This is a genomic window from Agromyces ramosus (assembly GCF_030817175.1).
In the GTDB taxonomy this organism is placed as follows: domain Bacteria; phylum Actinomycetota; class Actinomycetes; order Actinomycetales; family Microbacteriaceae; genus Agromyces; species Agromyces ramosus_A.
Window position 1 is genome coordinate 2936146 of sequence record NZ_JAUSYY010000001.1, and the last position, 113289, is coordinate 3049434.

Annotated in this window: 103 protein-coding genes, 2 tRNA genes, 1 other RNA gene and 3 pseudogenes (2 of these 109 cut by a window edge); 70 read left to right on the top strand and 39 right to left on the bottom strand. The window is 70.2% G+C overall.

The features are described 5' to 3' along the window. Positions 1–935, bottom strand: the 5' portion of a protein-coding gene (locus tag QFZ26_RS13765; RefSeq protein WP_307043037.1) for a LacI family DNA-binding transcriptional regulator. Its footprint begins 88 nt before the window's first position; the window shows 935 of its 1023 coding nt (coding positions 1–935); its start codon is at positions 933–935; its stop codon lies off the left edge, out of view. A gap of 242 nt (positions 936–1177) precedes the next feature. Here QFZ26_RS13765 and QFZ26_RS13770 point away from each other — a divergent pair, with 242 nt between their 5' ends. The 6 genes from QFZ26_RS13770 (at position 1178) to QFZ26_RS13795 (ending at position 11636) form a co-directional block, all read left to right on the top strand. Next, positions 1178–2506 carry an ABC transporter substrate-binding protein gene (locus tag QFZ26_RS13770; RefSeq protein WP_307043038.1) on the top strand — a complete coding sequence of 443 codons (1329 nt, stop codon included), beginning with the start codon at positions 1178–1180 and terminating at the stop codon, positions 2504–2506. Between the two features lie 109 nt (positions 2507–2615). Continuing rightward, positions 2616–3569, top strand: coding sequence for a carbohydrate ABC transporter permease (locus QFZ26_RS13775; RefSeq protein ID WP_307043040.1), 954 nt, complete (start codon positions 2616–2618; stop codon positions 3567–3569). Further along, positions 3569–4513, top strand: a complete 945-nt coding sequence (locus QFZ26_RS13780; RefSeq protein WP_307043041.1) for a carbohydrate ABC transporter permease — start codon at positions 3569–3571, stop codon at positions 4511–4513. Before QFZ26_RS13775 ends, QFZ26_RS13780 begins: the two co-directional genes overlap by 1 nt. A gap of 88 nt (positions 4514–4601) precedes the next feature. Next, complete coding sequence (gene arfA, locus QFZ26_RS13785; protein WP_307043044.1) at positions 4602–6116, top strand: arabinosylfuranosidase ArfA; 1515 nt, start codon at positions 4602–4604, stop codon at positions 6114–6116. After that, positions 6113–7132, top strand: a complete 1020-nt coding sequence (locus QFZ26_RS13790) for an arabinan endo-1,5-alpha-L-arabinosidase (RefSeq protein WP_307043046.1) — start codon at positions 6113–6115, stop codon at positions 7130–7132. The genes arfA and QFZ26_RS13790 overlap by 4 nt, the downstream gene beginning before the upstream one ends. A 901-nt stretch (positions 7133–8033) precedes the next feature. Beyond that, positions 8034–11636 (top strand): LamG domain-containing protein, encoded by a 3603-nt coding sequence (locus QFZ26_RS13795; protein WP_307043049.1) that lies wholly within the window; start codon positions 8034–8036, stop codon positions 11634–11636. Between the two features lie 12 nt (positions 11637–11648). Here QFZ26_RS13795 and QFZ26_RS13800 read toward each other — a convergent pair whose 3' ends face one another. Genes QFZ26_RS13800 through QFZ26_RS13815 form a run of 4 tightly spaced genes read right to left on the bottom strand, consistent with a single transcriptional unit; the run spans position 11649 to position 14150 of the window. Then, positions 11649–12140: a MogA/MoaB family molybdenum cofactor biosynthesis protein gene (locus tag QFZ26_RS13800; protein WP_307043051.1), complete on the bottom strand. Its 492-nt coding sequence runs from the start codon at positions 12138–12140 to the stop codon at positions 11649–11651. Then, positions 12137–12613, bottom strand: a complete 477-nt coding sequence (moaC, locus tag QFZ26_RS13805; RefSeq protein WP_307043052.1) for a cyclic pyranopterin monophosphate synthase MoaC — start codon at positions 12611–12613, stop codon at positions 12137–12139. Before moaC ends, QFZ26_RS13800 begins: the two co-directional genes overlap by 4 nt. Further along, on the bottom strand, positions 12606–13886 hold the full coding sequence (locus tag QFZ26_RS13810) for a molybdopterin molybdotransferase MoeA (RefSeq protein WP_307043054.1): 1281 nt from the start codon (positions 13884–13886) through the stop codon (positions 12606–12608). The genes moaC and QFZ26_RS13810 overlap by 8 nt, the downstream gene beginning before the upstream one ends. Positions 13887–13901: 15 nt before the next feature. Further along, complete coding sequence (locus QFZ26_RS13815) at positions 13902–14150, bottom strand: MoaD/ThiS family protein (RefSeq protein WP_307043056.1); 249 nt, start codon at positions 14148–14150, stop codon at positions 13902–13904. An 89-nt stretch (positions 14151–14239) separates the two neighbouring features. On the opposite strand from QFZ26_RS13815, the gene arr reads away from it, so the two are divergent. From arr to QFZ26_RS13830, 3 genes are all read left to right on the top strand, one after another. Further along, entirely contained in the window at positions 14240–14650 is a 411-nt protein-coding gene (gene arr, locus QFZ26_RS13820) for an NAD(+)--rifampin ADP-ribosyltransferase (RefSeq protein ID WP_307043058.1), read from the top strand. A 41-nt stretch (positions 14651–14691) separates the two neighbouring features. Next, entirely contained in the window at positions 14692–14862 is a 171-nt protein-coding gene (locus QFZ26_RS13825) for a hypothetical protein (protein WP_307043060.1), read from the top strand. 417 nt (positions 14863–15279) lie between these two features. Then, positions 15280–16182 (top strand): SDR family oxidoreductase, encoded by a 903-nt coding sequence (locus QFZ26_RS13830; protein ID WP_373460722.1) that lies wholly within the window; start codon positions 15280–15282, stop codon positions 16180–16182. Between the two features lie 93 nt (positions 16183–16275). Here QFZ26_RS13830 and QFZ26_RS13835 read toward each other — a convergent pair whose 3' ends face one another. The 3 genes from QFZ26_RS13835 to QFZ26_RS13845 all read right to left on the bottom strand — a co-directional run bounded on the left by QFZ26_RS13835 (position 16276) and on the right by QFZ26_RS13845 (position 18716). Further along, on the bottom strand, positions 16276–16845 hold the full coding sequence (locus tag QFZ26_RS13835; protein WP_307043064.1) for a dihydrofolate reductase family protein: 570 nt from the start codon (positions 16843–16845) through the stop codon (positions 16276–16278). 365 nt (positions 16846–17210) lie between these two features. Beyond that, positions 17211–17780 (bottom strand): sugar O-acetyltransferase, encoded by a 570-nt coding sequence (locus QFZ26_RS13840; protein ID WP_307043066.1) that lies wholly within the window; start codon positions 17778–17780, stop codon positions 17211–17213. Positions 17781–17837: 57 nt separating this feature from the next. After that, positions 17838–18716, bottom strand: a complete 879-nt coding sequence (locus QFZ26_RS13845) for a helix-turn-helix domain-containing protein (protein WP_307043068.1) — start codon at positions 18714–18716, stop codon at positions 17838–17840. 266 nt (positions 18717–18982) lie between these two features. Between QFZ26_RS13845 and QFZ26_RS13850 the strand changes: the two genes are divergently transcribed. The 5 genes from QFZ26_RS13850 to QFZ26_RS13870 all read left to right on the top strand — a co-directional run bounded on the left by QFZ26_RS13850 (position 18983) and on the right by QFZ26_RS13870 (position 24448). After that, a complete protein-coding gene (locus tag QFZ26_RS13850; protein WP_307043070.1) occupies positions 18983–19348 on the top strand; it encodes a cyclophilin-like fold protein in 366 nt (121 codons plus the stop codon). Between the two features lie 18 nt (positions 19349–19366). Continuing rightward, positions 19367–19765, top strand: a complete 399-nt coding sequence (locus QFZ26_RS13855) for a (R)-mandelonitrile lyase (protein WP_307043071.1) — start codon at positions 19367–19369, stop codon at positions 19763–19765. Positions 19766–19813: 48 nt separating this feature from the next. Further along, positions 19814–20848 carry a zinc-binding dehydrogenase gene (locus QFZ26_RS13860; RefSeq protein ID WP_307043073.1) on the top strand — a complete coding sequence of 345 codons (1035 nt, stop codon included), beginning with the start codon at positions 19814–19816 and terminating at the stop codon, positions 20846–20848. Positions 20849–21247: 399 nt separating this feature from the next. Beyond that, positions 21248–22498, top strand: a complete 1251-nt coding sequence (locus QFZ26_RS13865) for an MFS transporter (protein WP_307043075.1) — start codon at positions 21248–21250, stop codon at positions 22496–22498. A gap of 510 nt (positions 22499–23008) precedes the next feature. Continuing rightward, a complete protein-coding gene (locus QFZ26_RS13870) occupies positions 23009–24448 on the top strand; it encodes a sensor domain-containing diguanylate cyclase (protein WP_307043077.1) in 1440 nt (479 codons plus the stop codon). Between the two features lie 162 nt (positions 24449–24610). On the opposite strand, the gene QFZ26_RS13875 is transcribed toward QFZ26_RS13870, so the two are convergent. Together QFZ26_RS13875 and QFZ26_RS13880 are read right to left on the bottom strand one after the other, a co-directional pair. Continuing rightward, positions 24611–24838, bottom strand: a complete 228-nt coding sequence (locus QFZ26_RS13875; RefSeq protein ID WP_307043079.1) for an RNA-binding S4 domain-containing protein — start codon at positions 24836–24838, stop codon at positions 24611–24613. Between the two features lie 140 nt (positions 24839–24978). After that, a complete protein-coding gene (locus tag QFZ26_RS13880) occupies positions 24979–25248 on the bottom strand; it encodes a hypothetical protein (protein WP_307043081.1) in 270 nt (89 codons plus the stop codon). Between the two features lie 256 nt (positions 25249–25504). Here QFZ26_RS13880 and QFZ26_RS13885 point away from each other — a divergent pair, with 256 nt between their 5' ends. Continuing rightward, on the top strand, positions 25505–26713 hold the full coding sequence (locus QFZ26_RS13885; RefSeq protein WP_307043083.1) for a ThiF family adenylyltransferase: 1209 nt from the start codon (positions 25505–25507) through the stop codon (positions 26711–26713). Between the two features lie 47 nt (positions 26714–26760). Further along, positions 26761–27174 carry a molybdenum cofactor biosynthesis protein MoaE gene (locus tag QFZ26_RS13890; protein WP_307043085.1) on the top strand — a complete coding sequence of 138 codons (414 nt, stop codon included), beginning with the start codon at positions 26761–26763 and terminating at the stop codon, positions 27172–27174. Between the two features lie 24 nt (positions 27175–27198). Here QFZ26_RS13890 and moaA read toward each other — a convergent pair whose 3' ends face one another. The 8 genes from moaA to QFZ26_RS13930 all read right to left on the bottom strand — a co-directional run bounded on the left by moaA (position 27199) and on the right by QFZ26_RS13930 (position 36325). Next, complete coding sequence (gene moaA / locus QFZ26_RS13895) at positions 27199–28314, bottom strand: GTP 3',8-cyclase MoaA (protein WP_307043087.1); 1116 nt, start codon at positions 28312–28314, stop codon at positions 27199–27201. 39 nt (positions 28315–28353) lie between these two features. After that, entirely contained in the window at positions 28354–29502 is a 1149-nt protein-coding gene (locus QFZ26_RS13900; RefSeq protein ID WP_307043089.1) for a sulfate/molybdate ABC transporter ATP-binding protein, read from the bottom strand. Continuing rightward, complete coding sequence (locus QFZ26_RS13905; protein ID WP_307043090.1) at positions 29499–30338, bottom strand: ABC transporter permease; 840 nt, start codon at positions 30336–30338, stop codon at positions 29499–29501. Before QFZ26_RS13905 ends, QFZ26_RS13900 begins: the two co-directional genes overlap by 4 nt. Positions 30339–30340: 2 nt before the next feature. Next, positions 30341–31123, bottom strand: a complete 783-nt coding sequence (gene modA / locus QFZ26_RS13910) for a molybdate ABC transporter substrate-binding protein (protein WP_307043092.1) — start codon at positions 31121–31123, stop codon at positions 30341–30343. Further along, entirely contained in the window at positions 31120–31527 is a 408-nt protein-coding gene (locus QFZ26_RS13915; protein ID WP_307043094.1) for a TOBE domain-containing protein, read from the bottom strand. The genes modA and QFZ26_RS13915 overlap by 4 nt, the downstream gene beginning before the upstream one ends. 61 nt (positions 31528–31588) lie before the next feature. Next, complete coding sequence (gene xdhC, locus QFZ26_RS13920) at positions 31589–32404, bottom strand: xanthine dehydrogenase accessory protein XdhC (RefSeq protein ID WP_307043096.1); 816 nt, start codon at positions 32402–32404, stop codon at positions 31589–31591. A 13-nt stretch (positions 32405–32417) separates the two neighbouring features. Continuing rightward, the gene (gene xdhB / locus QFZ26_RS13925; protein WP_307043098.1) at positions 32418–34850 is read right to left on the bottom strand and encodes a xanthine dehydrogenase molybdopterin binding subunit; all 2433 of its coding nucleotides are present in this window, start codon (positions 34848–34850) and stop codon (positions 32418–32420) included. After that, the gene (locus QFZ26_RS13930) at positions 34847–36325 is read right to left on the bottom strand and encodes a xanthine dehydrogenase small subunit (RefSeq protein ID WP_307043100.1); all 1479 of its coding nucleotides are present in this window, start codon (positions 36323–36325) and stop codon (positions 34847–34849) included. Before QFZ26_RS13930 ends, xdhB begins: the two co-directional genes overlap by 4 nt. 127 nt (positions 36326–36452) lie before the next feature. Between QFZ26_RS13930 and aceB the strand changes: the two genes are divergently transcribed. The 11 genes from aceB to menC all read left to right on the top strand — a co-directional run bounded on the left by aceB (position 36453) and on the right by menC (position 48302). Then, a complete protein-coding gene (aceB, locus tag QFZ26_RS13935) occupies positions 36453–38051 on the top strand; it encodes a malate synthase A (RefSeq protein ID WP_307043102.1) in 1599 nt (532 codons plus the stop codon). 2 nt (positions 38052–38053) lie between these two features. Next, positions 38054–39328 carry a DUF6986 family protein gene (locus QFZ26_RS13940; protein WP_307043104.1) on the top strand — a complete coding sequence of 425 codons (1275 nt, stop codon included), beginning with the start codon at positions 38054–38056 and terminating at the stop codon, positions 39326–39328. Next, entirely contained in the window at positions 39325–40170 is an 846-nt protein-coding gene (locus QFZ26_RS13945) for a bifunctional allantoicase/(S)-ureidoglycine aminohydrolase (RefSeq protein WP_307043106.1), read from the top strand. Before QFZ26_RS13940 ends, QFZ26_RS13945 begins: the two co-directional genes overlap by 4 nt. Positions 40171–40174: 4 nt before the next feature. Next, on the top strand, positions 40175–41599 hold the full coding sequence (gene allB, locus QFZ26_RS13950; RefSeq protein WP_307043108.1) for an allantoinase AllB: 1425 nt from the start codon (positions 40175–40177) through the stop codon (positions 41597–41599). Beyond that, positions 41589–42086, top strand: coding sequence for a 2-oxo-4-hydroxy-4-carboxy-5-ureidoimidazoline decarboxylase (gene uraD / locus QFZ26_RS13955; RefSeq protein ID WP_307045085.1), 498 nt, complete (start codon positions 41589–41591; stop codon positions 42084–42086). Before allB ends, uraD begins: the two co-directional genes overlap by 11 nt. Continuing rightward, positions 42083–42433, top strand: a complete 351-nt coding sequence (gene uraH / locus QFZ26_RS13960) for a hydroxyisourate hydrolase (RefSeq protein ID WP_307043110.1) — start codon at positions 42083–42085, stop codon at positions 42431–42433. Before uraD ends, uraH begins: the two co-directional genes overlap by 4 nt. Positions 42434–42436: 3 nt before the next feature. Then, a complete protein-coding gene (pucL, locus tag QFZ26_RS13965; protein WP_307043113.1) occupies positions 42437–43351 on the top strand; it encodes a factor-independent urate hydroxylase in 915 nt (304 codons plus the stop codon). A 94-nt stretch (positions 43352–43445) separates the two neighbouring features. Then, positions 43446–44738, top strand: coding sequence for an FAD-binding protein (locus QFZ26_RS13970; RefSeq protein WP_307043115.1), 1293 nt, complete (start codon positions 43446–43448; stop codon positions 44736–44738). A gap of 158 nt (positions 44739–44896) precedes the next feature. Next, positions 44897–46171, top strand: coding sequence for a saccharopine dehydrogenase family protein (locus QFZ26_RS13975; protein ID WP_307043117.1), 1275 nt, complete (start codon positions 44897–44899; stop codon positions 46169–46171). Beyond that, on the top strand, positions 46168–46998 hold the full coding sequence (locus QFZ26_RS13980; RefSeq protein WP_307043119.1) for a GNAT family N-acetyltransferase: 831 nt from the start codon (positions 46168–46170) through the stop codon (positions 46996–46998). Before QFZ26_RS13975 ends, QFZ26_RS13980 begins: the two co-directional genes overlap by 4 nt. Next, positions 46998–48302, top strand: coding sequence for an o-succinylbenzoate synthase (gene menC, locus QFZ26_RS13985; RefSeq protein ID WP_307043121.1), 1305 nt, complete (start codon positions 46998–47000; stop codon positions 48300–48302). Before QFZ26_RS13980 ends, menC begins: the two co-directional genes overlap by 1 nt. An 805-nt stretch (positions 48303–49107) precedes the next feature. Here the strand turns inward: menC and QFZ26_RS13990 are convergent. Together QFZ26_RS13990 and ligD are read right to left on the bottom strand one after the other, a co-directional pair. Beyond that, entirely contained in the window at positions 49108–49953 is an 846-nt protein-coding gene (locus QFZ26_RS13990) for an aminoglycoside phosphotransferase family protein (protein ID WP_307043123.1), read from the bottom strand. After that, on the bottom strand, positions 49950–51155 hold the full coding sequence (gene ligD / locus QFZ26_RS13995) for a non-homologous end-joining DNA ligase (RefSeq protein WP_307045087.1): 1206 nt from the start codon (positions 51153–51155) through the stop codon (positions 49950–49952). The genes QFZ26_RS13990 and ligD overlap by 4 nt, the downstream gene beginning before the upstream one ends. 149 nt (positions 51156–51304) lie before the next feature. Here ligD and QFZ26_RS14000 point away from each other — a divergent pair, with 149 nt between their 5' ends. From QFZ26_RS14000 to QFZ26_RS14010, 3 genes are read left to right on the top strand one after another with little or no spacing between them, the layout of a single operon-like run. Further along, the gene (locus QFZ26_RS14000; protein ID WP_307043125.1) at positions 51305–51805 is read left to right on the top strand and encodes a hypothetical protein; all 501 of its coding nucleotides are present in this window, start codon (positions 51305–51307) and stop codon (positions 51803–51805) included. 39 nt (positions 51806–51844) lie between these two features. Continuing rightward, entirely contained in the window at positions 51845–53725 is a 1881-nt protein-coding gene (locus QFZ26_RS14005) for a helicase HerA-like domain-containing protein (RefSeq protein WP_307043127.1), read from the top strand. A 23-nt stretch (positions 53726–53748) separates the two neighbouring features. After that, positions 53749–54414: a GNAT family N-acetyltransferase gene (locus tag QFZ26_RS14010; protein WP_307043129.1), complete on the top strand. Its 666-nt coding sequence runs from the start codon at positions 53749–53751 to the stop codon at positions 54412–54414. A gap of 7 nt (positions 54415–54421) precedes the next feature. On the opposite strand, the gene QFZ26_RS14015 is transcribed toward QFZ26_RS14010, so the two are convergent. The 3 genes from QFZ26_RS14015 to ffs form a co-directional block, all read right to left on the bottom strand. Further along, positions 54422–55033 carry a hypothetical protein gene (locus QFZ26_RS14015; RefSeq protein ID WP_307043131.1) on the bottom strand — a complete coding sequence of 204 codons (612 nt, stop codon included), beginning with the start codon at positions 55031–55033 and terminating at the stop codon, positions 54422–54424. 157 nt (positions 55034–55190) lie between these two features. Continuing rightward, a tRNA-Ser gene (locus QFZ26_RS14020) sits at positions 55191–55278 on the bottom strand. Beyond that, an RNA gene (ffs, locus tag QFZ26_RS14025) (signal recognition particle sRNA small type) lies at positions 55278–55374 on the bottom strand. The genes QFZ26_RS14020 and ffs overlap by 1 nt, the downstream gene beginning before the upstream one ends. Before the next feature lie 120 nt (positions 55375–55494). Between ffs and pta the strand changes: the two genes are divergently transcribed. From pta to QFZ26_RS14050, 5 genes are all read left to right on the top strand, one after another. Continuing rightward, complete coding sequence (pta, locus tag QFZ26_RS14030; protein WP_307043133.1) at positions 55495–57660, top strand: phosphate acetyltransferase; 2166 nt, start codon at positions 55495–55497, stop codon at positions 57658–57660. Beyond that, positions 57657–58865: an acetate/propionate family kinase gene (locus QFZ26_RS14035; protein ID WP_307043135.1), complete on the top strand. Its 1209-nt coding sequence runs from the start codon at positions 57657–57659 to the stop codon at positions 58863–58865. The genes pta and QFZ26_RS14035 overlap by 4 nt, the downstream gene beginning before the upstream one ends. A gap of 72 nt (positions 58866–58937) precedes the next feature. Continuing rightward, the gene (locus QFZ26_RS14040) at positions 58938–59516 is read left to right on the top strand and encodes an ArsR/SmtB family transcription factor (RefSeq protein ID WP_307043137.1); all 579 of its coding nucleotides are present in this window, start codon (positions 58938–58940) and stop codon (positions 59514–59516) included. Beyond that, a complete protein-coding gene (locus tag QFZ26_RS14045; protein ID WP_307043139.1) occupies positions 59513–60814 on the top strand; it encodes an MFS transporter in 1302 nt (433 codons plus the stop codon). Before QFZ26_RS14040 ends, QFZ26_RS14045 begins: the two co-directional genes overlap by 4 nt. 167 nt (positions 60815–60981) lie before the next feature. Beyond that, on the top strand, positions 60982–62067 hold the full coding sequence (locus tag QFZ26_RS14050) for a fatty acid desaturase family protein (RefSeq protein WP_373460765.1): 1086 nt from the start codon (positions 60982–60984) through the stop codon (positions 62065–62067). 20 nt (positions 62068–62087) lie between these two features. Here QFZ26_RS14050 and QFZ26_RS14055 read toward each other — a convergent pair whose 3' ends face one another. The 5 genes from QFZ26_RS14055 to QFZ26_RS14075 all read right to left on the bottom strand — a co-directional run bounded on the left by QFZ26_RS14055 (position 62088) and on the right by QFZ26_RS14075 (position 65980). After that, positions 62088–62591 (bottom strand): hypothetical protein, encoded by a 504-nt coding sequence (locus QFZ26_RS14055; protein WP_307043143.1) that lies wholly within the window; start codon positions 62589–62591, stop codon positions 62088–62090. Between the two features lie 8 nt (positions 62592–62599). Next, the gene (locus QFZ26_RS14060) at positions 62600–63793 is read right to left on the bottom strand and encodes a hypothetical protein (protein ID WP_307043145.1); all 1194 of its coding nucleotides are present in this window, start codon (positions 63791–63793) and stop codon (positions 62600–62602) included. Between the two features lie 8 nt (positions 63794–63801). Beyond that, positions 63802–64425, bottom strand: a complete 624-nt coding sequence (locus QFZ26_RS14065) for a SipW-dependent-type signal peptide-containing protein (RefSeq protein ID WP_307043146.1) — start codon at positions 64423–64425, stop codon at positions 63802–63804. A 7-nt stretch (positions 64426–64432) separates the two neighbouring features. Continuing rightward, on the bottom strand, positions 64433–65053 hold the full coding sequence (locus tag QFZ26_RS14070) for a SipW-dependent-type signal peptide-containing protein (protein ID WP_307043149.1): 621 nt from the start codon (positions 65051–65053) through the stop codon (positions 64433–64435). A gap of 555 nt (positions 65054–65608) precedes the next feature. Continuing rightward, positions 65609–65980, bottom strand: coding sequence for a TraR/DksA family transcriptional regulator (locus tag QFZ26_RS14075; protein WP_307043151.1), 372 nt, complete (start codon positions 65978–65980; stop codon positions 65609–65611). Positions 65981–66058: 78 nt separating this feature from the next. On the opposite strand from QFZ26_RS14075, the gene QFZ26_RS14080 reads away from it, so the two are divergent. From QFZ26_RS14080 to QFZ26_RS14090, 3 genes are read left to right on the top strand one after another with little or no spacing between them, the layout of a single operon-like run. Beyond that, on the top strand, positions 66059–68488 hold the full coding sequence (locus QFZ26_RS14080; RefSeq protein ID WP_307043153.1) for a DNA polymerase III subunit gamma and tau: 2430 nt from the start codon (positions 66059–66061) through the stop codon (positions 68486–68488). Positions 68489–68491: 3 nt separating this feature from the next. Then, positions 68492–69088, top strand: a complete 597-nt coding sequence (recR, locus tag QFZ26_RS14085; protein WP_307043155.1) for a recombination mediator RecR — start codon at positions 68492–68494, stop codon at positions 69086–69088. A 45-nt stretch (positions 69089–69133) separates the two neighbouring features. Then, entirely contained in the window at positions 69134–69487 is a 354-nt protein-coding gene (locus QFZ26_RS14090; protein ID WP_307043157.1) for a YybH family protein, read from the top strand. A 27-nt stretch (positions 69488–69514) separates the two neighbouring features. Here the strand turns inward: QFZ26_RS14090 and QFZ26_RS14095 are convergent, their stop codons facing one another. Then, entirely contained in the window at positions 69515–69646 is a 132-nt protein-coding gene (locus tag QFZ26_RS14095; protein ID WP_307043159.1) for a hypothetical protein, read from the bottom strand. A gap of 109 nt (positions 69647–69755) precedes the next feature. Here QFZ26_RS14095 and QFZ26_RS14100 point away from each other — a divergent pair, with 109 nt between their 5' ends. From QFZ26_RS14100 to QFZ26_RS14145, 10 genes are all read left to right on the top strand, one after another. Next, positions 69756–71030, top strand: a complete 1275-nt coding sequence (locus QFZ26_RS14100; RefSeq protein WP_307043160.1) for an aspartate kinase — start codon at positions 69756–69758, stop codon at positions 71028–71030. Positions 71031–71236: 206 nt separating this feature from the next. After that, complete coding sequence (locus tag QFZ26_RS14105) at positions 71237–72298, top strand: aspartate-semialdehyde dehydrogenase (protein WP_307043161.1); 1062 nt, start codon at positions 71237–71239, stop codon at positions 72296–72298. 30 nt (positions 72299–72328) lie between these two features. Next, a complete protein-coding gene (locus QFZ26_RS14110; protein ID WP_307043163.1) occupies positions 72329–73054 on the top strand; it encodes an SGNH/GDSL hydrolase family protein in 726 nt (241 codons plus the stop codon). 177 nt (positions 73055–73231) lie between these two features. Beyond that, positions 73232–74527, top strand: a complete 1296-nt coding sequence (locus QFZ26_RS14115; RefSeq protein ID WP_307043165.1) for an ABC transporter substrate-binding protein — start codon at positions 73232–73234, stop codon at positions 74525–74527. Continuing rightward, positions 74524–75513 (top strand): carbohydrate ABC transporter permease, encoded by a 990-nt coding sequence (locus tag QFZ26_RS14120; protein ID WP_307043167.1) that lies wholly within the window; start codon positions 74524–74526, stop codon positions 75511–75513. Before QFZ26_RS14115 ends, QFZ26_RS14120 begins: the two co-directional genes overlap by 4 nt. Beyond that, complete coding sequence (locus tag QFZ26_RS14125; protein WP_307043169.1) at positions 75510–76415, top strand: carbohydrate ABC transporter permease; 906 nt, start codon at positions 75510–75512, stop codon at positions 76413–76415. Before QFZ26_RS14120 ends, QFZ26_RS14125 begins: the two co-directional genes overlap by 4 nt. Beyond that, entirely contained in the window at positions 76412–78112 is a 1701-nt protein-coding gene (locus QFZ26_RS14130; protein ID WP_307043171.1) for an amylo-alpha-1,6-glucosidase, read from the top strand. The genes QFZ26_RS14125 and QFZ26_RS14130 overlap by 4 nt, the downstream gene beginning before the upstream one ends. Before the next feature lie 135 nt (positions 78113–78247). Beyond that, positions 78248–79561, top strand: a complete 1314-nt coding sequence (locus QFZ26_RS14135; RefSeq protein ID WP_307043173.1) for an ABC transporter substrate-binding protein — start codon at positions 78248–78250, stop codon at positions 79559–79561. Positions 79562–79563: 2 nt separating this feature from the next. Next, on the top strand, positions 79564–80532 hold the full coding sequence (locus QFZ26_RS14140) for a carbohydrate ABC transporter permease (RefSeq protein ID WP_307043175.1): 969 nt from the start codon (positions 79564–79566) through the stop codon (positions 80530–80532). After that, entirely contained in the window at positions 80529–81398 is an 870-nt protein-coding gene (locus QFZ26_RS14145) for a carbohydrate ABC transporter permease (protein WP_307043178.1), read from the top strand. Before QFZ26_RS14140 ends, QFZ26_RS14145 begins: the two co-directional genes overlap by 4 nt. A gap of 32 nt (positions 81399–81430) precedes the next feature. On the opposite strand, the gene QFZ26_RS14150 is transcribed toward QFZ26_RS14145, so the two are convergent. Continuing rightward, entirely contained in the window at positions 81431–82087 is a 657-nt protein-coding gene (locus tag QFZ26_RS14150; RefSeq protein ID WP_307043180.1) for a GntR family transcriptional regulator, read from the bottom strand. 247 nt (positions 82088–82334) lie between these two features. On the opposite strand from QFZ26_RS14150, the pseudogene QFZ26_RS14155 reads away from it, so the two are divergent. The 7 genes and pseudogenes from QFZ26_RS14155 to QFZ26_RS14185 all read left to right on the top strand — a co-directional run. Continuing rightward, positions 82335–83774: pseudogene (locus QFZ26_RS14155) on the top strand (beta-galactosidase); the annotation flags it as partial. A 118-nt stretch (positions 83775–83892) separates the two neighbouring features. Beyond that, a pseudogene (locus tag QFZ26_RS14160) lies at positions 83893–83985 on the top strand (hypothetical protein); the annotation flags it as partial. Positions 83986–84081: 96 nt separating this feature from the next. Next, a complete protein-coding gene (locus QFZ26_RS14165) occupies positions 84082–84294 on the top strand; it encodes a Beta-galactosidase C-terminal domain (protein WP_307045089.1) in 213 nt (70 codons plus the stop codon). A gap of 7 nt (positions 84295–84301) precedes the next feature. Continuing rightward, positions 84302–85762 carry an aminomethyl-transferring glycine dehydrogenase subunit GcvPA gene (gene gcvPA / locus QFZ26_RS14170; protein ID WP_307043182.1) on the top strand — a complete coding sequence of 487 codons (1461 nt, stop codon included), beginning with the start codon at positions 84302–84304 and terminating at the stop codon, positions 85760–85762. Beyond that, positions 85759–87333 carry an aminomethyl-transferring glycine dehydrogenase subunit GcvPB gene (gene gcvPB, locus QFZ26_RS14175; protein WP_307043183.1) on the top strand — a complete coding sequence of 525 codons (1575 nt, stop codon included), beginning with the start codon at positions 85759–85761 and terminating at the stop codon, positions 87331–87333. Before gcvPA ends, gcvPB begins: the two co-directional genes overlap by 4 nt. A 2-nt stretch (positions 87334–87335) precedes the next feature. Further along, a complete protein-coding gene (locus QFZ26_RS14180) occupies positions 87336–88472 on the top strand; it encodes an ATP-NAD kinase family protein (RefSeq protein ID WP_307043185.1) in 1137 nt (378 codons plus the stop codon). Further along, entirely contained in the window at positions 88462–89220 is a 759-nt protein-coding gene (locus QFZ26_RS14185; protein ID WP_307043187.1) for an SDR family NAD(P)-dependent oxidoreductase, read from the top strand. The genes QFZ26_RS14180 and QFZ26_RS14185 overlap by 11 nt, the downstream gene beginning before the upstream one ends. A gap of 2 nt (positions 89221–89222) precedes the next feature. On the opposite strand, the gene QFZ26_RS14190 is transcribed toward QFZ26_RS14185, so the two are convergent. The 4 genes from QFZ26_RS14190 to QFZ26_RS14205 form a co-directional block, all read right to left on the bottom strand. Then, positions 89223–89606 carry a RidA family protein gene (locus QFZ26_RS14190; protein ID WP_307043189.1) on the bottom strand — a complete coding sequence of 128 codons (384 nt, stop codon included), beginning with the start codon at positions 89604–89606 and terminating at the stop codon, positions 89223–89225. Positions 89607–89671: 65 nt separating this feature from the next. After that, on the bottom strand, positions 89672–90403 hold the full coding sequence (locus tag QFZ26_RS14195; RefSeq protein ID WP_307043191.1) for an IclR family transcriptional regulator: 732 nt from the start codon (positions 90401–90403) through the stop codon (positions 89672–89674). Between the two features lies 1 nt (position 90404). Continuing rightward, on the bottom strand, positions 90405–92006 hold the full coding sequence (locus QFZ26_RS14200) for an N-acyl-D-amino-acid deacylase family protein (protein ID WP_307043193.1): 1602 nt from the start codon (positions 92004–92006) through the stop codon (positions 90405–90407). A gap of 8 nt (positions 92007–92014) precedes the next feature. Next, positions 92015–93331, bottom strand: coding sequence for an alanine racemase (locus tag QFZ26_RS14205; RefSeq protein WP_307043195.1), 1317 nt, complete (start codon positions 93329–93331; stop codon positions 92015–92017). A 73-nt stretch (positions 93332–93404) separates the two neighbouring features. Here QFZ26_RS14205 and QFZ26_RS14210 point away from each other — a divergent pair, with 73 nt between their 5' ends. Both QFZ26_RS14210 and QFZ26_RS14215 read left to right on the top strand, forming a co-directional pair. After that, positions 93405–94325 carry a sugar kinase gene (locus tag QFZ26_RS14210; RefSeq protein WP_307043197.1) on the top strand — a complete coding sequence of 307 codons (921 nt, stop codon included), beginning with the start codon at positions 93405–93407 and terminating at the stop codon, positions 94323–94325. Continuing rightward, positions 94322–94930 carry a bifunctional 4-hydroxy-2-oxoglutarate aldolase/2-dehydro-3-deoxy-phosphogluconate aldolase gene (locus tag QFZ26_RS14215; protein ID WP_307043199.1) on the top strand — a complete coding sequence of 203 codons (609 nt, stop codon included), beginning with the start codon at positions 94322–94324 and terminating at the stop codon, positions 94928–94930. Before QFZ26_RS14210 ends, QFZ26_RS14215 begins: the two co-directional genes overlap by 4 nt. A gap of 4 nt (positions 94931–94934) precedes the next feature. Here the strand turns inward: QFZ26_RS14215 and QFZ26_RS14220 are convergent, their stop codons facing one another. Beyond that, positions 94935–95555 carry a MerR family transcriptional regulator gene (locus QFZ26_RS14220; RefSeq protein ID WP_307043202.1) on the bottom strand — a complete coding sequence of 207 codons (621 nt, stop codon included), beginning with the start codon at positions 95553–95555 and terminating at the stop codon, positions 94935–94937. An 82-nt stretch (positions 95556–95637) separates the two neighbouring features. Here QFZ26_RS14220 and QFZ26_RS14225 point away from each other — a divergent pair, with 82 nt between their 5' ends. The 11 genes and pseudogenes from QFZ26_RS14225 to QFZ26_RS14270 all read left to right on the top strand — a co-directional run bounded on the left by QFZ26_RS14225 (position 95638) and on the right by QFZ26_RS14270 (position 106437). Further along, on the top strand, positions 95638–96057 hold the full coding sequence (locus QFZ26_RS14225; RefSeq protein WP_307043204.1) for a hypothetical protein: 420 nt from the start codon (positions 95638–95640) through the stop codon (positions 96055–96057). Between the two features lie 102 nt (positions 96058–96159). Beyond that, the gene (locus tag QFZ26_RS14230; protein WP_307043206.1) at positions 96160–96612 is read left to right on the top strand and encodes a VOC family protein; all 453 of its coding nucleotides are present in this window, start codon (positions 96160–96162) and stop codon (positions 96610–96612) included. Positions 96613–96664: 52 nt separating this feature from the next. After that, complete coding sequence (locus QFZ26_RS14235) at positions 96665–98143, top strand: malate:quinone oxidoreductase (protein ID WP_307043208.1); 1479 nt, start codon at positions 96665–96667, stop codon at positions 98141–98143. Between the two features lie 317 nt (positions 98144–98460). After that, a pseudogene (locus QFZ26_RS18940) lies at positions 98461–99093 on the top strand (ATP-binding cassette domain-containing protein); the annotation flags it as partial. A 600-nt stretch (positions 99094–99693) separates the two neighbouring features. Then, positions 99694–100299 carry an ATP-binding cassette domain-containing protein gene (locus QFZ26_RS18945; protein ID WP_444876246.1) on the top strand — a complete coding sequence of 202 codons (606 nt, stop codon included), beginning with the start codon at positions 99694–99696 and terminating at the stop codon, positions 100297–100299. A gap of 88 nt (positions 100300–100387) precedes the next feature. Beyond that, a complete protein-coding gene (locus QFZ26_RS14245) occupies positions 100388–101461 on the top strand; it encodes an Rv2578c family radical SAM protein (protein WP_307043211.1) in 1074 nt (357 codons plus the stop codon). A 97-nt stretch (positions 101462–101558) separates the two neighbouring features. Next, entirely contained in the window at positions 101559–102845 is a 1287-nt protein-coding gene (locus tag QFZ26_RS14250) for a sensor histidine kinase (protein ID WP_307043213.1), read from the top strand. Between the two features lie 8 nt (positions 102846–102853). After that, a complete protein-coding gene (locus QFZ26_RS14255) occupies positions 102854–103984 on the top strand; it encodes a hypothetical protein (protein ID WP_307043214.1) in 1131 nt (376 codons plus the stop codon). Further along, the gene (locus QFZ26_RS14260; protein ID WP_307043216.1) at positions 103971–104672 is read left to right on the top strand and encodes a response regulator transcription factor; all 702 of its coding nucleotides are present in this window, start codon (positions 103971–103973) and stop codon (positions 104670–104672) included. The genes QFZ26_RS14255 and QFZ26_RS14260 overlap by 14 nt, the downstream gene beginning before the upstream one ends. Then, positions 104673–105287 carry a thymidine kinase gene (locus tag QFZ26_RS14265; RefSeq protein ID WP_307043218.1) on the top strand — a complete coding sequence of 205 codons (615 nt, stop codon included), beginning with the start codon at positions 104673–104675 and terminating at the stop codon, positions 105285–105287. Between the two features lie 43 nt (positions 105288–105330). Then, the gene (locus QFZ26_RS14270; protein ID WP_307043220.1) at positions 105331–106437 is read left to right on the top strand and encodes a heparan-alpha-glucosaminide N-acetyltransferase domain-containing protein; all 1107 of its coding nucleotides are present in this window, start codon (positions 105331–105333) and stop codon (positions 106435–106437) included. Here QFZ26_RS14270 and QFZ26_RS14275 read toward each other — a convergent pair. Next, positions 106379–106879 (bottom strand): VanZ family protein, encoded by a 501-nt coding sequence (locus QFZ26_RS14275; RefSeq protein ID WP_307043222.1) that lies wholly within the window; start codon positions 106877–106879, stop codon positions 106379–106381. The genes QFZ26_RS14270 and QFZ26_RS14275 overlap by 59 nt on opposite strands. A 111-nt stretch (positions 106880–106990) precedes the next feature. Here QFZ26_RS14275 and QFZ26_RS14280 point away from each other — a divergent pair, with 111 nt between their 5' ends. Both QFZ26_RS14280 and QFZ26_RS14285 read left to right on the top strand, forming a co-directional pair. Further along, positions 106991–108298: a UDP-glucose dehydrogenase family protein gene (locus QFZ26_RS14280; RefSeq protein WP_307043224.1), complete on the top strand. Its 1308-nt coding sequence runs from the start codon at positions 106991–106993 to the stop codon at positions 108296–108298. Positions 108299–108300: 2 nt separating this feature from the next. Continuing rightward, positions 108301–110142: a glycoside hydrolase family 15 protein gene (locus QFZ26_RS14285; protein ID WP_307043226.1), complete on the top strand. Its 1842-nt coding sequence runs from the start codon at positions 108301–108303 to the stop codon at positions 110140–110142. A gap of 47 nt (positions 110143–110189) precedes the next feature. Here the strand turns inward: QFZ26_RS14285 and QFZ26_RS14290 are convergent. The 3 genes from QFZ26_RS14290 to QFZ26_RS14300 all read right to left on the bottom strand — a co-directional run. After that, positions 110190–110263, bottom strand: a tRNA-Pro gene (locus QFZ26_RS14290). 112 nt (positions 110264–110375) lie between these two features. Next, complete coding sequence (locus tag QFZ26_RS14295) at positions 110376–111353, bottom strand: metallophosphoesterase (protein ID WP_307043228.1); 978 nt, start codon at positions 111351–111353, stop codon at positions 110376–110378. 16 nt (positions 111354–111369) lie between these two features. Further along, on the bottom strand, positions 111370–113289 hold the 3' portion of the coding sequence (locus QFZ26_RS14300; RefSeq protein WP_307043230.1) for a transglycosylase domain-containing protein. 684 nt of this gene lie beyond the right edge of the window; the window shows 1920 of its 2604 coding nt (coding positions 685–2604); its start codon lies off the right edge, out of view — the gene reads right to left on this strand; its stop codon occupies positions 111370–111372.

Genomic DNA, 113289 nt, shown 5'->3' on the forward strand with positions numbered 1-113289 from the left:
GCGTTGATGCGGCGGAGGAGGGTGGCGACGGCCGTGTCGGCGATCCAGCGGCGCCCGGGGTCGACGGTGGTGAGCGATGGGATCGAGTACTCGGCCTCGTCGAGATCGTCGAAGCCGATGACCGACACGTCGCTCGGCACGCGGATGCCCGTCTCCTGGAGCACTCGCATGGCGCCGAGCGCGAGGGTGTCGTTCAGGCCGAACACCGCGTCGAACGGCGATCCGCCCTCGAGGATGTCTCGCATCGCCTGCGCGCCGCCCGACCGGTGCCAGGGCGCCGTGTACCCGATGATGGTGGGATCGTAGTCGAGCCCCGCCGCGTCGAGCGCTTCGCGGTAGCCCTGCAGGCGGAACCCTGCCGAGCCGATGATCTCGCCCTCGTGGGCGCCGACGACGGCGATGCGGCGCCGGCCCGAGGCGATCAGGAACTCGGTCGCCGCGCGGGCGGCCTCCACGTTGTGCATGCTCACGTGGTCGTGCCCGGGGTCGAAGACCCGCTCGCCGAGGAGCACGAGCGGATATGACACGCGGAGCGCTGCGGCATCCGACTGCTCGATTCCGAGGGGGCTGAAGATGAGCCCGTCGGTCATGGTGAGGCGGGGGCTGCGCAGCAGTTCGAGCTCTCGGCGGGGATCGCCGCCGGTCTGCTCGACGAGCACGACGATGCCGGCCGCCTCGGCCGCGGCGATGACGGCGCCGGCGAGCTCGGCGAAGTACGGGAGGCTGAGGTCGGGCACGGCCAGCGCGATGGCGCCCGTGCGACCCGAGCGGAGGCTGCGCGCCGTGAGGTTGGGCTGGTAGCCGAGCTCGGCGATCGCGTCTTCGACGCGCGACTTCGTGGCAGGCCTGATGTGCGGATAGTCGTTGATGACGTTCGAGACCGTCTTGATCGAGACGCCGGCGACCCGCGCGACATCGTGCAGTGTGACCGCCATGGCTCCTCCTCGCTGCCGTAACCCTACAACGTTGCAACCCGCGTGCCACGGCGACTCCGCGGCACCTGTCCTGGTGCGCTTGACAATGCGGCACACGGTTGTGCACAATGCCTCTACAACGTTTACTTTACAACGTTGGAGAACAACTCGGAACTCGACGCGGAGCCACTGTGCGCGGCGATGACGAGCACCCTTCGCCAGAGACAACGGTGTCCCCAGCACCGCGAGAGGAAGCACAGCAAATGAAGTCGAAGCTCCTTGCCGCGACCGGCATCGCCGCCGTAGCGGCCGCAGCCCTCACCGGATGCTCGGGCGGCGAGCCCGAAGCATCCTGCACCAACGAGATCGTGAATCCCGAGGCCACCCAGGTCAGCGTCTGGGCCTGGTACCCGTCGTTCGAGGCCGTCGTCGACCTCTTCAACGAGTCCCACGACGACGTGCAGATCTGCTGGACGAATGCCGGCCAGGGCAACGACGAGTACACGAAGTTCTCGACCGCGATCGAGGCGGGCTCTGGAGCCCCCGACGTGATCATGCTCGAGGCCGAGGTGCTCTCGAGCTTCTCGATCCGCGATGCGCTCGTCGACCTCTCCGAGTACGGCGCGGGCGACGTCGCGGCCGACTACACCGAAGGCGCTTGGAAGGATGTCTCGAGCGGCGACGCCGTCTACGCGATCCCGGTCGACGGCGGCCCGATGGGCATGCTCTACCGCCAGGACATCCTCGACGAGTACGGCATCCCCGTGCCGACCACGTGGGATGAGTTCGCCGCCGCCGCCCAGGCGCTGAAGGACGCCGGTGCGCCCGGAGTGCTCGCCGACTTCCCGACGAACGGCCGCGCCTACAACCAGGCGCTGTTCGCCCAAGCGGGCTCCGTGCCCTTCGAGTACGACAACGCGAAGCCGACCGAGATCGGCATCGAGGTCAACGACCAGGGCTCGAAGGACGTGCTCGCCTACTGGCAGGGCCTCGTCGACCAGGGCCTCGTCGCCACCGATGACGCGTTCACTGCCGACTACAACACGAAGCTCGTCGACGGCAGCTACGCCGTCTACATCGCGGCGGCATGGGGGCCCGGCTACCTCGGCGGCCTCTCCGACGCCGACGCCGACGCCGTCTGGAAGGCCGCACCGGTCCCGCAGTGGGATCCCGCCAACCCCGTGCAGATCAACTGGGGCGGCTCGACCTTCGCGGTGACGAGTCAGGCGAAGGACCCCGAGGCGGCGGCCATCGTCGCGAAGGAGGTGTTCGGCACCGAGGAGGCGTGGAAGATCGGCATCGAGGAGGCCGCGCTGTTCCCGCTGTGGAAGCCGGTCCTCGAGTCCGACTACTTCCGCGACCTCGAGTACCCGTTCTTCGGCGGTCAGCAGATCAACAAGGACGTGTTCCTCCCGGCAGCGGCCGGCTACACCGGATTCACGTTCAGCCCCTTCCAGAACTACGCCTACGACCAGCTGACCGAAGAGCTCTTCGCGATGGTCGAGGGTGAGAAGGACTCGGCGGCCGCGCTCGACGACCTCCAGGCGTCGCTCGAGCAGTACGCGACCGAGCAGGGCTTCACGCTGAACTAGGCGAGAGCGAGCGGATGCCCCGAGCCCGCGACTGCGGCTCGGGGCATCCGCTCACGGACACACCACCACGACAGACGACCTCGACGACCTCGACGAAGAGAGCGACCAGATGACCACCCAGCTCACCACCGCGGCACCGCCGGCGCCGGCCGCGGCTCGGCCGACGCGCCGATCCGGCGGCTCGACGCTGGTGCGACGACGCCAGCGGTGGGGCTGGTTCTTCGTCGTGCCCTTCCTCGTCGTGTTCGCACTCTTCCTGATCTTCCCGCTCTGCTATGCGTTCGGCATGAGCCTGTTCACCTCGACGCTCGCGACGGGCACCGACTTCACGGGCTTCGCGAACTATGCGAAGGCCTTCAGCGACCCGCTGTTCATGGAGGGCCTCCTGCGGGTGCTCGCGTTCGCGGCGGTCATGATCCCCGCCCAGCTGCTCGTGGCGCTCGCGGCCGCCCTCGTGCTCGATTCGCTCGCGACGTGGGTCTCCAAGCTCTCGCGGCTCCTGATCTTCGCGCCGTACGCCATTCCGGTCGTGATCGGGGCGCTCATGTGGAGCTTCCTCTACAGCCCCCGCTTCGGCCCGAGCGCGAGCATCTTCGGCCTCGTCGGGCTGCCGACGCCCGACTTCCTCGCCTCCGACACCGTGTTCGGCAGTCTCGTGAACATCGTCACGTGGCAGTGGGCGGGCTACTACATGGTCGTGATCTACGCGGCGCTCCGCTCGATCGACCCCTCCATCTACGAGGCGGCTCGCATCGACGGCGCGAACGGCTGGCAGACGGCGACGCGCATCAAGGTGCCGATGATCTCGTCGTCGATGGTCATGGTGATCACCTTCGCCCTCATCGGCACGCTGCAGTTCTTCACCGAACCGGTCGTGCTCCGCAACATCGCACAGGGCGCGATCGACGCCGCGTACACGCCGAACATGTACGCGTTCTCCCTCGCTTTCTCGTACAGCCAGTTCAACTACGCCTCGGCGATCGCCTTCTCGCTCGGCGTGCTGGTGTTCGCAGGCTCCTACGTGTTCCTCTTCCTCACGCGCAAGCAGAGCGGACTGAAGTGATGACGATCTTCTCCCAGCGCGACGTCGACCTCGCCGAGCCGCTGACCACCTCGACTGGCCTCCCGTCGCACGTCGAACGTGGGCCGCGTGGCGGGCGGCGCTCCGGCGGCCGCCGAATCGGCTCCCACGTCTTCCTCGTGATCCTCGCGATCTACTTCGTGATCCCCATCTGGTGGCTGTTCGTGGCCGCCACGAAGAACACGGCCGGGCTGTTCTCGAGCCCCGCCTTCTGGTTCGACGGGAACTTCGCGTTCTTCGAGAACGTGATGGGCCTGTTCACCCACCAGGGCGGCATCTACTGGCGCTGGCTCGGCAACTCGTTCCTCTACGCCTTCGCGGGCGGCATCGGGGCGACGGTGCTCGCGGTGCTCGCGGGCTACGGCTTCGCCAAGTACAGCTTCCGCGGCCGCAGTGCGGTGTTCACGGTCATCCTGGGCTCGGTGATGGTGCCGCTCACGGCGCTCGTGATCCCGACGTTCATGCTGCTCAGCCAGTACGGCATCATCAACACGCCGTGGGCGGTGATCCTGCCGTCGCTGCTCAGCCCGTTCGGCGTGTACCTCATGCGCGTCTATGCGCAGGACGCCGTGCCCGACGAGATCCTCGAGGCATCCCGCATCGACGGCGCCGGCGAGATCCGCACGTTCTTCACGGTCGCGCTGCCGCTGCTGCGTCCCGCGATCGTGACGGTGCTGCTGCTCTCGGTCGTGGGCACGTGGAACAACTTCTTCCTTCCGCTCGCGGTGCTGAACGACGAGATGCTCCTGCCGGTGACGGTGGGCCTGAACCGCTGGACGGCGCTCTCGAACGCCGGCGCCGGGGGCGAGCAGGTCTGGAACCTGATCACCTCGGGCTCGTTCATCTCGGTGCTGCCGCTCATCCTGTCGTTCCTGTTCCTGCAGCGGTACTGGCAGGGCGGGCTCTCGCTCGGCAGCATCAAGTGAGTGAGCGGATGCCGCGGCATCCGCTGTCCTCAGACCTCGACTTCGGCCGCCTCGGCCGGCGCTCCGCACCACACACAGAAAGAAACGTATGACGTCCGCACACCTCACCATCGACCCTCACTTCACGGTCGGCGCGATCGACCGCCGCGTGTTCGGCGGCTTCGTCGAGCACCTCGGTCGCCACGTCTACGACGGCATCTACGAGCCGGGGCACGCGACCGCCGATGAGGAGGGCTTCCGCCGGGACGTCATCGAGCTCGTGAAGGAGCTCGGCGTCTCGACCATCCGCTACCCGGGCGGCAACTTCGTCTCGGGCTTCCGTTGGGAGGACTCGGTCGGCCCCCGCGAGGAGCGGCCGCGCCGGCTCGACCTCGCCTGGCACTCGACCGAGACGAACGAGATCGGGCTGCACGAGTTCTCGTCGTGGCTCGAGAAGGTCGGCAGCGAGCTGATGCTCGCGGTGAACCTCGGCACGCGCGGCACCCTCGAGGCGCTCGACCTGCTCGAGTACACGAACATCGCCGGCGGCACGTCGCTGTCGCAGCGACGCATCGACAACGGCAGGACCGACGCCTTCGGCGTGAAGATGTGGTGTCTCGGCAACGAGATGGACGGCCCGTGGCAGCTCGGCCACCGCTCCGCCGACGACTACGGCAAGATCGCCTCGCAGACCGCGAAGGCGATGCGGCAGCTCGACCCGTCGATCCAGCTCGTCGCGTGCGGCTCGTCGAGTGCGCACATGCCGACGTTCGGCGAGTGGGAGCGGGTCGTGCTCACGCACACCTACGACGACGTCGACTACATCTCGTGCCACGCGTACTACGAGGAGAAGAACGGCGACCTCGACTCGTTCCTCGCCTCGGCCGTCGACATGGACCGCTTCATCGAGACCGTCGTGGCGACCGCCGATCACGTCAGGGCGGTCGTCGGCAGCGAGAAGACCATCGACATCTCGTTCGACGAGTGGAACGTCTGGTACATCGACCGCTACCACGGCGTCGACAAGATCGAGGGCATCGACAACTGGCCGGTCGCGCCGCGACTGCTCGAAGACGTGTACTCGGTCGCCGATGCAGTCGTGTTCGGCAGCCTGATGATCTCGCTTCTCAAGCACGCCGACCGGGTCACGAGCGCGTCGCTCGCCCAGCTCGTCAACGTCATCGCGCCGATCATGACCGAGCCCGGCGGCCCGGCGTGGCGGCAGACCACGTTCTTCCCGTTCGCGCTCACCTCGCGGCTCGCCAAGGGCAGCGCCCTCGAGCTCAAGCTCGAATCGCCCACCTACGAGACCGAGGCCTACGGCGTCGTGCCGCAGGTCGACGCCGTCGCCACGCACGACGCCGAGACGGGCGAGGCCGCGGTCTTCCTCGTGAACCGCAACCGCACGGAGCCGATCACGGTGACGATCGACGTCTCGGGGCTCGGCGCCGTGCAGGTGCGCAGCGCCGACACGCTCGCCGACGACGACGTGTACGCGAAGAACACGCTCGCCGACCCCGAGCGCGTCGGGATGCAGGTGAACCACTCCGCCTCGCTCGCGGTGGGCACGCTCACGATCGAGCTGCCGCCCGTGTCGTGGACCGCCGTCTCGCTCGGCGCATGATCCACGGGGCGCGCCGCACGTCCATGGCGGCGCGCCCCGTGTTCGTCGGCTCGGCGCGTCTCGGCTCGGCACGTCGCCTCGCGGCGCTCGTGCTGTCGGCGATGGCGGTCATCGCCCTCGCCGGCTGTGCGGGCGGCAGCCGCGCGCGCGAGCTCACGGGCGACCTCATGACCCACGACCCCGCACTCGCCGTCGAGGACGGCACGAGCTACGTGTACTCGACCGGCAACGCGACGATCGCCGACGGCAACATCCAGATCCGCAGCTCCGACGACGGCCGCCACTGGCGGTACCGCGGCGAGGTGTGGGAGGAGAAGCCCGACTGGCTCGACGAGGCGGTCCCGGGGGTCTCGAACCTCTGGGCGCCCGAGCTCATCGAGCACGACGGCACCTGGTACCTGTACTACTCGGCGTCGACCTTCGGCTCGAACGCGTCGGTGATCGCGCTCGCGACGAACGAGACGCTCGATCCCGATTCGCCCGACTACGAGTGGGTGGATGCCGGCCAGGTGCTCGCCTCCACGAAGGCCGACGACTTCAACGCCATCGACGCCGGCATCGTCGTCGACGAGGCGGGCGACCCGTGGATGTCGTTCGGGTCGTTCTGGAGCGGCATCCGCATGGTCCCGCTCGAGTGGCCGGGCGGGGGACGAGCGGATGCCTCGGAGCCGCGGCACCTCGCCGACCGGCAGTCCCCGCCGAACGCGGTCGAGGCGCCGTACATCGTGGCGCGCGACGGCGACTACTTCCTGTTCGTCTCACGTGACGCCTGCTGTCAGGGGCTCGACAGCACGTACAACATCGCCGTCGGCCGCTCGGAGGCGGTCGACGGGCCCTACCTGGACCGCGACGGCGTGCCGCTCGTCGAGGGCGATCGCATCGGGCCGGGTGGCCAGTCGGTGCAGGGCGACACGCTCGCACTGCATTACTACGACCGGCGCCTGAACGGATCGTTCCAGCTCGCGCTCGTCGAGCTGGAGTGGGATGCCGAGGGCTGGCCGGTCGCGCATTGGTAGCGCGGGCAGGTGCCCATGCGGTACTGCAGCCGAGCTCGTCTCTTGACGCCTATAGGAAATGGTTCTAGCGTAATCGATTAGCGATAGCGAACCGCTTCTCGGGTCCTGGGCATGCGCCAGGAGGCGTGAACGACGCTCGTCCGGGGTTCGTCGTCGATCGATTCGATCGATGACGCGCATCCGTCGCAAACAACGGTGTTTGGGAGATCTCGTGATGAGTGCTGGTAGCAGGCGGTTGCGTGGAGCGGTTTCGAGTGCGGTCGCGTTGGTGGCGGCGCTGATCGTGGGTCCTGCCGTGGTCGTCGCAGGGCCGGCAAGTCCTGCTGCGGCGGTGGGCGGGTCGACGGCGTGGCAAGACGGGTCATTCCACGTCAACACCGCGAACCTGATGTCTCGATCGGACATCGTGCTCGGGCAGCCGCCGGTGACGAACTCGCAGGCGCTCCCATTGGGCAACGGGAGTCTCGGCGCGGCCGTCTGGGCGGCGAACGGATTCACCGCCCAGTTGAACCGATCGAACTCATTCCCGAAGCTGAAGTCTCCCGGGCATGTCGTGATCCCGGGTCTGGCGGCGATGACCGGCGCCGGCAACTATTCGGGCCGCCTCGGGCTCTACGACGGCCAGTATGTGCAGTCCGGCGGCGGGATGTCGGCCGTCACGTACGTCAAGGCCGATGGCGACCAGTTCGTGGTCGAGGTGACGGGTGCCGATCCCGAGGTCGAGCAGACCGTGAGCGTGAAGCTGTGGTCGGGTCGAACCCCGGTGCGCACTGCGTCGGGGGCGATCGCCGCCCTTGGTGAGACCTTCGCAGATACGGGTTCGGGCCAGACATTCGGCACGCTGGCCGCGGTCACCGCGGCGGGCCGGGATGTCGTGGCTTCGATGGTCGACTCCTTGACGGTGCAGGTGAAGTTCAAGCCGCGAACCGACGGCAGTTTCCGGGTGGTGGTGGGCTCGCCGAACTACACGGGCGGCGCGGTGGATGCGGCTGCCGCAGCGGCGTTGACGGGCGCCGCCGACGGTGATGGCGGATCGTTCGCTGCTGCGCACCTGGCGTGGTGGCACGCCTTCTGGGGCGGGGTGTCCCCGATGAAGATCACCTCGACTGACGGGTCAGGCGAGTACATCGAGAACCAGCGTGCGCTCGGCATGTACACGACGGCCGCCACCTCGCGCTCGACGCTGCCGGCGACCCACGGCGGTATCGCCAACCTGCTTTCCGCGTTCCAGGACGCCAGTCTGTGGGATGCGGCGTCGTACTGGCACTTCAACATGCGAATGCAGACGTCGGCGAACTTCGCCGCGAACATGGCGGACTTCAACGAGCCGTATTTCAACCTGTACCACGACAACTTCGAGACACGGCAGACGCTCACCGCAGAGAAGATGCCGGGAAGCTCGGGCATCTGCGTCCCTGAGGTGATGCGTTTCAACGGCACCGGCGACTATTCCGCCACGCAGCGCCAGTGCGACAGCAGCGCGGGCTTCGGGTACGTCACTCGCATCCTGTCCACCGGGCCCGAGGCCGCGTACAACATGTGGTTGCAGTACCTCTACACCGACGACGAGGCGTTCCTCGACGAGAGCTATCCCTTCCTGGCAGAAGTGGTGCGGTTCTACCTGTGGCGTGCGCCGGTCGCTGTCGACGGCTTCCGGCACATCGAACACGCCAACGCCCGGGAGAACCAGTGGGACGTCACCGATCCGACGACGGACCTCGCGGCGATGAGGGTGCTGTTCCCGCTGGTCGAGGAACTGGCGGCCCAACGCGGGGAGGACGACTTTGCCGACGAGATCGCCGCGGCGATCCCGCAGATCCCGCCGTTCCGCACGGTCATCCGCAACAGCAAGACCGTTCTCGCATGGTCGGACACCGACGGCGGGTCGCAGAACAAGGAGAACCCCGACGTCGAGCCGGTCTGGCCGTGGGGGTTGTACGGCGACACCGGGGGAGCCGACACCACGCTCGCTCGAGACACGTTCACCAACCGCATCTACGGGCAGTCCTATGACTGGGACATGGCCTCGACGCAGGCTGCGCGGGTCGGATTGTCGGATCAGGTCAAGACGCTGCTCGTCGATGGCACCAAGAAGTTCCAGGTCTTTCCGAACGGGTTCGCCGACTATGCGGGAAGTGCGGCCTCAGCGTTCTACAGCGAGTGGCAGTGGGTCGTCGCCAGCGGCGTGCAGGAAGCGTTGGTGCAGTCCTACGACGGCCTCGTCAGGGCTCCGGCAGCATGGCCCGCGGGTTGGGATGTCGACGGTGCGTTGCAGATCCAGGGTGGTCACCGGGTGAGTGTCCAGGTCCGCGGTGGAGTGCCGACGGTGGTCGGCATCGAGGCGGCCAAGGACGACACGATCACCGTGCGGAACCCGTGGGCAGGTCAGGAGATCCGGGTGATCGACGGATCGACGGGCACGCAGGTCGTGGCGCCGACGACTGCGACGACGATGACGATCCCGCTGACTGAGGGCGGCAGCGTGGTCGTGGAACGCACCGCGGATCCGCTCTCGGGGTTCACGTTCGCGCAGGTCGACGGCGCACGTGCCTTGACAGCCAAGCACCTGGGATCCCGCACCATCGGCCTGGACCCGGGTGCAGGCGTTCCCGCAGGCGGGCTGGTGGACTGGATTCCGAGCTCGGGCAGCACTGTGCTCGATGCCTCCGGTCGTCACGTCGACGGGGCGGTTCAGGGCGGTTCGGCATCTTACTTCGGTGGCCCCACGGGCCCGGCGTTGGTACTGGATGGCACCCGCTATGTCTCAGCGCCCGCTCCGGCCCTGGGTGCGATGACGTCGTTCACCGCCGAGACCCAGGTGCGCATCGACTCGACGGGAAGCCAACGGCGGTTGATCGACTATCAATCCGTTGGGAACAACGGGTCGACCGGGTTCATGGTCGACGTGAACCCGAGCAACCAGGTTCGCTTCGCCGGCGGCGGCCGGGTCGTCCAGACCCCGGTCACGCTCCCCACCGGCCAGTTCGTGCACCTGGCTGTGACGCTGGATGCCTCGGGGCTGCTGCGCGTGTATCTCAACGGTGCCGTGGCGTGGAGCGAACAGGGCGCTCCTGCGCCGATCGGGGCGGGCTCGGGGCTGGAGCTGCGGTTCGGCGCCGACCAGGACGGTGGATCCCGGCTGACCGGGAAGATGGGACGCACCCGCATCCACGACCGGGCGCTCACGTCGCTGGAGATCGCGGCCGATGCCCGTTCCCAGGTCACCTTCGGTGCAGAGGCCTGCGCGGCCGTGGTCGGTGACACCACGTTGGTGGACTGGAACCCGGCGACCGGGACGCAGTCGCAGGTCATCGACACCTCTGGCAGTCGGCGGGATGCCCACCTGCACGGCAACGCCACCTATACACAGGGCATCGGCGGCCCAGCGCTCGTGCTCAACGGGGGCCGCTACCTCACGTCGGGCACGAAGGTCAATTTCGGCCCACTGACCGCGTTGACCGTGCAGGCCCAGGTCCGTACCGACACAGCCGGCGGCTATCGACGCCTGGTCGACTACCAGAACGTCGGCGGGAACGGATCGACCGGCTTCCTCATCGACCTGAGCCCCGACAATCACGTCCGATTCATCGGGGCGGGGGTCTCCGTCATCACCGGCGCAGTCGTGCCCACCGGCGCGATGGTCGACTTGGCCGTCACGCTGGATGCCGCTGGCGCTCTGACCGTGTACCAGAATGGCGTGGTCAGCTGGACCGGGTCGATCGCAGCACAGCCGTTCGGGGGCTGTGCCAGCCTGCCGCTGCGGATCGGTGCCGACCAGAACGGTGGCAGCAGCCTGGCGGGTGCGGTCGGCCGGGTGCGGGTCTGGGGTCGCGCCCTGTCCGGCGCGGAGATCACATCCAACGCCGCGACACCTTCGACGGAGCAGTGCCGGCCCACCATCGGGCCCGACCCGCTGGTGGACTGGCGCCCGCAAAGCGGGACCAGCGTGCCCGACGCATCCGGCTACTACCGGCCGGGCACCGTGCTGGGCACGCCCACCTACACGTCCGACGCAGACGGGCCCGCGCTCGTGCTGACCGGCAGCCAATCGATCGAGTCGGTGTCGAAGGTGAACTTGGGCAGCAACCTGACGGCGCTCACTGCTTCAGCGCACGTTCGCGTCGACTCCTCAGGAAGCTACCGACGGCTCGTCGACTACATCCCGGTCGGGTCCGGAGCGACCGGCGTCCTCATCGACCTGACCCCTGACAACCACGTCCGGTTCATCGCGAGCGGCACCCAGACCGTGACCGGCGGCGCCCAGGTGCCGACCGGTGTGTTCGTCGACCTGGTCGTCACCCTCGACACGGCGGGCCTGCTGACCGTGTATCAGAACGGAGTCTCGACCTGGAGCGGGCAACGGCCGGCGCTCACCAACACGTGCATCAACCTGCCGTTGCGCGTCGGCCGGGACCAGAACGGCGGGAGCTTGCTGAAGGCGGCCGTCGGACAGGTCCGCCTCTGGCCACGTGTGCTGACCGCCGCCGAGGTCGGAGCGCTCTAGAGAAGGGATGCCTCAGGGCACGGATGACGGGTGGTCGCCCCCGGCCAGCTGGTCGAGCACGTGGTCGACTACGCCGCCGAGCACGCCGAGCCCGTCGCGCACGCCGCCGGGGGAACCCGGCAGGTTCACGATGAACGTCGTGCCCGCGACCCCCGCGTATCCGCGGGTCAGGAGCGCGTTGGGCGTCGAGGCCAGACCACGCCGTCGCAGCTCCTCCATGAACCCGGGCACCTCGCGGTCGAGGAGTTCGCGGGTCGCCTCAGGGGTCGCATCGCTCGGTGAGAGTCCGGTGCCGCCCGTCGTCAGGATGAGCGAGGGGTGGTCACCCAGCGCACGCCGAAGGCTCGCGGCGACATCGGCGCCATCGCGCACGACCAGCGGGCCGGTGACGTCGAAGCCGTGTTCGGCGAGCCACGCGGCGATCACGGGTCCGGTGCGATCGACGGCGGTACCCGCCGCTGCGCGGGTCGACGCGACGATGACGACGGCGGTGCGCCGGGTCATCCGCGCGACCAGTCGCCGCTCTTGCCGCCCGCCTTGGCGAGCACCATGATGTCGGTGATCACTGCGCGGTTGTCGACGGCCTTGATCATGTCGTAGAGCGTGAGCGCGGCGACGCTCGCGGCGGTGAGCGCCTCCATCTCGACACCCGTGACGCCCTTCGTCGTGGCGGTCGCGACGACGAGCACGCGATCGCCCTGCGGAGTGATGTCGACGTCGAGCTTCGTGAGCGGCAGCGGGTGGCAGAGCGGGATGAGCGTCGAGGTCTGCTTGGCCGCCATGATGCCGGCGAGGCGCGCGGTGCCGATCGCCTCGCCCTTCGGGAGCGAGCCATCGGCGATCGCGGCGACGACCTCTTCGCTCGTGACGAGCACGGCCTGTGCGCTCGCGGTGCGGCGGGTCACGGCCTTGTCGGTCACGTCGACCATGTGCGCGGAGCCGTCGTCGCGCAGGTGGGTGAGGCGGGGTTCAGTCATCGATCCTCCAGACATCGACGTGGGAGCCGGCCGGCAGGGCGTCGACTCCCACAGGCAGGTGCACGAGCACGGTGGCGTTGGCGTAGGCGTGCAGCAGGTGCGAGCTCGGCGCACCGACCTCGACGTCGCCGTTGCCGTCGATGACACCGCGACGCACCTGGTGGCGGCCCATCGGCGAGGTCACGTCGTGCGCGAGCCGCAGGGTCGCGCGTGCGCGATCGGGCGTGAGTCCCGCGAAGGCCCGCAGCACCGGCCGCAGGAACAGTTCGAACGAGACGAGCGCGCTCACGGGGTTCCCCGGGAACGACACGACGGGCACGGCGCCGGCTCGGAGCGACGCGAGTCCGAGACCCTGCGGGCCGCCGGGCTGGAGCGCGACCTTCACGAACTCGACGCCGAGCGGCGCGAGGGTTTCGCGCACGACCTCGAAGGCGCCGGCGCTGACCCCGCCGGTCGTCACGACGAGATCGACACGGGGGGCGGATGCCTCGAGGGCCGTCAGCACCGCGTCGGCCTCGTCGGGGGCGAGCGATTCGTGCACGACCGCGCCGCACTCGCGAAGGGCCGCGCCGAGCATGGCGGTGTTCGAGTCGTGGATCTGGCCCGGTGCGAGCGGCGTGCCCGGCGGACGCAGCTCATGCCCGGTCGAGATGAGCAGCACGGAGACGCGCCGCCGCACCGTGACGGCGACGACGCCGGCAGCCGCCAGCGTGCCGAGTTGCGGCGGCCCGAGCCGGGTTCCGGCGGGCAGGAGCACGGCGTCGCGAGCAACGTCGGAGCCGACCTCCCGCACGAATGCGCCGAGTTCGACGGGGTGGTCGAAGGTGACGGATGCCCCGGCCGGCGCCTCACGCTCGCCGCCGTCGAGTCCGAGGAACCGCGGCGGATCGGCCTGCTCGATCGGCACGACCGCGTCGGCGCCCTCTGGAATCGCGGCGCCCGTCATGACCGGGGACGCGGTGCCCGGGGCGTGGCGGCGCACGGGGTCGCCGGCCGCGGTCGTCGTGACCACGGGCAGGGTGATCGCCGCGCCGGGGCGGGCGCCGGCGAGCTCGGCCGATCGCACGGCGTAGCCGTCCATCTGCGAGTTGGCGAAGGCGGGCAGGTCGCCGGGGGAGTGCACGTCGACCGCGAGCACGCGGCCGAGCGGTGAGTCGGCCTCGAGTACGGGCAGTATGGGCAGCACCTCGAATCCCGCGGGCTCGGCCAAGGCGGCCTTCACGGGTTGCAGCAGCTCGCGGACCGCGTGCTGGTGCTCGGCGAACGTGCGCATGCCCCTCCTTCGACGTCAGCCGCCGGCGAACGGCGGCAGGATGTCGACGCTCGCGGCGAGCTGGTGGGCTTGGTCGCGCCGAACGGCGCCGTCCACCAGGAACGAGCCGGACCGCAGCACTCGCTCCATGGGCGCGCCATAGCGGGTGACGAGTTCCTCGCGGAGTGCGCCGAGCGTGGCGTCGTCGCCGAACTCGAGGCGCTCCTCCTCGCGGCCCGCGGCCTCGGCGGCAGCCGCGAAGTACCGCACGGTCACGAGCGTCATGCGTCGATGCTACCCCGCGGCAGAACACAGCTCGCAGATCCGGTCCGGCGCCCGCTGTGCGTGCGAACAAATCCGCCTAGGCTGTCGCCGTGGGCCAAGCACTGGACGAGGGGCCGTTCTTTCACGGCACGAAAGCCGATCTGCGGAGCGGCGATCTCCTGACGGCGGGCTTCCGCTCGAATTATCGTCCAGAAGTCGTGATGAACCACATCTACTTCACCGCTCTTCGCGACGGTGCCGGACTCGCCGCGGAACTCGCGACCGGTGACGGTGCTCCGCGGGTGTACCTCGTTGAGCCGACCGGTCCGTTCGAGGACGACCCGAACGTGACCGACAAGAAGTTCCCCGGCAACCCCACCCGCTCCTACCGCAGCAGTGCCCCGCTCCGAATCGTCGGCGAGATCACCGATTGGACGAGACAGACTCCCGAGGCCCTCGAGGCGTGGAGGGAACGGCTCGCCGCGCTCCGCGCCGACGAGCGAGGCGAGATCATCAACTGAATCGGCATCCGCCGGAATGTTGCCCCACCGAAGGAGGCGCCGTGTCTGCGCAGAATGAGAGCTCCTCGCCGGAGCACGTTCCCGGTCCGGATGAGCCGACCATCCCAGAGCTCGAGGCCGACCAGACGGTCCCGCCGCGCCCGGAGGAAGAGATCGCCGACGTCTTGCGGGCGAAACCCGACGTCGAAGACCACAGCCGGCATCCCGACTGACGACCTGCGGCGTCCGCAAGATCGAACGACCACCAAGGGGAAGGCGTTCCATGCTGAAGCTCGTCGCCGAGGGCGTGCTCGTTCACGAGAGCGAGTTCATCCCGACGATGACGGTGAGTATGAGCGCTACCAGCTGAGCTATCGCCGTCCCCGCCCGACGCCGGGGTGTCGTGTGCCAAGCCCGCAGGCATCCGCTTCGCAATCCGGTCATGCGCTCAGGCCATCGCTCCCGGTGCCGGTCCTCAGGCGGGAACAGGAGCGACTCCTCACGCCCCGGTCGCCCATCGGGCGGATCGGCATGCGAGCACCGAAGTCTACTCGCTGAGGTCGTCCGAGTCTTGGGCCAGACAGGGAGGGCCCGTTCTCCTACGCTCGACGTGCGTAAGCCGCCGAACACACTGATCGAAGGAGCTCACGATGCCCGAAGCGCCCATCGCACAGCACGCGCGGTCGATGACCGACGATGAGGGCGGGATGCCCGAGCAGCAGCAGACGCCCCCCGGCCTGACGTCGAAGATGCACCCGGTGCCCGATCACGGGGAGTCCTCATGGGTGGGGCGCGGTCGACTCGAGGGCCTCAAGTCACTGATCACCGGGGGCGACTCGGGGATCGGCCGGGCCGTCGCGATCGCGTTCGCCCGGGAGGGCGCCGATGTCGCGATCAACTACCTGGCGGACGAGGAGGAGGACGCCCGCGAGGTCGCGACGTGGATCGAAAAGGCAGGTCGCACAGCCGTCCTGGTCGAAGGGGACCTGCGGGACGAACAGACCTGCCGCGATGTCGTGGCCCGCGCTGCCACACAACTGGGCGGGCTCAACATCGTGGTCAACAACGCGGGCTACCACTGGGCGCGAGGCGAGAAGGGCCTCAAGGGCCTCACCGCCGAGCAACTCGACCGAGTGGTGCGCACGAACCTGTACGCGACCCTTTGGGTCAGTCAGGCCGCACTCGAGTATCTGGGGCGTGGGGACTCCATCATCATCACCAGCTCGGTGCAGGCCTACGAACCATCCGTCTCGATGATCGACTACGCCGCGACAAAGGCCGCGCTCAACAACGTCGCTGCCAACCTTGCACAGGAGCTGGGTCCCGAGGGCATCCGCGTCAACGCCGTGGCTCCAGGCCCGATCTGGACCCCGCTCCAGCCGGCCACCAAGGAGCCGGAGGCGGTCGCGAGCATGGGGAAGGACACGCCGCTGGGCCGGATCGGTCAGCCCGCCGAGCTCGCCGGCGCCTACGTCTTCCTCGCCTCCCCGGCCGAGGCCAGCTACGTCACCGGCACCGTCGTGGGTGTCACCGGCGGCCAGCCCGTCTTCTGAGCCCCAGACCTCAGGCGAATCGTCGGTCGTGTCGACGCTGGGGCCTCGCCACTGCTTGACGTCGCTGCGGCCAACGTGCCAGGACAAATCACGTCAAGCCGCAACTCGCGTGGGCCGGTATCGCAGGGCGACCGCCCCCGACCGGAACTCATGGCGATCCACGAGCTCGAGCTCGATGCGCTCGCGCAGACCGGCGAGCAACGTCGGCCCGTGTCCGGCAAGCACCGGCTGCACAAGGAACTCGTACTCGTCGATCAGTCCCAGGTCTGCCAACGCCAGGGGGAGCGTCACGCCACCCACCCACAGGCCCTCGCCTGGCTCCTGCTTGAGCCGCTGAACCGATTGCCCCAAGTCGCCTCGCACCAGCTCGGCATTCCAATCGACCCCGCCCAGCGTGCTCGACACGACGTGCTTCTTCGCCCGGTCGATGGTCTCGGCGAACGGGATCTGCCACTCATCCATCCAGTCAGGCCACGTGCCCGTGGGCGGCTTCCGCCACGCCGACTCCATCATCTCGTAGGTCACCCGGCCGAATAGCAGGGCATCGGCTCGCTCCATCTCAGCGGTCCAGTAGCGCATCGACTCCTCGTCTGGGGGGAGCCCTGCCTCGTGATGGCAGCAGCCGTCGAGCGTGACGTTGATCGAGTATCGAAGTGGTCTCATCTCTTTGCTCTCCCTTGATGCACGCCCCGCGTTCACCGGACCGTACGCAGACGATTGCCGGCGCCATTTCTCATCGGCGCCCCGATCGCACCTACTTTAACGCCGTCGTGCGTCGGTGGCCGGTGCTCGAGCCGATGACCGGTCCGCAAGCGGACGTCCGCAGCGGATCCCTTTACCGCGCAATCGCTGCGCGGAAGTTGAGTCGGGGAGGTAAGGGCGCGCAGCGGCGAGCTTCTTCATCCGTCCGGCGCTCAACGATCCCGCTAACACGTGGGCCCGCTCGTATCGTGGAGCGCGGGAGTCGATGGTTTCGGGTAGCCGCGGCACAGCTCCCGAGGCCTGCCTGATCAGTGAGCTGAGCGGAGCTATTCGCCGATGGAGCGCACGACGCGCGCGGGGGACCCGATCACGATAGTGCGGGCTGGGACATCCTTGGTGACGACGGATCCGGCGCCTACAACGGCGTCGTCGCCAATTGTGACCCCGGGGAGAACGGTGACGTTGGCCCCGAGCCAGACATTGCGGCCGATGACGACCGGCGATGGCATGAGGTCGCCACGGCGGGTCGGTGCGATGTCGTGTTCCAGGGTGGCGATCACGGCGTTGTGACCGATGAGGCAGTCGTCGCCGATTGTGATGCCGCCTTGGTCCTGGAAGCGGCAGCCGGAATTGATGAAGACGCGCTTACCGAGGGAGATGTTCCTGCCGAAGTCGGACGTGAACGGCGGGAAGAGCGTCACCGAGTCATCGATGGGCGCGCCTGTCAGCCGCGCGAGGAGTTCTCGGATGCGCGCTGGTTCGTGATAGCCGGAGTTGAGCTCACCGGTGACGCGTAGCGCCTCCTGGCTCGTCTCGAGCATGACGGCATGTGCAGGTGAGCCGCCGACGATGGTCTCACCCGCATCGAGCGCGGCAAGTAGCTCTGTGAGCGTCATGCTCGCCCCCCTTCAGTGCTGTGGATGGTGGAGCCGGCGCGTATTCGCCGCGCCGGATCATTTGGGCGGCGCTGCGGGCGCCGTCGCGTCGCTGGTCCAATTGGCGAGGAGCTGGAGACGTTCGGCGGATGGCGATCCGGGCTCGGCTGTGTAGACGAGGAGGCTGAGTCCGTCCTCGGATGTGAGGGCGAGTTCCTCGTAGTGCAGGGTGATGTCGCCGACGACGGGGTGGTGGAAGCGCTTCGTACCGGTGCCGTGCGTCCGGACGTCGTGTGCTGACCACAGCCTGGCGAACGTGTCGCTCCTGGTTGTGAGCTCTCCGACGAGGTCTTGTAGCGCCCGGTCGTGGGGGTTGCGGCCTGCTTCCACGCGCATGATGCCCACACACATCTGGGCGAAGAGGTCCCAGTCGGGATAGAAGTCGCGGGACGCGGGATCGAGGAATTGGAACCGCGCCAGGTTTGGCACGCGACCGCTGGTGCCGATGACGGGCGAATAGAACGCCGCCCCGACCCTGTTCGTGGCGAGCAGGTTCTGGTGTCGGTCGCGGACGAAGGCGGGCCCGCCGGTGATCGCGTCGAGCGTTCTCTGCAGTCCGGGGCGTGCGGGTTGTTGAGCTGTCGCGCGGCGACGAGCGCGGCCGGATACGGGGACTCCGTCTGCGGCGCGTGCAAGGTCGTGGAGATGCATCCGCTCGGTCTCATCCAGACGCAGTGCCTGCGAGAGCGATTCGAGCACACCGGCTGATGCGCCTGCGATGTCGCCGCGTTCGAGTTTCGCGTAGTACTCGACGCTGACGTCGGCCAGCATCGCGACCTCTGCGCGGCGGAGGCCCACGACGCGCCGATTCGTGCCGGCGGGGAGCCCGACGTCGGCGGGCGAGATCCGCGCGCGACGCGACATGAGGAATTCGCGCACCTCGGCTCGGTTGTCCATGCAACCCACAGTAGAACTGTGCACCCGGGCGAGGGATGCACTGCCGGTACACCCTCCGCCAGGGACTCCCACAGCGCGCGTGCCGCGGCTTGACTGAGCAGGTGCTGATCCGACGTCACCTCCCCGCGACGATGCTTGCTGCCGTGCTCGCCCTCACCGGCTGTGCGGTAAGCGAGAGCACCGCGCCTGCCGGTCCCACGCTCGTGCCGGCGCCCGGATCGACCAGCCCAGTCCCCGAACCGACCCCCTCCGCGACCGGAGACTCAATGCCCGACTCGAACGGCACCCCCATCACTCTGACCATCGACGACCAGGTCATCACGGCGACGTTGCACGACAACCCGGCAGCCAACGCTCTCGCGCAGCAGTTGCCGCTGACGCTGACGTTCGACGACTTCAACTCGGTGGAGAAGATCGCCACGCTCGCCTCACCTCCGTCAATGGACGGCATGCCCACGGGCGCTGACCCCGAGATCGGCGACATCGGACTCTGGGCTCCCGGCGGGAACCTGGTCCTCTACTACGGCGACGTCGGCTACTGGAACGGCATTGCTCGTCTCGGCACCTTCGATGACGTCGCGGCGATCAAGGCGCTGTCAGGCCCGTTCACCGTCACCATCACCACCCAATGACACGAAAGAAGGTCACTCATGCGCATCCTCGCCCGGACACCGACAGTCAAGAACCCGCCAGAGTGGTTCACCGGCGACGTCTGGCTCGACCAGGTCATCGCCCCGCAAGACGCCGGCCAACGACTGAGCGCTGGCCTCGTCCGCTTCGCCCCAGGCGCCCGCACCGCCTGGCACTCGCACCCGCTCGGGCAGACCCTCCGCATCATGGAGGGCACCGCGCTCGTGCAAGCGAGAGGTGAAGAGGTCATCGAGGTCCATGCCGGCCAGACCGTGTACACCCCTCCTGGCGAAGAGCACTGGCATGGCGCCGCCCCCGACAGTTTCATGACGCATCTCGCGCTCTGGGAAACGCCCGAGAGCGAGGACAGCGCGCAGTGGGGCGCCCACGTCACCGACACCGAGTACGGATCCCGCTGAGGTCAGACCCGAACGCCAAGAGGTACAAGCACGAGAGAGGAAAGGCTCATGCGAGCAACTCTGATGTACGACGCCGGCGATGTCCGCGTCGAGGAAGTACCCGACCCTGTTCTGAAGGAGCCCACCGACGCCATCATCCGCGTGACGTACGCGTGCGTGTGCGGCTCGGACCTCCATCCGTATCATGACCTCCAGGCGACTCCCGAGGGGCGCCGCATGGGCCACGAGGCCATCGGCGTCGTCGAGCAGGTCGGCTCGGACGTCGCACGCCTCTCGGTCGGCGACACGGTCATCGTCCCGTTCGCCTGGTCTGACAACACGTGCACCTTCTGCCGCGACGGGATCACGACATCCTGCGTCCACGGCGGGTTCTTCGACGGGGCACCCTCAGCCACGCAGGCCGAGAAGCTGCTCGTACCCCAGGCGGACGGCACCGCTGTCGTCATCCCCGAGGGCACCGACGAAGCACTGATGCCCTCGCTGCTGACGCTCTCCGACGTCTACCTCACGGGCCACCACGCTGCGCATCAGGGTCGGGTCGAGGCGGGTAAGACCGTCGCCGTGATCGGCGATGGCGCGGTCGGGCTGTCGGCCGTCCTCGCGTCCAAGCAGCTCGGCGCTGAAACGATCATCCTCATGGGTCGCCACGAGGCCCGCACCGATCTCGGTCGCGAGTTCGGCGCCACCCACATCATCACCGAGCGCGGCGAGGAGGGCATCGACAAAGTCCTCGAGATCACCGGTGGTGAAGGCGTGCACGTGGTACTCGAAGCGGTCGGCCACATGCTCGCCTACGAGCAGGCGTACGGCATCGTCCGCCCCGGCGGCGTCATCTCCCGCGTCGGCGTTCCGCAGTACCAGGACGCCCCGGTCGGATTCGCATCGCTATTCGGCAAGAACGCCACCCTCACCGGCGGACCAGCCACCATCCGCGCCTACCTCGAGGCCGCATTGCCACAGGTGCTCGACGGTGTCATCGCCCCCGGCAAGGTGTTCGATCGCGAACTCCCGCTCGCCGAGATCGCTGAGGCATACCGCCTCATGGACTCTCGCGAAGCGCTCAAGGTACTCATCCGCCCCTAGCCCTGTGAGCCCGAGCCGCTACCTCCGTCGACCAGTCACCGACGGCCCTCGACAGAGCCGACGCGGTTCCCGACGCTGCACACCACGCTTCCAAACGACCGATTTCGGGACAGGACCGGGGTCGAACTGCACGGTGGCGGTTCCCGAGACCGGGGTTCCCGAGACCGGGTTCGCGTGTCCGGACGTCGTTCCGCAGCGGACGTCCGGCAAGCGGATCCGCTTGCCGGACCTCGGCGCGTCTCGCCGAGGGACGGCTTGCCACTCCCGCCAATCACGTAACGGCCTCGAGTGGATGCGAGGATGGTCGTCGCGTCCTCATATATCCGGGCGCGGAGCCGAAATGGTCTGCTCTCTGAGGTGAGGGAGTATTGCTTGGTGACGGGTAGTACGGGTAAGGGCATGTTCGGCGAGCCCACGTTCACCCGATATTTCTCGGCGGTCGCGATAGGTGCGTTCGGCACGGCGTTGACAGCTGTGGCGCTGCCCGTACTCGTCATCGATGTCCTCGGGGCGGATGCGTTCGAGGTCGGAATGGTCAACGCGGCGCAGTTCCTCCCCTATGCCGTGCTCGGGCTTCTTGCCGGCGTGTATGTAGACCGCTGGCGGCGCCAGCGCGTGCTCGTATGGGCCAGCCTTGGGCGGGCGATAAGCCTCGCGCTTGTACCGGTGCTCTGGGCCGCTGGGATTCTGCACCTTTGGGTGCTCGTGGTATTGCTCCTCCTGTTTGGTGCTTTCTCGGTATTCGGATTCGCCGCGACGCAGTCGCTCCTGCCGCAGATCGTTGAGCGGCGTGCGTTGCGCGCCGCGAACGCACGACTCGATCAGGCGGAGGCGAGCGCGCAGACTGCCGGTCCGGCGCTCGGCGGCCTGTTGGTCGGTTTGATCGGCGCGCCACTCGCCATCGCCGTGGATGCTGTCACGTACGTCGTCGATGCTGCGCTGATTGCTGGAATGCGCGTCCAGGAGCCCGCGCAGCGGAAGACGGTGCAGCGTTCGATTCGACGCGAGGTGGCCGAAGGACTGCGATGGACGTATCGCCATCGCGTTCTGGGGCCGCTCGCCTTGTCCACTCATGTGTGGTTTCTCGCGAATGCCGCTGCGCTCACGGTGCTGGCGGTCTTCGCACTGCGCACTCTGAGTTTCGCGCCGTTCGTTTACGGACTGTTGTTCGCGGTGGGAGGCGTCGCGACGCTGATCGGTGCAACTGTCGCCCCACGTATGGGCGCACGCTTTGGTTCGGGGGCGACGATCACCGCTGGACGGGCCATCTATCCCGTCGCTTGGATCATGGTCGCATTCGCCCCCGCCGAGAGCGCACCACAGGTGGATGCCGTTGCCGTTGCTCTCGTGTTCTCTGCAATCGCGCTCCACGGTTTCGCAGGTGGGCTGGAGAACGCGAATGAGATGAGCCTTCGCCAGGCTGTGACACCCGACGCTCTGATGGGTCGGACGAATGCCACGATGCGATCCGCGAACCGCACGCTGGCCGCCATCGGTGCGCTGGCAGGCGGCACCGCCGCGACGATTCTCGGCGAGCGGCTCGCGCTCTTCATCATCGTTGGCGTGTTCGCGTCGGCATTCATCGTCGCGATGGCCTCACCTTTGCCAACGGCACGTGACGACGAAGACCTAGATGAAACAACTCCGTGATGGCTTCTTCCTTCGCCTCACCACTATGCGAGCGTCCGAAATGGATCCCAAAGCGGACGGCCTAGCTGGGCGGGCGCCCCTACCGCTTCGATAACGTCTTGACCGCAACTCACCCACGCGAAGTCAATCGCGACAGGATGACGGAATGAATCACATTCTCGTGCCGGCTGCGCTCTCACGATTCTGATTCTGGGGGTGTCCGCCACCGCCGCCGGCTGGGCGCTCTCGAACCACGTCGAGGCGGTACCTCTGAGGCCGGCACGCTGGGTGTTCTGGTCCGGCGTTTGCACACTCATCGTTGGCGCGCTGCTCTACATCTGGCCGCTTGTCTTCATGTTCACTTTCCGTCCCGCGTAAGGATCCCTCATCGCACGCGTCACCCGGGGTTCAGCGGTGGCCGACGCGGGCTGTGAATTCCACCTCGCACTCGCGTTGCGTTCGCGGAGGACTCGACGCGCGGGCCGTCCCGCTGTGTTGACAGGCGGCGCATGGCGCGGGGATCATTCGATCATGCATCCAACCACGGCGCCGGGAGACGGCCGTCGCACGCTTCCATTGCTCCCCGCGTGCGGGCTGATCAACGTCGATCGCGCCGGCGTGATCGTGAATGTCAACACGGCGATCCTCGAATGGACGGGAAGCGAATCCGTCGAGCTCATCGGGCGCCCGCTCGAGACCTTCCTCACCCTGCGCATGCCGCTCGCTCGTGCTGACGGACTCCGTCCGACCGACGCCACCCTGCACGGCACATCGGGCATCGTCCGACCGGTCGTCGTCGGCGCCATCGATGGCATTAGGGCCGACAACGGCATGCAGATCGCGGTGTACGACGTCTCGGAGAGGACCGCCTTCGCGCTCGGCTTCCATGGCGCCGAAGCCAAGACCGAACGCGCACGTCGACGGCTGCAGATCCTGCTGAACGCCGCTGTGGGGTTCGGCGCGGTTCGAACAGAGACCGAGGCCGCGGAACTGCTCGTCGATGTCGCCGAGCGCGCGTTCGCCGCGACGGCCGTCAGCGTGCATCTCCGGGAGCCGGACGGGGTCGTGCAGGTCGCCGGCGTGAACCCGCTGGCGCCGCACTGGCCGGCAGGGTTCGCGCCTGCCGGCGCATTCACACTGGCACGCGGTCAGGTGCTCGTCGTGCGATCTCCCGACGATGCTGACCGTCATGCCCCGGGAGCTGGAATGAGTACCGCCTATCGCGCTTCAGGCATCGAGGCTGCGATCGCTTCGCCGATTCGATCGAAGGGCGAATCGCTCGGATCGATGGTCTGCTATTTCGACCACCCACGGGAGTTCGACGAAGAAGCGGTGCCACTGGCCGAGGCCCTCTCGAACCAAGCCGCCCAGGCGATCGCTCGAGTGCGCCTCGAGGAATCACTGCGGCGAGCCGCGATGCACGACGAAGTCACCGGCCTGCCTCGCCGGCGACTGTTCGAGGAGGACGCCACGCAGGCGCTGCTGTCGGACTTCCCGGTGGTCGCGGTCATCTTCGCCGATCTCGACGGTTTCAAGGCGGTGAATGACCTGCTCGGACATCCGGCCGGCGATGACCTGCTGAGGGAGGTGGGCACCAGGTTGCGCGGGGTGATTCGCGAGCGCGACATCCTCGGGCGCTTCGGCGGCGACGAGTTCGTCATCGTGGCAGCGGTCGACCATCCGATCGACGCCGAGAGCCTCGCCGAGCGCATCCGCGCATCCGTGGCCGAACCTTACGACGGGCTCGCCGAGCTCTCGATCACTGCGAGCATCGGGGTCGTCACGGTCGAATACCCCGAAAGCCCCGTCATCATCGACCAGCTCATCCGAGCAGCCGATCACGCGATGTACGACGCGAAGCTCTCCGGCGGCGACCGTGTCGCAACCAGAGAATTTCGACCCACCGGCAGGTCCGCCCTGCCGAAGCCGCGTGAAGCGGCAGCCGATGCATCACCTTCCCTTGCCCCGTGAGAGACGAGGAACCGTCTCCGCGCGAATGACGCGGCTACCTCCGCAAGAACTCACCGCAGAACTCGCGCACTCGGAAACACGCGCTGAGCTGGAGCGGATCCCCGACCGCTGACCACCGCTTCTGCGATTCGTACTCACCAGCTCCGACCGCCTCGGTGACCCTCACTCGCTGACGCGGACCCTGCGTCCATCGAAGCTGACGATGTCGCCCACCTGCAGCTGCCGTCCGCGTCGGCGATCAACCTCGCCGTTCACGGCCACATGGCCGTCGATGATGGCCTCTTTCACGCTTCCACCGGAGTCGAGGAGCCCAGCGAACTTCAGAAACTGCCCGAGGCGAATGACCTCACCGCCGATCGGGACGTCGTCGATCGGGGCCGGGTTCGTCATCCCCGAATGTTAGTCGACCACGTGCCGGCTCCGAAGCCGGTTGCTCGGCGAGACGACTGACACCGATCCTTCCTGATCGCCCTCCGCGCCGGCGGATGCGCCGGCGGGTTTGATGAGCAGGAAACCACGGGTCGACCTACCTACCAGACGGTGCCGCCGCCGACCGAGATGCCGCCCCACGTGAGCGCGATGAAGATCGCGGCGAACACGACGGGCGCGATGCCTGTGCCGCTGCGCGCGAGCCCCTTGAAGAGGGCGATCACGGCGAGGATTGCGGCGATGATCGAGAGGCCGCCGCCGAGGATCAGCCCGATGAACAGCGGGATGGGCATGAGCACGAGGCCGGCCAGCGCGAACCAGAACGCGGCCCAGGCAGCCGGATTGGAACGGCGTTCGACAGAGGAGGACATGCTTCATTATCTCGTGCCCGCAGCCCGCAGCCTGTGAGACCCGCGCTGCTCGCTCAGCTGCGGCGACCACCCGATGATCCCCGTGTGACCACGATCGGACGCGATACGGCGGCTCGAAGGGCGGTCGTTGCGCGGCAACAGGTCATTACGCGCCTGCTTCGACCGCAAACCGACGGGAATCGGGACAGGCGGCGGGAGCCTCGGTCGACTCCGCCGAGCGCGAGGGCCCGAGCTCACCGCTGCGTACAATTGCCCCATGCATTCGCCGTCGACCGTTGGCGCGACCGGCACCGGGCCGGCACCGCTCGTCGAGCCCGGCGCCCCGCTCGCCCCCGAGCGCATCGCGCGCTTCAGCCGGCAGCTGATGCTGCCCGGCTTCGGTGAGCTCGCACAGCGTCGACTCGCGGCGGCGCGGGTGCTGGTGGTGGGCGCGGGCGGGCTCGGCAGTGCGCTCGTGCCGTACCTCGCGGGCGCGGGCGTCGGCACGATCGGCATCGTCGACGACGACACCGTCGAGCTGTCGAACCTGCACCGCCAGGTGAGTCACGGCGTGGGCGACCTCGGACGGCTGAAGGTCGACTCGCTCGCCGAGACCGTCACGGCGATCGATCCCGATTGCCGTGTGGTGCGTCACCCGGTTCGGCTCACCGCCGCGAACATCGGGGGCATCCTCGCGGGCTACGACGTCCTCGTCGACGGCAGCGACAACTTCCCCACGCGCTACCTCACGAACGACGCGGCGGTGCTCGCGGGCGTCCCGCTCGTCTGGGGCGCGATCCTTCGCTTCCACGGGCAGGCCGGGCTCTCCTGGCACGAGCATGGCCCGACGTACCGCGACCTCTTCCCGGTGCCGCCGGCGCCCGACGAGGTGCTCTCGTGCGAACTCGGCGGCGTGCTGCCGAGCGTGTGCGCGACGATCGGCTCGCTCATGGCGACCGAGGTCGTGAAGCTCGTCACGGGCGTCGGCGAGCTGCTGCTGGGGCGGGTCGTCACGATCGACGCCCTCTCGGGTCGCTCACGCGAGATCGCGTACGAGGCGATCGCGGATGCCCCTGAGATCACGACCCTCATCGACTACGAAGGGTTCTGCGGGCTCGAGGCCCCCGGCGAGGCCGGCACGGTGGGCGACGCGGCGCTCGCGGCATCCGCCCCCGTTCGCGTGTCCTCCGCCGAGCTGCTACGGCGCATCCGCAGCGGCGAGCCGTTGCGGCTCGTCGACGTGCGCGAACCCCGGGAGGCGGAGCTCCGGAGCATCCGGGGCAGCGAGCTCTTCCCCCTCGGAGAAGTCACGGCCGGCGGTGGGCCCGAGCTGGGCGACGCGCCGATCGTCGTGTATTGCGAGCGTGATCTGCGCTCCCGGCGAGCAGCCCGATTGCTGCTCGAGCGCGGCCACTCCGACGTCGTGTACCTGGCGGGCGGCATCGAGGAGTTCGCCGCGGTCGCCGCCGACCTCGTGCGCCGCTGAGCGCACGGCACCCACCCGATCACCCGCACGCGAAGGACGCCGCACGCATGACCCAACCGCTGGCCGTCATCTCCACCGGCCCGATCGACGAGGCCGCCGTGCGCGCCGCGGTCGAGGGCGCCTCGAGCGGTGCCGTCGTGACGTTCTGCGGGGTCGTGCGCGACCACGACGGCGGCCGCGAGGTGCGGGCGCTCGACTACAAGGGGCATCCCGAGGCCGAGCGATTCCTCGCCGAGTGCGTGCGCCGCATCGCCGACGAGACCGGGCTCGCCGTGGCGGCCGCGCACCGGGTCGGCGAACTGCGGATCGGCGACGTCGCGCTGTTCGCCGCGGCATCCGCTGCCCACCGGGCCGAGGCCTTCGATGCCTGCGAACGCCTCGTCGAGCTCATCAAGCAGGAGGTGCCGATCTGGAAACGGCAGCACTTCAGCGACGGCGTCTCGGAGTGGGTCGGGCTCTGAGGCCCGCCCTGAGAAGCGGGCGAGTCAGCCGCCGATGTACGACATCTCGACCTTGGGCCGCGCCGCCCGCAGCTCGGGCGTGAGCGTCGCCCGCACCTCGGAGTAGCGATCGTCGCGGGCACCCCAGATCGAGCCCATCGCCGCGGCGAGCCCTGCGTCATCGATGCCGCCGCGCAGGAGCGCGCGGAGGTCGTGGCCCTCGGAGGCGAACAGGCAGGTGAAGAGCTTGCCCTCGGTCGAGATGCGTGCCCGGTTGCAGGTGCCGCAGAACGCCTGCGACACGCTCGAGATGACGCCGATCTCGCCGCCGCCGTCGCGGTAGCGCCAGCGGGTCGCCGTCTCGCCGGGGGCGGATGCGCCGAGCGGCTCGAGCGGCAGCTCGGCGTCGATGCGGCCGACGATCTCGGCGGAGGGCACCACCTCGGCGAGGTCCCACCCGTTGGAGGTGCCGACGTCCATGTACTCGATGAAGCGCAGGGTGAACGGAGTGTCCTTGAAGTGCCTCGCCATGGGGAGCACCTCGTGGTCGTTGACGCCGCGCTTGACGACCATGTTCAGCTTGATCGGACCGAGGCCCGCCTCATGAGCGACCTGCAGGCCGTGGAGCACCTTGGCCACCGGGAAGCGCACGTCGTTCATCGCCTGGAACACGGTGTCGTCGAGCGAGTCGAGCGACACGGTCACCCGGGTGAGTCCCGCAGCTTTCAGGGCCGCAGCCTTGACGCCGAGCGCGGCGCCGTTCGTGGTCAGCGCGATCTCGAGCGGCCGGCCGTCGGGCGTGCGCAGCGCGGCGAGCCGTTCGACGAGCTCTTCGATGCCGCGACGCAGCAGCGGTTCACCACCTGTGAGCCGGAGCTTCTCGACGCCGTGCGCCGCTGCGACCCGCGCGATGCGGGTGATCTCGTCGAAGCTCAGGAGCTCTTCACGGTCGAGGAAGGCGTAGTCGCGCCCGAACACGGTCTTCGGCATGCAGTACACGCAGCGGAAGTTGCAGCGATCGGTGACCGAGATGCGCAGGTCGCGCATCGGCCGGTCGAGCTGATCGGTGACGAGGCCGGTCGACGGCAGGCGCTGCGCGCGCGAGGTCGTGGCCCCCGCCGGTGAGCGGGGCGCCGTGAGCGGAATATCCGCCTTCGACATGGGCGACCCCCTGTTCGTGGCGTCTAAGGTAACACCGGTTCAGGCGATGACCCGCACCGAGACATCCGTCGCCGTAATGGTGAAGGCGAGCCGGGCGCCCGGGGCGAGGTCGAGCGAGACCGCGGCGGCCGACGGCACGTCGACGGCGAGGTCGGGGTGCTCGGCGGTCATGATGCGCACGCCGCCGGGCGCGGGCCGGAGGAGCGCGACCGTGCCGATCCAGCGATTGACCGAGGGCTCAGCGGATGCCGCGGCCGCGCCCTCGGCGGCCGGCCGCACGTGCACCGAGGCGGGGCTGAACACCGCGGTCGCCGCGCGCCCGGCGACGAGTCGCTCGCCGACGCCGCGGAGCACGAGGACGGAGTCGCCTGTTGCGGCCGTGATCGCGACCCCGTCGTCGCCGCTGCCGACGCCCGCGGCGAGGTTCACCCCGGCGAGTGCGGCGACGAACGGCGTCGCCGGATGCCCGAGCACCTCGGCGGTCGCACCCTGCTGCACGATCCGGCCGTCGTGGAGGATCGCCGCCCGGCGCGCGAGCACGATCGCGTCGAGCGGGTCATGCGTCACGAGCAGCGTCGGGATGCGCTCGTCGCCGGGGAGCGTCGCGATGAGTCGCCGCATGTCGCTCGCGGTCTGCACGTCGAGCGACGCGAACGGTTCGTCGAGCAGCAGCAGTTCGGGGCGAGCGGCGAGGGCGCGGGCGATCGCGACGCGCTGCTGCTGGCCGCCCGAGAGCTCGGCGGGCCGGCGCTCGGCGAGGTCGGCGAGTCCGACCTCCTCGAGCCGGCGCAGAGCCGTGCGACGCGATGCTGCGGCGTGACCGCCTTGCGCGCGTGGACCGAACGCGACGTTCTCGAGCGCGCTGAGATGCGGGAAGAGCAGCGGCTGCTGGCCGAGCAGACCCACACGGCGTCGCTCGAGCGGCACCTCCCACAGTGAGCCGTCGGACCGGCGACGGGCGAGGTCGCGCCCACCGACCCGCACGAAGCCGGTGGGCGGGGCGAGGTGCCCCGCGATCGCGGCGAGCAGGGTCGACTTTCCGGCGCCGTTCGGTCCGAGCACCGCGACGATCTCGCCAGGCGCGACGGCGAGCTCCGCCTCGACGGTGAAGCTCCCCACGGTCGCAGTGAACGCCGCCTCGAGACCAGCGGATGCCCCGGCGCCGGTTGACGCCCCGGACCCGGTCATCGCGGCGCATCCTCGCGCCAGCTGCGCATCGCGAGCAGCACGGCGATCGCAACCGCGATGAGCATGAGCGAGAGGGCGATCGCCGTGTCTTCGCTGACACCCGCTCCGTTGAACGCGGTGTAGATCGCCAGCGGCATCGTGCGAGTGGTGCCGGGGGCGTTGCCCGCGAACAGCGCCGTGGCGCCGAACTCGCCGAGCGCGCGTGCGAAGCACAGCACCGTGCCGGCCAGCAGGCCCGGGCCCACGAGCGGGAGGGTGACGCGGCGGAAGACGGTGAAGCGCCCCGCGCCGAGCCCTGCGGCGACCGCTTCGAAGCGGGTGCCGACACTGCGAAGCGCTCCTTCGACCGAGATCACGAGGAACGGCAGCGCGACGAAGGTCTGCGCGATCACCACGGCCGCCGTCGTGAACGGCACCCGGATGCCCGCGACCGCGAATGCCTCACCGAAGAGGCCGTTGCGGCCGAGCAGCGCGAGCAGCGCGATGCCGCCCACGAGCGGCGGCAGCACGAGCGGGAGCGTCGCGAGCGTGCGGAGCGCCGCCGCGATCGGGCGCGAGCTGCGGGCGATGAGCAGCGCGAGCGGCACGCCGAGCACGATGCAGCACGTCGTCGCGATCGTCGCGGTGAGGAGTGAGAGCGTGAGCGCCTGCAGTGCGGCGGGGGAGGTGACCGCGGCGGGCACGTCTGCCCAGTCGAGGCGCACGAGGAGCGCGACGAGCGGCAGCAGCAGCACCGCGATGCCGAGGCCCGCCGGGATCGCGAGCCAGCGGGGGAAGCGGATCGGCGGCCGGTCGCCCGAACGGCCTCGAACCGGTTGCGTGGCGGCGGAGACCATGGTCACGGCCTCCCGAACCCGAACGCGTCGAGCACTTCGGCGCCCGCGGGGGAGCGCACGAACTCGACGAACGCGCGTGCGGCAGCGGGGTCGCGGGCGCCGGTGAGCGCGGCGATCGGGTACACGTTCGTGACGGCATCCGCGCCCTCGATCTCGACGGCATCGACCTCGCCTTCGGCAGCCTCGACGTCGGTGACGTAGACGAGGCCGGCATCCGCCTCGCCCGTGCGCACCTTCGTGAGCACTGCGGTGACGTTCTGCTCCTCGCTCGCGGGCGTGACCGCGACCCCGGCGCGCTCGAGCAGCGAGTGGGCGGCGGCACCGCACGGCACTTCGGGTGCGCAGAGCACGACGGCGGGTGCGGCAGGGCCGGCGAGGTCGGCCGGCCCTTCGATGCCGAGCGGGTTGCCCGGCCCCACCGCGATCGTCATGACGTTGGTCGCGAACGCCTCGGGTTCACCCTCGACGAGGCCGTCGTCGGCGACGCGCGCCATGCTCGGCTCATCGGCCGACGCGAAGACGTCGGCCGGCGCGCCGGCGAGCAGCTGGGCCGCGAGCGTGGAGGAGCCGTCGTAGCTGATCGGTGCGATGTCGACGTCGGGGTGGAGGCCCTCGAATCGGGTCGCCAGCTCGTCGAAGGCGCCTTGCAGGGAAGCCGCGGCGAAGATCCGGAGCTCGTCGCTCGCAGCCTCAGACTCGGCGGAGCATCCGGCGAGCGCTGCGAAAGCCGCGGCCGCCGCGGACGCGAGCATGCCGAATCGGATGCCCCGACCCCGCGCCGTCACGCCCGCGAACCCTCATCGGTCTCGACGATCACCATCGTCGCCTTCACGATGGCGACGCCGCGACTGCCGGCCTCGAGCCGCAGCTCGCGAGCCGCCTCGGCGGACATCAGTGACACCACGCGATGCGGACCGCACTGCAGTTCGACCTGCGCCATGAGCCCGTCGATCTCGACGCTCGTGACGAGCCCCACGAAACGGTTGCGGGCGCTGCGGCGCACGGGGCTGCGGTCGTCGACCGTGGCGGCGATCGCCACGGCGCGGGCCGCGAGCTCATCGCCCCGCACGACCTGGCGGCCTGCGTCGTCGTGCTCGACACCGAGGAGCCCGTCGCGGATCCAGCGGCGAACGGTGTCGTCGCTCACCCCGACGAGCGCAGCGCCCTCACTGATCCGATACTGCGTCATAAGAGGGAGCTTAGTTCCGCACATGCGGATCCGCACCAAGCGCGGCTCGCGGGCGGCCGAGTCAGCGGGACGCGATCGCCGCCTGCTCGATGAGCTGCAAGGTTCGCGCGGCGACGCTCACGGCGATCGCGGCCGGATCCTTCGAGGCGATGCCCGCGATGCCGATGGGGGTGCTGATGCGGGCGAGCGACGCCTCGTCGTGGCCGGCGTCGAGCAGTTGCGTGCGGAAACGCGACCACTTCGACTTCGAGCCGATGAGCCCGATCGACGCGAGTCCCTCGGTGCGCAGGGCCATCTCGCAGATCGCGAGGTCTTCGACGTGATCGTGGGTCATCACGAGCACATGCGCGCCGGGCGGCAGCAGCGCGAGACCGGCCTCGGGCACGGGCAGGTGGTGGACGCTGATCGTGGCGACGGCGTCCGCCACCGCGCCGCCGACGCGCTCGGTCGCGAGCATCTCGGCCCGGGAGTCGATGAGGTGCAGGTCGATCTCGTGCCGTGCGAGGATGCGCACGAGCTCGAGTCCGACGTGGCCGATGCCGAAGACGGCGACCGTTGGAATCACCCGCACGGGTTCGAGCAGCATCGTGACCTCTCCTCCGCAGCATTGCACGCCGTACTCGGTCGTGGCCTTGTCGCTCAACGTCAGGGTGAGCAGTTGCGGCTCGGCGGAGCCGCTCGCGAGCAGTTCGCGCGCCCGGTCGATCGCGGTGGCCTCGAGGTTGCCGCCCCCGACCGTGCCGAAGAGGCCGTCGGCCGACACGACCATCTTGGCGCCGCCGTTGCGCGGAGCATGGCCGCGCACCATCGCCAGGGTCACGATGACCGACGGTGCGCGTGCCGCACGTAGCTGCTGCACGGCTTCGAGCCAGTCCATGGTTGTCTGCCGATCAGCGGTCGAACGGCACGAGCCGGTGCTCGGTGTCGATCGTCCCGGGGAGTCCGACGCGGTCGCGAGTCGACTCGTGGCCGTGGCCGTCGCCGCGGCCGGCCTCGCCGGCTCGGCGCGCCGTCTCGATCGCCCAGAACACCGCTTCGGGAGTGGCCGGTGACGCGAGGTCGACGCTGTGGCCGGCCGGCCCGAACGCTGCGACGGCCTCGCGGATCGCCTCCCGCACGCTGAACGCGAGCATCAGCGGCGGCTCGCCCACGGCCTTCGACCCGTAGACGACGCCGTCTTCGGTGGCGCGTTCGAAGAGGCTCACGTTGAACACCTCGGGCATCTCCGAGAAGCTCGGGAGCTTGTAGGTGCTCGCCGATTGCGTGAGCAGGCGACCTCGGCCCGGGCCGTCGGTGGCATCCCACCGCAGCTCTTCGAGCGTGAGCCATCCGGCCCCCTGCACAAAGCCGCCCTCGATCTGGCCGAGGTCGATGAGCGGCGAGAGCGTGTCGCCGACGTCGTGCACGATGTCGACGCGCAGCGTGCGCGTCGCACCGGTGTAGCCGTCGATCTCGACCTCGGTGGCCGCCGCTCCGTACGAGAAGTACTTGAACGGCGTGCCCTGCATCGCCTCGGTGTCCCAGTGCAGCCCCTCGGTTCGGTAGAAGCCCGCCGCCCAGAGCTGCACGCGCTGGTCGTAGGCGGCTTCCGCGACGACGGCGAAGTCGAGAGCGGGTCCGGATGCCCCGAGCCCCGAGACCCGGCCGCGGCTGAATCGCACGTCGCGCTCGTCGATGCCGAGCAGGCGCCCGGCCACCGTGGCCATGCGATCGCGGATCTGCTCGCAGGCATCCTTCACCGCGCCGCCGTTGAGGTCGGCGCTCGACGAGGCGGCCGTCGCCGAGGTGTTCGGCACCTTGTCGGTGCGGGTCGGCGCGAGGCGTATCGAGTCGACCTCGACGCCGAGCGCGGTGGCGGCGACCTGCAGCATCTTCGTGTGCAGGCCCTGGCCCATCTCGGTGCCGCCGTGGTTGATGAGCACCGAGCCGTCTTTGTAGACGTGCACGAGCGCGCCGGCCTGGTTGTACGCGGTGAGCGTGAAGGAGATGCCGAACTTCACGGGCGTGATGGCGAGGGCCCGCTTCGTGTCGGGGTGCTCGGCGTTGAACGCGGCGATCGCCGCGCGCCGCTCGTCGAAGTCGCTCTGGTCGTGCACCTGGTTCCAGATGTCGTGCAGCCGCTCGGCGTGGCGCACCGGCTGGCCATAGGGCGTGGTCTGGCCGGGCGCGTAGAGGTTGCGCTGCCGGAGCGTCGCGGCGTCGAGACCGAGCTTCGGCGCGACCAGGCCGAGGAGGTTCTCGATCACGAACATGCCCTGCGGGCCGCCGAAGCCGCGGAACGCGGTCTGCGAGGTCTTGTTCGTCTTCGCGATGCGGCCCTGTGCCACGAAGTTCGGGATCCAGTACGCGTTGTCGACGTGGCAGAGCGCCCGGCCCATCACAGGTTCGGACAGGTCGAGGCTCCAGCCGCCGTCGGAGGTCAGGGTCGTCGCGAGGGCGAGGATGCGTCCGTCGTCGTCGAAGCCCGCCTTCCAGACGATGTGGAACGGATGCCGCTTGCCGGTCATCGTGAGATCTTGCGTGCGGTTCAGGCGCAGGCGCACGGTCCGTCCGGTCAGCACGGCACCGAGCGCGGCGATGGCCGCGAAGCCGTGCGGCTGCATCTCCTTGCCGCCGAAGCCGCCGCCCATGCGGAGGCACTGCACCGTCACCCGATTGCTGGGCACGCCGAGCACATGCGCGACGATCGCCTGCGTCTCGGAGGGGTGCTGCGTGCTGCACTCGACGAACACCTGGCCCTCGGAGTCGACATGTGCGAGTGACGCGTGCGTCTCGAGGTAGAAGTGCTCCTGGCCGCCGATCTCGGCGACACCCTCGAACACGTGCGGCGCGGTGGCGAGCACGGCCTCGGGGTCGCCGCGGCGGACGATGCGCGGGATGCCCTGGAACGACCCCGCCTCGATCGCCTCGGGCACCGTGATGATCGAGGACAGCGGCTCGTACGCCACGCGCACGGCAGCGGCTCCGAGCCGCGCGGCCTCGGCCGTCCCGGCGAGCACCCACGCGAGCGCGTGCCCGTGGAACATCGCCTCGCTCGGGAAGAGCGGCTCGTCGTCTTTCACGCCGGCATCGTTGTGACCGGGCACGTCGGCGGCGGTGAGCACGCGCACGACGCCGGGAACGGCGAGTGCCTCATCGACATCGAGACTCACCATCGCGTGCGCGTGCTCCGACTGCACGGGCCAGGCGGTGAGCACGTCGTTGCCGCGCGCCGCGAGGTCGTCGGTGTAGACGGCGTTGCCGGTCACGTGGAGGGGCGCACTCTCGTGCGGCACCGGCGTGCCGACGACGGGGTACGCCGGGCGGGCGGCGAGCTCGCTCATGCCGGCACCTCCTCGGCAGTGGCAGCTGCGCTGGCGCGGAACAACTTCAGCAACGCGCTGCCGAGCATCACCGAGCGGTACTCGGCGCTCGCACGGTGGTCGGACATCGGCGTGCCCTCTGAGGCGAGCACGGATGCAGCGTCGCGGACGGTCTCGAGGTTCCACGGGCGCCCGGCGAGCAGCGCCTCGGTCGCCCGGGCTCGCAAGGGGGTGGCGGCGACTCCGCCGAGCCCGATGCGTGCGGATGCCACGACGCCGTCGTCGAGGTCGAGGGCGAAGCCCACGGCGACGCTCGAGATGTCGTCGAAGCGGCGCTTCGCGATCTTGTGGAAGGCGGCGAGCTGCGCGAGCGGCAACGGGATGCGCACGGCGCGGATCAGCTCGTCGGGCCGGCACAGCGTCTGGCGGTAGCCGGTGAAGAAGTCGGCGAGGTCGACCTCGCGGTCGCCGCCGGCACTCACGAGCACGACCCGGGCTTCGAGCGCGAGCAGGGCAGGGGCCGTGTCGCCGATGGGCGAGGCGGTGCCGAGATTGCCGCCGATGGTCGCGCGGTTGCGGATGAGCGGGGAGGCGAACTGCGGGAAGAGTTCGGCGAGCAGTGGCACCCGCCCGTCGAGGTGCCGCTCGATCTCGGAGAGCGACAGCGCCGCGCCGATCTCGACCGCGGCGTCGCCGAACGTGACCGTGCGGAGCTCGTGCAGGTGCTCGATCGCCATGGTGAGCGGCGCGCGCCGGCCGCGGAGGTTCACCTCGACGCCCCAGTCGGTGCAGCCGGCGATGACCGCGGCATCGGGCTCGTCGCGCAGCACGTCGAGTGCCTCGTCGAGGGAAGCGGGGCGCAGGAACCGCTCGCCGCCGCCCTCGAATCGCGTCGCACGCGGTTCGGGTGCCGGGCGGTGGCGCCGCTCGGCGAGCGGATCGCCGGGTTCGGGGTCGCCGAGGGCGTACGCGGCATCCCGGATCGGCCGGTAGCCCGTGCACCGGCAGAGGTTGCCGCTCAGCGCGTGCAGGTGGAAGCCGTTCGGACCCACCGACTCACCCGACTCACCCGAGTCGCCTGACTCGCCTGACTCGGCGCCGTTCCGGGCAGCACGGCCCGGCCGGTAGAACTCGGCCGCCATGCTGCACGCGAAGCCGGGGGTGCAGTAGCCGCACTGCGAGCCGCCGGCCTCGGCGAGACGCTCCTGCACGGGGTGCAGGGCGTCGGGCGAGCCCAGTCCCTCGGCGGTCACGACCTCCTGCCCGTCGAGCGCGGCGACGGGAACGAGGCAGGCGTTGACGGCCGTCCAGACCGTGCCGCCGGCATCATCGGATGTCGCGACGAGCATCGCGCACGCGCCGCACTCACCCTCGGCGCAGCCTTCCTTGCTGCCGGTGAGCCCGCGCTCGCGCAGCCAGTCGAGCGCCGTCGTGTGAGCAGCGACATCCTGCAACGGGCGGCGCTGCCCGTTGACCGTCACCGCGATGTGATCCATGGTCGAACTCCTCGTCTGGGGAGTCTACGCCGCGACGTTCCCGACATTCCGGTTACGCCGCGAACGCATCTGCGCGAAGATGAGCAGCAGGCGAAGACCAACTCCCAACGAAGGGACGGGCAGCCGCATGACCATCGAGATCAGCAGCGCCACCGACGTCGCGGGCGGCGACGAGATTCTCACCCCCGACGCGCTCGCGTTCGTCGAGCAGCTGCATCGACGCTTCGAGCCGCGCCGACGCGAGCTCCTGGCTGAACGCGGGGAGCGCCGTGACCGCATCGCCGAGGGCGAGCCGCTCGACTTCCTGCCCGAGACCCGTGAGGTCCGCGAGGGCGAGTGGCGAGTGGCATCCGCCCCTGAAGCCCTGACCGACCGTCGGGTCGAGATCACCGGCCCGGCCGCGCCCGCGAAGATGGCGATCAACGCCCTGAACTCCGGCGCACGCGTGTGGCTCGCCGACCTCGAAGACGCCTCGAGTCCGACGTGGCACAACGTCGTCACGAGCGTGCTGAACCTGCGCGACGCGGCGCGCGGCACGCTCGCGTTCACCTCGCCCGAGGGCAAGGCGTACGCGCTTCGCGGCGACATCCGTCGCCCCACGGTCGTGACCCGGCCACGCGGCTGGCACCTCAGCGAAAAGCACGTGCTCATCGACGGCGAGCGGGCCTCGGGTGCGCTCGTCGACTTCGGGTTGCACTTCTTCCACACCGCGAAGCCGCTCATCGACAACGGCGACGGGCCGTACTACTACCTGCCGAAGCTCGAGAGCCACCTCGAGGCGCGGCTGTGGAACGACGTGTTCCTGTTCGCCCAGGAGCACCTCGGAATCCCGCGGGGCAGCGTGCGCGCGACCGTGCTCATCGAGACGATCCCGGCCGCCTTCGAGATGCATGAGATCCTCTACGAGCTGCGCGAGCACGCCTCCGGACTGAACGCCGGGCGCTGGGACTACCTGTTCAGCCTCATCAAGGTCTTCCGCGACGCCGGACCCGCCTACGTGCTGCCCGACCGCGCCGCGGTGTCGATGACCGCGCCGTTCATGCGCGCCTACACCGAACTGCTCGTGAAGACCTGCCACCGTCGCGGCGCCTTCGCGATGGGCGGCATGGCCGCGTTCGTGCCGAACCGCAACGACCCCGAGGTCACGTCGGCGGCATTCGAGAAGGTGCGCGCCGACAAGACCCGCGAGGCGAACGACGGCTTCGACGGCTCGTGGGTCGCGCACCCCGACCTCGTGCCGGTGTGCCGCGAGGTGTTCGACGCCGTGCTCGGCGACCGGCCCAACCAGCTCCAGCGCCAGCGCCCAGAGGTCGAGGTCACCGCCGCCGAACTGCTCGACGTCGCCTCCGCCGGCGGCGAGGTGACCGAGGCGGGCTTGCGCACCAACCTCTCGGTCGCGGTGGCCTACACGGCGGTGTGGCTGTCGGGCAACGGCGCGGTGGCGCTCCACAACCTCATGGAGGATGCCGCGACCGCCGAGATCTCGCGTTCGCAGGTGTGGCAGCAGCTGCACACCGGGGTGATGCTCGCCGACACCGACGAGGCGATGACCCCCGAGCTCGTGCGCCGGGTGCTCGACGAGGAGGTCGAGCGCCTGCGCGAAGACGTGCCGCCCGACCGGTTCGCGGCGTACTCCGAGCCGGCCGCCCGACTCATCGCCGACATCTGCCTCTCCGACGACTACGTGGACTTCCTCACGCTTCCCGCATACGAGGTGCTGGACTGAGCATGCGCACCGCCCTGCACGCCGCCGTGCTCGCCTCGGTCGAAGGCCGCCTCGCCGCGACCGACGCGTTGCTCGCGAGCGCGTACCCGGGCGATGACGGCTCGCGCCAGCCCGTGCACACCGTGTACGTGCCCGCCGACCGGTACGTGCCCGAGCTACCGACCGTGTGGGGGCGGGCCGCGCTCGCCGCGGTCGACGCCGCCGGGGGCGTCGAAGCCGTCGCGGTCTCGGTCGGCGTCGACCCCGAGCTCGCCGCCGCAATCGCACCGCTCGTGCGCGAGAAGCTCGAGCGGGAACCGATCGAAGACCTGCGCATCGACTTCGAGGACGGCTACGGCGACCGCGGCGATGACATCGAAGACGCCGAAGCGGTCCGCGCGGCCAAGCGCGTCGCCGCTGCGGAGGGCGCACAGTTCGCCCCGCCGTTCATCGGCATCCGCTTCAAGTCGTTCGAGGCCGCGACGCGGGCACGGGGCATCCGCACGCTCGACCTCTTCGTGACCGCTCTCGTCGCCCATGGCGGCCTGCCCGACGGCCTCGCGCTCACCCTGCCGAAGGTGTCGACGGTGGAGCAGGTCGAGGCGATGGGCGAGATCATGGCCGCCCTCGAGCGAATGCTCGGCCTGCCCGACGGGCGCCTCCGGTTCGAGGTGCAGGTCGAGACGCCGCAGCTCGTGCTCGGCGCCGACGGCCGGTCTCCGGTCGCCCGGCTCCCGCTCGCGGCGCCAGGGCGCATCAGCGGCCTGCACTACGGCACCTACGACTACAGCGCGTCGCTGCAGATCGCCGCGGGCTACCAGTCGATGGAGCATCCGGCCGCCGATCTCGCGAAGGGCATCATGCAGCTCGCGGTCGCGGGCACCGGCATCCGCCTCTCCGACGGGTCGACGAACATCCTGCCGGTCGGCGATCGCACCGAGGAGGCGTGGCGGTTGCACGCGCGCCTCGTGCGGCGGTCGCTCGAGCGCGGCTTCTTCCAGGGCTGGGACCTGCACCCGCATCAGCTGCCGACCCGGTTCATCGCGACCTACGCGTTCTACCGCGAGGGGTACGGCGCGGCATCCGCTCGCCTTCGCACCTGGCGTGACGACGCCGCCGAGCGCGCCGCGGGTACGGTGCTCGACGAGCCCGCCACGGTGCGTGCGCTCGCCGCATTCGTGCTGCGGGGCGTGCAGTGCGGCGCCATCGAGGCCGCCGAGGTCACCGCCGACACCGGCATCGACGAGCCCGAGCTCGCCGCGCTCGCCCACCCGAAACACCGCCAGGAGGCGCCATGAGCTACTTCACCCCGCAGGGCGGCCTGCCCGCGCAGACCGAGCTGCTCACCGACCGGGCGATCGTGACCGAGGCGTACACGGTGATCCCGAAGGGCGTGCTGCGCGACATCGTCACGAGCAAGCTGCCGGGCTTCACGAACACCCGCGCGTGGGTCCTCGCACGGCCGATCGCAGGCTTCGCCACCACCTTCTCGCAGCTCATCGTCGAGATCGGCCCGGGCGGCGGCGCCGACTGGCCTGAGCGTGAAGAGGGCGTCGAGGGCGTCGTGTTCGTGACGGCCGGCGAGCTCACGCTCGAGCTCGAGGGCGACCAGCACGTGCTCGGCGCGGGCGGCTACGCCTACCTCGCGGCGGGCGCGAGCTGGGCGATCGCGAACGAGGGCTCGGAGTTCACGAGCTTCCAGTGGATCCGCAAGGCGTACGAGCCGCTCGAGGGCTACGAGGCGACGTCGTTCGTCACGAGCGACGCGGAGGTCGCGCCGCAGGAGATGCCCGACACGAACGGCGCCTGGGCGACCACGCGATTCGTCGATCCCGACGACCTCGCGCACGACATGCACGTGAACATCGTGACGTTCCAGCCGGGCGGGGTTATTCCGTTCGCCGAGACGCACGTCATGGAGCACGGCCTGTTCGTGCTCGAGGGCAAGGGGGTCTACCGGCTGAATGGCGACTGGGTCGAGGTCGAGGCGGGCGACTTCATGTGGCTGCGCGCGTTCTGCCCGCAGGCCTGCTACGCGGGCGGGCCCGGGCCGTTCCGCTACCTGCTCTACAAGGACGTGAACCGGCAGGTGCGGCTCACGGGGCCTGCCGCCGGGCGCACGGCGAGTCGCTGGGGATGAGCCGATGAGCGAGCGGATGCCTCGAGCGGGCGCCGGCTCGGCGGCATCCGGGTCGTTCGACCTCGTGGTGCGCGGCGAGCGGGTGCTCGTCGACGGCGAGTTCACGCCCGCCGAGATCGGCGTGCGCGACGGCGTCATCGGGGCGGTCGCCCCGCTCGGTGCGGGCCTCGCCGGCGGTGCCGCGGCCGGTACCGCTCGCACCCTCGAGCTCGCGCCCGACGAGGTGCTGATCCCCGGCCTCGTCGACACGCACGTGCACGTGAACGAACCGGGTCGCACCGAGTGGGAGGGCTTCGCGTCGGCGACGCGGGCCGCCGCCGCGGGCGGGGTCACGACGATCGTCGACATGCCGCTCAACAGCATCCCGCCGACGACCTCGGTCGCGGCGCTCGAGGTCAAGCGAGCGGCGGCAGCCGGCCGGGTCTTCGTCGACGTCGGTTTCTGGGGCGGGGTCGTGCCGGGGAACGAAGCCGACCTCGAACCGCTCGTCGCCGCGGGCGTGTTCGGGTTCAAGTGCTTCCTCGTGCACTCGGGCGTCGACGAGTTCCCGGCGGTCACCGCCGACGAGCTCGAGGCCGCGATGTCGGTGCTCGCGGGCGCCGGCGACTCGCTGCTCATCGTGCACGCCGAGGACGCCGCGCTCATCGACGCGGCGCCGCATCCGCACAGCCGCGAGTACGCCGACTTCCTCGCATCCCGCCCGCGCGAGGCCGAGGGCGCCGCCGTCTCTGCCGTGATCGAGCGGGCGCAGCGCACCGGTGCGCGGGCGCACATCCTGCACCTGAGCTCGGCCGACGCGCTCGATCGCATCGCGACCGCGAAGCAGCACGGGGTGCGGGTCACCGTCGAGACCTGCCCGCACTACCTCGTGCTCACCGCCGACGACGTGGCCACGGGCGCCACCGAGTTCAAGTGCTGCCCGCCGATCCGCGAGCCCGGCAACCGCGACGCGCTCTGGCAGGGGCTCGAGGCGGGCATCATCGACTTCGTGGTGTCCGACCACTCACCGGCGCCGGCCGCCCTGAAGTTCGCCGGCGACGGCGACTTCGCCGAGGCGTGGGGCGGCATCGCGTCGCTGCAGCTCGGGCTGCCACTCGTGTGGACCGAGGCGCGTCGCCGCGGCATCCGGCTCGAACGGGTGGTCGAGTGGATGTCGGATGCCCCCGCCCGCCGCGTCGGGCTCACGACCAAGGGCCGCATCGCCGAGGGCATGGCGGCCGACTTCGCGGTCTTCGCCCCCGAGGCGACGTTCACGGTGGATGCCGCGGCGCTCGAGCACCGGCATCCGGTCACGCCGTACGACGGTCGCGAACTCACCGGCGTCGTGCGCGGCGCCCACCTCGCCGGCGTCGCGACCGATCGTTCGCGCCCGCGCGGGCGGCTGCTGCTCCGGGCACAATCGGAGGATGGACGAAGCGATGAGGCTTGACGAGTTCAACGAGGCGGGACGCGAGGCGGCGATCGCGTCGCTGCGCCCCTGCCTCGACATCACGCGCTGGTGCGAGGAACTCGCCGACGGGCGCCCCTACGACTCGGTCGACGACGTCGTGGCGCGAGCGGAGGCGGCCGCCGCGCCCTTCACGGCCGACGAGATCGAGGCGGCGCTCGCGCGCCACCCGCGCATCGGCGAACGCGCCGGCGGCGAGCACGCCGAGGCCACGATGTCGCGGGCCGAGCAGGCCGGGGTCGACCCACGTGATGCCGCGACCGCCGTCGCGCTCGCCGACGGCAACCACGCCTACGAGCAGCGGTTCGGGCGGGTCTTCCTCATCCGGGCGGCGGGGCGGTCGGCAGCGGACATCCTCGACGCGCTCACCACCCGGCTCGGCAACACGCCGGCCGAGGAACAACAGGTCGTCGCGGAGCAGCTCCGCGAGATCGCCGTCCTCCGCCTGAAGGGAATGCTCGCCGCATGAACAGCTCCAGGATCACCACGCACGTGCTCGATGCCGCCACCGGCCATCCAGCCGAGGGCGTGCCGGTGCAGCTCTCCGGCCGCGAGGGTGGTGACGGCACCGAATGGCGAGTGCTGGCCGAGGGCGTCACCGACGCCGACGGCCGCATCATGCGACTCGGCGGCGACGACCTGCCGGCGGGGGAGTACCGCATCCGCTTCGATACGGGCGCGTACTTCCGGGCGCAACGCGCCGAGACGTTCTACCCCGAGGCCGTGATCACCTTCATCGTCACCGACGACGGACGTCACGTGCATGTGCCGCTGCTCCTGAGCCCGTTCGCCTATTCCACCTATCGAGGGAGCTGAGCCATGGTCGAGCCCGCCATCGTCCTCGGGACGAACCAGTACGGCAAGGCCGAGGTGCGGGTCGTCAAGGTCACCCGCGACACCGACCGCCACGAGATCGAGGACCTCAACGTCACCTCGCAGTTGCGAGGCGATTTCGCGGCGGCGCACCTCGCCGGCGACAACTCCCACGTGGTGCCGACCGACACGCAGAAGAACACGATCTTCGCGTTCGCGCGCGACGGCGTCGGCTCGCCCGAGGCGTTCCTCCTCCGGCTCGCCGAGCACTTCACGAGCTCGTTCGACTGGGTGACCGGGGGCCGCTGGGAGGCGGAGTCGTTCGCCTGGCAGCGCATCGTCGTCGACGGCGCCGAGCACGATCACGCGTTCGTGCGCGGCGGGCAGGAGGTGCGCACCGCGGTGGTCGTCGCCGACGGCGCCGAGCGCCACGTGATCGCCGGCCTCAAGGAGCTCACGGTGCTGAAGACCACGCAGTCGGGATTCGAGGGCTATCCGAAGGACCGCTACACGACGCTGCCCGAGACCGCCGACCGGGTGCTGGCAACGGATGTCGCGGCACGGTGGCGCTACGACGGCGCCCATGCCGGCGCGGCCGACGTCGACTACGACGCGGTGTACGCGAGCGTGCGCGCGCTCCTGCTCGAGGCGTTCGCCGCGCGGTACTCGGCGGCGCTGCAGGCCACCCTGTTCGACATGGGCCGGCGCGTGCTCGAGGTGCATCCCGAGATCGCGGAGATCCGCTTCTCGATGCCGAACAAGCACCACTTCGTCGTCGACCTCGCCCCGTTCGGGCTCGACAACCCGAATGAGGTCTTCTTCGCGGCCGACCGGCCCTACGGACTCATCGAGGCGACGGTCACGCGCGAGGGCGCCGAGAGCCCGGCGGCCGCCTGGGAGGGCATCGCCGGCTTCTGCTGAGCGGATGCCGCGGCGGCGGCGACCGCGGGCGCCGGCGTGCGTCGAGCGACGAACATGGGCGCCGGCGGGTGCGCGCGGTGAGAGGCTTGAGCGCATGACGATTGCCCCACTGTCCATCGATTCGAGCGGCGTCAACTGGGCCGGCAACCTCAGCTACGGCGCGCGCGGAGTCGTCGCCCCGCGCAGCCTCGCCGAGTTGCGACTCGTGCTCGCCGACGCCGAGCGCACCGGCGAACGCGTGCGCCCCCTCGGAACCCGCCACTCGTTCAACGGCATCGCCGACACCGAGGGACTGCTCGTCTCCACCGCGGCGCTGCCCGCCGAGATCGAGCTCGACGCCGAACGGCGCCTCGTGCGCGTGAGCGGCGGGCTCCGCTATGGCGACGTCGCAGTGCAGCTCCAACGCGAGGGCTGGGCGGTGGGCAACCTCGCGTCGCTGCCGCACATCTCGGTGGCGGGCGCCGTCAGCACGGGCACGCACGGATCGGGGGTCCGCAACGGCTCGCTCGCGGCATCCGTCGCCTCGATCGAGCTGGTGACGGCGTCGGGCGAGCTCGTGACGCTCAGCCGCGGCGATGCCGACTTCGACGCGGTCGTCGTGGGGCTCGGCGCGTTCGGCGTCGTCACGCGCGTGACGCTCGACCTCGAACCGAGCTTCGACGTCGAGCAGACCGTCTACGAACGCCTCGCCCTCGACGCGGTGCTCGCCGACCTCGACATGGTGCTCGGGCTCGGGTACTCCGTGAGCCTCTTCACGACCTGGCGCGACGTCGACGTCGTCGACCAGCTCTGGCTCAAGCGGCGGCCCGATCGCGACGCAGCGGCGCCCGCCGACGTCGCCGGCGCCCGCCCGGCATCGGGCCCGCGCCATCCGCTTCCCGATGTCTCCGCCGAGCACTGCACCGAGCAGGGCGGCGTCGCAGGTCCGTGGCTCGAACGGCTGCCGCACTTCAAGATGGGCTTCACGCCGTCGAACGGCGAAGAGCTGCAATCCGAATACCTCGTTCCCCGCGCGAACGCGGTCGCCGCGATCGAGGCGGTGCGCGGCCTCGCGGCCGAGGTCGCGCCGCTGCTGTTCGTGAGCGAGGTGCGCACGGTCGCCGCCGACTCGCTGTGGCTGAGCTCCGCATTCGAGCGCGACGTCGTCGCCCTGCACTTCACGTGGCGACCGAAGCAGGCCGAGGTGCTCGCGCTGCTGCCGCGACTCGAGGCGGCCCTCGCCCGCCTCGAGGCCCGGCCGCACTGGGGCAAGCTCTTCGTAGCGGATGCCGCGGCGCTCGCCCCTCGCTATCCCCGCTTCGACGCCTTCACGGCGCTCGCCGCCGGCTACGACCCGAAGGGCCGCTTCCGCAACGCCTTCACGGAGCGCGTGCTCTTCGGCGCCTGACGCCGCCTCGCGGCATCCGACGCCTCTTCGCGCGGCGCCACGCTCATCGAAGGTGCGCTCGTGGTCGGAATGGGTGCGATATTCCGACCACAAGCGCACTCTCGCGTGAATGGCACCGCGACGATGCGCCGCCCTGCCGGCCGCGATAGCGTCGGGGGATGCGGATCCTCCTCGTCGGCGCCGGTGGCGTCGGAGATGCCATTGCCAAGATCGCGGCCCGTCGCGACTTCTTCGAACTCCTCGTCGTCGGCGACTACGACGAATCTCGGGCCGAGCGCACCGTGGAGTGGATCCGCGCGAAGCACGGCGAGGCGGTGGCCGCCCGGTTCGCCACGACGCAGATCGATGCGAGCGATCCCGACGTCGTGGCATCCGTCGCCCGCGACCTCCGTGCGACGCACGTCATGAACGCCGTCGAGCCGAAGTTCGTGCCGTCGATCTTCGCGGGCGCCCTGGCGGCCGGCGCCGACTACCTCGACATGGCGATGAGCCTCTCGGAGCCGCATCCGTCCGACCCGTACGCACAGACGGGCGTGAAGCTCGGCGACGACCAATTCGCCCAGTCCGGCGACTGGGATGCGGCGGGCCGCCTCGCCCTCGTGGGCATGGGCGTCGAACCGGGCCTCAGCGACGTGTTCGCGCGGTACGCCGCCGATCACCTGTTCAGCGACATCGACGAGCTCGGGGTGCGCGACGGCGCGAACCTCGTCGTCACCGATGAGGCCGGGAACGAGATCTTCGCGCCCTCGTTCTCGATCTGGACCACGATCGAGGAATGCCTGAACCCGCCCGTGATCTGGGAGCAGGCGGCCGGCTGGTACACGACGCCGCCGTTCTCCCAGCCCGAGGTGTTCGTCTTCCCCGACGGCATCGGCCCGGTCGAGTGCGTGAACGTCGAGCACGAGGAGGTGCTCCTCATGCCGCGGTGGGTCGACGCGAAGCGCGTCACCTTCAAGTACGGCCTCGGCGAGGAGTTCATCAACGTGCTGCGGGTGCTGCACCTGCTCGGCCTCGACTCCACGACGCCGGTGCGCGTGCGGAGCGCCGACGGCCCGGTGCACGTCGCGCCGCGTGACGTCGTGGCATCGGCGTTGCCCGACCCGGCGTCGATCGGCCCGCGCATGACCGGCAAGACCTGCGCCGGCCTGTGGGTCACGGGCACCGGCACCGACGGCGAACCGCGCGAGGTGTACCTGTACCACGTGTCCGACAACGAGTGGACGATGGCCGAGTACGAGGCGCAGTGCGTCGTGTGGCAGACCGCGCTGAACCCGGTGATCGCGCTCGAGCTGCTCGCGACCGGCGCGTGGTCGGGCCGCGGAGTGCTCGGGCCCGAGGCGTTCGACGCGGCGCCCTTTCTCGAGCTCATGGCCCGCCCCGAAGCCGACGGCGGCTACGGCCAGGCCTGGGGCATGGAGGATCGGCTGGCGTGACCGTTCGCACGGGTGAGGTGGCCGCGGCGCTGATCGCAGCGGCCGAGGCGGCAGCGGATGCCGCCGACACGCGCTCCGGCGTGCGAACCCGCCCGGCCCGGCGCGCCGAGCTCGGCGGCGTGCTCGCCCGCTTCGAGTCGACCTGGGGCGGCGGACGCGGCGCCGACCTCGCGACGATCCAGGCCCTCCACCACGCGGGCAACACCGTGCTCGTCGCGGTGCCCGCGTCTGCGGCCGACGACGAGCGGGCGGATGCCGCGGCAGCGCCCATCGGCGCCACGCTCGGCTTCCTCGGCTGGACGGGCGGACTGCACGTGCACTCGCACATGAACGCCGTCGACCCCGCGGCGCGCGGGCGCGGCATCGGCGTCGCGCTGAAGCTCCGGCAGCGGGCGGTGTGCCTCGCCCACGGCGTCACCGAGATGCGGTGGACGTACGACCCGCTCATCCGTCGCAACGCGCACCTGAACCTCGTGCGGCTCGGAGCCGAGGTCACGCGATTCCTGCCAGACTTCTACGGGCAGCTCGACGACGCGATCACCGGCACCGACCGCAGCGACCGCTTCGAGGTGCGGTGGCGACTCGACGGCCGGCGCACCGCGAGGGCGCTCGGGCGTGGGCCGGTGCCCGAGTGGCACGCCGAGGGCGGACTCGCGCTCGCCGCGGACTTCGAGGCGCTCCGTGCCGCGGATCCCGCCGCGGCAGCGCGGCTGCGCGACGAGTCTCGCGCAGCGTTCGCGGTGCTCGGCGCCGGCGGGCTGCGCGCCGACCTCGACGCGAACGGCGACTACGTCTTCACCCGCGACGACCCCGACCGGGAGGCCTGATGATCGACACGGCACGCAGCACCACCGGCATCGAACGCATCGAGCTGCACCGGGTCGAGGTACCGCTCGTGCGCCCATTCGAGACCTCGTTCGGCCGCGAGACCGTGCGCGAGGTACTCCTCGTGCGCGTCGTGACCGATGCGGGCGAGGGGTGGGGCGAGTGCGTCGCGGGGCGCGACCCGTTCTACTCGGGCGAATACGTCGCTGGCGCGGCATCCGTGATCGAGCGCTACCTGGGGCCGGCGCTCCTGCGGCGCCACACCGCGGCGTTCGAAGAACACGGGCATATGACCGGCGTGCTCATCGACGACCCGTCTCGCTCGGCGGGCGTCTGGGTCGACGATCGGGAGCAGCACGCCGCCGGCGCCGATCGGCGCGCTGCCGCCGCGGCAGGCGGTGCGGCCGCTTCGATCGCGAGCGTGCCGCTCGCGGCATCCGTCGCGTCGACGCTCGCGTTCGTCGCCGGCCATCGCATGGCCAAGGCCGCGCTCGAGGCGGCCGTGCTCGACGCCGAGCTGCGGGCGCAGGGCCGCTCGATGGGCGAGGCGTTCGGCGCGGTGCGGGAGTGGGTCGACTGCGGCGTCTCGGTCGGCATCGCGCCGACCGTCGACGAGCTGCTCGACGAGGTGTCGGGCTACGTCGAGCAGGGCTACCGCCGCATCAAGCTCAAGATCAAGCCCGGCTGGGACCTCATTCCCGTCGGCGCCGTGCGCGAGATGCTCGGGCGCGACGCGATGCTCCAGGTCGACGCGAACACCGCGTACACGGCCGACGACATCCCGCTGCTCGCGAGCCTCGACGCCTTCGAGCTGCTGCTCATCGAACAACCCTTCGCCGAGGAGGACCTCGCCACGCACGTGCGCCTCGCCGAGGCGTGCGAGACGCCGGTGTGCCTCGACGAGTCGATCCTCGACGTCACGACTGCGGTCGACGCGATCGACCGCGGTGCGACCTCGATCGTGAACATCAAGCCCGGACGCATGGGCGGCTACCTCGAGGCGCTGCGGGTGCACGATGCTTGCCGCGCACTCGACGTGCCGGTGTGGTGCGGCGGCATGCTCGAGACGGGCGTCGGACGCGCGGCGAACGTGGCACTCGCGGCGCTGCCCGGCTTCCTGCTGCCCGGCGACACCTCGGCGTCGTCGCGCTACTTCGCCGAGGACCTCACCGAGCCGTTCGAGCTCGGCTCCGGCGAGCACCGCGGGCAGCTTCGGGTTCCGGATGCCCCGGGCACCGGCGTGACCGTGCGCGACGACCTCGTGCGCGCCTGGGCGACCGCGGCGCCCGCGGTGCTCACGCGCTGACGCGCCCACGCTCACGCTCACGCCCGATCCGACTGCGCGCTCTCGAGGGGCGGCGGAGGCCCGCTCTCCTGTGGAGAACCGCATCACGCCTCCACAGGAGAGCGGGTGCGGGAATCCGAGGCTGGCCACGACGCCAGAGTGTTGGGATGCGCCGTCCAGTACCGCTGCCCTCGCCGCTCGATCGCACGCCGTTCACGACCAGGTCGGCCGGCGAGGCTGGCGTCACAGCGGGGCGAATGCGCGCTCTCGACCTGGCAACGCCGTTCCGCGGCATCCGGATGCCGCAGTCGATGATCGGTTCGCGTGTCGCGTTGTGCCGCGCCTACGCGCTCAGGATGCGTCGGCACGAGGCATTCAGCCACGCGACTGCGGCCGAGCTCTGGGGTCTCCCATTGCCGTGGCGCCTGCAATCGGATCCGCGACTGCATGCCGTCGTCTGGAATGGCGATCATCCATCGCGGGCCGCAGGCGTCGTCGGCCATCGGCTCACCGCCGAGCCGGCGCTTCGCCGTCGATTCGGTCTTCGCGTCGTCGCTCCGGCAGATGCGTGGTGCCAGCTCGCGGGCGGACTCGATGAACGCGATCTCATCGTCGCCGGCGATCGACTGCTGGGCCTCCCCGCGCCGCTCGCGACCCGAGACCGAGATCGACGCCGCGATCGCACGCTACGGTGCCGGGCGCGGCGCGCGCCGACTGCGCCGTGCACGGGCGCGATTGCGGCGACGGTCCGAGTCGCCGCGAGAGACGATGCTCCGGCATCATGACGTGATTCCGACCAGGAGCGCACTCTCGGCGCCGGCCCCGGTCAGGCGAGTGCGAGCGTGAGCGCTCGCTCGCCGATGCCGGCGACGGATGCTGCGGCCGCCGCATCGCCGTCGAGCGCGTGCCACGTCGACGAGAGGGCGCACCACGCCACGAGCCACCGGGCGAAGCGCACGGGCTCGAGGCCCGCGGCATCCGTCACCATCGCGACCCGCGCCTCGATGCGGCCCGGCTCACGTGCAAACGCCGGCGAGGGATTGCAGAGCAGGTTGCAGTAGTCGAACGCGCGCTCGCCGAGCAGTCCCTTGGGGTCGATCGCGAGCCACCCGCGGTCGCGCTCGCCGAAGTCGAGTACGTTGCCGTGGTGCAGGTCGCCGTGGAGCGCCACGACCTCGCGCTCGGCGTCGAGCAGGGCGTCCGCGAATTCAGCGCCTCGCCGGTGCAGCGGCGTGAGCTCGTCGGCGTGCGCGAAGAGCTGGCGGAACCACATCCGCAACGGCACGAGCTCCGGCGGCTGGGCCGAGCCGAGCACTGCTCCGGATGCCTCGTGCAGCACCGCGGCGGTCGCGCAGAGCACGCGCGTGGCCGCGGCATCCGACCCCGACATCGACAGGTGCACGAGCGACCGCGGACCGGTCGCCCGCTCCATCAGCACGGCGTCGCCGTCGTGTTCGAGCACCCGCGCCGCGCCGCGCCCCGACCACGCGGCGAGCAGCGCCGACCCGCGCCGCTCCTCGTCGTGATGCGAGACCTTCAGCATCACGGCGTGCCCGGTGGCCGTGTGCGCGGGCGCGAGCGTCGACGTCGCGGTCTCGAAGACGGCGCCGTCGATGCTGAGGTGCCAGCGGTCGAGCCACTCGGCGACGGATGCCGCGACGAGCTCGGTCACGTGTTCCACTCGCGTCCGGCCCAGGGGTCGTAGTCGGCCTCGAGCGCCCCCTGCTCGGGACGCTGGGCCTCGGGCACGTGCTGCAGGTTCACCCGGATGCGGTACCAGAGCGAGCTCGAGCCGCGCATGCCGTCGACGAGCACGTCGGCGGGCTCGAGGAGCGCCGCGACGTCGGGGTGCTTCGCCTTCCAGCGCTCGAGTGCCTCGAGCGACTCGGGCTTCGTCTTCGTGCGCGCGATCTCGATGAGCGGCATCGTCGACTGCCGGCGCCCGCTGCCATCGGATGATTTCGGGGGCTTCTCGGCCGGCCCCAACTCCTCGGCGAGCCGGAGCAGCGCGTCGAGCCCGCCCGCCGCATCGTCGATGCCCGCGGCGGCGTCGCCGCGTTCGGCGAAGCGCCGGAGCACGGTCGACACGGTGAACAGCTCGGGCCGGCTGTCGCGCACCTCCTCCCAGTCGAGCGGGGTCGAGACGCGCGCGTCGGGAAGCGGACGCACCGAGTAGGCGGAGGCCACGGTGCGGTCCTTCGCGTTCTGGTTGAAGTCGACGAAGACGCTCTCGCCGCGCTCCTCCTTCCACCACTTCGCGCTCGCCAGGCCCGGAGCGCGGCGCTCGACCTCGCGGGCGAGCGTCTCGGCGGCGAGCCGTACTTCGCGGTAATCCCACCGCGGCTCGATGCGCGCGTAGATGTGCATGCCGCGCGAGCCCGACGTCTTCGGCCAGCCGACGAGGCCGTGGTCGGCGAGCACCTCGCGCGCGACCATGGCGACGTCGACGATCTGCGACCAGTCGACCCCGGGCATCGGGTCGAGGTCGACCCTGAGCTCGTCGGGGTGATCGAGGTCTTCGGCCCGCACCGGGTGCGGGTTGAGGTCGAGGCAGCCCAGGTTGACGACCCACGCGAGCGCCGCGGCATCCCGCACCACGACCTCTTCAGCCGAGTTGCCCGACGCATAGTGCAGGGTCGCCGTGTCGATCCACTCGGGCCGCTTCTCAGGCGCGCGCTTCTGGAAGAACGCCTCCTCATCGATGCCCTTCACGAACCGCTTCAGCACCATGGGCCGACCGGCAGCTCCGCGGAGGGCGCCGTCGGCGACCGCGAGGTAGTAGTTCACGAGGTCGAGCTTGGTCAGGCCGGGCTCGGGGAAGACGACCTTGCCGGGATTGCTGACGCGCACCTCACGGCCATCGATCTCCAGCATGGTGGCCTTGTCCGTCTTGGGGCTCACGCCCTCCACCCTAGGACGGCCCACCGCGAAACGGGAGAGCTTGTGGCGCGCGAGCGGTCGTCGTCCGGTCGCTCAGCACGGTAGCGTGATGGCCACCGTAGACCGAGCGAGAGGATGTGAGGATGCGACGCATTCGTGACATCCGCATCATCCGGTGGGAACTGAAGCTCGCCTACGTCGTCGGCGTCTACGCCGCCATCTTCTCGCTCGCGGCCCTCCTCCGTGCTTTGGGATCGGCCGAGACGCTCGTGTGGCTCACGACGGGCGTGTTCGACGTCGCGGCGCTGTTGGTCGGCGCGCGGGTCTTCCGCGGCCGTGGGGAGGCGATCGAGCCGCCGCGACCATGGTGGCGCATGACGGCACGGCCGACGCTGAGCCGCCGCCTCGGCATCCTCTTCGTCGTGCTCGCGACGGGATCGGTCGTGGCATTCATCCTCAGTGCCGTCGGCGTGTATGAGCCGCTCCCGCAGACGTCGACGAGCGAGACGATCGCGATCTATGTCACCAGCGGACTGGAATATGCCGCTTTCGCCTACTTCTACCTGAATTCGGCCGTGCGGTTGAGGCGGCTCGGTGTGCCCGCCAAGCCCCCGAAGTTCCGCCCGACGGTCAAGCTCGGCTGACACGCGAGCGAGGCGCGAGCGCGTCGCTAGGATCGGCTCATGTCGGATGACGCGGTGAAGCAAGCTCAAGAGGCCGCCGCAGCCGCGGCCGAGGCAGCCGAGGCGCTGCAGGTGCAGGCGCAAGAGGCGATCAAGAAGGCCGAAGAGGCCGCGGCACTCGCGCAGGCGGCACTCGACGCGCAAGAGCAGGCGGATGCCGCAGCAACGGCGACCGCGGAGCCCGCCGCCGCTCCCGCCGAGGCACCCGTGGCCGCCGAGCCGGCGACGACGCCGGCCGCAACCACCTCGGGCCCGCTCGACGCCGAGCACCTCGACGCCATCCGCGCCGGGTACGCCTTCGAGCGCGCCGCCCTCGAGATGGGCGCGCTGGTCAACGGCGACGCCCGGCCCGACGTGCCCGTACGCATCCCGATCGCGATGACGAACCGGCACGGGCTCGTCGCCGGTGCGACGGGCACGGGCAAGACGCGCACGCTGCAAGTGCTCGCCGAGCAGCTGTCGAGCGCGGGCGTGGCGGTGTTCGCGGCCGACATCAAGGGCGACCTCTCGGGCGTCGCGACGCCCGGCGAGGGCAACGAGAGGCTCCTGAAGCGCACGGCGGGCATCGGCCAGCAGTGGACGCCCGAGACCTTCCCGACCGAGTACTTCTCGCTCGGCGGCGTGGGCAAGGGCGTGCCGATCCGCGCGACGATCGCCGGCTTCGGGCCACTGCTGCTCTCGAAGGTGCTCGGGCTCAACGACACGCAGGAGTCGAGCCTCGGCCTCGTCTTCCACTACGCCAACAACAACGGCCTCGCGCTGCTCGACCTCGACGACCTGCGCGCGGTGCTCGCTTACCTCGTGAGCGACGAGGGCAAAGCCGAACTCGAGGGACTCGGTGGTCTCTCGAAGGCGACCGTGGGCGTCATCCTCCGCGAGCTCATCACGTTCGCCGACCAGGGCGCCGACGTCTTCTTCGGCGAACCCGAGATCGACACCGCGGAGTTCCTGCGCGTGGCATCCGACGGCCGCGGCATCATCAGCCTGCTCGAAGTGCCGGGGGTCGCCGACAAGCCGGCCCTCTACTCGACCTTTCTGATGTGGTTGCTCGCCGACCTCTTCACCGACCTGCCCGAGGTCGGCGATCTCGACAAGCCGAAGCTCGTGTTCTTCTTCGACGAGGCGCACCTGCTCTTCAAGGACGCGTCGAAGGACTTCCTCGCCCAGATCACGCAGACCGTCCGGCTCATCCGCTCGAAGGGCGTCGGCGTGTTCTTCGTCACGCAGACGCCGAAGGACGTGCCGGCCGATGTGCTTGCGCAACTCGGCTCACGCGTGCAGCACCAGTTGCGCGCGTTCACGCCCGACGACGCGAAGGCGTTGCGGGCCACCGTCTCGACGTACCCCAAGTCGGGCTACGACCTCGAGGAGGTGCTCACGAACCTCGGAACCGGCGAGGCGATCGTGACCGTCATGAACGAGAAGGGCGCCCCGAGCCCCGTCGCCTGGACCCGCCTTCGGGCGCCGCAGGCCTCGATGTCGCCGTCACCGGATGCCTCGATCGATGCGACGATCGCGGCCTCACCGCTGCTTCCGAAGTACGGCACCGGCATCGACCGCGAGTCGGCGCACGAGATCCTCACGAAGAAGCTCGCCGAGGCGGCGGCGAAGGTCGACGCCGAAACGGCCGCCGAGGCCAGGGCGAGGGCCGATGCCGAGTACGAGAAGATGCAGGCGAAGATCCAGGCGGATGCCGCGAAGGCCGACAAGAAGGCGCAGGCGGAGTACGACCGCCTCATGAAGCAGACTTCGAGCGGCTCGCGGAGCCGGTCGAAGTCGCCCGAGAAGACCGCCCTCGAGGAGGTGCTCGGCTCCCGCACCACGCAGACGGTGTTGAAGCAGGTCATCACGGGCATCTTCGGCATGGCGAAGCGCCGGTGACGGCCATGCAGGCATCGAAGCGAGTGGATGACCCGACGTACGTGATTCGCCCCTACGAGGCTGCCGACCGCGATGGCGTCGCACTCGTGTGCCTCCGCACGGCGGCAGGCGGCGGCGATGCGACCGGCGTGTACTCCGACGACACGCTGATGCCCGAGGTCTTCGCGCTGCCGTACGTCGACTACGCGCCCGACCTCGCGTTCGTCGTGAGCGACGGCCGGCGCGTCCTCGGCTACGTCATCGGCGTCGCCGACACGGCGGCGTTCATCGAGTGGTGGAAGCAGAAATGGGCGCCGGGCTTCGCCGCGAGGCATCCGTCACCCGGAGCCGCGACCGGGCACGATCCCGGCTTCACTGAGGTCCAGCTCATCGAAGCCGGAACGAACCCCGAGCGCATGCGCATCGCCGAGCTCGACGAGTACCCCGCTCACCTCCACATCGACCTGCTGCCCGAACTGCAGGGACAGGGATTCGGCCGCCGGCTCATCGACACGCTCCGCGCGGCACTCGCCGAGCGCGGCGTGCCGGCCGTGCACCTCGGCATGGACGCCGCCAACACCGGCGCGCGCGCGTTCTACGACCGGCTGGGGTTCCACGAGCTGCCGTCGAGCCGGCCACAGGAACCGCTGCTCGGCATCGAGACCAACGACACCATCGACACCGCCGACGCGGCCACGGCGGGGGAGTGACCCGCCCTCAGCGCCGCAGAAGCGAGCGCCGCTCGAACCAGTAGAGGAGCTTCGGATCGCTCGCACGAAGCTCAGCGAGCGTGACCGGCTCGGTGCGCACCGTCTCCTCGACTTCGAGGAGGCGGGCCACCAGATCCATGGTGCCCGTTTCCCAGAACCGGCCCCGCATGCGAATGGCTCCGCGGCCCGCGCGATCGACGACGAACAGTTCGTGCGACGTCTCGAGGCTGTTCGAGCGGTAGAGCTGGATGCGCAGCACGCCCGCCACATCGCGGGTCGCAATGGTGCCGCGGCGGCCGAAGAACCCGCGTTCGACGATGCCGTACCGGCTGATCGTCACGTGCGTACGCCGATACGCGACCCACGCGGCGAGCGTGAGCACGGCGGTGACGGCTGCGGTCCACACGACGATCGTCGCGGCGTCGCGAGTGCCGAGCACCCAGAGCTCCGCGCCGAGCAGCGGCAGCGCGAGCGCCGCGACGGGGAGTCCGATGCTCCACCCGAGGCTGCGGCGCGGCCTCAGGGTGTGCACCCTGAGGCCGTCGTCCCGTGCTGCCGCCGCGCTGTCGGAGAAGTCCCCTGCGTCCCCACTCCTCGCTTCGACTCGTGCGGCTGACATCTCTCACATCATCCGGGAGGGTGCTGCGGCATGCTATTCGGCATTAATGAGGACACGGATGCCGCAGGGCATCCGTGGCGGCGAAATCCGCACCATGATGCGGTGCTTCCGGTACGCAACAGGCCCTGTCGAGCGAACTCGGCAGGGCCTGTCGTGGTGGCGGAGGATGGGGGATTCGAACCCCCGAGGGCTTGCACCCAACACGCTTTCCAAGCGTGCGCCATAGGCCACTAGGCGAATCCTCCACGGGGACTCCTCACGCACCCGCCAGAGCCCGGTTACCCTTGCTGCGTTTCCGCCCTGGGGGAGTTGGCCTGGATGGCGCCACGTGAGGAGCCGGAGACAGTCTACCCGAGCCGGGCGGAGCCACTGACCGTGGGCCGACTCCGGCGAGTGGATGCCTCGGCGCGGGGATGCCGGGATCTTCGGCTGCCCAGACGCCCGCCCAATAGGCTGGACGCGTGGCGCACCGCATCTACATCTGCTCCGCCGAGGGCAACACCGGCAAGTCCACCGTGGCGCTCGGCACGCTCGACACACTGTCGAGACGCGCGACGCGAGTGGGGGTGTTCCGCCCGATCGCCCGTTCGACGGCCGAACGCGACTACGTGCTCGAGCTCCTGCTCGCACACGAGGCCGTTGCGCCGCTCGAATACGAGGACGCCATCGGCGTCGGCTACGACGACGTGCACTCCGACCCCGACGGCGCGCTCGCCACGATCGTGCGCCGGTTCAAGGCGGTCGAAGACCGGTGCGACGCCGTCGTCATCCTCGGCTCCGACTTCACCGATGTCGGCAGCCCGACCGAGCTCGCGTACAACGCACGAATCGCGGCAAACCTCGGCGCACCCGTGCTGCTCGTCGTCGGCGGCCGGGTCGGGCAGGGCCAGGGGCGCGGGCGCTCCGAGCGGCTCGGGTACTCCGACGCGCGCACACCCGACGAGCTCGCGCAGCTCACCGAGCTCGCCGTCGAGGAGCTCGAGCGCGAGCACGCGTCGCTGCTCGGCATCGTCGTGAACCGCGCCGACCCCGATCGGCTCGACGAGATCATCAAGACCGTGCGGGTCGTCGGCCGTTGGCAGGGCGCCGCCGCGGGCACCGCGACGCTCGCCGAGGCATCCGTCGCCGTCTGGGCCATTCCCGAAGACCCGTTCCTCGTCGCGCCCTCGATGCGCACGATCATGCAGGCCGTCGACGGCGAGCTCTACGCCGGCGATCCCGACCTGCTGAATCGCGAGGCGCTCGGCGTAGTGATCGCCGCGATGTCGATGGAGAACGTGCTGACCCGGCTCATCGAGGGCTCGGTCGTGGTGGTGCCGGGCGATCGCAGCGAGGTGCTGCTCGGCGTGCTGACCGCGCACGCATCCGCGACGTTCCCGTCGATCTCGGGCATCGTGCTGAACGGCGGCTTCCCGTTGTCCGAACAGGTCGAGCGGCTCATCGACGGGCTCAAGGCGGGCCTGCCGATCATCCGCACCGAGCTCGGCAGCTACGACACCGCCCTCTCGATCACGCACTCGCGGGGCCGCCTCGCCGCCGAGTCGCAGCGCAAGCGCGACACCGCCCTGTCGCTCTTCGAGCAGCACGTCGACGGACCGGCCCTGCTCGACCGCCTCGAGATCGCCCGCCCCGAGGTCGTCACGCCGCTCATGTTCGAGTACGGCCTGCTCGAACGCGCCCGGCACGAGCGCAAGCACATTGTGCTGCCCGAGGGCTACGACGACCGCATCCTGCGGGCCGCCGCGACGCTGCTCGCGCGGGATGTCGCCGAGCTCACGATCCTGGGTGAAGAGATCGAGATCCGCGCCCGCGCCATCGGGCTCGGGCTCGACATCTCGCGCGCGACGGTGCTCTCGAACCACGACCACGTGCTCGTCTACCGGTTCGCCGACGAGTACCAGCGCCGCCGCGCCCACAAGGGCGTCACGCTCGAGCAGGCCCGCGAGACGGTGCAGGACGTCTCGTACTTCGGCACCATGATGGTCGAGCTCGGCCTCGCCGACGGCATGGTGTCGGGGGCGGCGCACACCACGGCGCACACGATCCGTCCGTCGTTCGAGATCATCAAGACGAAGCCGGGCGTCGAGGTCGTCTCGAGCGTGTTCCTGATGGCGCTCGCCGACCGGGTGCTCGTCTACGGCGACTGCGCGATCGTGCCCGACCCCACCTCCGAGCAGCTCGCCGACATCGCGATCTCGTCGGCCGCGACGGCGAAGCAGTTCGGCATCGAGCCGCGTATCGCGATGCTGTCGTACTCGACGGGGGAGTCGGGTTCGGGCGCCGACGTCGACAAGGTGCGCCGGGCGACCGCGCTCGTGCGCGAGCGCGCCCCGCAGCTCGCCGTCGAGGGCCCGATCCAGTACGACGCCGCCGCCGATGCGGCGGTCGCGCGCACGAAACTGCCCGATTCCGATGTCGCCGGTCGTGCGACGGTGTTCATCTTCCCCGACCTGAACACCGGCAACAACACCTACAAGGCGGTGCAGCGCTCATCGGGCGCCGTCGCGATCGGCCCGGTGCTGCAGGGGCTGAAGAAGCCCATCAACGACCTCTCGCGCGGCGCCCTCGTGCAGGACATCGTCAACACCGTGGCCATCACGGCGATCCAGGCGGCGGATGCCTCGTGAGCACCGTCCTCGTCGTCAACTCGGGTTCCTCGTCGCTGAAGTACCAGCTCATCGACCTCGACGGCGGTGACGATCGCCGACTCGCGAGCGGGCTCATCGAGCGCATCGGGCACGACGACGCCCGCGCGGTCCACACGACCACGGCGCATCCGGATGGCGCCCCATTCACCGTCGACGCGCCGGTGGCCGATCATGACGCGGCATTCGCGATGATGCTCGAGGCATTCGAGCAGCACGGCCCGTCGCTCGCCGAGCACGCGCCCGTCGCCGTGGGCCATCGCGTGGTGCAGGGCGGTGCGCGGTTCGTCGAGCCCACGGTGATCACCGAGCTCGTGAAGATCAACATCGACGAGCTCGCGGTGCTCGCGCCGCTGCACAACCCGGCCAACCTCGCGGGCATCGTCGCCGCCCAGCGAGCCTTTCCCGAGGTGCCGCACGTGGCGGTGTTCGACACGGCGTTCCACCAGACGATGCCGCCCGCCGCCTACACCTACGCGATCGACCGTGAGGTCGCCGAACGTCATCGGGTTCGGCGCTACGGATTCCATGGCACCTCGCACCGGTACGTCTCCCGGGCGGCTGCCGAGTTCCTCGACGAGCCGGTGGAGGAGCTGCGCATGATCGTGCTGCACCTGGGCAACGGGGCGTCGGCGTGCGCGGTCGACGGCGGGCGCTCGGTCGAGACGAGCATGGGCATGACGCCGCTCGAGGGGCTCGTCATGGGCACTCGCTCGGGCGACCTCGATCCCGCCGTGCTGGTGCACCTCCAGCGGCGGGCGGGGCTCGACGTCGACGGCATCGACCGGCTGCTGAACTCCCGCAGCGGCATCCTCGGCTTGAGCGGACACGCCGACATGCGCGATCTGGAGTCGGCGCGTGAAGCGGGCGACGAGGCGGCCGCGCTCGCGTTCGAGGTGTACGCGCATCGCATCCGCTCGTATGTGGGCGCCTACGCGGCACAGCTCGGCCGCGTCGACGCGATCGTGTTCACGGCGGGTGTGGGAGAGAACTCGGCGAGTGTGCGCGAGGCCGCGCTCGAGGGCCTCGAAGGGTTCGGCGTCGAGATCGACGATGCGCGCAATCGCGAGCGGCGCGGCGGCGCTCGCCGGATCTCGACTGATGCCTCGCGCACGGCGGTGCTCGTCGTGCCCACCGATGAGGAGCTCGAGATCGCCCGCCAGACCCTCGCAACCGTCGAGGCCTGACCCCCACAGATTTACAAGAAGCATTGTGCAAGAACACTTGTGCAACGGATCTTGCGGAATTATCCTGAGGGCATGGCTGACCCGACGAATTCCATCGACCTGCATGACGCGGGCCCCATGCGCGCCTTGGCGCACCCGCTGCGCCTGCGCATGCTCGGCCTCCTCCGCGTCGAGGGGCCGCAATCGGTGGGCCGGCTCGCCGAGGCGACCGGCGTGGCATCCGGCTCGGTGAGCTATCACCTCGCGACCCTTGCCAAGTACGGGTTCGTGATCCCGGCACCCGAGCTGGAACGCGACGGCCGCGAGCGGTGGTGGAAGGCGGCGCACGAGATGACCACCTCGCAGTCGGCCGAGTTCCTCGACGACCCCGAGCGGCGTGAGGCCGACGAGGCGATGCGCAGGGCGGTGCTCGACTCCTATCACCGCGAGCTCCTCCGGTCACTCGACGCCGAGCTCGCCCTCGAACCCGAGTGGGTCGCGGCATCCGACTCGAGCGACGGAGGCGCCCACCTCACGCTCGACGAGTTCCGCGAGCTCGGCGCCGAGCTCGAGGCGCTCCGCGAGAAGTGGTGGGGCTACGGCCGCACCCCGAGGCCGGGCACCCGCCCGGTGCGCTGGATCACCCACGTCTTCCCCCGGAGCGAGCCGTGAGCGAGGCCACGACGACCACGGCCAGGGGGCCTGCGGCGACGGATGCCCCGCGCCGGCGCCTGCCCATCTTCGCCCTGTTCGCCGCGCAGCTGTTCTCGCTCTCGGGCAACGCGATCGCCATGATCGCGATCCCGATCATCGCTCTCACCGAGACCGGATCCCCGCTCGCGGCGGGCGTCGCCGGCGTCTTCGCGACGGTGCCGCTCATCATCGGCGGCGCGCTCGGCGGGGTGCTCGTCGACCGGTTCGGCTACCGCGTCTCGTCGGTGGTCGCCGACCTCGCGAGCGGTCTCACGGTGCTCGCCATCCCGGTGCTCGCGGCGACGGTGGGGCTCCACTTCGGCGTGCTCCTCGCCCTCGTCTTCCTCGGCGGGCTGCTCGACGCACCCGGCGACACCGCGAAGACCGTGCTGATGCCCGACCTCGCCGTGCTCGCCCGCATGCCGCTCGCCCGTGCCGCGGGCGTGCAGTCCACCGTGCAGCGCACGGCGACGCTGGTCGGTGCGGGCATCGCGGGGACGCTCGTCGCGCTCGCCGGTCCGATGCCCGCGCTCGTGGTCGATGCGACCGGGTTCGCGCTGTCGGCCGCACTCGTGGGGCTCTTCGTGCCGCGTCACGCCGAGGCATCCGATGCCGATGCGAGCGAGCACTCGGGGGGCGGTTTCGTCGCGGGCATCCGGTTCATCGCCCGCTCGCCGCTGCTCCGCGCCATCGTGCTCCTCGTCACGCTCACGAACGCGATCGACGCGGCGGGCATGACCGTGCTGAAGCCCGTCTACGCGACCGACGTGCTCGGCGACCCTGCGATGCTCGGGTTCATGGTCGGATGCTTCGCCGCCGGCGCCCTCAGCGGCTCGGCGCTCTTCGGGGCGTTCGGTCATCGGTACTCGGGGCGGCTGATGTTCGCGAGCTGCTTCGTGCTCGCCGGTGCGCCGCCGTACCTCGCGATGGCCCTCGGGGCACCGATTCACGTGCTCCTGCCGATCCTCGCGGCCGCCGGACTCGCAGCCGGTGCGCTCAACCCCATGATGTCGACGGCGATGTACGGCCTCGTGCCCGACGGCATGCGAGCGCGCGTGTTCGGGGCGACGACCGCCGGGGTCGTGGCATCCATGCCCATCGGCGCCTTCGCGGGCGGCCTCGCGGTGGAGCAGCTCGGTCTCGTTCCGACCCTCGCCGCGTGTGCGGTGCTCTACCTTCTGCTGGGGTCGAGCCCGCTCTACATCCGCGCCTTCTCGGGACTGTCCGCAGCGCGCACCCCTACCGGGGTACGGGGTCAAGATGGCTCGACCGTGTGATGTGATTCACAGCGGTGGCCTCGTACGCTCGGACGACGGTCGATCCCCGGCCGTGAAGCACACGCACCCGAAGCGTTCGTCTGGAATCTCATTCGTGCACTCGGCCGAGGAGATGAGTGCACGTGAGCCTGCTGGTCGTAGAACGCCCCGACGGTGCCGAGGGCACCATGTCGCCAGTCATCCGCACGGCGGGCCGACGGCGTGACGAGGTCGATCCGGCGCAGAGCGGTTTCGCGCAGCTCTCTCGCCAGATCAAGGCCGAGGGGCTGCTCGACCGATTCGTGGGCTTCTACGTGCGCAAGGCGATCTTCTGGGCGATCGTGGGCGGGGCGGCCGTCGCCGCATCCTTCGCCATCGGCGACTCGTGGTGGCAGCTCGTCATCGCCGGAGCGCTCGGCGTGGTCTTCACCCAGTTCGCGTTCATGGCACATGAAGCCTCGCACCGGCAGGTGTTCCTCTCGGGGCCCGCGAACGACTGGGCCGGCCTGTTCCTCGCCAACCTCGTCGTCGGCATCAGCTACAGCTGGTGGATGAACAAGCACACCCGCCATCACGGCAACCCCAACGTGATCGGCCGTGATCCCGACATCGTGAAGGACACGATCTCCTTCCTCGAAGAGGATGCCGCGCAGAGCCGCGGGCTCGTTCGGGTCATCACGCGCAAGCAGGGGTATCTCTTCTTTCCGCTGCTGCTGCTCGAGGGCATCAACCTGCACGTGCACGGCATCCGCCACGTGTTCGGGAAGGCACCGGTCAAGCGCCGCCGACTCGAGATCGCGCTCATCGCGGTGCGACTCATCGTGGTCGTCGCCCTCATCTTCTGGGCGTTCCCGCCGCTCCTGGCGGCCGCCTTCCTGCTGGTGCAGCTCGGCGTCTTCGGCGTCTACATGGGTGCATCGTTCGCGCCGAACCACAAGGGCATGCCGCTCATCCCACGAGGCACCCGCGTCGACTTCCTCGAACGCCAGGTGCTGACGAGTCGCAACATCCGCGGCGGATGGTTCATCGACTCGTTCATGGGCGGACTCAACTACCAGGTGGAGCACCACCTCTTCCCGAGCATGGCGCGACCCGCGTTGGCACGAGCGCAACAGATCGTGCGCGAGCACTGTCGGGCGAACGACGTGCGCTACACCGAGACGGGCCTCATCGAGTCGTACACGATCGTGATCGCCTACCTCAACCGCGTCGGACTCGCCGCGCGCGACCCGTTCGACTGCCCCATGATCAACTCGTATCGCCGCCGCGACTGAGCGCGGCGAACGATCGTCGATCAAGCCGGGACGCAGGTCGCAGCGCCGATTGTCAACGGCCACGTCGCGAGTCTGGCGACCCGTGGCGACGTCCAGTTGCCGACCTTCGACTCCACTGCGATCGCCGCTTGCGTGCTGAGGATGCCGCCGAGCAGGCCGATGTTGTAGGTCGTCGTGTAGACGCCGCCGGCATCGGGCCCCGCCGTCGTCGCTCCCGTGGTGATCGGGAGCAAGTTGGGGATAGCGCCGTTGTTCGAGTAGTACAGGTTGAGATTCGTCGGCACGGTATAGCCGCTCCCGACGGGGAACGACCAGCGGAGCGACAGCGTCGGCGTGACGACGTTGCCCCCTGCCGTGCAGCTGACGATGGTCGGGGTCCCGACCGCCAGGGCGGTGAACGAGCCCGTCGCCGACTCGCCGGCAAACCATGCCGCTTCGGTCTGTGCCGCTGAACCCGCGCTGCCGACCGAGCCGACTGCGACCATGAGCGCGCACCCCGCGAGCAGCGCGGCGGCCCGGGTCATCCGACTCATCATGGCGTCCTCCGCCTGCGGGCAGCGGTGGTGAGCGAGACCACAGCACCGCCGATGACGGCTGCGGCCGCGATCGCCAGGAGTGGCGCGACATCGACGCCGCTCGCGGCGATGGCACCACTTCCGTCGGTGCCCACGGACTCGCCGAATCCCTCGGCCGACACGGTGAACTCGCTGAGGACCGGGAGCTCCGAGCCCGCATCGCTCATGCGGGTCTCCACGCGAAGCCAGCGCTCCTCGGTGTCGGCCATGGTTCCGAGGTCGAATGTGTCGCGCTCGCCGAGTCCGGTCGTCGGCACCAGTACCGACTCGCCGTCGCAGCGGCCGTCGGCGGTGCGATGGTCGCATGCCGTGACAGTCACCTCCAGCACCGGATTCGCCGAGCCTGCTGCGGTGAGCGAGATTCGCACGGTACCGGGCGACGGCGCTTCCGCCTCGACGCCGACGATCCACACCGCGCTCTCGCCGGCTCCGAGCGTCGCCATCTCCGCCGCATCGCCGATCGACGTGAGCCGGATCACCTCGCCCTGCACGACGGCCTCCGTGCTCGCGGCCGCCGCCCGATCGACCGGCCCCGAGAGGGGGATCACGGCGATCGCGGCGACCGCGGCGATGGACAGGGCTGAGTGGGCCGCCGAGGTCGCTCGCGCGGCACCGGTGTGCGGCGGGGCAGGCGACTCGCGATGCCGGCCGCATCCACCTCGCGGTGTCCGCGGCCAGAACGCCCAGACGACGAGCGTGGTCGCGCCGAGCGTGAGCCCGCCGAGCACGAGCGGTTGGCCGAGCGCCGCGATCGTCGTGGCGATGCCCGGTATGGCGAACAGCACGACGCGCACCGTGGTGACGCGGTAGGGCATCGGATCGTCGACCGGGTTCGCATCGCCGCGAAGGGTCAGCTCCCGCTCTGCTCCCGGGCCCGAGATCGCGACGACCCGGTGCGTCACCGGCAGCTTGCCGGGTCGATCGACGGTGACGACGTCGCCGATGTCCACCGATGCCGCCGGCACCTCGCGCACGAGGGCGGCCGCCCCCGCGGGAATCGCGGGAGACATCGACCCGGTCTTGAACAGCATGATCGACACGTCGAACGCGACGGCCGCCACGACGAGCGCGATGCAGACGGCGCCGCCCGCGGCGGCGATCGTCATGAGCACATCGCCGACGACGGATGCCGCGCTGCGCCGCCTCCTCACCGGAGCCCCTACGACGCCGACGCGGACGTGAACGCCCAGGTGACGGTGCCGGTGCGGCCTTGCGTCGTATTCGGGGCATCCGTCTTCAGCCGGATCTGGAAGCAGAACCGCACCGTGTTCGCCGCGTTCGCCGAGAGTGCACCCTGCACGCCGACAGGCACCGTCGTCACCGCGACGTAGGCCCCGGCGTACGTGGCGGCGGCGCACGTGGTCGTCGTGGCGGTCACCGCGACGCGGTACTCGAGCTGCCCGGTCAACTGGCTGTCGCCGGCCGGGACGGCCGAGGTCAGCACCGAGGTGCCGCCCACCGTGCTCGCGAGGGCCGGCGGGTCAGCCGGTCCTGTGGTGCGCACGTCGAGTCCAGCGGTGAACAGCGCGCCCGGAGACATGCCGGTCGCCGCGAATGTCAGCGTAGCCGGCGTCTGGTCATGGCTGGCGAATGTCGCATCGGTCGAGTTCTTCGAAACGGTGTCGAAGACGCTCGACCCGAACATGCCGGTGGCGTTCTCCGCATCGTTCCAGGCCGCGAGGGTGGCGGTCGCACCGACGCCCAGCACGAGACCGCCGGCGAGCACGGCGCGCCAGCGTCCAGGCAGTGCTGCCCGAACGAAGGAGCCGCGATGCCGTGCCACGGGGTGCCTACGGCAACGTTGCGGTCGACGTTGCGGCGAACTCCCACGTGACGGCGCCGGTCTGGCTCGGATCGAGCCCCACCCCTGCGGTCACAGCGAAGCAGAGGTACAGCGGAGTCGTGACGGCGGCGAGGTCGAACACGGCCGTCGGCCCGCTCGCGGTCGTCGCGGCATCCGTCACGAGTGCCGCACCCGTCGTCGTCTCGTCGCAGCCGAATGCCGTCGGCTCGATGAGCGTGTAGGTGAGGTCGGCCGCGATCGCTGCAGCACTCAACGCCTCGATCGTGACGTCGGCGGCGTTCGTCGACCCGGCCTCCAGTTGCACGGCGAACGGCGCGTACACGGTGTCACCCGGCGCAAGCGCGTCGGCGTCGACTTCGAACACGAGCGTCTTGCCCGGCGACTCCGGACTGCTCGAGAACGTCGAGCCGTCGAGACTGCCCTCGATGCCGAACTGGCCGGATCCGAAGGTGCCGGTGGCGAACTCGGAGTCGTTCCATGCTGCGAGCGTGATGGCGGCTCCGACGCCGAGCACGAGCCCACCGGCGATGATCGCCATCGTCCTGCGACGGCGGTCGCCGCCGCCTGTCCGCTCCGCTGTCGTCGCGTGGTCGATTGGCGTTTCCATGTTGTCCCCCGATTGTGGAATCCATCGCCATGCCCCCATCGCGATGAGCCCGAGCATAGGCGCTTTCCACCGTCGCGGGTCGAGGGGGCGCCCCTGCGCTCGAAATCCGCGCCGAACTGGGGAAATGTGCGTCGTGTGCCCTTCACGAGGACCGCGATGGGCGTCGGCCGACACCCGTTCAGGGGGCATTCCTGCAAATCGTTCGTGTACCCCGATGCGAGCACCTACGTTGAACGCGGATGGCGCTGTCAGCATCGTCATCTGCCGGCTGGAGCGCGCGAGTTCACCGCGTGAGGCATTGTGGTCGACGTGACGGCCATCGGAAGTGAGGTGTGCGGCGACGCCACCCTGCCCGATGCCTTCACCTCCCTCGCTCCGGGCGCTGCTGGGGCGGGGACGATCGCATCGACGGGTGTCGACCTCGACGGCGCGGCGGGTATCGCGGGCGGCGTCCTGCTGCTCGGAGTGCTCGCGCTGCTCATCGCACGGCGTCGCACTGCATGCACAACAGGGAGTCCGGGCGGCGGTCGCCCCCGGGCACCCTGTCGCTGCGTGTCAGCGTTGCAGTCGCGCGCAGTCGATGCAGAGTTCGGCGGTCGGTCGCGCGTCGAGCCGCGCCACCGCGATGCGCTTGCCGCAGTTCGCACAGACGCCGTAGCTGCCGTCGGCGATGCGTGCGAGCGCACGGTCGACCTCGGCGAGCTCGGCTCGAGCGTCGGCGAGCACGGCGGTGCGCTGCGACCATTCCTGGGTCATCGTCGGGCCCTCGGGATCGTGCTCGTCGTCGGCGGAGGCATCCGATCTGGCGGCCCGCACCTCGCTCATCGCGTCGGCGAATTCGGCGAATCGCTCCTCGGCGTCGGCGCGCTCCCTGAGGAGCTTCGCCTGGAATCGCTCGAGCTGCGCGGGCGTCATCGTCACGGTCATCACGTCCCCTTCCGGTCCCCGCATCGTACGCCCGGGACATCCGGCCGCGGTGTCAGACGCGGCAACTACGATTGAGGCGTGGTCACCGCCCTCTATCGCCGCTACCGGCCCGAGACGTTCGCCGAGATGATCGGCCAGTCCCAGGTGACGGAGCCGCTCATGACGGCGCTCCGCACCGATCGCGTCAATCACGCGTACCTCTTCAGCGGCCCTCGCGGCTGCGGCAAGACGACGTCGGCGCGCATCCTCGCGCGCTGTCTCAATTGCGCAGAGGGCCCAACGGATGTCCCGTGCGGCGTGTGCCCGAGCTGCATCGAGCTCTCCCGGGGCGGCGGCGGCTCGCTCGACGTCGTCGAGATCGACGCGGCCTCGCACAACGGCGTCGACGACGCGCGCGACCTCCGCGAGCGCGCGGTGTTCGCGCCGGCTCGCGACCGCTACAAGATATTCATCCTCGACGAGGCGCACATGGTGACGCCGCAGGGCTTCAACGCGCTGCTGAAGCTCGTCGAAGAGCCGCCCGAGCACATCAAGTTCATCTTCGCCACGACTGAGCCCGACAAGGTGCTCGGCACGATTCGCTCGCGCACGCACCACTATCCCTTCCGGCTCGTTCCGCCCGCGCCGATGCTCGAATACGTGCAGCAGCTCTGCACCGAAGAGGGTGTCGAGGTCGCACCGGGCGTGCTGCCGCTCGTCGTGCGCGCCGGCGGCGGGTCGCCCCGTGACACCCTCTCGCTGCTCGACCAGCTCATCGCCGGCTCCGAAGGGCCCACCATCGACTACGAGCGCGCCGTCGCGCTGCTCGGCTACACGCACGGGGCACTGCTCGACGAGGTCGTCGACGCGATCGGCGCGAGAGACGCCGCCGGCGCGTTCGCCGCGGCCGACCGCGTGGTGCAGACCGGGCAGGACCCTCGGCGATTCGTCGAAGACCTGCTCGAGCGCCTCCGCGACCTCATCGTCGTCGCCGCATCCTCGCCCACCACGGCGGCGGCCGTGCTGCGGGGCGTGCCCGAAGACGAGCTCACCCGCATGGCCGCGCAGGCGGCCGCATTCGGTCAGGCCGAACTGTCGCGCGTTGCCGACCTCGTGAACCAGACGCTCACCGAGATGACCGGCGCCACGTCGCCGCGATTGCACCTCGAGCTCATGCTCGCTCGCGTGCTCGTGCCGTCATCCGACGACACCGAGCGCGGGGCCCTCGCCCGTGTCGAACGGCTCGAGCGCCGCGTCGGCGTGAGCGATGCCTCGACCGATGCCGCGGTCGCGGCGTCGCCCGAGCGTCCCGCCGTGAAGCAGCAGCCCGCGGCACGAACCGCAGCGGCGTCGACGTCGCCGCGATCGAACTCGGCGGTCGCCGGGGCCGGTCCGGCGGGGGCAGCGGCGGGCGCGTCCGAGGGCGGGGTCGATGCGCCGACAACAGAGTCTGCGCCTGCTCCCGGACCCACTCCCGCGCGCACCGCGGGCGCGTCGGGTGCCGCTCCCGAATCCGTCGCGCCGGTCGCGCCGCCCGCGGCATCCGCTCCGGTGCAGCCGGTGGGGCCGGTCACGCTCCAGCAGGTGCGCGACGCGTGGCCCGAGGTGCTCGCATCGCTGCAACGGACGAAGCGCAGTGCCTGGATGGTCGCATTCACGGCGCAGGTGCGCGAGTTCCGCGACGGCGACGTGCTCGTGCTCACCTTCCCGAGCGAGCACGATGTCGCAGGCTTCCGCGGCGGTGCACCCGGCCAGAGCGTGAGTGAGCTCCTGCGCGGCGCCATCATCGAGGTGCTCGGCGTTCGCGTGAAGTTCATCGCGAGGGTCGAGGGTTCCGGCGGCGGCCCGGCGCCAGCCGCACCCGATGTCGACGCGCCGGGCGGCGGGCATGCCGTGCCGCAGGCACCCCGCGACGCTGCCCCGGCGGCCACGGCGCTTCCGAGCGCCCCCACGACCGCAGCCTCGGCCACGGGCCGGCCGGCGGCCACCACCGCATCGGCGCCGACATCCTCGGGCCGCACGGCGAAGCGTGCGCCGGCCTCGACCGCTCCCGCCGAGCCCGTCGATTCGTGGGCGACGGTGGCGATTCCCACCGATCCCGACGTCGAGTCGAGCGGCACCTCGGCCGCGGCGGCGGTTTCGACCCCGCGCACCGCCACGGCGGTCGCGGAGCGCGAACCCGAACCGTCCGTCACCGCGCGATCGCGCCCGGCCGGTCCGGGCCCCGCGCCCGCCGATGCGCCGGTCCCCGTGGCAGACGACGTTCCCGTGCCAGACGACGCCGAGGCGCCGCCCGAAGACGACGAGCCGCCGTTCGACCCGGGTCCCGAGCCAGAGGTCGTCGTCGAGGCGTCCGTGCCCGTGCGCCCGATGCGTTCGAGTGCACGCGGCGCACGCGGCGCCGATGCATCGGCCGCTGGCGGCGGTATTCAGCGCTACGGCGAGGCCGTCGTACGCGAGGTGCTCGGCGCGACCTTCCTCGAAGAGGTCGAAGCGCCGGCACGTCCCGGCTTCGGGGAGCGTGGGTAGCCCGTGTACGAAGGCATCGTCCAAGAGCTGATCGACGAGCTCGGCCGGCTCCCCGGCATCGGCCCCAAGTCGGCTCAGCGCATCGCATTCCACATCGTGCAGACCGAGCACTTCGACGTGAGCCGGCTCGCCGAGATCCTCATGCAGATCCGCGAGAAGGTGCGGTTCTGCGAGATCTGCGGCAACGTCTCCGAAGAGGCGACCTGCTCGATCTGCCGCGACCCGCGGCGAGACCCTGCACTCATCTGCGTCGTCGAAGAGGCGAAAGACGTGGTCGCCATCGAGCGCACGCGTGAGTTCCGCGGGCTCTACCACGTGCTCGGCGGCGCCATCAGCCCCATCGACGGCATCGGGCCCGATGAGCTCCGCATCCGGCAGTTGATGCAGCGTCTCGCCGACGCCACGGTCACCGAGGTCATCATCGCGACCGACCCGAACCTCGAGGGCGAGGCGACCGCCACCTACCTCAGCCGGCTCCTCACGACTCTCGAGATCCGCGTCACCCGGCTCGCCTCGGGGCTGCCCGTGGGCGGCGACCTCGAGTACGCCGACGAGGTCACCCTCGGGCGTGCCTTCGAGGGCCGGCGCGTCGTCACCTGACCCGGCCCCTTGACGCTCACTCCGACCGGGTCTAGAACGGAAGGCATGGCGAACCGGGGATCGGAATGGGTCGCGGACTACGTGTCCGCGTGGGAGTCGAACGATCCCAGCGAGATCGGCGCGCTCTTCACCGACGACGCCGAGTACCTCACGAGCCCCGACGCCGAGCCACGTCGCGGGCGCGACGCCATCGTCGCCGGCTGGCTCGAAGACCACGACGAGCCGGGCACGTGGAGCTTCGACTGGGAGGTCATCCACGAATCGCCCGAGCTCGTCCTCGTGCAGGGGCGCACCGACTATCCCGCCGAGCGGATCTACCTCAACCTCTGGGTGATCCGACTCGACGAATTCGGCCGCGCGACGTCGTTCACCGAGTGGTACATGCCGCGAGAGCACTGAGCACGGCGCCGAGTCGGGGCGCCTCCGTCAGCGCAGCACCTCGACGAGCACGACCCACGCCCTGGCGATGGCGGTCACGATCGCGAGCACCGACCCGATCGCGGCGGCGGTGAGGCCGGGGGCGTCGACCAGCCATCGAGGGCCCCACCATGACCGCACTCTACCCGCGCCGTCACATAGCCGGACGCGCATGCGCCCCGCCATATGATGGTTGCTCCGGCGCCGACCACCCGAGCGGCCGCCAGCGACACCACCCCTGGGAGACCACGTGAGCTTGATCGTGCAGAAGTTCGGCGGGTCATCCGTCGCCGACGCCGAGAGCATCAAGCGGGTCGCCAAGCGCATCGTCGAGACCCGCAAGGCGGGCAACGACGTCGTCGTCGCGGTGTCCGCCATGGGCGACACGACCGACGAGCTCCTCGACCTCGCCAACGAGGTCAGCCCCATGCCCGCGCCGCGCGAACTCGACATGCTGCTCTCGGCCGGCGAGCGCATCTCCATGGCGCTCCTCGCGATGGCGATCAAGAGCATGGGCCACGAGGCCCGCTCCTTCACGGGCAGCCAGGCCGGCATGATCACGGACGCCACGCACGGCGCCGCGCGCATCGTCGACGTCACTCCCGTGCGACTCCGCGAGGCCCTCGACGAGGGAGCGGTCGTCATCGTCGCCGGGTTCCAGGGCTTCAACCGCGACACCCGCGACATCACGACGCTCGGCCGGGGCGGCAGCGACACCACCGCCGTCGCGCTCGCCGCGGCCCTCGAGGCCGACGTGTGCGAGATCTACACCGACGTCGACGGGGTGTTCACATCCGACCCGCGCGTCGTGCGCCGAGCACGCAAGCTCGACAAGATCACGAGCGAGGAGATGCTCGAGCTCGCGGCATCCGGAGCCAAGGTCCTGCACATCCGCGCGGTCGAATACGCGCGTCGGCACGGCGTGACCCTGCACGTGCGTTCGTCGTTCAACAACAGCGAGGGGACGATCGTCTACGACCCCTCGCGTCTTCCCGAAGGAGCAACTGTGGAAGAGTCCGTCATCGCCGGTGTCGCGGTCGACCTGACCGAGGCCAAGATCACGGTCGTCGGCGTTCCCGACCGGCCCGGCGTCGCCGCGAAGATCTTCAAGATCGTCGCGGGCGCCAACGCCAACGTCGACATGATCGTGCAGAACGTGTCGGCCGCGTCGACCGGACGCACCGACATCTCGTTCACGCTCCCGAAGTCCGACGGCGAACGCACGCTCACCGCGCTCGCGGGCGCGCAGGACGCCATCGGCTTCCTGTCGCTGCAGTACGACGACCAGATCGGCAAGCTCTCGCTCGTCGGCGCCGCCATGCGCTCGGCGACGGGCGTGTCGGCCAGGCTCTTCGAGGCCCTGTACGAGGCCGGCATCAACATCGAGATGATCTCGACGAGTGAGATCCGCATCTCGGTCGTCACGCGAGCCGACAGCGTGCATGGCGCCGCGCGTGCCGTGCACACGGCGTTCGAGCTCGACGGCGACGACGAGGCGATCGTGCACGCCGGCACCGGGCGCTGACCCGGCGCGACCGGGCACTGACCCGGCGCGACCGGGCACTGACCGAGCTCTGACCGGGCGGATGTCGCACCGCCGATCGTCGAGATCCGTGCCGATCACGGGGTGATCCTGCCAAGATTCCGCGAACGGCCGCTCCGAACCGCGAGTGCTGGGACAATGGAAGAACGCTTTCCGACGGCTCGCCGTCGGACGATGGAGGGGTACACGTGGGCAACACCAACGGAGTGAACATCGGCGTCGTCGGCGCCACCGGCCAGGTCGGCGCGGTCGTGCGGCGCCTGCTCGAGGAACGCGACTTCCCGGTCGCCTCGATCCGCTACTTCGCGTCGGCCCGCTCGGCGGGCTCGACGCTGCCCTGGAAGGGCCAAGAGATCGTCATCGAAGACGCGTCGACGGCCGACCCGAGCGGCCTCGACATCGCGATCTTCTCCGCGGGTGCCACGACCTCGAAGGCGCAGGCGCCGCGGTTCGCCGCCGCCGGCGTCACCGTCATCGACAACTCGAGCGGCTTCCGCATGGACCCCGAGGTCCCGCTCGTCGTCAGCGAGGTGAATCCCCACGCGATCGACGGGGCCGTGAAGGGCATCATCGCCAACCCGAACTGCACGACCATGGCCGCCATGCCGGTGCTGAAGGTGCTGCACGACGAGGCCGGCCTCGAGCGACTCATGGTCTCGACGTACCAGGCGGTGTCGGGCGCCGGGCTCGCGGGCGGCGAAGAGCTGCTCGAGCAGGCCCGCGCGGCACTCGAGCAAGACACCATCGGGCTCGTGCACGACGGGGCATCCGTCGCCTTCCCCGCTGCCGACAAGTTCCCGCGCACGATCGCGTTCGACGTGATCCCGCTCGCCGGCTCCATCGTCGACGACGGCGACTACGAGACCGACGAGGAGAAGAAGCTCCGCAACGAGAGCCGCAAGATCCTCGAGCTCCCGGGCCTCCGCGTCGCGGGCACGTGCGTGCGCGTGCCGGTCTTCACGGGTCACTCGCTCTCCATCCACGCCGAGTTCGCGAATGCGATCACGCCCGAGCGTGCCACCGAGCTGCTGGCGGATGCCCCGGGCGTCGCGCTCTCCGACGTGCCCACGCCGCTGCAGGCCGCCGGCAACGACCCGAGCTACGTCGGGCGCATCCGTCAAGACCAGTCCGCCGCCGAGGGCAAGGGCCTCGTGCTCTTCATCTCGAACGACAACCTGCGCAAGGGTGCAGCGCTGAACGCGGTGCAGATCGCCGAGCTCGTCGCCGCGAAGCTGCCGGCGGCGGTGTAGCCGCCGCGGTTCCGCAGGAGCGCTGAGCGGATGCGGGCGACGAGCGGGCAGCGGTCGCGGTCGTGGCGACGACCGTCGCTCGGCTCGGCCCGCGCCGCCGTGCCGCTGGTGGTGCTCGCGTGCCTTGCGCTTGCCGGCTGCGCGTGGTCGGCGTCCGACCCGGATGAACCGGTTCCGCCGTCCGACGGCGCGACGATCGCCGCCTTCTACGGCGATTCGTATACCCGCGGAACGGGCGCGACCGCGCCCGAGCGCCGATGGTCGACGATCGTGTGCGACGAGCGAGGCTGGTACGAGTTCAATCCCAGCGTCGATGGGCTCGGGTTCGTGAACAACCGCGGCCTCGCCCTCGAGGGTGATCTCGTCGACCAGATCGTCGCCCACGAACCGCCACCCGACATCGTGATCGTGACCATGGGGCTGAACGACAACTTCTCGATGCCGTCCCGCGCCGACGAGATCGAGGCCGCGATCGAGGAGGACCTCGAGCGCTTCCGCACGGAGCTGCCCGATGCTCGGGTCGTCGTCGTCGAGCCGTTCTGGCACCAGGACGACCGCCCCGACTCGGTCGAGCAGATCATCGAATGGGTCGAGGCGGCGGCCGAGCGCGTGGGTGCCGACTACATCGACGGGGCGTCGCGGTGGCTCGAGGGGCATCCGGAGTGGATGGCCGACGACGTCATCCACCCGAACGACGAGGGCTACGCGCAGATCGCCGAGCGCATGGACGCAGAGCTCGAGCAGCTCGGCCTCTGATTCCGGCTACCGAGCCGGCGTCGCATCGCTGCCTCCTCGCGCTCTCCAACGCGCGAGCGAACCGGAATGTCCGCTTCGATCTTGACTCTTCTGAGTTTTGTATACAGAATACCGAGCGACGCAAGTTCCCGAGCCCGCTCCCGGGCCGGCCCCTGCAATGATGAAAGAGGTGGCGGAATGCCCCGCGCGAACTCGAAGATGAGGCGCCTTCTGGCGATCGGTGCCGCCGGCGCCGTAGCAATCGGCCTGGCAGCGTGCAGCGGCGGTGGAGGTGCATCCGATGCCAGTACCGTGGTCTGGTCGACGTGGGGAACTCCCGAGGAGCTCACCCGCTTCGAGGAGTTCAACGCCGAGTTCATGGAGCGCCACCCCGACATCAAGGTCGAGCTGCAGCCGGTGGCCAGCTACTCCGACTACCACTCGAAGCTCCTCGCCCAGCTGACGAGCAACACCGCACCCGACGTGTTCTACATCGGCGACGACAAGATCGGGCAGTTCGTCGACGCGAAGGTGCTCAAGCCGTTGACCGAGCTCATGGAGTCCGACGCGAGCGAGACCAAGCCCGACGACTTCTTCCCGGGCCTCTTCGGCGCCGCCGAGCTCGACGGCGAGATCTACGCCGCCCCGAACGACTCGAACCCCGACGTGCTCTGGTACGACAAGCAGGCACTCGAGGCGGCCGGCGTCACCGAGGACCCCGCCACGCTCGCCGAGAACGGCGAGTGGACGACGGCGAAGTACCTCGAGATGAACGACAAGCTCGCCGCCGCGGGCCTCACCGGCTCGATGTTCTGGAATTACTGGGCCACGCACTACAGCTGGATCTCGTCGCAGGGCGGGACTGCCTACGACGACTCGGGCTTCGTCGGCAACACCGACTCCACCACGGTCGAGGCCGTCGAAACGCTCGGAAGCTACTTCCAGGACGGCACGTTCGTCGTGGCCGACTCGATGCCCGAGGGTGCTGGAGCCGACAGCGTCTTCGTGACCCACAAGGCCGGGTTCTTCTCGCAGGGCCGGTACACGATCGGCACCGTCATGAGCGCGGGTGAGCAGGACAGCTACGACATCGTGCGCTGGCCGACTCCCGACGGGCAGGCCGCCCCCACCGGCGTCGCCACGTCGTACCTCGCGATCAACGGCAAGACGAAGGCGGAGGACGCCGCCTTCACATTCTGGACCGAGTTCCTCTCGGCGGAGGGGCAGGTCTTCCGCCTGCAGGGCGGCGGCAACGCCGTTCCGTCGATCAAGGGCGCCGACGAGGTCGTGCTCGAAGACGGTTACCCCGCGCACGCGCAGACCTTCCTCGACATGCGTGACATCGGGTTCGAGGACTACGCCGCCGAGGCCGTCGTTCCCGGCCTCTCGACCGACGTCAGCGACCTGTTCCTGAAGCTCTACGAGGGCAAGGCCGACGCGCAGGGCACGCTCGACGCGGTCGCCGACCTCGTCGCCGAGAAGTCGGGCGAGTGAGCAGCACCATGACCGTCGCGACGGATGACATCGTGGCCGCCTCGGCCCGGTCGTCTGCGCAACCCGCACCATCCGCGCGGGGCGGGCTCCGGAAGGAGTCCGCCTGGCGGCGGCGCGACCGCCGCTGGGGCTACGTCTTCATCGGCCCGCAGGTGCTGGGCATGGCCGTGTTCGTGCTGCTGCCCTTCACCGCGAGCCTCGTGCTCGCGTTCGCCTCGTGGGACGGCCTGACCGAGCTCACCTGGGTCGGCCTCGAGAACTTCACCGCCCAGCTGCAGGATGAGCTGCTGCTCCGCTCGATCGTGAACACGCTGCTCATCGCGCTGATCACGGTGCCGATCGGGCTCGGGCTCGCGGTGGTCGTCGCCGTGGCGCTCGAGAAGCTGAAGACACGCACCCTCTACCTGATCCTGTTCTTCGCGCCGGTCGTGACGAGCACGGTCGCCGTCGCGATGATCTGGCAGCAGATGCTGCGCGCCGACGGGGTGCTGAGCGAGACCATCTCCAAGGTGTTCGGCATCGCGCCGCCCGACTGGCTCGGCGATCCCGCACTCGCACTGCTCTCGGTGTGCATCATCTCGATCTGGTCGTCGCTCGGCCTGAACGTGATCATCTTCCTGGCCGGCTTGCAGAACATCTCGCCGTCGGTCATCGAGGCGGCGCGCATCGACGGCGCCGGCGCCTGGCGGTTGTTCCGGAGCATCCGGATGCCCCTGCTCTCGCCGATCATCTTCTTCTCGTCGATCGTGGCGTTCATCTCGTCGTTGCAGACCTTCGACACGGTGTTCGTGCTCACCGCCGACGCCGGGCCCGACAATGCGACGCGCACGATCGTGTACCACATCTACGATCTCGGGTTCGGGCGATTCGAGTTCGGACCGTCGAGCGCGGCATCCGTGATCCTGCTGCTGCTCACGCTCGTGATCACCGCCATCCAGTTCGGCGCACAGAAGAAGTTCGTGCACTACGAGGACGAGGCAGCATGACCGCCGCAGACATCGAGACCGCCCTCGTCGGCCGGCCCGACCTCGAGCACCCGCCCAGAGGCGCCACGAGCGGCAGGCGTCGCGCCGGTGCGACGGCCCTGCACCTCGCGCTGGTCATCGCGGGCGTCGCGATGGTGTTCCCCTTCGCGTGGATGCTCATCACCTCGTTCAAGACGCTCCCGCAGCTGCTGCAGGATCCGCTGAGCTTCTGGCCGGCACCGTGGACCGTCGACAACTACGTCGAGGCGTGGAATGCGGTGCCGTTCGGCCAGGCCTACGTCAACAGCATCTACATCGCGGTACTCGCCGTGGTCGGCACCCTGCTCACGGCGTCGATGGCGGGGTACGCGTTCGCGCGCATCCGCTTTCGAGGCAGCCGCGTGATCTTCATCGTGTTCCTCGCGACGCAGATGATCCCGAAGCAGGTCACGCTGATCCCGTTCTACCTGCTGATGAGCCAGTTCGGATGGGTCGACTCCCACCTCTCGCTCATCGTGCCGGCGATGCTCGTGAACCCGTTCGCGGTGTTCCTCATGCGGCAGTTCGTGCTCTCGCTGCCGAAGGAGCTCGAGGAGGCGGCCCTCGTCGACGGCGCGGGTCGCTGGCGCACCTTCTGGAGCATCATCCTGCCGAACCTGAAGCCGGGCCTCGGCGCGCTCAGCATCATCGTCGCGCTCGATGTGTGGAACAGCTTCCTCTTCCCGCTCGTGCTGCTGAACTCGCCCGACCTGTTCACGGTGCCGCTGCTCCTCTCGAGCTTCCGCGGGCAGTTCGGCTCGATCAACTATGGGCTCGTGATGGCGGCGTCAGCACTGGCGACGATTCCGATGCTCATCGCGTTCGTGATCGGCCAGCGCCGCATTCTCAACAGCATGGCCGCGTCGGGGCTCGGCGGGCGATGAGGGCCACAGCGACGGATGCCCCGGCGCTCGCCGCGCTCGCGGGCGAGCACCTCGACCTCGTGCGCGCGCCGTTCACGCTGCCGCGCTCGCGGCTGCTCGTCTTCCGCGAGGGCGACGGGGTCCGTGTGCACACCTCGGAGTACGAGCGGTCGCTCGCCGAGTGCCGAGTGCTCGACTCGCTCGTCGTGCGCGATGCGCACGACGCGGTGCTGCCGATCACGCGGGTGCTGCCGCAGCGGGTGGAGTTCGGCGGCGGCTTCGCCACGCTGGTCTTCGCCGGGCCGGGCGCGCTGAGCGTCGGCATCGCGGCGGGCAAGGCGGTGGATCGGTTCACCGTCGAATGGACGACACCGGGTGGCGCCACGACCCGCTGCACGCTGGATGCGGCCGGTCCGGCGGTGCGTCTCGACATCGCCGCCGACCGCAGCCTCAGCGCCGGGGCATCCGTCGCCCATCTCGCGAACGCCGCCGCGAGCGAGGCGATCTGGCTCGATTGGTTCTCGCGCTGCCCGCTCGTGCGCGACGACCTGCAGTCGATGACCGCCCTCTGCTGGTGGGTGCTCGGCGCGAACATCGTCGAACTGCCTGCGCTCGGCAGCGCCCGTGCGGTCGTGCCGTCGAAGATCGGCTACGTCGGGCTCTGGCAGTGGGACGCGTACTTCATCGCCGTCGGACTGCGCCACGGCGACCCCGAGCTCGCGCGCGAGCAGCTCGAGCTCGCGTTCCGGTTCGCGAGTGACGACGGGCAGCTGCCCGACGTCGTGCACGAGCACGGTGTGCTCGCGACGAGCGACGACCTGCCCCGCGCCGACCGCGATCGACTGCGACGCGCGGGTTCGACGATCGCCGACCCGGCGGCCCCCGTGCCGCTCACCAAGCCGCCGCTCGCGGCTTGGGCGCTCGCCAAGGTGCTCGAGGTCGAGGAGGCGGATGCCTGGGCGCGCGCGCAGCTCGTGATCATCCGCCGCTCGCAGGACTGGTGGTTCGCCGGCTCGGATCTCGACGGCGACGGGATGCCGGAGTACGGGCATCCGTATTCGTCGGGGCTCGACGACAGCCCCATCTTCGACGGCCCACTGCCGACGACCTCGCCGGATCTCGCGGCCTACCTCGTACGGCAGGACCTCGAGCTCGCTCGATTCGCCGAGCAATTCCGCGACGCGGATGCCGCGCCCCACGTCGCTCGTGCCGAACGCACGCTCGCGCTGCTGCTCGGCCTCTGGGATGACGAGCGCGGGCTCTTCCACGCCAAGGCCGCAGGGGAGCGCGTCGGCAGCGACACCGTCGTCGGGCTCATGCCGCTGCTCACAGGACGTCTGCCCGAGCCGATCGGCGAGCGGCTGCTCGCCGCGCTCGCCGACGAACGCCGCTTCGCGACGCCGTGGGCTGTGCCGACGGTCGCGGCATCCGACCCCGATTTCTCGCCCGAGCGGATGTGGCGTGGGCCGGTGTGGGTCAACACGAACGTGCTCGTCATCGAGGGGCTCCGTGCGTCGGGGCATCCCGATGCCGCTCGCGAACTCGCGGAGCGCACGGTCGCGCTCGTGATGCACGGCGGCGGGCCGCACGAGTACTTCAACTCGGTCACGGGGGAGAAAGCGCCGACGGCGACCACGGCGTTCGGGTGGTCGGCCGCCCTGTTCATCGACCTCGCGGTCGGCCTTTCCGGGCCGGCAACACTTCCGCAGGTCGAGTAGCGCGAAGCGGTTCGACACCCGCGGGCCTCGACACGGCGGACGCGCCCCACTCGGCCGGCGAGCAGGGGTGCTCGGAAGCATCCGCTGTATTCAATATTCAGTCACGTCACCGTTGATCAAAGACAAGGAAGTCACATGAAACCACGCACCCTGCTGCTCCCCGCTGCCACGCTGGCGGTCGCCGCGCTCTTGTCCGGCTGCGCCATGGGCGGCGGTCCGACGACGGCGCCGATCGTGCTCGACCCCGACGCGAAGGTGTCGGGTGAGATCACCGTGTGGTCGTGGGATGTCGCGGCCACCGCCCTCGAGCGCCTCGCCGCGGACTTCGAGGCCGACCACCCCGACACGACGGTGAAGGTCGTCGACGTCGGCTACGACAACGCCTACGACAAGCTCTCGGTCGGCCTGCAGGCCGGCAGCGGGCTGCCCGACGTCGTGACGATCGAGACGGACCGGGCGCCCGGCTACATCAACGAGTTCCCGACGGGGCTCGTCGATCTCACACCCGTGCTCGGCGACGACGAGGCCGACTTCGACCCGTTCAAGTGGTCCGCGCAGTCCGACTCCGACGGCGCATTGAAGATCGCGCCGTGGGACTCCGGCACGGTCGGGCTCTTCTACCGCAGCGACTACTTCGCCGACGCGGGCATCGACCCCGCCTCCATCGAGACGTGGGACGAGCTCGTCGCCGCAGGCGAGACCATCAAGGCGGCGACGGGCCACACCCTGCTCTCGCTCGACGTGGCGACCGGTGCGGGCTTCCAGATGCTGCTCCAGCAGCAGGGGCAGGGCCTGTTCGACGACGACGGCGACATCACGATCACCTCGCCCGAGGCGGTCGAGGTGCTCACCCTGCTGCAGACCATGAACGAGAAAGGGCTGCTGAAGAACGTCAAGGGCTGGGACGGCCGCGTCACCTCGGCGAAGGACGGCGATTCGGCGGTCACACCCGAGGCGGTCTGGTGGATCGGCACGCTGCTCGGCGATGCACCCGAGCTCTCCGGCACGTACGGCGTCACCGAGCTGCCGGCGTTCGGGGAGGGCGGCGTACGCACCTCGAACAGCGGCGGCTCCGGCCTCGCCGTGCCGGCGCAGGCCGAGAACCCGCACCTCGCTGCGGCGTTCGTCGACTACGTGCTCGCCGACGCCGACCGCCAGGCGTCGATGATGGAGCAGGAGGGCCTCTTCCCGTCGTACCTGCCCGCGTTGCAGGGCGACTACTTCCGGGAGCCGCAGGAGTACTTCGGCGGGCAGCCGGTGTACGAGCTCTTCGCCGAGCAGACCGCGAACATCCCGCCGATCACGTTCACGACCGACAACGCCGAGGCGAGTGACATCGTCGCCAACGCGGTCGTCGCGGCCGTCCTGAACGGCGCCGACCCGGCGACCGCGCTGCAGGATGCCGCGGAGCAGATCGCGACCGCGACCGGGCGCGAGATCGCCGAATAGCCGTGGCGATCACGACGCAGACCGACCGCGAGCGCGGCGAGCGCGATCAGCGCCGCCCGCACGGCCAAGGTCGTCAGGCGACGGATGTCGCGCCCCGCCGCGCCCGGACGATGGGGCGCAGGCTCCAGCGTCCGGGCGCGTGGTTCGCGCTGCCCGCCGCACTGATGCTCGCGATCTTCTTCACCTACCCGCTCATCACGTCGCTCTGGCAGAGTTTCTTCGCGACCTCCGGCGGGGTCTCGACCTGGGTCGGCCTCGAGCAGTACGCACGGCTGCTCCGGGATCCGCTGGTCGGCAAGAGTCTCCTGAACGCGGGGATCATCCTCGTCGTCCAGGTGCCGCTCATGATCGCGCTCGCGGTGGGGCTCGCGTACCTGCTGAACCAGTCCTGGTTGCGGCTCCGGTCGGGCTTCCGGCTCCTGACGTTCCTTCCGGCGGTGACGACGCTCGTCGCGTATGCCGTCGTGTTCCGGGTGATGCTCGCGACCGACGGCGGCGCGGTCAACCAGCTGCTCGCCGTCTTCGGGGCCGGGCCGATCGACTGGCTGAACAACGAGTGGTGGGCGCGCATCGCGCTCATCGCGGCGATCACCTGGCGCTGGACCGGCTACAACATGGTCATCATCCTCGCCGGGCTGCAGTCGATCCCCGCCGAACTCTACGAGGCCGCGCGCATCGACGGTGCGGGCAGGTGGCAGATCTTCACGAGGATCGTCATCCCGCAGCTGCGTCCGGTGCTCATCTTCACGACCGTGACCTCGACGATCGGCGCACTGCAGCTCTTCGACGAGAACTACATCCTCACCGAGGGAGGGCCGAACGACGCGACGCTCACCCCGGTGCTCTACCTGTACAAGGTCGGGTTCCGGCAGTTCGACTTCGGCTACGCCTCCGCGATCGCCTGGCTGCTCGTCGGGCTCACCGCGATCATCGCGATCGTCCAGTTCCGGCTCATGAGGGAGAAGCAATGAGCACCACGACCGCCCCGCCCCGGGCCGCCGCTCCTGCGGCGGCGATGCGCCGAGGCATCCTGCACGCCCCCGTCTACCTCCTGCTCGCGGCCGCGAGCGTGCTCGCCGTGCTGCCGTTCCTCTGGATGGTCATCGCCTCGACCCACGAGACCTCCGACCTGTTCGGCACACCGCTGCCGGTGCTGCCCGGCGGCGAGCTGTGGGAGAACCTCGCGCGCCTGCAGGAGTCGGTGAACTTCAGCCAGGTGATGCTGAACAGCCTCGGAATCGCCGTCATCTACACGGTGTTCTCGTCGATCGTCAGCATCATGTGCGGCTACGGGCTCGCGACGTACCGGTTCCGAGGCCGCGGCATCCTGCTCGGCGTCGTGCTCGTGACGATGATGATCCCGATGCAGGTGCTGCTGGTGCCGCTCTTCCAGATGATGGCGAGCGCTGGATGGATCGACAGCTACCAGGCCGTCATCCTGCCGTTCCTGGCGAACGCGTTCGGCATCTTCCTCATGCGGCAGGGCTTCCTCGACTTTCCGCCGACCCTCATCGAGGCGGCGCGCATCGACGGGGCGAACGAGTTCCGCATCTTCTACCGCATCGTGCTGCCGGTCGCGCGGCCGCAGATCGCGGCGCTCGTGATCTACACCTTCATCAGCCAGTGGAACGCGTTCATCTGGCCGCTGCTCATGCTCAACACCGAGGACAAGTACACGGTGCCGGTCGCGCTCAACACGATGATCGGCATGTCGCGGGTCGACTACTCGGGCCTCATGCTGGGCTCGCTGCTCGCGACCCTGCCCCTGATGATCCTCTTCCTGGTCTTCCAGAAGCAGTTCGTGTCGGGCCTGCTCGGCGGCGCCGTCAAGGGTTGAGCGAGCGGATGCCGGAAGGGCTGCCTCGACCGTCAGGCGGTGAAGTAGGGGCTCGACGCATTGTCGAGGATGCGGCGCATGCCGTTCATCCAGTTGGCCTTGAGCGCAACGACCGCTCCTGACACGTCGCCGTCGGCCAGGTGATGGGCGATCTCGGCATGCTCGGCGGCGACCCGCTCGACCATGACGTCGTTCGGCACGAGGAGCGACTCGTAGCGGTGGAAGGCGCCGCGCACGCTCGCGATGACGTCGAGCAGACGCCGGTTGGGACACGCGGAGAGCATGATGCCGTGCCACTCGTCGTCTTTCGAGACCACGAGTGCGTGCTCGACCACCTCCTGGTCGAACTCCGCGGCGAGGCGGGAGAGTCGAGCACCGATCGCGCGCAACTCGTCGAGCGGGCTGAGCTCGAGTGCGAGGCTCTCGAGTGCCGCCATGACCGGGGCGAGGTCCTCGAACTCTTGGGCGCTGAGCGAGACGAAGCGGAAGCCCTTGCCGTTCTCGCTCTCGATCTGCCCCTCGCTCTCGAGCGCGATGAGCGCCTCGCGGAGGGGTGTCCGGCTGACGCCGAGCTCGGTGGCGAGCTGCACTTCATTGATGCCCTCGCCGGGCTGCACCTCACCGGAACGCATGCGCGCGAGCAGTTCCTCACGCACCTGCGAGCGGAGGCTCTTGCGTTCGATCGCCATCTGTCCTCGTCTTTCGGGGTGCGGCCGTCGCGGCAAGCCTAGGGCTTGACCGGGTGCGGCATCCGGCTTACGGTGGCTGTATACAGAATACAATGAGCAACACCCACCTGTAAACCTTTGACCTCGGAGAGGAGACGGCATGCCCGACGACACACCCCGGAGCATCCGCCTCGATGCACTGGCCTACGGCGGCGACTACAACCCCGACCAGTGGCCGGAGGAGACCTGGCACGACGACGCGCGACTCATGCGCGAGGCCGGCGTCAACCTCGTGAGCCTGCCGGTGTTCTCGTGGCCGCAGCTCGAGCCCCGACCCGGTGAATACGACTGGGGCTGGCTCGACCGGGTGATCGACGTGCTCTGGGATGCCGGCATCCGCATCGACCTCGCGACGGCCACCGCCACGCCGCCGTCCTGGCTCGTGCGCAGCCACCCCGAGATGCTCCCGTGCGATGAGCACGGCCGCCGCCTCGGATTCGGCTCGCGGCAGGCCTACTGCCCGAGCTCGCCGGTCTGGCGCGAACACGTGGCACGGATGGCCCGCGCGATGGCCGAGCGCTACGGAGAGCACCCCGCGCTCGCGCTGTGGCACGTCTCGAACGAGTACGGCGATCACGTGTCGCGCTGCTGGTGCCCCGAGTCATCCGCTCATTTCCGCCGCTGGCTCGAAGCGCGCTACGGCGACCTCGACGGGCTCAACGACGCCTGGGGCGTGAACGTCTGGGGCCAGCGCTACACCGAGTGGGCGCACATCGAGGCGCCGCGCGCGGCGACCGGGCCGATCAACCCGACGCACCTCCTCGACTTCGAGCGTTTCTCCTCCGACGCGTTGCTCGAGCTCTTCCGGGTCGAGGTCGACGTGCTGCGCGCGGTGACCCCCGACATTGCGGTGACGACGAACTTCATGAGCCTCCTGCGCGACCTCGACTACTGGGACTTTGCAGCCGCCGAAGACCTCGTCACTGACGACGCATATCCCGATCCCGCGGACCCGAACGCCCACGTGCCGGCCGCGCTCAACTACGGGCTCATGCGCTCGCTGAAGGGCGGGCAGCCGTGGCTCCTGCTCGAGCAGGCGGCGAGCGCCGTGAGCTGGCGTGACGTCAACGTGCCCAAGGCGCCCGGCAGGATGCGCATCGACAGCCTGCAGGCCATCGCGCACGGCTCCGACGGCGCGATGTTCTTCCAGTGGCGTCAAGCCAAGTACGGCCAGGAGAAGTTCCACTCGGCGATGCTCGGGCACCGTGGTGAGGCATCCCGCAGCTTTCAGGAGATGAAGGCGCTCGGCGCCGAGCTCCAGCGGCTTGCACCGGTTCGCGGCACGCGAGTGCGGGCATCCGTCGCGCTCGTCGTCGACTGGGACTCGTGGTGGGGCTCGTCGGCCGCCGAGTCGCTGCCGTCGCAACGGCTGAACTGGCTGGCGCAGGCGCGCGCCTGGCATGCAGCCTGCCACGCGCTCGGACACCCGGTCGACACGGTTCGCGCGACCGGCCCGTTCGACGGGTACGACGTCGTGCTGGTGCCGAACCTCTACATCGCGGATGCCACGCAAGCCGCATCGCTCGCCGCGTTCGTCGCCCGGGGCGGCCAGCTCGTGGTCGGGCCGTTCTCGGGCGTCGTCGACGCCACCGAGAAGGTGCACGAGGGCGGCGCGCCCGGACCGCTGCGCGACCTCCTCGGCGTCGAGGTCGACGAGCACTGGCCTGTACCCGACGGCCTCGCCGAGCGCGTGCAGTTCGGCGCCGGCGGCGAGTTCGCGAACCCGGTGTGGGGCGGAGTGGCTCGAGGTGCACGAGGGCACCGAGGTGGTCGCCCGCTACGCGAGCGGCGAGCTCGAGGGCCGCCCCGCCGCCACTCGCCGCGTGCACGATGCCGGCTCCGCGTGGTACCTCAGCGCCGTGCTCGAGGCATCCGGCACCATCGCGCTCATGCGTGCCGTGCTCGAGGCTGCCGGGCTCCCGGCCCGCGAGCGACCGGAGACCGACCTCGAGGTGGTGACCCGCAGCGATGAGTCCACCGACTACACCTTCGTGCTGAACCACGGTCGCACCGAGCGCACGGTCGACGTGCCCGCCGGCGTGCTCGACCTGCTGGGCGGCGAGACGGTCACCGGTCGGCTGACGCTCCCGCGCTACGGCGCCGCCGTGCTCGCCGCACCGCGCGCGGATTCCGCCCCCTCCATCACCCTGTCCGACACCACCGACTGAGGCACCAATGACCGATCCCTTCGTCCATCCGTACATCCCGAACACCGCCCCCAAGTCGAAGGCCGCCATGCTGGCCGCCGTGGGCGCGGCATCCGTCGACGAGTTCTACGCCGACGTTCCGGCAGAGCTCCGGCTCGACCGGCCGCTCGACCTGCCGACGCCGTTCACCGCCGAGCAGGACCTCGTGCGCCACGTCGAGGGCCTCCTCGCGAAGAACGTCTCGACCCGGCAGCGGCTGAGCTTCCTCGGTGCCGGCACCTATCACCACTACGTGCCCGCGGTCGTCGACGAGGTCATCAATCGCAGTGAGTTCCTGACCGCGTACGCGGGCGAGCCGTACGAGGACCACGGCCGCTTCCAGGCCCTGTTCCAGTACCAGTCGCTCATGGCGGAGCTCCTCGCCATGGATGTCGTGAACGTGCCGACCTACGACGGCTTCCAGGCCACGGCGACGGCGCTGTCCATGGCGGGCCGGATGTCGGGTCGACGCCGGGTCCTCGTCGCGAGCGACGTGCTGCCGGACAAGCTCTCCAAAGTGCGCGACTTCGTGCGCGTGCTCCTCGACCTCGAGTTCGTCGACACCGTCGACGGAGTCGCGGATGTCACAGGGCTCGCCTCGCGGCTCGCCGAAGACGTGGCGGCGGTGTGGGTCGAGACCCCGAGCCGCACCGGCGCCCTCGAGGCGCGGCTGCAGGAGATCGCGGACGCCGCCCATGATGTCGGCGCCGTGCTCGTGGTCGGCACCGACCCCATCGGCTACGGCGTGCTCACCCCGCCCGCCGAGCAGGGCGCCGACATCGTCTGCGGCGACATCCAGTCGCTCGGACTGCACCAGTGGTTCGGCGGCGCGCACGGCGGCTTCATCGCCGTGCACGACGACCCGCGCTTCATCATGGAGATGCCCTCGCGCCTCTTCGGGCTCGCGACGACCGACGTGCCGGGGGAGTACGGCTTCGGCGACGTCGCCTACGACCGCACCTCCTTCGCGCAGCGCGAGGAGGGCAAGGAGTGGGTCGGCACGGCCGCCGCCCTTTGGGGCATCGCCGCCGGCGTCTACCTCGCGCTCATGGGTCCGCAGGGCATGCGCGACCTCGGCGAGGTGCTGCTCGCCCGCACGCGCTACGCCCAGCGGGCGCTCGCCGAGATCCCGGGCGTTGCGCTCGGCGACCGCGCGGTGCACCTCCGCGAGTTCACGATCGACCTCTCCGGTGCAGGGCTCGGTGCCGCCGACGTCGTCGATGCACTGCGGGCCGAGGGCATCGAACCCGGCGTCCCGGTGGACCAGCACCAGCTGCTCGTCTGCGTCACGGAGATGACCAGCCAGCGCGACATCGACCGCCTGTCCGCCGAGCTCGCAGCCCTCGCGGCACGTACGGGCAACGCCGCCGCCGGGGCATCCGACACCGACCCGACCGACCCCGGCGCGACCACCGTGTCCGCCCCGATCCTCGAGGAGCAGAGCGCATGAGCCTCCCCGTCGCACCCAAGCCCGCCCTCCGGCGCTTCCACCAGGCGAGCTGGGACGAGCCGATCATCTTCGAGCTCTCGACGCCCGGCGAGCGCGGCGTGCTCGTCACCGGCATCGAACCCGGCGTGCGTGACGCCGTCGGCGACGTCGTCTCCGAGCTGCCGGCCGGCCTCCGCAGGCAGGCGCCGCCCGCCCTGCCCGAGATGGGCCAGATGCGCGTGCTGAAGCATTACCTGCGGCTCTCGCAGGAGAACCTCGGCGCCGACCTGAATGTCGACATCGGCCAGGGCACTTGCACGATGAAGTACGCGCCGAAGGTCAACGAGCAGCTCATCCGCACGCCCGGGCTCACGGCCATGCACCCGCTGCAGGACCCGGCCGACGCGCAGGGCGTGCTCGAGATCGTCTGGCAGACCGAGCGCATGCTCGCCGAGATCTCGGGAATGGACGAGGTGTCGCTGCACACGCAGGGCGGCTCCGCCGCGATCTGGTCGAACATCGCGATGATCCGCGCGTTCCACGAGGCGAACGGCGAGGGTGAGCAGCGTCGCGAGGTCATCACGACGATCTTCAGCCACCCCTCGAACGCGGCGGCGGCGAAGGCAGCCGGGTACGACGTCATCACGCTCTACCCCGACGCCGACGGCTACCCCGACCTCGAGGCGCTGAAGCGTGCACTCTCGCCGCGCACCGCGGCGATCATGGTCACGAACCCCGAGGACACCGGCATCTACAACCCCGCCATCAAGGAGTGGGTGGATGCCGCGCACGGGGTCGGTGCGCTCGCCTCCTACGACCAGGCGAACGCCAACGGCATCCTCGGCATCACACGCGCTCGCGACGCCGGCTTCGACGTGTGCCACTTCAACCTGCACAAGACCTTCGGCACGCCGCACGCCTGCGGAGGGCCGGGCGCCGGCGCCAACGGCGTGAGCGCGGCGCTCGCACCGTTCCTGCCCGGCCCGCGGGTCGCGCGTGAGGGCGACCGCTTCGTAGTGCGTGAGGCCGGGGAGCAGTCGATCGGCGCGGTCGCGCCGTTCTTCGGGGTCATCCCGAACATCGTGCGCGCCTACTCGTGGATGATGGCGCTCGGCGCCGAGGGACTCCGCGCCGTCGCGGAGATCGCCGTGCTGAACAACAACTACCTGATGAAGAAGGTGCTGGAGATCCCCGGTGCGTCGGCTCCCTATGCCACGGGCCGTCGCCGCATCGAGCAGGTGCGCTACTCGTGGCAGGACCTCTTCGAGGACACCGGCGTCACCTCTGAGGAGATCGGCATACGGGCATCCGATTTCGGCATGCACTACTGGACGAGCCACCACCCCTACGTCGTGCCGCAGCCGTTCACCCTCGAGCCCACCGAGTCCTACTCGATGGCCGAGCTCGACGAGTACGCGGCCGTGCTCGCCGAGATCGCCCGTGAGGCGCGCGACGACGCCGAGACGGTTCGCACGGCGCCGCATCGGCAGACCGTGCACCACACGCACCACGACGACCTCGACGACCCCGAGCGCTGGGCGATCACGTGGCGTGCGTACCAGCGGAAGTACTTCGGCGACGCCGCCGCCTGAGCATGCTCGGACTCATCGTGAACCCCGTCGCCGGGATCGGCGGTCCCGCGGGCCTCGCCGGCAGCGACGGGGCCGCGGTGCAGGCGCGTGCGGGCGCACGCGGCGCGGCGTCACGAGCGGCTGAGCGGGCACTCATCGCCCTCGGGGTGGTCGCCTCGGCGCATCCCGGCACCCGCGTGCTGACGGTGGCGGGCGCAATGGGAGCGGATGTCGCGCGCGCGGCCGGTCTCGAACCCGTCGTCGTCGCGCAGCCGGGCGAGCCGACGGATGCCGCCGACACCACCGACGCGGCCCGCGCGCTCGCCGACGCCGGCGCGTCGCTCGTGCTCTTCGTCGGCGGCGACGGCACGGCACGGGACGTCGCGGCGGGGCTCGGCTCCGATGCCGCCGCGCTCGGAATCCCCGCCGGCGTGAAGATGTACTCGCCGGTCTTCGCGGTGAGCCCTCGCGCGGCCGGCGGAGTCGCCGCGGCGTGGCTCGCCGAAGGCGGTCTCCCCGTGCACGAGCAAGAGGTGCTCGACGTCGACGAGGAGGCGCTGCGGCACGCGCGGGTCGAACCGCGCCTCTTCGGTACGCTCGCCGTGCCGTTCCGGCCGGGCCGTACTCAGGCGCGCAAGGCGGCGACGCCCGCCGACGAGCACGCCGCGGTTCGTGCAGCCGCGCGGGGCGCGGCATCCGCCATTCGGCCCGGAGTCCGCTACCTGCTCGGCCCGGGCGGCACGATGACCGAGCTCGCTCGCCGGCTCGGCGTGCCGAAGACGCCGCTCGGCGTCGACGTCGTACTCGACGGGCGCCGCGTGATCGCCGGTGCCTCCGAGGCGGAGCTGTTGTCAGAGATCGCCCGCGGCCCCGCCCGAGCCGTCGTGACCGTCATCGGCGGCCAGGGCTTCCTCCTCGGCCGCGGCAACCAGCAGCTGTCGGCGCGGGTGCTTCGCGCGCTCGGCGACGACCCACTGCTCGTCGTCGCTCCCGAGCAGAAGCTCATCGACCTCGGCGGGCGACCCCTGCTCGTCGACACCGGGGACCCCCGGGTCGACGCCGGCCTCGCCGGATTCATCCGCGTGATCACCGGACCCTCGACCACCAGCATCTACCCTGTCAACGCACCGGAACACGAAGGAGAAGGCCATGCGCCTTGAGAACAAGCAGGCAATCGTCACGGGCGGCGCCGGCGGCATCGGCCGGGCCACCTCGCTCGCCCTCGCAGCCGAGGGCGCGGCCGTCGCGGTCGTCGACCTGAACGCCGAGGCTGCCGAGGCGGTCGCCGCCGAGATCCGCGAGGCGGGCGGCATCGCGATCGCCATCGCGGCGGATGTCTCGAGCGAGGTCGACATCGAACGAGTCGTCGGCGCGACCGTCGCCGAGTTCGGCGGCGTGAGCGTCGTCTTCAACAACGCGGGCATCATCCGGCGCACGACCGCGGTCGAGACGACCGTCGAGGAGTGGGACCGGGTGTTCGGCGTGAACGTGCGCTCGATCTTCCTCATGTGCAAGCACGTCGTGCCGATCATGGCGGCAGCCGGTGGCGGTTCGATCGTGAACACCGGCTCGGGCTGGGGCCTGAAGGGCGGCGGCCGTGCGATCTCCTACTGCGCGTCGAAGGGCGCCGTCGTGAACATGACGCGGGCGCTCGCGATCGACCACGGCCGGCAGGGCATCCGGGTGAACTCGGTGAACCCGGGCGACGTGAACACCGGCATGCTCCGTGACGAGGCGCGCCAGCTCTCGCAGGACGCCGACGCGTTCCTCGCCGAGGCCGCCGACCGGCCGTTGCAGCGCATGGGCGAGCCGCGCGAGATCGCCGCGGCCGTCGTGTGGCTCGCGAGCGACGAGTCGAGCTACGTCACGGGCTCCGCCCTCGTCGTCGACGGCGGCGGCATCGCCTGAGCTCAGTCCTGCGGGATCGCCGCGACCACGTCGATCTCGACGAGGATGTCGGCGAGGCGCGAGCCGACCGTCGTCCGCACGGGGTACGGCTCGGTGAAGAACTCCGCGTAGGCCACGTTGTACTCGGCGAAGTCGGCAAGATCCTCGAGGTGTGCGGTGACCTTCACCACGTCGTCGAAGGTGAGCCCGTACTCGGCGAGCACGGCGCCGACGTTGCGCAGCACCTGGCGGGTCTGCTCGGCCGCACCGCCCTCGACGACGAGCCCCGTCGCCGGATCCTGCGGGCCGAACCCCGCGGTGTACAGGAATCCGTTCGCAACGACGCCGTGGCTGTACGGCCCGGCCGGCTTCGGCGCGTTCGAGAGGGTGACGGCGGTCTTGGACATGGTTCCTCCTGTTGTGGTGTGGGTGGGGCGACGGATGCCGCGGCCGCGGGCGCCGGGGCATCCGCTCAGCTGATCTCGCGGGCGATGGCATCTGCCGCCTCCCGCAGGGCGGGCAGGTGCGCTTTGAGTCGGTCGAGGTCGGCGACCATGCGGATCGCCGTGACCGAGATCGCGCCGACGGTGCCCATGGGCGTGCGGATCGGCACCGCGACGCAGTTGACGAACGGCTCGAACTCGCGGTCGTCGGTGGCGTAGCCGCGTGAGGCGGTGAGCGCGAGCTCGTGGTCGAGGCGCTCGCGGCTGGTGATGGTGTGGTCGGTGTAGCGCTCCCACGTGACGCCCGCGAGCACGGCGTCACGGGCGGCGGGGCCGAGCCCGGCGAGGATCGCCTTGCCGACCCCCGAGCAGTAGGGGATCACCGCCCGGCCGATGCGCGAGTACATGCGCACGCCCGATTCGTCTTCGGCCTTGTCGACGTAGACGATCGAGCGGTCCATGAGGGCGGCGAGGTGCACGGTGTTGCCGGTGCGCCGCTGCAGGCGCCGCACATGCTCGGCGCCGGCTTCGCGCAGGTCGAGCGAGTCGAGCGCCTCCTTCGAGAGCGCGGCGAGCCGGCTGCCCAGGGTGTAGCGGCCGGAGCCGCGCCGGCGCACCCAGCCCACCTCCTCGAGCGCCTGCAGTTCGCGGAACATGGTCGAACGGTGCAGCCCGAAGGTCTCGGCGAGCTCGGCGACGGTTCGGGGGTCGGCGGCGATCGCGTCGATGATGCGGGCGGCTCGCTTCACGCTCTGCGACATGTCAGGCCCCCTCGGTGGTGCGGTCGGTGCGGCGGATGCCCCGTCCCGGCGTCGCGCCGGTGAGGGCGCCGGCCGCCAACACGGGCACGCCCGCGACGAACACGTCGTCGATGCCCTCGGCGAGGGCGAGCGGATGCTCGTAGGTCGCCGTATCCCGCACGGAGCCGGGGTCGACGAGCGCGAGATCGGCGATCCACCCTGTGTGCACGCGCCCGCGCCGGCCGAGTCCGAAGCGGTCGGCGGCACGCGTGGAGACGAGCGCCGCGGCATCCGCCCAGCTCAGCGCGGCCCGGTCGACGACGAGCGATCGGAGGTAGCGCGCGAAGGTGCCGCGCGCCCGCGGGTGCGGATGGGCGCCGACGAAGATGCCGTCGGAGCCGCCGATCGCGGCGGGGTGGGTGAGGATCGACGCGAGCTCCGCGTCGCCGCGCTCGTGCGGCACCGCCATCACGACGTTGACCTCGAGCCGCGAGGCCAGGAGCAGGTCGAGGGTGAATCGCGCGGCGTCGGTGCCGGCCCGATCGGATGCCGCGGCGATCGTCATCCCGTGCGCCCACGCGTAGTCGGGCGCGGCCACGTGCGCCAGCGTGATCATCGACGGCCACTCCGGTCCGAGGCTCGCGTACCGTGCGATCGCGGGGAACCACTCGGTGCGGAGCCGCTCGCGCTGGTCGGGGTCGGCGAGCACGGCGAGCACCTCGTGGAGCGGGCGCACGGTGAGCTCGGCCGGGAGGATGGGCATCGCGAGGATCGAGCAGCCCCGGGTGTACGGATACGCGTCGAAGCTCGCATCGACCCCCGCCGCGACCAGCTCGCCGAGCAGCGCATGCACGATCGAGGGTTCCGCGTGGAAGTGCGACACGTGCACTCGCACGCCCGCGTGCCGGGCGATCGCCGCGATCTCGGCGATGCCGGCGGCCGAGTTCGCCTCGTAGCCGCCCCGCATGTGGGAGACGTAGACGCCGCCGACCCCGGCGACCGGAGCGGCGATGGCCGCGAGTTCCGCGGTCGTGGCGAAGGCGCCGGGCACGTAGTCGAGGCCCGTCGAGAGGCCGAGGGCGCCATCATCGAGCCCGTCGGCCACGAGTGCCGTCATGCGCTCGAGTTCGGCCGCGGACGCGGCATCCGTCGACCGCCCGCACACGAGCCGGCGCACCGTGCCTGCGGGCACCAGCATGGACGCGTTCACCGGGGTCACGCCGTCGTAGCCGGCCAGCAGCGCGCCGATGCCGCCGCCACGGTACGACGGGTGCGGCCCGTTGATCGCGGCGAAGTACTCGCTCGCGTAACCGCCGTCGCCGGGCGCGTACGAGACGCCGTCCTGACCGCCGATCACGGTCGTCACGCCCTGCCGCAGCAGGGCCAGTTGCACGTCGGGGTCGAAGAGCCGCCCGTCGGCGTGCGCGTGCGCGTCGACGAATCCCGGCATCAGCAGGCGGCCGCGGCCGTCGAGCACGGTGTCGCCGGGCTCGCGAGGGCGGTCGGCGCCACCGGTCGCCGGCCGGATCTCGGCGATCGTGTCGCCCTCGATGCGCACGTCGACGGCATCGGGCGGCGAACCGTCGCCGTCGGCGACGAGCACGTTCGTGATGAGGTGGGCCACCGTCGCTCCTAGAAGAACGTGCGCACGAGGCCGACGACGAGGTCGGAGCCGGCGTGCTCGACCACGGGGATGAAGCGCCACTTGTCGAACGCGGTGCACGGATGCGAGAGGCCGAGCGACACGACGTCGCCGACGGCCACCGGCAGCGCGGCATCCGATCGCAGGTAGGCGTGCTGGTCGTTGAGTGCGGTGACGGATGCCCCGACGAGCGGTCGCCCCGCCGTGCCGAGCTCGGGGGCGACGGTGAGCGGAACGGGCAGCCCCTCGTCGAACGGGAAGTCGCGCTTGCCGCCGTCGAGGAGGGCGAGGCCGGGCTCGGGATGCGAGGCGACGCGCGCATAGCCTCGCATCGCGGGACGCAGCGGACGCTCGACGCCGGTGGCCGCATCGAGCGGCGAGATGCCGCGGTAGAAGCCGTGGTCGTGGAGGAGGGACGCCCCGGAGCGGAGGATCCAGCGGGTCGCGTTCCCGTCGTCGCCCGCTGCGTCGCGATCGTCTGAGGTCGCGGTCGCGGAAGCGAACACCTCGGCCACGACATCGAGGTAGGCGCTGCCGCCCGCGCTCACGACGGGGGCGCCGTCGATGAGCGGGCGCACGGCGGCGGCGAGTTCGACGAGCTCCGTGAGGTAGCCCCGTACCACGTCGAGTGCGGCGGGGGAGCGGTCGTGGCCGAGGCTGCCCTCGTAGCCGGCGACGCCCGCGAGGCGCAGCACGGGCGAGGCGGCGATGCGTCGTGCCACCGCGAGGGCCGTGTCGACCCCGCGGGCGCCGGTGCGGCCTCCGGCGGCCCCGAGGTCGACGAGCACGTCGATCGGGCGCGCGAGCGAGAACCCGGCGAGCCCGCGCTCCATGGCATCGACGGTCGCCTCCGAATCGGCCCAGCACGAGAACGCGAAGCCCGCATCGGCGAGCTCGTCGGCGATGAAGTGCAGTCCAGCCGGTGCCACGAGCGTGTTCGCGAGCATGATCGACGTGATGCCGAACGCCCGGGCGGTGCGCACTTGGCCCGGCGTCGCGAGCGTGATGCCGGTGGCGCCCGTGTCGAGCTGCAGTCGCCACAGCTCGGGGGCCATCGTGGTCTTGCCGTGCGGCATCAGCTCGAGGCCGTGCTGCGTCGCGAAGCCCTGGATCACCTCGGCGTTCGCGTGCATCGCCGACGCGTCGAGGACGAGGACCGGGGTCCAGAACTCGCCGAGGCGCGGGCGGGTGTCGAGGAACTCGGCGACGGTGAGGCCCGCCGCGCGGCTGGGGAGTCCTTTGTCGCTCGGCGCGAGGCGCTCGTCGGCGAGGCCGGCGATCGGGTCGGCCACGTGCGCTCGGGACATCCGCTCTCCTCCTGATGTTGCAGCTGCTGCAACGCGCTTGCACCGCAGCTGCACACACGACAGCATAGAGCCCGTGCCGGCCCCCCCGCTTCCCGATGTCGTCGCCATCGGCGAGACCATGGTGCTCGTGGCGCCCGCGCTCGCCGAGCCGCTCGAACTCGCCACCGGGTTCCATCTCGATCCGGGCGGCGCTGAGGCGAATGTCGCCTCGCACCTCGCGGCACTCGGCCGGCCCGCCGCCTGGGCCGGAGTCGTCGGTGACGACGCGCTCGGCCGCCGTCTCGTGCGGCAACTCGGCGAACGCGGCGTCGACACCCGCTGGGTCGGCACCCGGGCGGATGCCCCGACCGGCGTCTACTTCAAGGACCCCGGCAACGGCGTGCGCTACTACCGCTCCGGGTCGGCGGCGTCGCGTATGGACGCGTCGTTCCTCGGCGGCCTCCCCATCGGCACGGCGCGCGTCGTGCATCTCAGCGGCATCACGCCCGCCCTGTCGGACAGCTGCGACGCCCTCGCGGAGGCCGTCGTCGAGCGCGCAGCCGGGGACTCCGCGCTCGTGAGCTTCGACGTGAACCATCGCCCGGCACTCTGGGCAGCGGATGCCGCGCCTGAACGCCTGCGCTCCCTCGCGGCTCGCGCCGACCTCGTGTTCGTGGGACTCGACGAGGCCGCGGCGCTGTGGGGCACCGAATCCGCCGCCGCCGTGCGGGCGCTGCTCCCGCAGCCGCGACTGCTCGTCGTGAAGGACGCCGCGGCGCTCGCCACCGAGTTCTCCGAGGCCGGGGTGACGGAGGTGCCCGCGTTCGAGGTCGAGGTCGTCGAGCCCGTGGGGGCCGGCGACGCGTTCGCCGCAGGCTACCTCGACGCCCTGCTCGCGAACGCGTCGCCGCTCGAACGCGTCGCCGCCGGGCACTCCCGTGCCGTCACGGTGCTCGGCGACACCGCCGACTTCCCGCGTGCCCACTCCACCACCACCCCGAGGAGCGATCGATGACCATCGGCAACACCGAGTTCGACGAGCTGTTCGCCGGTCCGCCGATCATGGCGATCTTCCGGGGCATGGGCGTGGAACGCAGCCTCGACCTCGCCCGGTCGGCGTGGGGCCTCGGCATCGACCTCGTCGAGCTGCCGATCCAGACTCCGGTCGACGTCGAGGCGCTCACCGTCGTCGCGTCGGCAGCACGCGAGGCCGGTCGCCGCGTCGGCGCCGGCACGGTGGTCACCCCCCGGCAGGTCGAGATCGCCGCTGAGGCCGGCGCGACCTTCACCGTCAGCCCGGGCTTCGACGCCGAGATCGCGCGCATCTCGGCCGAAGCCGGCCTTCCTCCGCTGCCCGGTGTCGCGACGGCGAGCGAGGTGCAGGCCGCGATGCGGTTCGGGCTCACCTGGCTGAAGGCCTTCCCCGCGTCGGCGCTCGGGACCGCCTGGTTCCGGGCGATGTCGGGCCCCTTCCCCGACGCGCGGTTCGTCGCGACCGGCGGCATGGATGCCGACAACGCCGGCGCGTTCCTCGAGGCGGGCGTGCGCGTGGTCGCGGTCGGCTCGGCGCTCGAGGACCCGGCGCAGCTGCCGCGGCTCGCGGAGTTGCTCGCCTCCTGACGCTTCAGTCGCCGTCGCGCAGGCGGCGCACGGCCGCGTCCTGGTGGGCGAGACGCCGCAGGGCGAGGAGCACCGGTTCGTAGAGCGCCGTGCCGAGCACGGTGTACTCGACCGCGGCGTGCGGCTCCTGGGGCATCCGTTCGAGGTCGTAGTCGGCGATCTCGGTGAGCGCGCGACCGTAGTGGGCGAGGCGTTCGGGGGTGATCGGCATGCCTGCGGCCTCCGCGGCGGCGAGCGCGCCCTCGAGTTGGCCGACGGCGGCGAAGTCGGGATCGTAGACCTGGCCGAGGGCGTCGAGTGCGGCCCGAGCACGGGGATAGGGGTCGGCGTCATCGCGGGGCGGCGCCGCTGCGGGCGGGAGGGCGCTGACGGCACGGCCGAGCGTCGCGTAGAGGTCATCGCCCGGGTCGTCGACGAGCTCGAGCACCGCGCGAGCCTGCTGCACGCTGAGGCCGACGGAGCCGGTCAGCGCCCGCACGAGTCGAAGCCGCCGCAGGTGACCGTCGTCGTAGTTCGCCTGGGTCGCCGACGTGGCCACCCCGGGATGCAGCAGCCCCTCCCGCAGGTAGAACTTGACGGTCGCGACCGGGAGACCCGCCGCCTCGGCGAGGGCGGACATGCGCATGCCGACTCCTTGCATTGGATAGTTCCACTCTCTAGTATTGGAGAGTATTACTATCCAATCACATGACCCGGAAGGATCGCTCATGCCGTCCGCCGAGAATCTCATCCTCATCGGCATCCTCCTGCTCGCGCTCGTCACCGTCGAGAGCGGGGGCTACTTCCTCACCCGCGTCGTGCGTGGCAAGGTGCCGGCCAACCGCCTCCAGCAGAACTTCTTCCGCGCGGGTCACGCCCACGCCGCCGTGCTGCTCGTGCTCTCGATCGCGATCCTCGCGGTCATCTCGCACGCGGCGCTCGACGGGTTCTGGCTCTGGCTCGCCCGAGTCGGGGTGCCCATCGCCGCCATCCTCATGCCGGCGGGGTTCTTCCTCTCCGTGATCGGCCGGGATCCCGAGCGGCCGAATCGGCTCATCGTGCTGCTCTGGGCGGGTGTCGCCGTTCTCACCGCCGCGCTCATCACGGGCGGCATCGGCCTGATCGCCGGCGGCATCGCGGCGCTCTGAGCGGGCGGGTGCTGCGGCGCGCGTCGACTGGCTCCTGTCCACTTGCATACGGCAGCGCCGCAGCGCGTGACGCCGCCCGGACGGGAGGCGTACGCTCGCTCCATGGCGATCCCGCAGCGATTCTCACTGGTCACGCTCGGCGTCTCCGACGTCGACACCGCCACCGCGTTCTACCGCAAGCTCGGATGGCACGAGGCGCCGTCCTCAGTCCCGGGCGAGGTCGCGTTCTTCGCGACGCCCGGCGGCGTGCTCGCCCTCTGGGAGACCGCCGAGCTGGCGAAGGATGCCGCGTTGCCGACCATGCACGCGAACGCTCCCGCGTTCCGCGCCGTCGCGCTCGCCATCAACCTCGCCTCCCGCGAGGAGGTCGACGACGCAGTCGGCGACTGGGTGCTCGCGGGCGGCTCGATCTCCAAGGCCGCGGCCGAGACCGAGTGGGGTGGCTACAGCGGGTACGTCGCCGACCCCGACGGCAACCTCTGGGAACTCGCGCACAACCCCGGGTGGCCGCTCGACGACCGCGGGCTCCCGCAACTTCCGGGCGCCGCCGGCTGAGACGAAGCTGCCCGGTCAGAGGCACCTTCCCACGCCACCTAGACTGGAATCCGTGAATTCAGAGGAATCCGTCGACGTCGTGCTGATCGGCGGGGGCATCATGAGCGCCACGCTCGGCTCCCTGATCTCCCAACTGCAGCCCGACTGGTCGATCCGCGTCTACGAGCGCCTCGGCGAGGTCGCGCAGGAGTCGTCGAACGCGTGGAACAACGCGGGCACCGGTCACGCGGCGCTCTGCGAGCTCAACTACATGCCCGAGAACCCCGACGGCACGGTGAGCGCAGCCAAGGCCGTCGCCATCAACGAGCAGTTCCAGGTGAGCCGGCAGTACTGGGCGTACCTTGTCTCGATCGGCGCGCTGCCCGAGCCGCACAATTTCATCAACTCGACGCCGCACATGACGTTCGTCAAGGGCCAGGCGAACATCGACTACCTGAAGAAGCGAGTCGAGGCGCTGCGGAACGAACCGCTGTTCCCCGACATGGAATACACCGAAGACCTCGATCGCATCGCCGAGTGGACCCCGCTCCTCGTGAAGAAGCGCAACCCGAAGCAGAAGGTCGCCGCGACCCGCGTCGCGTCAGGCACCGATGTGGACTTCGGGGCCCTCACGACCTATCTCCTCCGCGACCTCGAGCGTCGTGGCGCCTCGGTGCTCACGAACCACCAGGTCACGTGGTTGAAGCGTCGCAAAGACGGCACCTGGAAGCTTCGCGTGCGCCATCTCGTCGGCAACATGCCCGAGACCGTGAACGCCCGGTTCGTGTTCGTCGGCGCCGGTGGCGGTGCCCTCGCCCTGCTCCAGCACTCCGGCATCCCCGAGATCAAGGGCTTCGGCGGCTTCCCGATCTCCGGCCAGTTCTTCCGAACAACGAATCCGAAGCTCGTCGCCCTGCACCAGGCCAAGGTCTACGGCAAGGCCGCGGTCGGTGCGCCCCCGATGTCGGTGCCGCACCTCGACACCCGCGTCGTCGACGGCGAGACTGCGCTGCTCTTCGGCCCGTTCGCCGGGTTCACGCCCAAGTTCCTGAAGACGAGCACGTGGTTCGACCTGCCGTTCTCGGTGCGCCTGCACAACCTCGGCCCGATGCTGCAGGTCGCGTTCAAGAACTTCGACCTCGTCAAGTACCTCGTCTCGGAATTGCTCGCCTCGCGCGCCAAGAAGCTGGCCGCCCTCCGAGAGTTCATGCCCACCGCGAAAGACCGCGACTGGGAGCTCATCACGGCCGGACAGCGCGTGCAGGTCATGAAGAGAGATCCGGAGAAGGGCGGTGTCCTGCAGTTCGGCACCGAGATCATCACCGGCGCCGACGGCACGATCGCCGGGCTCCTCGGTGCGTCACCGGGCGCATCGACCGCAGCGCCGATCATGCTCGACGTGCTCGCCCGATGCTTCCCCGATCGCATCGCCGCGTGGGAGCCGAAGCTCCGCGAGATGATCCCGAGCTACGGTCGACAACTGTCGGCCGAGCCGGCCGCTGCCGAAGCCGCACTCGCCGAGACCGCGAAGGTCCTCGAGCTCACCGCCTGAGTCCGACACCTCGCCGGCTTCCATTCGCGCGAAAGCTCTGCTAGCGTCGTTCCCGCTATGAAGTGAGTACACCCCATCGTCCCGCGCCTGAGGCGCCGTAGACACCGGGTGTACCCACGGTTCTGATCACACACCGTGCTGATCGCGAGAGCGGTCGCGTGCACCCATCCACGGCAATGCCCGGCGGGATCCACACTCCGCTCCCGGGTCGTCGTCTTGCCGCTGTCGCGGCGCCGGCTCCGCACGGTGCACCGCTCGTCGTCGTCGCTGCGACGGCGCTCGCCGGCGACCCGGGGCATTCGCGAAAGGCGGCCACCATGGCTGTACGCGTCTCTCCATCCCACTACCTTCGCGCCGACGGGCTCTCGGTCTCCTACCCCGACCGGCGCATCTTCACCGACCTCGACTTCACCGTCGCCCCGGGCCAGCGCCTCGGGCTGATCGGCGAGAACGGAGCGGGCAAGTCCACCCTGCTGCGCCTGCTCGCGAGTGGCGGCGGAAGCGACCGAGCGGATCCCGCGACCGCGAGCTCAGCGGATGCCGCGACCGCCGTGGCATCCGACGATGCCACGACCGACGGGCGCATCAGCCGCCCGCGGCGAACGGCGCTGCTCGCACAGGAGCTGCCGTTCCAGCCCGACGACCGCATCGACGAAGTGCTCGAGGCCGCACTCGCCGAGGTGCGCGCGATCGAACGCGAGCTCGACGTTGCCGCCTCGGCCCTCGGCGACGGCGCGGAGGCATCCGCTTCCCGCTATTCGGCGGCGCTCGACGCCGCGGAGCGTGCGGCCATCTGGTCGGCCACGTCGCGCCGCGACGAGCTGCTCGAGGGCCTCGGCGTTGCGGGGCTCGGTCTCGACCGGCGCATCGGCGAGCTCTCGGGCGGCCAGCGCAGCAGGTTCGCGCTCGCGGCGCTGCTGCTGAGCTCGCCCGACGCGTTGCTCCTCGACGAGCCCACGAACCATCTCGACGACGACGCGGCGGCGTTCCTCGAGGCGCGCCTGCGCGCCTGGAGCGGTCCGGTGGTGTTCGCGAGCCACGATCGCGAGTTCCTCGATCGAGTCGCCACGTCGCTCCTCGACCTCGACCCCGGCCGGGCAGGCGCCCTCGCGCTGAGCGGCGCAGACGCACGTTCGAGCGCAGGCGCTTCAAGGGACGAGCTGCTCGCCGCCGCGGGCGGTACGGTCTTCGGCGGCACGTTCTCGGAGTTCCTCACGGTGAAGGCCGAGGAGCGGCAACGCTGGCAGCGCCAATACGACGACGAGCAGGAGGAGTTGAAGCGGCTTCGCGTCGGCGCGGCCGAGACGGCTCGCAACGTCTCGCACGGACGAGCGGCGACCGACAACGACAAGTTCCTGAAGCACTTCAAGCGCGGCAACGTCGAGCAGGCCGTCTCGCGGCGGGTGCGCAACGCGGAGCTGCGGCTCGCAACTCTCGAGCGCGAGCAGGTGCGACGGCCGCCAGCGCCGCTCGAGTTCGCCGGCATCCCATCGGGTTCGCAGGCGCTCGAGGAGGCGTCCGGCCTGCTGCTCCAGTTGTCGGATGTCGCGGTGGGCTCACGGCTCGCCCTCGACGCGTTCGCCGTCGCCCCACTGACGCGGTTGCTCGTCACCGGAGCGAACGGTGCCGGCAAGTCGACGCTCCTCGGCGTGCTCGCGGGCACGCTGCCCGTCGATCGCGGCACCGTGCACCGGCGCAAGGGGCTGCGCGTGCAGCTCCTCGAGCAGGACGTGCGCTTCGCCGATCCGGATGCCTCGCCCCGCCGCCTCTACGAGCGGGTACTCGGGGAGCGGCGGGCCGAGCAGGTGCCGCTCGCGAGCCTCGGGCTCGTCGCCCCGCGCGATGAGTCGAAGCCGCTCGCGGCCCTGTCGGTCGGACAGCAGCGGCGACTCGCGCTCGCCCTCGTGATCGCTCGGCCACCGCACGTGTTCCTGCTCGACGAGCCGACGAACCACCTCTCGCTCGGCCTCGCCACCGACCTCGAGGCCGCGCTCGGCACCTATCCGGGTGCGGTGGTCATCGCGAGCCACGATCGGTGGCTGCGCCGGCGCTGGGCGGGGGAGCGGCTCGAGCTCGACGCCGGGCGCGTCGCGCTCGCGCCCGAGCCGGTGTTCGCTGGGCCCGCGCGCGAGCGCTCGACCGCGCTCCGCGACTGAGCCGGAGAACTGCGTAAGCGGATGCCCCGGTGCACGGCGCGCCGGGGCATCCGCTTGACCCGCATTCGAATGTATGTTCGAATGAGGCATGCGGTGGAGCGGGCAGGAACTGGGCGTCGAGCAGAACGACGCCCTCCCGGGTCTCGCGAAGCTGAACAATCTGGTGCGCTCCGTGCAGACGCCCGAGTTCGCCGGCGTCACCTTCCACGAGATCCTCGCGAAGTCCGCCCTCAATCGCGTGCCAGGCCAGTCGATGATGCCCTTCGGCTGGACCATCAACCCATACCGGGGCTGCACCCATGCCTGCACGTACTGCTTCGCCCGGCCGACGCACACCTATCTCGACCTCGACGCGGGCGACGACTTCGACCGGCAGATCATCGTCAAGGTCAACGTCGCCGAGGTGCTGCAGAAAGAGCTCGCCAAGCCGTCGTGGCGTCGCGATCCTGTGGCGCTCGGCACGAACACCGATCCCTATCAGCGAGCAGAGGGGCGCTATTCACTGATGCCCGGCATCATCGGCGCCCTCGCCGACAGCGGCACGCCGTTCAGCATCCTCACCAAGGGCACCCTGTTGCGGCGCGACCTGCCACTGATCGTCGAGGCGTCACGACACGTGCACGTCGACCTCGCCATGTCGATCGCGATCTACGACCACGAGCTGCAGCAATCGGTCGAACCGGGCACCCCCAGCGCGAAGGCGCGACTCGCGACGGTCACCGCGGTGCGCGAGGCGGGGCTCGACTGCGCGGTCTTCCTGATGCCGATCCTGCCCTACCTCACCGATACGAGAGCGCATCTCGACGAGGCGCTCCGGCAGGCGAAGGCGGCTGGAGCCACGAGCGTGCTGTACACGGCCCTGCACCTGCGCGGGGGAGTGAAGCCGTGGTTCATGCAGTGGCTCGAGCACGCCCACCCCGAGCTCGTTCCCAAGTACCGCTCGATGTATTACGGAACGAACGCCTACGCGCCGAAGGCGTATCGTCGTTGGCTCGCCGAGCGCATCCGGCCGCTCATCGCGGCGCACGGCCTCGAGCGAGCGCGCGAAGACCCGGTCACCGGCGGAATCCGATCGGCAGCGCTCGCAGGCACGCCAGCGCGCCGCGACGGTGAGCTCCCGCAGCTGTTCGGAGCACCGCCCGACCCGGGCGCACTCTTCTAGCGGCGCTGCTGCGCTGAGACCGCGCGAACTGCGATAATCCGCAGAAGCCCGGCGCAACGTTGCGTGCGGCCGAGCACACGCGAGCGGGAGGAGCACGATGACCCTGGGGTTGCCGGGCCACCTCGCGCGGGAGTCGCTGAGCCGTGCCCTTGCGACCGCTGGTCATGCCGCAGCGTTCGCCTGCCTCGCCGTCCTGTTGGCCGTCGGCGTCATCATGGCCGTCTTCGGCGGCGATCCCGACGCATGGACCGGCTCGGCGCTCGTCGTGCTGATGGGCGTGCTGCTCGGGTTTGTCGCGCGATTCCCCACGGTCACCCCCACCGTGGTCTACCTGGTGGTCGGCACCGGCATCGTCTTCGCCCTCACCGTGCTCATCATGGGGCCCGAGTCGCGGTTGGAGACCTCCAACAACGCGCTGCTCGCCCTGCCGCGCATCGCGCTGCTCCTCGTCGGCGGCGCCGGGAGCGGTTCGGTGATCGCGATCACCTGGGGAGCGCTCGGCTACGGGCTCGGCGAGGCAGCGGCGTTCCTCGGCGCCACGCTCGCCGGTGCTGTGTGGAGTCCGAACCTCGCGGCGGCGACGGCGTTCGGCATTCTCGTCCTGGTGCGCGCCTTCGATGGCCTGAGCAGGCGCTCGGACTCGCGGCAGCAGACCGGCCTGCACCGGGCGAGCCAGCAGACCAGGGAGCTCGCGATCCGGCACGATTACGAGTTGCGCGCAACGGCGAGGCTGCACGACACGGCCCTCAGCCACCTCGTGGCAATCGCTGCGGCCGGATCAGGGCCGGTCGACGAACGGCTTCGAGTCGGCATCCGTCAAGATCTCGGGCTCATCGTGGGTCGCGACTGGGCGATCGACCATGCCGTCGGCCCCGCGAGCGCCGACGTTGCCGAGCGCCTCAGCGCGGAGGCCGATTCCAGAAAGCTCGACACGGGTTCGATGCGGAGCGCGTGGCTTCGACGTCGCCAGGCGCAGGCGACGTCCCTCGACGACACGACGCCCATCCTGACGTATGCCTTCACGGCCGCCGCCAACGCCGGGCTGAAGGTCCGCGTGACGGGCGACTCCGCCGTACTGGGCGTCTTGGGCGCTCGGCGTGCTGCGGCACTCGATGCCGCCGTCGCCCAATGCCTCATCAATGTCGCCAGGCACGCCGGAGTCGACGAGGCGGAGCTCGCCCTCGGCTACGGCGCCGGCGAGGTCACCGTCGCCGTGATGGACAGCGGAAGTGGATTCGACGAGCGTGAGGTTCCGCCCGATCGCATCGGCCTGCGCACCTCGATCCGTGCGCGCATCGAGCAGGAGCAGGGAACGGTGCGGCTCTGGTCAACGAAGGGCATCGGCACGACCGTCGTGCTCACCGTGCCGGAGGGCGGCGAATGAGCAGCCGCATGCGATTGACGCAGCAGGAGGCCGACCCGGTCGGCGGCATCACGGCGGCGCCGATCGTGACCGTCGGTGCGCTCCTCGCCTTCGGCACGGCGGTGCTCCTCACCTTGGCGCACTGGCCGGAGGTCAGCTCGCCGGTGGCCGCTGTGATCGCCGTCATGCTGGTGGCTGCCGGCGGAGCTGCGGCAGCGATCTCAGCGTCGCCGGGTCGAGCGCCGTTCACCGCCGAGCGGCTCTGGCTCGTCGTCACGTTCGCGGTCGCCGCGGCGATCGCCGAGTACGTCTCGACGGTCGGGGCGAACCGCTACCTGTACGACGACTTCGGGCCGATCGTGATCGGCATGCTGATCCTCTCGGTGGCCCCGTTCTGCACGTGGCTTTCGTTGCTGCTGGCCGGGGTGCTCGCCTCGGCCGTACTCTCGATCCTCGTGATCGGGGCATCCGCGTACACCGTCACCCCGGCGCCCCTCGCCGTGCTCGTCATCGTGAGCGTGGCCCCGGTGGTCTCCCTCTCGGCTGCAGCAGCGGGCTACTCGTACGCGATCGTCGCCGAGACCCTCGCCTGGCAGCGCGAGGCGAACCGATCGGCCCTGCAGCGAGATGCCGAGCTGCGCGCCGGCATCGCCCGTTCGGTGCAGCAGAGCCAGGTGTCCGTCCTCGGACGCGAGGTGCTGCCGTTCCTCGCCGGCGTGATGACCGCCGACCGCATCTCCGTTGCCGATGCCGATCAGGCACGTGAGCTCGCCGAGGCGCTCCGCCGGGCGCTCCGCGCGGGCATCGAGTCGACCTGGCTCGACGACCTGGGCGCGAGCGTGCGCCGGAACCGTGGTGTCGACGTGGTCGTCGACGACACGAACGGCGGCGCCGCCGATCTCGCGGGCGACCAGAGATCCGCGCTGACCGCCTTGATCTCGTGGCTCGGTGAGCCGTCGCGCTCAGTGCGCATTCGGGTGACGATCACCACCGACGCGCGGCGGGGGCGCATCAGCATCGTCGCCGATCCGGGGGACACGCCACCGACGCGTCGGGAGCTCGACCGGTTCGTCGCTGTGGCTCGAGCCGTCGCGCTTCCCGCGGAGTCAGCGGTATCGCGAGAGAATGTGACCGTGGAGTTGAGCTATGGCATCGAATGAGCGGCCCGATCCGGGCGCGCCGTACCGGCTCGCCATCCTCGACGACCACGGGCTCATCGTCGACAGTCTCGCCCGATGGTTCGCCGACCTCGCTCCCGAGTTCGACGTCGTCCTGAAGGTGACGACCTGGATGGACCTCATCCGCGCACCCGAGTTCCCGGTCGATCTCGTACTCATGGACCTGCAGCTCGGAGACACCGTCTCGATCGAGGCACGCATCCGCGCCTGCCGGGCCGCCGGCGCGAAGGTCCTCGTGGTCACCGCGCTCGACGACGACGAGTCGCGCGAACGCTGCCTCGCGGCGGGCGCCTCCGGGTTCATCCCGAAGACGCTCCGCGCCGACGTGCTCGTCGACTCTGCACGGCGCGTGGCGCGTGGCGAACGGCTGCCGAGGCATCCGTCTCGCACCGACGCGCCATATGGAACGCATGGGGCTCCGTCGGCTGGGTCGCCGGCCGCAGACCACGACGCCTCGTCGGTCCATCTGAGCGGGGCCGAGGAGCGGGCGCTGCGCTACTACGCGCAGGGCCTGAGCACCGCCGAGGTCGGCCGTCGCATGGAGGTCGGCTATGAGACGGCGAAGACCTACTTGCGGCGGGTGCGCGACAAGTACGCGAAGGCAGGGCGGCCGGCGAGCCGCAAGGCCGAACTGATCCGCCGTGCGGCGGAAGACGGGTATCTCGAATAGATGGCGAAGCTGTACTTCCGCTATGGGGCGATGAACTCCGGCAAGTCGACGGCGTTGCTCCAGGCTGCGTTCAACTACGAGGAACGCGGGCACCAGGTGCTGCTGGCGAAGCCTGCGATCGACACGAAGGGCGACCGCGACATCGTGTCCCGGCTCGGCGTGGTCCGCGAGGTCGACTTCACGATCGAGCCCGAGACGAGCGTGCTCGACCGCTTCCAGGAGCACCGCAACCGCATCATCGAGGACCATGGCCGCGACGTCAGCTGCCTCCTCATCGACGAGGCGCAGTTCCTCTCGGCCGACCAGGTCGAAGACCTGCTCCGCATCGCCCTGATCGACGGCGTCCCCGTGCTCGCCTATGGCATCCGCACCGATTTCCAGACGGTCGCCTTTCCCGGCAGCCGCCGCCTGCTCGAGATCGCGCACAGCCTCGAAGAACTGAAGACGATCTGCCGCTGCGGTCGCAAGGCCATTTTCAACGCCCGGCTCATCGACGGCGCATTCGTCTTCGACGGCGACCAGGTCGCCATCGACGGTGAATCGGTCACCTACGAATCGCTCTGCGGGGTGTGCTACCTCGAAGAGAGCGGCGGGGTGCTGAACGGACGGCATTGAACCGGCCGATGCCTCGCGCGATGTCGCGTGACAGCATGGCGTCATGACGAGACCGACGGATGCCTCCCTCGCGGTCCGGGTGCACCGCGTCGACCGGGTCGACGGTGTGGATGCGGCTCGCGGACTCGCCCTCATCGGCATGTTCGTCGCCCACGTGGCCCCGGCCGTCGCATCCTCCGATCTCGAGAGCGTGATCGCCATCGCCGACGAGCGACCGCGATTGCTCTTCGCGCTCACGGCGGGCATCGGCCTCGGGTTCATGTCGGGAGGCGTCATGCCGATCACCGAGGGGCGCGGCTCGCTGCGGCGCCAGATCGCGATTCGCGCCGTCATCCTCATCGCACTGGGGCTGCTCATCGCGGTGACGCTGCATCCGCTCGTGTTCATCATCCTCGACGTCTACGGCGTGGCCTTCCTGGTGCTGCTGCCGCTCATCTTCATCCCGCCGCGTGTCGCGCTCGGGGTCGGCATCGCCCTGCTCGTCGTCACGCCGGCGCTCGCCGAGGTCGCGAGTCGCACCGAAGCCGTCGAAGAGCTGCAGTCGACCTCGGCGCAGCTCATCGTCGACTGGTTCGTGAGCGGCGCGTACCCGATCGTTATCTGGATCCCCGTGATGCTCATCGGACTGGCGCTGGCCCGGCTCGATCTCACCTCACCCCGCGTCGTGGGCATCGCTGCGCTCGCCGGCACGACGGCGGCCGCGATGCTCCTTCCCATCGCGGCGATGCTGCCCGGCGAAGAGGTCGCCACCGAGGCGTCGTGGGCCGCACCACTGCGGGCATCCCTCGAGACCGTCGGCAACACCGGGGTCGGCGTGCTCGTCGTTGCCGGCATGATGCTCCTGACGGCGTTCGCGCGACCACCCGTGCGCCGTGTCGCGTCGGCGCTGCTGTCCCCGGTCACGGCGATGGGCTCGATGCCGTTGAGCGTGTACACACTGCACCTCGTGGTGATCGCCGCTTCGATCCGCGCTGAGAACGGCGTCATGACCGACGACTCGTTCGAGCTCCTCGCGGGCCTCGTACTCGGATCCATGGTCTTCGCCTGGCTGTGGCGCCGCTACCTGGGCCGTGGGCCGCTCGAACGCCTGCTCAGGTGGGCGAGCGGTCGGAGCCGGGCAGACGCCGCGGGCGGCGGCGCAACAGGTTGAGCCCGACGCCGACGGCTGTGCCGGCCGTATTCGCGATGACGTCCGAGACGGTCGGGAAGCGAGACGGGATACCGATCTGGATCAGTTCGATGCCCACGCTCGTGAGGCAGCCCAGGGCGATGGTGCCCCACCAGGTGAGCCTCGGCGCGGCGATCGAGAGCAGCAGGCCGAATGGCACGAACAGGGCGATGTTCGCGACGAACTCGAGTGCGATCGCGCTGAGCTCTCGTGACGCACCGAGTGCGGCGAGGACGTCGACCGCCCAGCCGACGATGCCGGTGAGCTGCCCGGCCTCGGGCGCGGGCAGGAAGACGATGAGGGCGACCACGAGCAGGTATGGCGGCAGGAAGTACCGGGCGAGACGCACCGACCTGGCATCGCCCGGTGTGCGGGTGACCGGGCGATCGCGTGCGTTGGGCGGAAGGGGGCCGGTGGGATCCATCGGTTCAGGGTAGCGAAGCCCGAAGGACGGCGGCACCGAGCAGGAACCCGACGTCGCGCCGAGCCGACCGGCGTGCGGCAGAATGAGAGCCACGCCCACGAAAGGACCTCGATGCGCATCTCCGTCATCGGCTGCGGCTACCTCGGCGCGGTGCATGCCTCGGCCATGGCCGAACTCGGACACGAGGTGATCGGCATCGACGTCGACGAGCGAAAGATCGCAGCCCTTGCCGCAGGCAGGCCCTCGTTCTTCGAACCCGGTCTCCCCGAGATCCTCGCATCGGCGACCGAGACCGGCCGACTGCGGTTCAGCACCGATATAGCGGATGCCGCGGACGCGCAGGTGCACTTCCTCGCGGTCGGAACGCCTCAGACCGCGGGCTCGAGCGCGGCCGACGTGTCGTACGTCGATGCCGCCTTCGCCGCACTGCTCCCGCACCTCGCCGAGGACGCCATCGTCGTCGGAAAGAGCACCGTGCCCGTCGGCACTGCCGCGCGCTTGGCCGGGCGCCTCGCCGAGGAGGCGCCGCACGCGAGTCTCGCCTGGAATCCCGAGTTCCTGCGCGAGGGCTTCGCCGTGAAGGACACCCTCGAACCCGACCGCCTGGTCTACGGGGTCGCCGAGGGCGATCGCCACGCCGCATCCGTGCTCGACCAGATCTACCGCGCCGCGCTCGAGGCGGGCACGCCGCGTATCGTCACCGACTACGCCACCGCCGAGCTCGTCAAGGTGGCGGCGAACGCGTTCCTCGCTACCAAGATCAGCTTCATCAACGCCATGTCCGAGATCGCCGATGCGACCGGCGCGGATGTCACGGCACTCGCCGACGCGCTCGGCCACGACGCCCGCATCGGCCGTCGCTTCCTGAACGCTGGAGTCGGCTTCGGCGGCGGATGCCTGCCGAAGGACATCCGCGCATTCACCGCCCGCGCCGAGGAGCTCGGACGCGGGGAGGCCCTCGCCTTCCTGAAAGAGGTCGACGCCATCAACCTCAGGCAACGCCAGCGGGTCGTCGACCTCGCCGTCCTCGCGCTCGGCGGGTCGGTGCATCGCAAGAAGATCGCCGTACTGGGCGTCACGTTCAAGCCCGATTCCGACGACGTGCGAGACTCGCCGGCGCTCGACGTGGCGGTGCTGCTGAAGGGCCTCGGTGCCGACGTCGTCGCGACCGACCCCGAGGGCATCGAGAACGCGCGGGCGAGGCATCCGCAGCTCGACTACACGACCTCCTCGCGCGAGGCGTTGCACGACGCCGACCTCGTCGTGCTCGTCACCGAGTGGCGCGAGTACCGCGCGCTGGACCCCGATGCCACGGGTCGTCTCGTCGCCGGGCGCCGTATCATCGACGGTCGCAACGTGCTCGACCCGGTGGCCTGGCGGGCGGCCGGCTGGGATTACCGCGGACTCGGCCGGCCCTGAGCATGGCCTCTCCGATCGAGGGGTATGCCGTCATCGGCGACTGCCGCACCGCGGCGCTCGTCGGCGGTGACGGCAGCATCGACTGGCTGTGCCTTCCGCGCTTCGACGCCGCCTCGGTCTTCGGGGCGATGCTCGGCACGCCCGAGCAGGGCCATTGGATCCTTCGGCCGACCGATCAGGAAGCGAGCGCCACCAGGAGGTACGCGCCAGACACCTTCACCCTCATCACGCGCTGGAGCACCGGTGAGGGTGAGGTCGAGGTCACCGACCTGATGCCCCGCACCGATGGGCGCAGCGACGTGATCCGTCGCATCCGCTGTATTCGGGGCCGCGTCGCCATGCGCCACGAGCTGCGCGTGCGCTTCGACTACGCGGCCTCGCTGCCCTGGATGCGCCAGGTCGGCACGGCGGATGCCCCCGAGCTCCTCGCCGTCGCCGGACCCGACGCCCTCGTGGTTCGTGGCACCGCGCTCACGGCGCACGGGCACAGCCACGTGGCCGAGACGACGATCTCGGAGGGCCAGACGCTCGACCTGCAGCTCTCGTGGTTCCCGGCGCACCTGGCGGCGCCGGAACCGCTCGACGTCGACGACGCGATCGAGCGCACGGCCTCGTGGTGGCGGGCGTGGGCGCGTGGCTGCGCGCTGCCCGGTGCGCACGAGGACGCCGTGCTCCGCTCCCTCCTCGTGCTGCGCCTGCTCACGCACGCCGACACCGGCGGCATCGTGGCTGCGGCGTCGACGAGCCTGCCCGAGGCGGCCGCGGGAAGCCGCAATTGGGACTACCGCTATGTGTGGCTGCGCGACGCGGCGCTCACGCTCGAGGCCCTCATGCACCACGGGTTCGTCCGTGAGGTCGAAGCCTGGCGACGATGGCTCCTCCGGGCGATTGCGGGCGACCCCGGCGACCTCCAGACCATGTACGGCCTCGCCGGCGAGCGGCGGCTGCCCGAGTGGGAGGTGCCGACGCTGCCCGGGTACGAGGGCGCGACGCCGGTTCGCGTCGGCAACGCGGCGTCCGAGCAGTACCAGGCCGACGTGTTCGGCGAGGTGATGATCGCCCTCGACGCCGCCCGGCATGTGGGTCTCGACGACGACGACCTCTCCTGGTCGTTGCAGGTGGCACTGCTCAGCGAGGCGGAGCGCAACCTCGACCGGCCCGATTCGGGCATCTGGGAGATCCGGGGCGCCGAACGCCGGTTCACCCACTCGCGTGCGATGCTCTGGGCGGCGTTCGACCGCGGAATCTGCGCCGTCGAGTTCGATGGCCGGCGCGGGCCGGTCGAGCGATGGCGAGTCGTCCGAGACCAGCTCGCCGCCGAGATCGAGGCCACCGGGTTCGACCGCGAGCTCGGCAGCTACGTGCAGTTCAGCGGGAGCCGCGAGGTCGACGCGGCACTGCTGCAGCTGCCGCAGATCGGGTACCTGACACACGATGACGTGCGCATGGTCGGCACCGTCGCGCGCATCGAGCGGACACTCCTGCGCGACGGACTGTTGCGCCGCTACCGCACCGAGGCCAACGTCGACGGGGTTCCCGGTGATGAGAACGCGTTCCTGGCCTGCTCCTTCTGGCTCGTCGAGCACTACGCCCACGTCGGCCGCCTCGACGAGGCCGACACGCTCATGGAGCGCCTGCTCGGCTTCCGCTCCGAGCTCGGCCTGCTCTCGGAAGAGGTCGACGCGCGGAACGGCCGGCACGCGGGCAACACCCCGCAGGCGCTCTCACACCTCGCGCTCGTGCGTGCCGCCGACGCGATCGCCCATGCGAAGGGCACTGCGGCAGCGGCGGCACGGGCGAGCGCCGCTCGCAGCTCGCGACGCGCGCTCGCCTCGCCGAGCTGAACCGGGAACGACGAAGGCCTCCTTCCGAAGAAGGAGGCCTCATCTCGTCGGGGTGACAGGATTTGAACCTGCGACCTCGTCGTCCCGAACGACGCGCGCTACCAAGCTGCGCCACACCCCGGTGGCCCTCACGGGCCTCCACAAGGATAGCCGATAAATGGGGTTCGGCGGACCACGCGAAGCGGCGGCACGGATGCCCGAGCGGGAGGTCGAGGCATCCGCTCGCTCGATCGCTACTCCGTCGGCACGAGGGTGAGCAGCGTCGCCTCTGGCGGGCACGCGAAGCGCACCGGTGCGTAGATCGACGTGCCGAGTCCAGCCGACACGTTCAGGAATGCCGAGCGCAGGCCGTGCCGCCAGACGCTCAGGCCCTTCACCTGCGCGCGCGGGATGTCGCAGTTGGTGACAAGGGCACCGAGCCCCGGCACGCAGACCTGACCGCCGTGTGTGTGCCCTGCGAGCACCAGCTGGGCTCCGTGGTTCACGAAGGAGTTGAGCACCCGTTGGTAGGGCGCGTGCGTGACGCCGACGGTGACGGTGGGGCGCCGAGCCCCGACGGACGCCTCATCTGGCCAGGACTCGTCGCCGAGCGGATCTTCGGCGCGCAGCTCGTCGATGGCCGCCGTGATGAGGTCGAGGCGGTCGTACCCGTTGTGCGGGTCGTCGACGCCGAAGAACTCGAAATGCGTGCCGCGCAGGTCGAGCGCGGCCGCGGTGTTGTCGAGGTCATGCCAGCCGAGCTCGTCGAAATACGAGTGCAGCTCGTCGATGTCGAGCCGCTTGGCGCGACGACCGAGGCGAGAGGGGCCGGTGAAGTAGTTGAACGGGTTCTTCAGGACCGGGCCGAAGTAGTCGTTCGATCCGTTGACGAAGACGCCGGGGATGCCCCGGAACGGATCGAACGCCCGCCGGACGCCGTCGATGCCGCGCTCGTGCCCCAGGTTGTCACCCGTGTCGACGATGAGGTCGGGTTCGAGCTCGGCGAGCCGCCGCACCCACTGCTGCTTGTCGTGCTGCCACGGTGCCATGTGGAGGTCGGAGAGGTGCAGCACCCGCACGGGGGTCGCGCCCGGCGGAAGAACCGGGACCTCCACCTGCCTGAGGGTCCACCGAGTGCGCTCGACGAGTGTGCCCCACGCGAGCGCAGCCGCCCCCGCCGCGCCGATCGCGAGCGCGATGGCGGCGGCGGGGGAGGTGCGCGTGTTCGTCACGTGGGCGGCTCGCCGGCTAGTCGTCGCCGGGCGCGTTGCCGGGGCCGCCGCTGAGCTTGCCGACCGTGATCGTCACCTTGTCGCCCGGCTTGGCGAAGCCGCCACCTGCCGGGTTCTGGGCGATCACGACGCCGACCTGCGTCGGATCGAGCGTGTCCTGCGTCTGCCGTTCTGCGCGGAACCCGGCCTGGCGCAGGGCTGCCTCAGCCTGGTCTTGCGTCATGCCGACGACGTTCGGCACGCCGGTCATCGATCCGTTGCTCGTGAACACCCGAATGGTCGAACCGCGGCCGGCCTGACCCGAGGGGTCGGTGGCGGAGACCGTGCCTGCGGGCAGGTTCGAGTCTTGCGGGCCGCCGTCTTCGAAGACGAACCCGGCCGCCTCGAGCGCCTGCTTGGCGGCGTCAAGGGTGAGGCCCGTGACCTGCGGGACGTCGACGAGGACCTGCTTGAAGGCGCTCGCATCAGGCTCGGTGAATTGATCGCCGCCGTACTTGTTGTCGGCCACCTCCATGATCCTCGGCCAGATGCGGTGGCGGGCCGTGGCGGCCGCACCGGAATCGAAGCTCACGTCGCGGAGGTTGGTGCGGTTGTCGCCGCCGGTGATGTTGCCGACCCAGACGGCCGTCGCGACCTTCGTGCTCGACCCGATCATCCAGGTGTCGAACGCGTCGTCGGTCGTACCGGTCTTGCCGATGTGCGGGATGCCCGTGCCGGGATCCGAGGCGGTGGCGGTGCCGCCGCCCGCGAAGGTCTGCTGCATCGCGTACTCCATCGCATGCGCGACCTCGGGACTCACCGACTGCGTGCACGTGGAGGCTGGCGGCGGCAGCTCCGTTCCGTCGGCCTGGACGATCTTGTCGATGGCGATCGGCGAGCAGGTCGTGCCGTTGTTCGCGATGCCCGCGAACGCGGCCGCCATGGTCACCGGGGCGATCTCTTCGGTGCCGAGCACAGCCGACGGGCCGAATGGGATGGTCTCGTCTTCGGCGTTCTTGCCCTCGCCGAGCGCGGCGCCATCGGCTCGGTGTACGCCGAAAGCAGCAGCGGTCTCCTTGATCTTGCACAGCTGCAGCTGTTGGGCCATCGCCATGAACGAGGAGTTCACCGACCACTTGGTCGCGTCGACCGCGTTGTTGGCGATGCGGCCATCGTCGTTGCGCGGGTTGAACGATCCGGTCCAGGTGCCACCCCCGCACTGACCGGGGAATGAGGTGAACGCCCGCCGGGCGCCATTGAACGTCTCGCGCAGCGAGTGGCCTGCATTGAGCCATTCGGCGAGCGTGAACACCTTGAAGGTCGAGCCCGGTTGCAAGCCGCTCGAGCCGCCGTAGTCGAGATCGGTGCTGAGGTTGAGCGAGGTGTAGCTCGGGTCCGCGGCGGCAACCTCTCCGTCGTCGGTGAACTTCTTGTTCTGGGCCATCGCGAGCACGCGGCCGGTGCCGGCCTGCACCGTCACGGCGACGGAGCCGACATCGAAGCGAGGATCAGTGGCCGGCACGTTCTCCGTCATCGCAGCTTCGGCCTGAGCCTGCAGGTCGAGGTCGAGCGTCGTGTAGATCTGCAGCCCGCCCTGTTGCAGCAGCCGGGCTCCTTCGTTCTCTTCGGTGGCCGGGTCGTCGTAGCTGTTGAGCACGATGTTCTTGACGTAGTCGCAGAAGAATCCGCTGCCGCCTGCGGTCTCGCACCCGGTGCTCGGTTCCTTGATGACGGGAGCAACGGGGGTGGCGACGGCGGCGTCGTAGTCCGCCTGTGGGATCTTCTTCTCCTTGAGCATCTGCTCGAGGATGTAGTCGCGCCGTTCCTTGTTTGCGGCGTATGGCACGGGCTGCCCGTCGACGATCGTGTTGACGCCGTTGGTCTCGCTGTCAGGATAGTCGAGTCGGAACTTCTCGGGGTTGTTCACGATGGCGATGAGGCTGGCCGCCTCGGGCAG

Excerpts from the sequence above, each read along its gene's own strand:
- QFZ26_RS14180 (WP_307043185.1), top strand. The coding sequence starts at position 87,336 with ATGCTCGGACTCATCGTGAACCCCGTCGCCGGGATCGGCGGTCCCGCG.
- QFZ26_RS13810 (WP_307043054.1), bottom strand. The coding sequence starts at position 13,886 with ATGCGCACGTTCGCCGAGCACCAGCACGCGGTCCGCGAGCTGCTGCAA.
- QFZ26_RS13850 (WP_307043070.1), top strand. The coding sequence starts at position 18,983 with ATGCCCGACTCGAACGGCACCCCCATCACTCTGACCATCGACGACCAG.
- QFZ26_RS14135 (WP_307043173.1), top strand. The coding sequence starts at position 78,248 with ATGAAACCACGCACCCTGCTGCTCCCCGCTGCCACGCTGGCGGTCGCC.
- QFZ26_RS13975 (WP_307043117.1), top strand. The coding sequence starts at position 44,897 with ATGCGGATCCTCCTCGTCGGCGCCGGTGGCGTCGGAGATGCCATTGCC.
- QFZ26_RS14115 (WP_307043165.1), top strand. The coding sequence starts at position 73,232 with ATGCCCCGCGCGAACTCGAAGATGAGGCGCCTTCTGGCGATCGGTGCC.
- QFZ26_RS14250 (WP_307043213.1), top strand. The coding sequence starts at position 101,559 with ATGACCCTGGGGTTGCCGGGCCACCTCGCGCGGGAGTCGCTGAGCCGT.
- allB (WP_307043108.1), top strand. The coding sequence starts at position 40,175 with ATGAGCGAGCGGATGCCTCGAGCGGGCGCCGGCTCGGCGGCATCCGGG.
- QFZ26_RS13780 (WP_307043041.1), top strand. The coding sequence starts at position 3,569 with ATGACGATCTTCTCCCAGCGCGACGTCGACCTCGCCGAGCCGCTGACC.
- QFZ26_RS13855 (WP_307043071.1), top strand. The coding sequence starts at position 19,367 with ATGCGCATCCTCGCCCGGACACCGACAGTCAAGAACCCGCCAGAGTGG.
- QFZ26_RS14255 (WP_307043214.1), top strand. The coding sequence starts at position 102,854 with ATGCGATTGACGCAGCAGGAGGCCGACCCGGTCGGCGGCATCACGGCG.
- uraD (WP_307045085.1), top strand. The coding sequence starts at position 41,589 with ATGAGGCTTGACGAGTTCAACGAGGCGGGACGCGAGGCGGCGATCGCG.
- QFZ26_RS14225 (WP_307043204.1), top strand. The coding sequence starts at position 95,638 with ATGCCGTCCGCCGAGAATCTCATCCTCATCGGCATCCTCCTGCTCGCG.
- QFZ26_RS14075 (WP_307043151.1), bottom strand. The coding sequence starts at position 65,980 with ATGACCGTGACGATGACGCCCGCGCAGCTCGAGCGATTCCAGGCGAAG.
- QFZ26_RS13815 (WP_307043056.1), bottom strand. The coding sequence starts at position 14,150 with ATGACGCTCGTGACCGTGCGGTACTTCGCGGCTGCCGCCGAGGCCGCG.
- QFZ26_RS14040 (WP_307043137.1), top strand. The coding sequence starts at position 58,938 with ATGGCTGACCCGACGAATTCCATCGACCTGCATGACGCGGGCCCCATG.
- QFZ26_RS14125 (WP_307043169.1), top strand. The coding sequence starts at position 75,510 with ATGACCGCCGCAGACATCGAGACCGCCCTCGTCGGCCGGCCCGACCTC.
- QFZ26_RS14205 (WP_307043195.1), bottom strand. The coding sequence starts at position 93,331 with ATGTCCCGAGCGCACGTGGCCGACCCGATCGCCGGCCTCGCCGACGAG.
- QFZ26_RS13800 (WP_307043051.1), bottom strand. The coding sequence starts at position 12,140 with ATGACCCGGCGCACCGCCGTCGTCATCGTCGCGTCGACCCGCGCAGCG.
- QFZ26_RS14285 (WP_307043226.1), top strand. The coding sequence starts at position 108,301 with ATGGCCTCTCCGATCGAGGGGTATGCCGTCATCGGCGACTGCCGCACC.
- QFZ26_RS13880 (WP_307043081.1), bottom strand. The coding sequence starts at position 25,248 with ATGTCCTCCTCTGTCGAACGCCGTTCCAATCCGGCTGCCTGGGCCGCG.
- QFZ26_RS14230 (WP_307043206.1), top strand. The coding sequence starts at position 96,160 with ATGGCGATCCCGCAGCGATTCTCACTGGTCACGCTCGGCGTCTCCGAC.
- QFZ26_RS13870 (WP_307043077.1), top strand. The coding sequence starts at position 23,009 with ATGCATCCAACCACGGCGCCGGGAGACGGCCGTCGCACGCTTCCATTG.
- QFZ26_RS14110 (WP_307043163.1), top strand. The coding sequence starts at position 72,329 with ATGCGGGCGACGAGCGGGCAGCGGTCGCGGTCGTGGCGACGACCGTCG.
- QFZ26_RS13835 (WP_307043064.1), bottom strand. The coding sequence starts at position 16,845 with ATGAGACCACTTCGATACTCGATCAACGTCACGCTCGACGGCTGCTGC.
- QFZ26_RS14050 (WP_373460765.1), top strand. The coding sequence starts at position 60,982 with ATGTCGCCAGTCATCCGCACGGCGGGCCGACGGCGTGACGAGGTCGAT.
- gcvPA (WP_307043182.1), top strand. The coding sequence starts at position 84,302 with ATGACCGATCCCTTCGTCCATCCGTACATCCCGAACACCGCCCCCAAG.
- arfA (WP_307043044.1), top strand. The coding sequence starts at position 4,602 with ATGACGTCCGCACACCTCACCATCGACCCTCACTTCACGGTCGGCGCG.
- QFZ26_RS14130 (WP_307043171.1), top strand. The coding sequence starts at position 76,412 with ATGAGGGCCACAGCGACGGATGCCCCGGCGCTCGCCGCGCTCGCGGGC.
- xdhB (WP_307043098.1), bottom strand. The coding sequence starts at position 34,850 with ATGAGCGAGCTCGCCGCCCGCCCGGCGTACCCCGTCGTCGGCACGCCG.
- QFZ26_RS14145 (WP_307043178.1), top strand. The coding sequence starts at position 80,529 with ATGAGCACCACGACCGCCCCGCCCCGGGCCGCCGCTCCTGCGGCGGCG.
- gcvPB (WP_307043183.1), top strand. The coding sequence starts at position 85,759 with ATGAGCCTCCCCGTCGCACCCAAGCCCGCCCTCCGGCGCTTCCACCAG.
- QFZ26_RS14280 (WP_307043224.1), top strand. The coding sequence starts at position 106,991 with ATGCGCATCTCCGTCATCGGCTGCGGCTACCTCGGCGCGGTGCATGCC.
- QFZ26_RS13775 (WP_307043040.1), top strand. The coding sequence starts at position 2,616 with ATGACCACCCAGCTCACCACCGCGGCACCGCCGGCGCCGGCCGCGGCT.
- QFZ26_RS14000 (WP_307043125.1), top strand. The coding sequence starts at position 51,305 with ATGCGACGCATTCGTGACATCCGCATCATCCGGTGGGAACTGAAGCTC.
- QFZ26_RS14015 (WP_307043131.1), bottom strand. The coding sequence starts at position 55,033 with ATGTCAGCCGCACGAGTCGAAGCGAGGAGTGGGGACGCAGGGGACTTC.
- QFZ26_RS13865 (WP_307043075.1), top strand. The coding sequence starts at position 21,248 with ATGTTCGGCGAGCCCACGTTCACCCGATATTTCTCGGCGGTCGCGATA.
- QFZ26_RS13770 (WP_307043038.1), top strand. The coding sequence starts at position 1,178 with ATGAAGTCGAAGCTCCTTGCCGCGACCGGCATCGCCGCCGTAGCGGCC.
- QFZ26_RS13840 (WP_307043066.1), bottom strand. The coding sequence starts at position 17,780 with ATGACGCTCACAGAGCTACTTGCCGCGCTCGATGCGGGTGAGACCATC.
- menC (WP_307043121.1), top strand. The coding sequence starts at position 46,998 with ATGATCGACACGGCACGCAGCACCACCGGCATCGAACGCATCGAGCTG.
- QFZ26_RS13860 (WP_307043073.1), top strand. The coding sequence starts at position 19,814 with ATGCGAGCAACTCTGATGTACGACGCCGGCGATGTCCGCGTCGAGGAA.
- QFZ26_RS14005 (WP_307043127.1), top strand. The coding sequence starts at position 51,845 with ATGTCGGATGACGCGGTGAAGCAAGCTCAAGAGGCCGCCGCAGCCGCG.
- QFZ26_RS14190 (WP_307043189.1), bottom strand. The coding sequence starts at position 89,606 with ATGTCCAAGACCGCCGTCACCCTCTCGAACGCGCCGAAGCCGGCCGGG.
- QFZ26_RS14260 (WP_307043216.1), top strand. The coding sequence starts at position 103,971 with ATGGCATCGAATGAGCGGCCCGATCCGGGCGCGCCGTACCGGCTCGCC.
- moaC (WP_307043052.1), bottom strand. The coding sequence starts at position 12,613 with ATGACTGAACCCCGCCTCACCCACCTGCGCGACGACGGCTCCGCGCAC.
- QFZ26_RS14215 (WP_307043199.1), top strand. The coding sequence starts at position 94,322 with ATGACCATCGGCAACACCGAGTTCGACGAGCTGTTCGCCGGTCCGCCG.
- QFZ26_RS14265 (WP_307043218.1), top strand. The coding sequence starts at position 104,673 with ATGGCGAAGCTGTACTTCCGCTATGGGGCGATGAACTCCGGCAAGTCG.
- QFZ26_RS13945 (WP_307043106.1), top strand. The coding sequence starts at position 39,325 with ATGAGCTACTTCACCCCGCAGGGCGGCCTGCCCGCGCAGACCGAGCTG.
- ligD (WP_307045087.1), bottom strand. The coding sequence starts at position 51,155 with ATGCTGGAGATCGATGGCCGTGAGGTGCGCGTCAGCAATCCCGGCAAG.
- QFZ26_RS14090 (WP_307043157.1), top strand. The coding sequence starts at position 69,134 with ATGGCGAACCGGGGATCGGAATGGGTCGCGGACTACGTGTCCGCGTGG.
- QFZ26_RS13970 (WP_307043115.1), top strand. The coding sequence starts at position 43,446 with ATGACGATTGCCCCACTGTCCATCGATTCGAGCGGCGTCAACTGGGCC.
- QFZ26_RS13845 (WP_307043068.1), bottom strand. The coding sequence starts at position 18,716 with ATGGACAACCGAGCCGAGGTGCGCGAATTCCTCATGTCGCGTCGCGCG.
- QFZ26_RS13930 (WP_307043100.1), bottom strand. The coding sequence starts at position 36,325 with ATGGATCACATCGCGGTGACGGTCAACGGGCAGCGCCGCCCGTTGCAG.
- QFZ26_RS14195 (WP_307043191.1), bottom strand. The coding sequence starts at position 90,403 with ATGTCGCAGAGCGTGAAGCGAGCCGCCCGCATCATCGACGCGATCGCC.
- QFZ26_RS13905 (WP_307043090.1), bottom strand. The coding sequence starts at position 30,338 with ATGGTCTCCGCCGCCACGCAACCGGTTCGAGGCCGTTCGGGCGACCGG.
- moaA (WP_307043087.1), bottom strand. The coding sequence starts at position 28,314 with ATGTCGAAGGCGGATATTCCGCTCACGGCGCCCCGCTCACCGGCGGGG.
- QFZ26_RS14185 (WP_307043187.1), top strand. The coding sequence starts at position 88,462 with ATGCGCCTTGAGAACAAGCAGGCAATCGTCACGGGCGGCGCCGGCGGC.
- QFZ26_RS13790 (WP_307043046.1), top strand. The coding sequence starts at position 6,113 with ATGATCCACGGGGCGCGCCGCACGTCCATGGCGGCGCGCCCCGTGTTC.
- QFZ26_RS14270 (WP_307043220.1), top strand. The coding sequence starts at position 105,331 with ATGACGAGACCGACGGATGCCTCCCTCGCGGTCCGGGTGCACCGCGTC.
- aceB (WP_307043102.1), top strand. The coding sequence starts at position 36,453 with ATGACCATCGAGATCAGCAGCGCCACCGACGTCGCGGGCGGCGACGAG.
- pucL (WP_307043113.1), top strand. The coding sequence starts at position 42,437 with ATGGTCGAGCCCGCCATCGTCCTCGGGACGAACCAGTACGGCAAGGCC.
- QFZ26_RS14150 (WP_307043180.1), bottom strand. The coding sequence starts at position 82,087 with ATGGCGATCGAACGCAAGAGCCTCCGCTCGCAGGTGCGTGAGGAACTG.
- QFZ26_RS14220 (WP_307043202.1), bottom strand. The coding sequence starts at position 95,555 with ATGCGCATGTCCGCCCTCGCCGAGGCGGCGGGTCTCCCGGTCGCGACC.
- QFZ26_RS14055 (WP_307043143.1), bottom strand. The coding sequence starts at position 62,591 with ATGACCCGGGCCGCCGCGCTGCTCGCGGGGTGCGCGCTCATGGTCGCA.
- xdhC (WP_307043096.1), bottom strand. The coding sequence starts at position 32,404 with ATGGACTGGCTCGAAGCCGTGCAGCAGCTACGTGCGGCACGCGCACCG.
- QFZ26_RS13915 (WP_307043094.1), bottom strand. The coding sequence starts at position 31,527 with ATGACGCAGTATCGGATCAGTGAGGGCGCTGCGCTCGTCGGGGTGAGC.
- QFZ26_RS13890 (WP_307043085.1), top strand. The coding sequence starts at position 26,761 with ATGACCCAACCGCTGGCCGTCATCTCCACCGGCCCGATCGACGAGGCC.
- QFZ26_RS13900 (WP_307043089.1), bottom strand. The coding sequence starts at position 29,502 with ATGACCGGGTCCGGGGCGTCAACCGGCGCCGGGGCATCCGCTGGTCTC.
- QFZ26_RS13875 (WP_307043079.1), bottom strand. The coding sequence starts at position 24,838 with ATGACGAACCCGGCCCCGATCGACGACGTCCCGATCGGCGGTGAGGTC.
- QFZ26_RS13940 (WP_307043104.1), top strand. The coding sequence starts at position 38,054 with ATGCGCACCGCCCTGCACGCCGCCGTGCTCGCCTCGGTCGAAGGCCGC.
- QFZ26_RS13830 (WP_373460722.1), top strand. The coding sequence starts at position 15,280 with ATGCCCGAAGCGCCCATCGCACAGCACGCGCGGTCGATGACCGACGAT.
- QFZ26_RS14070 (WP_307043149.1), bottom strand. The coding sequence starts at position 65,053 with ATGGAAACGCCAATCGACCACGCGACGACAGCGGAGCGGACAGGCGGC.
- uraH (WP_307043110.1), top strand. The coding sequence starts at position 42,083 with ATGAACAGCTCCAGGATCACCACGCACGTGCTCGATGCCGCCACCGGC.
- QFZ26_RS14245 (WP_307043211.1), top strand. The coding sequence starts at position 100,388 with ATGCGGTGGAGCGGGCAGGAACTGGGCGTCGAGCAGAACGACGCCCTC.
- QFZ26_RS14275 (WP_307043222.1), bottom strand. The coding sequence starts at position 106,879 with ATGGATCCCACCGGCCCCCTTCCGCCCAACGCACGCGATCGCCCGGTC.
- QFZ26_RS13885 (WP_307043083.1), top strand. The coding sequence starts at position 25,505 with ATGCATTCGCCGTCGACCGTTGGCGCGACCGGCACCGGGCCGGCACCG.